The organism is Bradyrhizobium sp. HKCCYLS3077 (genome assembly GCF_051167555.1).
In the GTDB taxonomy this organism is placed as follows: Bacteria; Pseudomonadota; Alphaproteobacteria; order Rhizobiales; family Xanthobacteraceae; genus Bradyrhizobium.
In genome coordinates this window covers 563,157-661,152 of sequence record NZ_JBNPTH010000005.1, presented here as the reverse complement: position 1 = coordinate 661,152, position 97,996 = coordinate 563,157, and the positions used below count along the sequence as shown (strand labels likewise).

The following is a 97,996-nucleotide window of genomic DNA, read 5'->3' as shown; positions in this document are numbered from 1 at the left end:
GTACAGAAGCAAGGGCCCGGCGATAGGACATGCAATTGGGATTGACAAACCAAGGCCCGTTACAGAAGCCCGGATGACGCGGCGGCATCCGGGATCTAACGCGCTCTGTCGGAGACCCCGGATATCGCTGCGCTCATCCGGGCTACGCGACAATCTGCGTCATCGCGAGCGAAGCGACGCGATCCAGGGCCTCGCGAGGATTCCGGATTGCTTCCACCGTCGCTCTCCGGGCTATGGCACAAGTCGTCGCTTCGCTCCTCGCAATGACGGTTGGGCTTTTCAAAACTCCGGTTGCCAATGGCGCAATTCGCGCGCGGCGTTCGTCACCGACTCAATCGAGATGAACGCGTCCGTCTCCACCATCAGCGTGCGCGCCAGCCGCAGCGCCCTTGCCTCGCAAGTCGCACGCCGCTTGGCATCTTCGATCAGCTCGAAATCGATGTTGTGCGCCAATCCGAGAATGCGGCGGATGATCTTGGCGGCCGTGAAGCCGACGGCATCCTGGAGCAGCCGAGCCATGTAGGTCTGACGTTCGGCTTCCAGCCGCGCAGCACCTGCCTCGCCGGGAAACAGCGACAGCGGATACGCATCACCGCGAGCTTCGCTGCGCCAGAGCTCCATGAATTTCTGCGCGAACCCGCTCCAGACCTGATCGACCGAGCCGAGCACCCAGCTCTCGAACGCCTGCCGCTCCCCTTGTGATCTTTCGTGACCGTCCGAGGCGAAGTAGGCCATCAGCAGGTTGGCCAGCACAGCTCCGACATCGAACCCCATCGGGCCGTAGAACGCGAACTCCGGATCGATCACCTTTGTCTCGGTGTCCGTGACCATGATCGATCCGGTATGCAGGTCGCCATGGATCAGCGCCTCGGCGCTCGACAGGAATTTCAGCTTCAGCCGGGAGATCGCGACATGCAGGTCGAGATCGGCGCGGATGTCGGCGGCGGTCGCATCCAGCCATGGCGACGTCCAGCGGTTCTGCTCAGCGATCCGATAAGGGTCGGTGAAGATCAGATCCTCGGTGATCTTGCACAGCGCGTGATTGCCGGCAAAGCTCGCGATCGCCACCTTCTTCGCGGCGGCCGTCAAGGCGAGATCGGACGAGAAGAACAACGTTTGCGCCATGAACGTCGTGACGTGATCGACGAAGGATGGATAGATCGTACCCGCGACCAGCCCCTTGCGCATGATGATGTGGGGCTCGAGCAGCTCCATCGCCGTCAGCGCCAGCGCGGCGTCATGATGGACGATGGCCGGCACGAGGCCGGGTGCGAGACGGTTCTGATGCGTGAGCGCGAGATGCTCATAGTGCGCGCGCGAGAGCGGCAGCGGCCAGCTCTCGCCGACGAGGCGGACGTAAGGCAGCGCCTGCTTGACCGCGAGCCCTCCAGAACTGCCCTTGACGATGAAGACCAGATTGAGGTTGCCGTCGCCCACTTCGGTGATCGCCCAATGGTCGGCCGGCCCGCCGAGCTGGGTTGCAACCGACGGGATGGCAGCGAGATACGCTCTCAGATCCGCCTCGTTCAGAATGCGATAGCCCGATGGGTTCCCCTGCCGGGCTTCGGCCGATATGGTCACGCGCAACCTCCCTGTCGTCTTGTTTTGCCTCCTATAGCAAAAAAGCCGACGCACGTCCGCGCGTCGGCTTCGGAAGAATGTTGTGCGATGCAAGCGATCTAGAACGGCATGCCCATCAGTTTCGACAGCCGCTCGATGTTGAGATAGCCCGCCTGATAGGCCATCAAGGACAGCGCGAAGATCGCGGCCGACAGCAGCGTCGTCCAGATCAGGCGGCGGCCCATCAGGCTGATCGTCGGTGCGCCGGGGTCGGTGCCCGGCGAAGCGCCGCCCGTCTCATGCTGGCTGCGGATGCCGAACGGCAGGGTGACGAACAAGGTCACCCACCACATCACGAAGTAGATCGCAAGCCAGGTTGAGATCGTATAGGCCATGATCGCGCTGCCTCAGGCCTGCTCGATTTCGACCAGCGCGCCCGAAAAGTCCTTCGGATGCAGGAACAGCACCGGCTTGCCGTGGGCGCCGATCTTGGGCTGGCCGTCGCCGAGCACGCGGGCGCCTTCCTTGATCAGGGTATCACGCGAGGCGATGATGTCGGCCACCTCGTAGCAGACGTGATGGATGCCACCATCGGCATTGCGCTCAAGGAATTTGGCGATCGGCGAGGCCTCGCCGAGCGGCTGGATGAACTCGATCTTGGTGTTCGGCAAGGTGACGAAGACGGTGATGACGCCGTGCTCCGGCAGCGGCACGGCTGAGGAAATTTCGGCGCCGAACGCGGCGCCGTAGATTTTCGCAGCCTTCTCCGCATCCTTGACCGCGATGGCGACGTGATTGAGCCGGCCCAGCATGACATCCTCCACTGTTGTATCGCGGCCGTTCGATCGGCCTTGCTTTGCTCAGACTTCCAATACGTGGACGAGGCAGATCGGTTTCTTGCCCCACTGCTCGTTGACCGCAGAACGCACGGCGCGGCGCACCGACTCGGCCGCAGCGTCCGGGTCACGCCGGCGCGCCCGCGGCAGGCCTTCAAAGGTCGAGACCACGGCATCGAACACGATGTCGTCCATCTCCTCGCCCGCCGTCGTCTTCTCGGGGATGCCCACCATGTCCACTTCGGGATCGTCGGCCAGCTCGCCCTTCTCGGTGACCGCCATGGCCACGAAGATGCAGCCCGCGAAGCTCATCTTGCGACGCTCGACGACCGCGCGCGACTTCGAATCCTCGAGGATGGTGCCGTCTTTGTACAGCCGCCCCGACGGCAACTGGTCGATGATGCCGGGATCGCCGGGGCCGAGCTTGACCAGATCGCCGTTGCGGCAGGTGATCACCTTCGGCACGCCGCAGGCACGCGCCAGCTTGGCATGCTCGTTCAGGTGCAGCGCCTCGCCATGGACGGGGATCAGGAGCTGCGGCCGCGTCCAGGCGATCATGTCGCGCAGCTCGTCGCGGCGCGGATGGCCGGAGACGTGCACCAGATGGTTGCGGTCGGTAATGATCTCAATGCCCTGCTGCACCAGGCCGTTGATGACGGCGCCGACCGCCTTCTCATTGCCGGGAATGGTGCGCGAGGAGAAGATGACGGTGTCGCCCTTGTTCAGGGTAACCAGCGGATGGTCGTCATTGGCGATGCGCGCCAGCGCCGCGCGCGGCTCGCCCTGACTGCCGGTGCACAGCGCCAGCACCTTCTCCGGCGGAAAGTGGCCGTACAAATCCATGCCGCGGAAATTCTGCACGCCGTCGAGATAGCCGGTCTCGCGCGCGACCTGCACGACGCGCTCCATGGCGCGGCCGACGATGACGACCTCGCGCTCGGCTTCTCGCGCGGCTTCAGCGACGGCACGAATGCGTGCGACGTTCGAGGCGAAGGTGGTGACCGCGACGCGGCCCTTCGCTTCCTTGACGAGAGCCGCGATGGTCTTGGCGACCTCGGCCTCGGATGGCGAGCGCCCCTCGCGCACGGCATTGGTGGAATCGCCGATGAGCGCGAGCAGCCCGGCATCGCCAAGCTCGCGCAGGCGCTTCTCGTCGGTCGGTGCGCCCAGCACCGGCGTCGGATCGATCTTCCAGTCGCCGGTGTGCAGGACTGTGCCGACCTCGGTGTGGATGGCGAGCGCATGCGACTCCGGAATCGAATGCGCGACCGGGATGAACTCGACGTTGAACGGGCCGATGTCGACGCGGCCGCCGGACGGGATCACCCTGACCGGGATTTTCGCGGGCAGCCGCTCGGCCTCGCACTTGGCCTCGAACAGCGCCGCGCTGAACTTGGTCGCGTAGATCGGGCATTTCAGCCGTGGCCAGAGATCGATGATGGCGCCGAAATGGTCCTCATGCGCATGCGTCAGCACCAGGCCGACGAGGTTCTTGCCTTCTTTCTCGAGAAAGCTCACGTCGGGCATGATCAGGTCGATGCCCGGCAGATGCTCCTCGTCGCCGAAGGACACGCCGAGATCGATCGCGAGCCAGGAGCGCTGGTGGCGATTGCCGAGGCCGTAGATCGACAGGTTCATGCCGATCTCGCCCACGCCGCCGAGCGGCGCAAATGTCAGTTCGTCGGGACGCGCCATCTAGACCGCTCCTTTGGATGCGACCGAGCCGAAATGAACATCACCGGCCGTGATCGGCTCCAATCGTCCCTCCGCGGTCCGCACCAGCATACAACCCTGTTCGTCGATCGTGTCGAAAATCCCCTCGATGATAGCATGTCCGGACCTGATGGCGACGGGCTGCCCGAGGCCGGCCGCGCGCTCCAGCCACAGCTTTCGGATGTCGCCGAAGCCGCGGCCCTCGTTCCAGATGCCGAAATATTCGACCCAATTGTCGGACAGCGCCGTGAACAGGTCCTCGGCACTCACCTCGACGCCGAGATCGCGCAGCGACACCGCCGGTGTCGGGGTATCGGTCGGCGCGGCCACCACATTGGTGCCAATGCCGGCCACGACCGCGAGGCCGCCCGCGACCTGCTCGGCTTCGAGCAGCATGCCGACGATCTTGCGGCCACCGGCGAGCACGTCGTTGGGCCATTTCACGGAGAAATCGAGGTTCGAACGGCCACCCGATCGCAGCACGGCCTCCCGGCTGACCTGCCGGAGGGCGCTCGAGATCGCGAGGCAGGCGGCAAAGCCGAGGGTCGCGGCAACCGCCGGCGCAACATTCAGGACTTCAAGAACCGAGGATGCCAGATTGCCGCGCGGGGCGATCCAGGGACGCTGGCGTCGGCCGCGGCCGGCCGTCTGCTCTGTGGTGACGAACCAGCTCGCCTTGGCGCCCTGCCGCGCGGCGGAAAGGGCCTCAATATTGGTCGAGCCGGCCTGATCGAAGACGACGAGCCCGTAGCCGCTGGCAGCGGCACGGGCCCCGAGAGCAAAAATCATCTAGAACAGCGACTTCGCCGCGGCCGCGGCGGCGCTGACCAGCGGGCCGGGATAGGCGAAGAACAGGATGTTGAAGATGCCGGAGATCGCGAGCACGGTGCGCAGCTCGATCCGGACCGGATCGACGGTCGGCAACGGTTCGTCGAAGTACATGGTCTTGACGATCAGCAGGTAATAGTAGGCGCCGACGACGCTGGTCAGCACGCCGATCACCGACAGCGCGAACAGGCCGCCCTTGATCGCGGCGACGAACACGTACCATTTGGCGAAGAAGCCCGCGAGCGGCGGCACGCCGGCCAGCGAGAACAGCAGCATCGCGAACATGAAGGCGAGCAGCGGATTGGTGCGCGAGAGACCCGCGAAGTCGCTGATCTTCTCGAACGACTGGCCGTTGCGCTTGATCGCCATGATCACGGCGAAGGAGCCGAGCGTCATCGCGACGTAGATCGCGATGTAGGTCAGCACGCCCTGCGCGCCCTCCACCGTGCCGGCGGCGAGGCCGACCAGCGCAAAGCCCATGTGGCCGATCGACGAATAGGCCATCAGGCGCTTGATGTTGGTCTGGCCGATCGCGGCGAACGAGCCGAGCGCCATCGAGGCGATCGAGACGAACACGATGATCTGCTGCCACTGGAAGGTGATGCCAGGGAATGCCGTCAGCGCAACGCGGGCGAACACAGCGAGCGCAGCCACCTTCGGGGCGGAGGCGAAGAACGCGGTCACCGGAGTCGGCGCGCCTTCATAGACATCCGGCGTCCACATGTGGAACGGCACCGCCGACACCTTGAAGCACATGCCGGCGAACAGGAAGACGAGGCCGAAGATGATGCCGACGCCGCCGGTCTTGGTCGCCGCCGCAATGCCGGCAAAGCTCACCGTGCCGGTAAAGCCGTAGATCAGCGAGGCGCCGTACAGCAGCATGCCCGAGGACAGCGCGCCGAGCACGAAGTACTTCAGGCCGGCTTCCGTGGACTTGACGTTGTCGCGATGGCTGGCCGCGACGACATAGAGCGCGAGCGACATCAGCTCGAGACCGAGATACAGCGCGATCAGGTCGCCGGCCGAGATCAGCACGAGCATACCGAGCGTCGAGAGCAGCACCAGGATCGCGTATTCGAAGATGCGCCGGTCTGGCGAGGACAGGAACTCGACCGACATCACCAGGGTCGCGACCGAGCCGATGATCGCCAGGATCTTCAGGAAGCGCGCATAGCCGTCGGCGATGAAGCTGCCGCCGAACGCCTGTCCGGCCGGCTGCCTCAGCACGAGGATGCCGACCACGATCAGCAGCACGACCGCGAGGCCGGTGACGACCCCCGTCGTCCCCTGCCCGCGAAACGCACCCAGCATCAACAGCGCCATGGCCCCCAAGGCCAGCAGCAGCTCCGGCAGCACCACCCAAAGCTGAGGCCCAAGATTCTCGATCATCGTCTCTGTCCCGACCCCTTAAGGTCTCATCATTGGAGCAGCGCGGCGGCCTTCACGGCCGTCACGGCGGTATTATAGTTGGTGACGAGCTGCTGCACCGAGGCCGCGGACATGTCCAGGATCGGCTTCGGATAGACGCCGAACAGGATGGTCAGCGCCACCAGCGGAAACAGGATCACGCCTTCACGCAGCGTGAGGTCCTTGATGCTCGCGAGCGACGGCTTGGTCAGCGCGCCGAACACCACCTTGCGGTACAGCCACAGCGCGTAGCCAGCCGACAGGATGACGCCGAAGGTGGCGAAGAACGCGGTCGGGATCGACACCTTGAAGGTGCCGAGCAGGGTCATGAACTCGCCGACGAAGCCGGAAGTCCCGGGCAGACCGACATTGGCCATGGTGAACACCATGAACACCAGCGCGTAGATCGGCATCCGGTTGACGAGGCCGCCATAGGCCGCGATCTCGCGGGTATGCATGCGGTCGTAGACGACGCCGACGCAGAGGAACAGTGCGCCCGACACGATGCCGTGGGAGATCATCTGGAACACGCCGCCGGCGACGCCCTGCATGGTGCCGGCGAAGATGCCCATCGTGACGAAGCCCATATGCGCGACCGACGAGTAGGCGATGAGCTTCTTGATGTCCTCCTGCATCAGCGCGACCAGCGAGGTGTAGATGATCGCGATGGCCGAGAGCGTCCAGACCAGCGGCGCGAAGTCGTGCGACGCCAGCGGGAACATCGGCAGCGAGAAGCGCAGGAAGCCGTAGCCGCCCATCTTCAGGAGGATCGCGGCCAGGATCACCGAGCCCGCCGTCGGCGCCTCGACGTGCGCATCCGGCAGCCAGGTGTGCACCGGCCACATCGGCATCTTCACCGCGAAGGAGGCGAAGAAGGCGAGCCAGGCCCAGGTCTGCAAGTTCCGCGGCACCGCGGTGTGCATCAGGGTCGGGATGTCGGTCGTGCCGGCGTTCCAGTACAGCGCCATGATGGCGAGCAGCATCAGCACCGAGCCGAGCAAGGTGTAGAGGAAGAACTTGAACGAGGCGTAGACCCGGCGCGGACCGCCCCAGACGCCGATGATCAGGAACATCGGGATCAGGCCGCCCTCGAAGAACAGGTAGAACAGCACGAGGTCGAGCGCGGAGAACGTGCCGACCATCAGCGTTTCCAGGATCAGGAACGCCATCATGTACTCGCGCAGGCGGTTGGTGACCGACTTCCAGCTCGCGACGATGCAGAACGGCATCAGGGCGGTGGTCAGGATCACGAACGGCAGCGAGATGCCGTCGACACCCATGTGATAGCTGATCCCGGCAGCCAGCCAGTTCTTCTTCTCGACGAACTGGAAGTCGGTCTGGCCGGGATCGAAGCGCAGCACCAGGATCACCGACACCGCGAAGGTGATCAGCGTGGTCCACAGCGCGATCCAGCGCGCGTTGCGCTGGGCCGCCTCGTCGTCGCCGCGGACCAGATAGATCAGCAGCGCGCCGACGAGCGGCAGGAAGGTGACGACGGAGAGAATTGGCCAGGTGGTCATTGCTGGCCCCCCATGAACATGAACCAGGTGATCAGGCCGGCGACGCCGATCAGCATGGCAAAGGCATAGTGATAGAGATACCCGGTCTGAATCTTGACGACGTTGCGCGTGACGTCGAGCACGCGCGCCGAGACACCATCCGGACCGAACCCGTCGATGACGAAACCATCGCCCTTCTTCCAGAGGAAGCGGCCGAGCCACTTCGCCGGACGGACGAAGATGAAGTCATAGAGCTCGTCGAAGTACCATTTGTTGAGCAGGAACTTGTAGAGCAGCGGCTGCTGCGCGGCGAGCTCCTCCGGGATGTCCGGACGTTTGACGTAGAAGAAGTAGGAGACGACGAATCCCAGCACCATCATGACGAAGGGGAGCTCGGCGAGCAGAGCCGGCATGTGCTCCATGTCTTCCAGGATGTGCGGGTTCATCTTCAGCGACTCGCCGAAGAAGTGCTCGACACCGTGGGGGTCGACGAACAAGGCCTTGAACGGGAAACCCGCGAGGATCGAGCCGGCGGCGAGGACGCCGATCGGGATCAGCATCCAGATCGGGCTCTCGTGGGCCGCGTCGTAGTGATGCTGGTCGTGCGGGGTGCCGAAGAAGGTCTTGAACACCAGGCGCCAGGAATAGAACGACGTCAGGCCGGCGGCCGCGATGGTCAGGAAGTACGCGTAGGTCGCGAACGGATTGTGCGCGGCATAGGCGGCCTCGATGATCGCGTCCTTGGAGAAGAAGCCCGCGAAGCCCGGGAAGCCGGTCAGCGCCAGGGTGCCGACCGTCATCACCGCGAAGGTGTACGGGATCTTCTTCCACAGCCCACCCATGTTGCGGATGTCCTGCTCGTGGTGCATCGCATAGATCACGGAGCCGGCACCTAGGAACAGCAGCGCCTTGAAGAAGGCGTGCGTGAACAGATGGAACATACCGACCGAATAGGCCCCTGCTCCCATCGCCACGAACATGTAGCCGAGCTGCGAGCAGGTCGAGTAGGCGACGATGCGCTTGATGTCGTTCTGTACGAGGCCGACGGTCGCCGCGAAGAACGCGGTGGTGGCGCCGAAGAACATCACGACAGCCTGCGCGTTCGGCGCGAGCTCGAACAGCGGCGACAGGCGCGCCACCATGAAGACGCCGGCGGTGACCATGGTCGCGGCGTGGATCAGCGCCGACACCGGGGTCGGACCTTCCATCGCGTCCGGCAGCCAGGTGTGCAGCAGGAACTGCGCCGATTTGCCCATCGCGCCCATGAACAGCAGCAGGCAGGTGAGCGTCAGCGCATCCGCATGCCAGCCGAGGAAGTTGATCGTCGTCTTGCCGGCGATGCTCGGCGCAGCGGCGAAGATGGTCTCGAAGTCGGTCGACTTCGTCAGCAGGAAGATCGCGAAGATGCCGAGCGCGAAGCCGAAATCGCCGACGCGGTTGACGACGAAGGCCTTGATCGCGGCGGCATTGGCCGAGGGCTTCTGGAACCAGAAGCCGATCAGGAGGTAGCTCGCGAGACCCACGCCCTCCCAGCCGAAGAACAGCTGCACGAGGTTGTTCGCGGTCACCAGCATCAGCATCGCGAAGGTGAACAGCGAGAGATAGGCGAAGAAGCGCGGACGGTTCGGATCCTCGTCCATGTAGCCGATCGAATAGAGGTGCACGAGCGAGGACACGCTCGTCACCACCACCAGCATCACGGCCGTCAGCGTGTCGACGCGCAGCGACCAGGACACCTGCAACTCGCCGGAATTGATCCAGGGCAGCAGCTCCTTCACGCCAGCTTCGTGGTGCATGAAGCCGACGCTGACCAAGGTCGCCCAGGACAGCGCCGCCGAGACGAACAGCAGCGCGGTGGTGATCGCCTGCGCGGCCCAGGTGCCGGAGGCCGGCGGCTCCGCGACATGGTGATCGTCATGGCCATGACCATGATCGTCGTGCGCGTGATCGTCATGCGCATGAGCATGCGCGTCGGCCGCGCCATGAGCATGACCGTCGTCGTGATGCTCGACCTCGTCGCCGCTCGGATGGCGCCCATGGGCGCCGAGCAGCGCGATCAGGCCGGCCAGGATCGCGCCCAGCAGCGGCAGAAAGACAATGGCCTGGATCATTCGCCCGTTCCCTTACGCATGACCTTGCCGGCGAGCCGGCCCCCACTGTTGCGGATCATGCGCCTTAGCCCTTCATCAGATTGACGTCTTCAACCGCGATCGAGCCGCGATTGCGGAAATAGACCACCAGCACGGCCAGACCGATCGCAGCCTCGGCGGCGGCGACCGTCAGCACCAAGAGCGCGAACACCTGGCCGACGATGTCGCCGAGGAAGGTCGAGAACGCCACCAGGTTGATGTTGACGGCGAGCAGGATGAGCTCGACCGACATCAGGATGACGATGATGTTCTTGCGGTTCAGGAAGATGCCGAGGATGCCGAGCGTGAACAGCATCGCGGCGACCGCGAGGTAGTGCCCCAATCCGATGGTCATTTCACCCACTCCGCGGCATCCGTATCCTGCAGCCCCTGCCCGACCGCGACCTTACGAACGGCCATCGCCATCTCAGGCGTGCGGGCGTTCTGGACGTTGATGTCCTGGCGCTTGACGCTCGCCTTGTGGCGCAAGGTCAGCACGATCGCGCCGATCATCGCCACCAGCAGGATCATGCCCGACAGCTGGAAGTAATGGACGTACTTCGTATAGAGCACGAGGCCGAGCGCCTCGGTGTTGGTGACGTTGGTCGGGATCGCCGCCGTGATCGCCTTGGGCGTCGTCGGGTTGATGACCCAGTACGACACGGTCAGCAGCAGCTCGAACAGGAAGATGCCGCCGATCACGAGACCGATCGGCATGTACTGCAGGAAGCCCTCGCGCAGCTCGGTGAAGTCGACGTCGAGCATCATGATCACGAACAGGAACAGCACTGCGACGGCGCCGACATAGACGACGACCAGGATCATCGCCAGGAACTCGGCGCCCATCAGCACGAACAGGCCAGAGGCGTTGACGAAGGCGAGGATCAGATAGAGCACCGAGTGAACGGGGTTCTTCGAGACGATCACCATCACCGCGGAGGCCACGCAGACCGCCGCGAACAGGTAGAAGAAGAGCGCAGGAAGGATCATCGGGGTCTCCCGCAAATCGAAACGGATGCAGCGGCAAACGACACTGCGTTCCCTCCCCCCTTGTGGGGGAGGGTTAGGGAGGGGGGTAAGCCACGAGTCCGGAGTGCGGGGCTTACCCCCCTCTCCACCTCTCCCCCACAAGGGGGGAGAGAGCCGACTGCCGTCGCGGCGCGAATGAGCATCCCAATGTCCACGATCACGGCCTCAGCGGTACGGCGCGTCGAGCGCGATGGCTTTGGAGATTTCGCGCTCCCAGCGGTCGCCGTTCGCGAGCAGCTTGGCCTTGTCATAGTACAGCTCCTCGCGGGTCTCGGTCGCGAACTCGAAGTTCGGGCCCTCGACGATCGCATCCACCGGACAGGCTTCCTGGCACAGACCGCAATAGATGCACTTCACCATGTCTATGTCGTAGCGCACCGTGCGGCGGGTGCCGTCGTTGCGGCGCGGACCGGCCTCGATGGTGATCGCCTGCGCCGGGCAGACGGCCTCACACAACTTGCAGGCGATGCAGCGCTCTTCGCCGTTGGGATAGCGGCGCAACGCGTGCTCGCCGCGGAAGCGCGGCGAGATCGGGCCCTTCTCGAACGGATAGTTCAGGGTCGGCTTGGGCTGGAAGAAGTAGCGCATCGCGAGGAAGAACGCGGAGACGAACTCCTGCAGCAGCAGCGACCGTGCAGTGGCGGAGATGTTCATGACAGCCTCATTTCGGCGCGATGCCGGCGAAGTGCAGCACGCCTGCGACGATCACCACCATGACCAGCGACAGCGGCAGGAACACCTTCCAACCGAGTCGCATCAACTGGTCGTAGCGGTAGCGCGGCACGATCGCTTTCGCCATCGCGATCAGGAAGAACATGAAGAACAGTTTCAGCGAGAACCAGATGACGCCCGGCACCCAGTTGAATGGCGGCAGGTCGATCGGCGGCAGCCAGCCGCCGAGGAACAGGATGGTCGCCAGCGCGCACATCGTGGTGATCGCGACGTACTCGCCGAGCATGAACAGGAGATACGGCGTCGAGCCGTACTCGACCATGAAGCCGGCGACGAGCTCCGATTCCGCTTCGACCAGGTCGAAGGGCGGGCGGTTGGTCTCGGCCAGCGCCGAGACATAGAACACCACGAACATCGGGAACAGCGGCCAGACGTACCAGTTCAGGATCGTCAGCTGCGGCAGGCCGATCAGGCTGGCGAGGCCGCGCGCATGCTGCGCCTCGACCACGGCCGACAGGTTCAAGGTGCCGGCGCAGAGCAGCACGGTGATGATGACGAAGCCGATCGAGACCTCGTAGGACACCATCTGCGCCGCGGAGCGCAGCGCCGCCAGGAACGGATATTTCGAGTTCGACGACCAGCCGGCCATGATAATGCCGTAGATCGACAGCGACGAGATCGCGAAGATGAAGAGGATGCCGACATTGATGTCGGCGATCGCCCAGCCGAGATTGGTCGGGATGACCGCCCAGGCCGCCAGCGCGAGCACGCACGACACCAGCGGCGCCAGCAGGAACACGCCCTTGTTGGCTCCGGCCGGAATGATCGGCTCCTTGAGCACGAACTTCAGCAGGTCGGCGAACGACTGGAACAGGCCGAACGGCCCGACCACGTTCGGGCCCCTGCGAATCTGCACCGCCGCCCAGATCTTGCGGTCGGCGAGCAGGATGTAGGCGATCGCAACCAGGAGGACGACGAGGAGCAGCACGCTCTGCGCGATCATGATGATCAGCGGCCAGAGGAAGCCGGTCCAGAACGAGCTTGCGAAGAAATCAGCCATCAGGTCACGCTCACTCCGCTGCCGTCAGCATCTGCCCGGAGGCCAGGCGGGAGCATTCCGCCATGACCGCCGAGGCGCGCGCGATCGGATTGGTGAGATAGAAGTCGTCGATGACAGGCTTGAACGGCGCCTTTTCGAGGCTGCCGCCCTTGCCCGCCAGGGTCTTGATGTCCGCGATCTTGCCGGCCTCGATCTGGTCGATGCGGCCGAGATGCGGCACCGCCTTGATGATCTCGGCGCGCAGCGCCGCCAGCGAGTCATAGCCGAGCTTGCGTCCGAGCACGTCTGACAGCGCGCGGATGACCGCCCAGTCCTCGCGGGCCTCGCCCGGCGGGAACGACGCCCGCGCCGCGATCTGCACCCGGCCCTCGGTGTTGACGTAGAGGCCGGACTTTTCGGTGTAGGCGGCACCCGGCAGGATGACGTCGGCGCGATGCGCGCCGCGGTCGCCATGGGTGCCGATGTAGACGGTGAACACGCCCTCGGGCACCTCGACCTCGTCGGCACCGAGCAGGAACAACACGTCCATGGTGCCGAAGGTGGTCATCTGGGCGCCGGTCAGGCCCGTGCCGTTGAAGCCGATGTCCAGCGCGCCGACGCGCGACGCGGTGTCGTGCAGCACGGCAAAGCCGTTCCAATCGTCACGCACCGCGTTGACGTCCATCGCGATCTTGGCGGCGAGCGCCAGGATCGCGCCGCCGTCGTGACGCGCGGCCGCGCCGGCGCCGACCAGCACGATCGGGTTCTTGGCGTTGCGGAACGTAGTCGCGAAGGAGTGCTTGCCGGCCGCGACATCGCTCAGCGAGTCCGTGCCGGCGCCGATATGCTCATAAGAATAGGTCAGATCGGCCTTGGGGCCGACCAGACCGACTTTGAGCTGGCCCGAGCGCCAGCGCTTGCGAATGCGGGCGTTGAGCACGGCCGCTTCCCTGCGCGGATTGGCGCCGATGATCAGGATCGCGTCGGCCTGCTCGATGCCGGCGATGGTCGGATTGAACAAATAGGACGAACGGCCAAGCTTGGCGTCGAAGCTGTCACCGCCCTGCACCGCCACGTTGGTCGAGCCGAGCTTCGCGAGCAGATCCTTCAGCGCATACATCTCCTCGACGGCCGCGAGATCGCCGGCGATGGCGCCGATCCGCTTGCCGTCGATGCGCGACAGTTTTGCGGCGATCGCCTTGAACGCCTCCGGCCATGTGGCCGGGCGCAGTTTGCCATCCTCTCGGACGTAAGGACGATCCAGCCGCTGCGTCCGCAGGCCGTCGACGACGTGACGGGTCTTGTCGGAGATCCACTCTTCGTTCACGGAGTCATTGATACGCGGCAGGATGCGCATCACCTCGCGACCGCGGGTGTCGACGCGGATCGCCGAGCCCACGCCATCCATGACGTCGATCGACTGCGTCTTGCCGAGCTCCCACGGACGCGCCGCGAAGGCATACGGCTTGGAGGTCAGCGCGCCGACCGGGCAGATATCGACCAGATTGCCCTGCAGCTCCGAGCTCAGCGCCTGCTCGAGATAGGTCGTGATCTCCATGTCCTCGCCGCGGCCGGTCGCGCCCATTTCCGGCACGCCGCAGACTTCAGCGGAGAAGCGGACGCAGCGCGTGCACTGGATGCAGCGGGTCATCGAGGTCTTGACCAGCGCGCCGAGATATTTGTCTTCGACGGCGCGCTTGTTCTCGGCGTAGCGGCTGGTGTCGACACCATAGCCCATCGCCTGGTCCTGCAGGTCGCACTCGCCGCCCTGGTCGCAGATCGGGCAGTCCAGCGGATGGTTGATCAGAAGGAATTCCATCACGCCTTCGCGTGCCTTCTTGACCATCGGCGAGCGGGTGGAGATCTCCGGCGGCTCACCCTTCGGGCCAGGCCGGCAGTCGCGCACGCCCCAGGCGCAGCTCGCGACCGGCTTCGGTCCGCCCTTCACCTCGACGAGGCACATCCGGCAGTTACCGGCGATCGACAGCCGCTCGTGATAGCAGAAGCGCGGAATCTCGGCGCCCGCCGCCTCGCACGCCTGCAGCAGCGTGTACTCCGGCGGCACATCGATCTCTTTGCCATCGATGATGATCTTGGTCATTGCCTCACATCTCTCTCAAACCACGGACCACCGCGCCGCGCGCCGTGAGGGCGCAAGCGCGGGGGAAAACCTCGCTGGCGGACCGGACCGCCATACCTACTCCGCCGCCACCATGTGCGCGGGATCGCGCACGCCGACGTCGTCGACATCGGCCTTGTGCGAATACTGGTCGATGCGCGCTTCGATCTCGTGACGGAAATGCGTGATCAGGCCCTGGATCGGCCAGGCCGCAGCGTCACCCAGCGCGCAGATCGTGTGTCCCTCGATCTGCTTGGTGACCTCCAGCAGCATGTCGATCTCGCGCTTGTGGGCGCGGCCCTCGGCCATGCGGGTCAGCACGCGCCACATCCAGCCGGTGCCTTCGCGGCACGGCGTGCACTGGCCGCAGCTCTCGTGCTTGTAGAAATATGAGATGCGCGCGATCGCCCGGATCAGGTCGGTCGACTTGTCCATCACGATCACGGCCGCGGTGCCGAGCCCCGAGCGCAGCTTCGACAGGCTGTCGAAATCCATCGGCGTGTCGATGATCTGCTCGGCCGGCACCATGCGCACCGACGAGCCGCCGGGAATGACCGCCTTCAGATTGTCCCAGCCGCCACGGATGCCGCCGCAATGCTTCTCGATCAGTTCGCGGAACGGGATGCCCATCGCCTCTTCGACGTTGCAGGGCCGCTCGACGTGACCGGAGATGCAGAACAGCTTGGTGCCGACATTGTTCGGACGGCCGATGCCGGCGAACCACGACGCGCCGCGGCGCAGGATGGTCGGCGCGACCGCGATCGACTCGACGTTGTTGACGGTGGTCGGGCAGCCATAGAGGCCGACATTGGCGGGGAATGGCGGCTTCAGCCGCGGCTGTCCCTTCTTGCCTTCGAGGCTCTCGAGCAGCGCGGTCTCCTCGCCGCAGATATAGGCGCCAGCGCCATGCGCGACATAGATGTCGAACGGCCAGCCGTGGATATTGTCCTTGCCGACCAGCTTCGCGTCATAGGCCTGGTCGATCGCCGCCTGCAGCCGCTCGCGCTCGCGGATGAACTCGCCGCGCACATAGATGTAGCAGGCATGCGCGTTCATCGCGAAGCTCGCGAGCAGGCAGCCCTCCACGAGATGATGCGGATCGTGCCGCATGATCTCGCGATCCTTGCAGGTGCCGGGCTCGGACTCGTCGGCGTTGACCACGAGATAGCTCGGCCGGCCGTCGGTCGATTCCTTCGGCATGAACGACCATTTCAGGCCGGTCGGGAAGCCGGCGCCGCCGCGGCCGCGCAGGCCGGACGCCTTCATCTCGTTGATGATCCAGTCGCGGCCCTTATCGATCAGCCCCTTGGTGCCATCCCAGCTGCCGCGACGGCGCGCGCCTTCGAGGCCCCAATCGTGCAGGCCATACAGGTTGGTGAAGATGCGGTCCTTGTCGTCGAGCATCAGACGGCTTCCTCTGACATCAGCGGTTCGACTGCATGGTGGCGATGAAGGCGGCGCAGCCGCCGAATACCAAGGCCCACAGCAGACTGGACTCCAGCGTCGCGTTGAGCGCGAACCGCTGCAGTACGAAAATGAAAGCGGCGGCTGCGAGCGTATGCAGCGCCACGTAGCGCCAGTTCTTCATCGCGGCGCCCTCTTGGCTCAGGGCCGCAACGCGGGTGCGATTGCGGCTCATGTCTTCTCCTTCAGCGTGGTCGGTCCGCCCGCCGGCGCCGAGAACTGGCGGCCGTTCTGCGGACCCGGCGTCGGCAGATTGCCGGTCGCGAAGCCGTCGAGCACCTTGCCGAAGCTCTCCGGCGTCAGGTCCTCATAGGTATCCTTCCAGACCTGCACCATCGGCGCATTCACACAGGCGCCCAGACACTCGACTTCTTCCCAGCTGAAATCGCCGTCCTTGGAGAGGTGGAAGGGGTCGTGATGGATGCGGTGCTTGCAGACCTCGATCAGTTCCTCGGCGCCGCGGAGCCGGCACGGCGTGGTTCCGCAGACCTGGACGTGGGCCTTCTTGCCGACCGGCTGCAGCTGGAACATCGTGTAGAAGGTCGCGATTTCGAGCACGCGGATATAGGGCATGCCCAGCATGTCGGCGACGACCCGGATCGCGGCCTCCGAGACCCAGCCCGCATTCTGCTCCTGGGCGCGCCACAGGATCGCGATCACGGCCGAGGCCTGGCGGCCTTCCGGATATTTGGCGATCTGGGCCTTGGCGAAGGCGAGGTTTTCCTCCGTGAACGTAAAGCTCGCGGGCTGGAGGTCCTTCGGGGCAAGACGGCGGACGGACATGGCTCTCTAGTCTTTCATTGCATGCGGCGCGCGGCACTTGCATTGAGCGCTGCGACGCGATTCTGCCAGAAGGCACTTGCAGTTCCGAACACGTTGTAGCCGACGTGCGAGGACACCTTGATACGGTCGAGGATCGACAATTCGGTCACGGTCTCGAAACGACCGCTCGCGGGGTCATAGACCATCAGCTGCATCGGCGTCTGGTCGAGGATGTAGCGCGACACCGTATGGTTACGGTCCTGGCCGTGCTCCTCGCAGAGGATCATGCTGTCGGTCGCGAGCAGCCGCGCCCCACCCTTGATCGCCTCGATCTCCACGCCCTCGACGTCAAGCTTGATCAGATATTTTCCGGACGCCGCGACCTTGCCGTCGTCGATGAGGTCGTCGAGCGCCATCACCGGCACCTGCTCACCGTCCGCACCCTCGCCGGCGATGCTGAAGGCCTCGTGCTTGGTGCCGCTCAGATGCGCCACGCCGCGGCGCTCGCCGATCGCGCACTTCATCACCTCGAAGCGCCCGCCATTGATATCAGCATTGTTCGCGAGCTTGGCGAAGTTCGCCGACGACGGCTCGATCGCGATCGCTTTGTGCGATCCATAGGGCGCGCTCGACACCAGCACCGACCAGTAGCCGTAGTTGGCGCCGCCATCGATGAAGGTGTAGTCGACATCGACGGTGCCCAGGAAGAGCAGCTCGAGCTCATCCTCATAGTGATAGGCGCGGTTGAGCAGCTTGCTCCAATAGCCGTCGCCGTAGGGAAACTCGAACACCGCATCCGGGTTGAGCTTCACCGCGAGGTTGCGCTCGGGCAGCGCGAGGCGCAGCAGATTGGCGCAGCGATTGTAGCCGCGATGCGAGAAGTGCGAGGAGATCTTCGAGCCGGTGGACAGCGCCAAGGCAGCCGTGCGCTCCCAGAGGTTCGCTCCTTCGAGCGCCCCGGAAGCACGATCGAACTGGATCGGCGCATGGCCCATCAGCGATCCACCTCTCCGAACACGATGTCGAGCGAGCCGAGGATGGCCGAGACGTCGGCCAGCAGATGGCCGCGGCACAGGAAGTCCATCGCCTGCAAATGGGCGAAGCCCGGCGCGCGGATCTTGCACTTGTACGGCTTGTTGGTGCCGTCGGCGACGAGGTAGACGCCGAACTCGCCCTTCGGCGCCTCGACGGCGGCATAGATCTCGCCCGCCGGCACGTGCACGCCCTCGGTATAGAGCTTGAAGTGGTGGATCAGCGCTTCCATCGAGCGCTTCATCTCGCCACGGCGCGGCGGCGCGATCTTGTTGTCGGTGATCAGCACCGGCCCCTGCCCGTCCGGCGCGCGCAGCTTGGCAATGCACTGCTTCATGATGCGCACCGACTGACGCATCTCTTCCATGCGGATCAGATAGCGGTCGTAGCAGTCGCCGTTCTTGCCGATTGGAATGTCGAAATCCATCTCGGCATAGACGTCGTAAGGCTGCGACTTGCGCAGGTCCCAGGCGGCGCCGGAGCCGCGCACCATCACGCCGGAGAAGCCCCACTCCCAGGCCTGCTTCAGGGTGACGACGCCGATATCGACGTTGCGCTGCTTGAAGATGCGGTTGCCGGTCAAGAGCTGGTCGAGGTCGTCGACCACCTTCAGGAACGGATCGCAGAACACGTCGATGTCGTCGATCAGCTTGGTCGGCAGGTCCTGGTGGACGCCACCGATACGGAAGTAGTTGGCGTGCATGCGCGAGCCGGAGGCGCGCTCATAGAACACCATCAGCTTCTCGCGCTCCTCGAAGCCCCACAGCGGCGGGGTGAGCGCGCCGACGTCCATCGCCTGCGTGGTGACGTTGAGCAGATGCGACAGCAGACGGCCGATTTCGGAGTACAGCACCCGGATCAGCTGGCCGCGGCGCGGCACCTCGATGCCGAGCAGCCGCTCGGCTGCGAGGCAGAACGCATGCTCCTGGTTCATCGGCGCGACGTAGTCGAGTCGATCGAAATAGGGCATCGCCTGCAGATAGGTCTTGGTTTCGATCAGCTTCTCGGTGCCGCGATGAAGCAGGCCGATATGCGGATCGACGCGCTCAACGACCTCGCCGTCGAGTTCAAGCACGAGACGCAAAACACCGTGGGCCGCCGGATGCTGCGGACCAAAGTTGATCGTGAAGTTGCGGAGTGCCGGGCTTTGCTCGTTCATGCTCGCGCTCCCACTCACTTGGTCGCTTTCTCATCGCCCGGCAACGGATAGTCCGCGCCTTCCCAGGGCGAGAGAAAATCGAACTTGCGGAATTCCTGGTTGAGCCGGACCGGCTCGTAGATCACCCGCTTCTCCTGGTCGTCGTAGCGCACCTCGACGAAACCGGTGGTCGGGAAGTCCTTGCGCAGCGGGTGGCCGTCGAAGCCGTAGTCGGTCAACAGCCGGCGCATGTCGGGATGGCCGACGAAGATCACGCCATAGAGGTCGTAGGCCTCGCGCTCGAACCAGTCGGCGCCCGGGAACACGTCGATGATCGACGGCACCTGCGTCATCTCGTCGGCTTCGGCCTTGAGCCGGATGCGGGTATTCAGCGTCGGCGACAGGAAGTGGTAGACGACCTCGAAGCGCTTGGCGCGCTCGGGGTAGTCCACGGCCGTGATGTCGGTGAAGTTGATGAACCGGCAGGCCGGATCATCGCGCAGATACTTCACCACCTCCACGATCCGGGTGGCCTCGACGTTCACCGTGAGCTGATTGAAAGCGACCGAATGACCGAGAGCCGCGCCCGGAAGCGCGCTCACGATCGTCTGCCCAAGGGCGTCGAGCCTGCCGTCGTCCATGACCAAAACCTTCAGCGTTCAATGGTGCCGGTGCGACGGATCTTCTTCTGCAACAGCAGAACACCGTACAGCAGCGCTTCCGCGGTCGGCGGGCAGCCAGGCACGTAGATGTCAATGGGAACGATGCGATCGCAGCCGCGGACCACCGAATAGGAATAGTGGTAGTAGCCGCCGCCATTGGCGCAGGAGCCCATCGAGATGACGTAGCGCGGCTCCGGCATCTGGTCGTAGACCTTGCGCAGCGCCGGCGCCATCTTGTTGGTCAGGGTGCCCGCGACGATCATCACGTCGGACTGGCGCGGCGAGGCGCGCGGCGCGAAGCCGAAGCGCTCGACGTCATAGCGCGGCATCGAGACCTGCATCATCTCGACGGCGCAGCAGGCCAGGCCGAACGTCATCCACATCAAGGAGCCGGTGCGGGCCCAGGTGATCAGATCGTCAGCGGTCGCAACGAAGAATCCCTTGTCCGACAGCTCGTGCTTGACCTCGAGGAAATAGGGGTCGTTGGCACCAACAGGCCTGCCGGTCGCGGGATCGAGAATGCCCTTGGGGGCCGGTGCGATCACCGGACCGGAGGACGGGGTCGGGCTCAATCCCATTCAAGCGCGCCTTTCTTCCATTCGTAGGCAAACCCGACCGTCAGCACGGCCAGGAACACCAGCATCGACCAGAAGCCGGCCGCGCCGAGCTTGCCGAATGCGACCGCCCAGGGAAACAGGAAGGCAACTTCGAGGTCGAAGATGATGAAAAGGATGGCAACAAGGTAGAAGCGGACGTCGAACTTCATGCGGGCGTCGTCGAACGCATTGAAGCCGCACTCGTAGGCCGAGAGCTTTTCGGGATCGGGCTGCTGATAGGCGACCACGAAGGGCGCGATCAGCAGCACCACCCCGATGATGGCTGCGACACCTATGAAAACCACGAGGGGGAGATAGTTCTGAAGGATGCCGGTCATCGGCGCCACTTTCCTCTGCGGTTTCGGTGCAAACCGCAGACTCGCTGCATTGGAATTGGTCGAAGCCTTAGCGCAGCGCACCAAGCCGCGCAAGACGAGCCGCTTCGCCGTCGTCATCCCTCCCCACATTGCGGAAACCCGGACACACAGGGAAAAGCAGCCGCGTCAGGAGACCTTCGCGCCGGGCATCGCAGACCCGCAGCTTTACGGTGTCGCAGCGATGCGGACGGAAGCTGAATTGCTCAGCGATCGCCAAACACGCACGCCGGTGTGCGCAAGCTCCGGGCTGGTCGATGTCGTGTGGCGAGGGCCGCGAATCGGGTGACCCGTCGCCGGCCGAAGGGCGATCGTCCGATAGCCTTTCGCTATCGACTAGATGGTTGCGTGGGGCCGCCCGATCAAGGTCGACGCAGTGCTCGAAGGTCTGGTCTGCAGGGCTGTCCGATCAAATGATCGAAGCCTCGGATGACGCGACCGGCCTGGCCCAACCAGGATCCTCGGACGCCTGGCTGCTTACTGCCGATTGCCCCGGCGCCTGCTGCAACCGATGAAACCATTTTGAGGAAACGAAGAAACCGGATCGAAACAAACCGCAGGTAGAAGTACGGCCAACAAAGTGGCGCTCTGAGACGCCGGGAGGCCGACATGAACCACTCGCTCCATTCCGCAGACCGTTCGACCCATCTGAAGATCATCGTGGTGGCCCTGGTGGCCGGCATTGCGGTGACCGCCTTCGGGATCGCTGCCCGCACCAATGTCGACTACAGCCAGACCGCCGCGCATGTCGTGAAGGCGGGCAAGCCGGTCGTCGTGACCAGTTCCGCGAACTCGATGGTGCGCTGACCACTCACCGCATCAGCGAACCGTGACGTCCAGGCCGCCGCTTCGGCGGCCTTTTGCGTTGCCGGCCAGAGCGAAACGGCGCAACTTATCGCCGCGCGCAACAGCGCGAGCCGGACACGAGGATGATGCTGTAAGGGGGGTGCTAAGCCATTGAAAATGGCGCGAGAGACGGGGCTCGAACCCGCGACCTCCGGCGTGACAGGCCGGCGCTCTAACCAACTGAGCTACTCCCGCGTGATCGCGAAATCCCGCGGAGGAGTGCGACTTAAAGGGGCGATGTTTCGAAGTCAAGGACAATGAAACCGATTTGTGAGAAGTCCTTGCACAGAGGTCAACGACGAGGCCGGCCCGCGGTCCGGGTTCGGCCGGCGATCTACGCAGCGAACTGCCGCAAGATGTGACCGCACGGCGTTCAGACCGCCAAAGCGGCCAAGCCGCCGCCGATCACGTCGAAGCGGCAGCCCCCAAAGCATGATCGCGAGCCTCGCCGGAGCTGCCGGAGTCGGGCAGCCCAGATGAAGACGGTCAGACGTGAGTTGCCCAACGGCGGCGGCGAACCGGTCCGCCCCATCGGGAAAAGAGTCGATATCCGAATCGTTCGACCGAGCAGGCTCGACGTCTCGTCGGATCATGCGAGGCAGCCGGCTTCAATGGGACCGCCTTCGTCCCTCTATTTGGGCAGTCGCAGGCGGCAGATCGCCGGCAGCCCCTGTCATCTGGTATGCCAGTCTGATATATTACTGGACCGATTGCGGTACAATATTCCTCCTTCGTCCTATCGTGGTGCCTATGTCAGACCAGTTCCGCAGCTATACTTATTCCGTCACCGAGCGCTTCCTCCGCTACGTGGTGATCGACACCCAGTCGGACCCGAGCTCGCCGACCTGCCCGTCGACGCTGAAGCAGAAGAATCTCGGGCGGCTGCTCGCCGGCGAACTGCAGGCGATGGGGCTGGCGGACGCCCATCTCGACGACCACGGCTATGTCTACGCCACGATCCCCGCGACCACCGACAAGACCGTGCCGGTGATCTGCTTCTGCTCGCACATGGACACCTCGCCGGATTGCTCGGGCGCCGACGTGAAGCCGCAGATCGTGCGCAATTACCAGGGCGGCGACATCACCCTGCCCGGCGATTCCAGCCAGATCATTCGCGCGGCCGAACACCCGGCGCTCAAGCAGCAGATCGGCAGCGACATCATCACCACGGACGGCACGACCCTGCTCGGGGCCGACAACAAGGCCGGCATCGCCGAGATCATGGACGCGGCGCAGTTCCTCATCAGCCACCCCGAGATTAAGCACGGTACGATCAAGATCCTGTTCACGCCCGACGAGGAGATCGGCCGGGGCGTCGATCGGGTCGACCTGAAGAAACTCGGCGCCGATTTCGGCTACACCATGGATGGCGAGACCGCCGGCCACATCGAGGACGAGACCTTCTCCGCCGACGGCGCCACCATCGTCATCAACGGCGTCAGCGCCCACCCCGGCTTTGCCAAGGGCAAGATGGAGCACGCCATCAAGATTGCGTCCGCGATCGTGGAGCGCCTGCCGAAGGACAGCTGCTCGCCGGAAACGACCGAGGGCAAGGAAGGCTTCCTGCATCCGGTCGGCATCTCCGGCGCGCTCGAGCAGGCCAGGCTCGACTTCATCGTCCGCGATTTCAGCGAGCAGGGCCTGCGCCAGAAGGAGGCGCTGCTCGAGGACATCGTCAAGGACGTGATGAAGGACTATCCGCGCTCGACCTACGAGATGAAGGTCAAGGCGCAGTACCGCAACATGAAGGAAGTGATCGACCGGCATCCGGAGATCGTGACCTATGCCGAGGACGCGATCCGCCGCGCGGGACTGACGCCGGTCAGGACCTCGATTCGCGGCGGCACCGACGGCTCGCGGCTGTCGTTCATGGGCCTGCCCTGCCCCAACATCTTCGCAGGCGAGCACGCCTTCCATTCGCGGCTGGAATGGGTCAGCGTGCAGGACATGGAGAAGGCCGTGCAGACCATCGTCCATCTGGCGATGATCTGGGAAGAGCGCAGCTGAGCGCTTTCGGCGCGGCGCTCAGTTCCGCGCCGTCACCAGCCAGATCGAGCCGGACAGGCTGACGCTGCCGCCCTGGAGATGCTGCGCCAGCAGGTCACGCACCGACTGCCGGGCAGCCTGCCGCGTCGTTTCATCATGTCCCTCCAGAGCACGGCTGGCCGGACCGATCTCGAAGGCGGACTGCACGGCCGCCTCGAGCCCCTGGCCGCGGGCGATGTCGAGCGACAGCGCATGCGCCTGCAGCGCAACATCGTTGAAGCCGGCCTCCCCCAGGATCCGCCGCACCCGTTCCTCCGAAGCAAAAGCGAACGGGCCCGGATCCTCCGGCGCCATCTCCGGAAGCTTGGGCACGTGGCGATACACCGCCTGCAGCGGCGCGATCATCCAGGGATTGGCTTTCGGCTCGCGCCAGCAGGCAAACACGATCCGGCCGCCGGGCTTGAGCGCGCGGCGCATGTTGGCGAACGACGTCACGGGGTCGGCAAAGAACATCACGCCGAAGCGCGAGACCAGAAGGTCGAAGCTCGCCGGCGTGAACGGATGCACGGTGGCATCGGCCAGCACGAACTCGACCGGAAGCGCGGGCGGCGCCACGGCGCGGGCGCGCTCCAGCATGGGAGTGGAAATGTCGATGCCGAGCACATGGCCGCCGGGTGCAACCTGCGCCGCGAGCGCAATCGCCAGACCGCCGCAGCCGCAGCCGACGTCGAGGATACGGTCGCCGGGTCCAGCGGCGATCCGGTCGATCAGGATCTGCGACACCGGCGCGAGCAGGACGTCCTGCGCCTCCTGGCGATCGGACCAGCGCTGGCCGCCCGGCCCGTTCCAATAGGCGATCTGATCGGCGTTGCGGTCGTCTCCAAGAGGCAATGACATGATGCGTCCCGATGACATGATGACAGGCCGGCATCGCGCATGCTGGGGCCCGGCCTGTCAAGGCACGAGGGCGCGACGGACAGATGTCACCCGGCCTTGACCACGCCGTCGAGACCATCCGCGATGATTGAGGGTACCGCTCGCTACGACCGCAGATCAGCGCCCGCCCTACTCAGTGGCGCTTTGCCGAGTGCGACATCGTTTCCATATCACCGGTGGAACGGGCCTCGCGATCGGGCATTCACGTGGCGGGCCGTGAGAAAGGACCATCATGAGTGGACATCCTCGCTTGTTGCTGCTCGTGGCAGCGGCGCTGTCATTTGCAGCCGTAGCCCAAGCCGAAGCCGCCGGCGGACGCAGCGGCACGCCGGTGCCGACGCGGCAGAACCCGGTGTTCTCCGATCCGCTCAATCAGCCGATCACCCCGTCGCGGCCGCTGACCGAGCCGTACAGTCCCGGCTACCCGTCCTACCAGACGGAACCGACGCAGCCGCGTTATCCCTCACGTCAGCAGCAGCGCTGACCAGGCGCCGGCCCGTATCCGTCTTGAAAGCACCGATGGTCTCTGATTTGCATTGAGTGCATCGGAGATCTCATGCGCTGCCTCGTCGTTGCCGACCTACACTACGCGCTGCCGCAGTTCGACTGGCTGGTCGCCGCCGCCGGTCATTTCGATGCGGTGGTATTCGCGGGCGATGCGCTCGACCTGTCCTCGATCGTCGACATTCGCGCCCAGATCGTCGTGGTGAAGAAGTATCTCGCTCTGCTCGCGGCGAAGACCCGCGTGATGATCTGCTCGGGCAACCACGATCTGGAAGAGCGCAGCGCCGATGGCGAGAAGATCGCGGCGTGGATCGGGACCCTCCACGAGCTCGGAATTGCCGCCGATGGCGACGATCTCCTGATCGACGACACGCTGTTCACGATCTGCCCGTGGTGGGATGGTCCGCTGGTGAAGGCGAGGATCGAGCGCCAGCTCACCAATGCCGCGCAGCGGACGGCGGCCCGCTGGATCTGGATCCACCACGCGCCGCCGGCGGATTCGCCGGTGAGCTGGGGCGGCAAGCGCTTCTTCGGCGACGCCGAGCTCGTCGGCTGGATCGAACGTCACCAACCGTCCATGGTGATCTCGGGCCACGTCCATCAGTCGCCCTTCATCGGCAATGGCTCATGGTTCGACCGGCTCGGCGCGACCTGGGTGTTCAACACCGGCCTGCAGCCCGGACGTCCCCCGACCTACATCGTGATCGAGACCGACGCGGCGCGCGCCTACTGGCTGGCCGCCGGCCACGCCGAATGGATCGATCTCGCCGCACCGCTGCAGCGGCCGGCGCAGCCGGTCGCCGAGCCGCCGGAATGGCTCAGAGCCGTGGGTCGGATTCCAGATCCGTTCCTGGCGAGACCTGCTGCGGCGGCAGGTTGATCATGCTCTGCAGGACGTCGCCGACCATCGAAAGATGCGTGCCGTGCCCGGCATATTGCCGCTTGAGGTCGGCGAGATAGGTGTTGGCGACGTTGAGCCGCTGCGCCAGCATGCGTGCGATCCACAAGGTCGCCTCGGGATTTTCGGTCAGGAAACGCTGCGCATCCAGGATCTCGTAGATCCGGCTGTCGATGAGCGCGCGAACGGTCGCCGTATGCGCCTGCTCCAGCAGCAGCGACATCTCGCCGAACAGCGCGCCCGGCTCCGAGACGACGGCCACGGTAGCGCCGGCCTTGATCACCTCCAGCCGCCCGTCCAGCAGGATGTAGAGATGCCCGGTGCTGTGGCCCTCCTGCAGCAGGTCAATTCCTGCCGCGATGATGCGTTCGTGTCCGCCGGTGCAGTGACGCAGAAAGTCAGTCATGAGCCCAACCACGTGTGACGTTCGAGGACGCAGCGTAGCCGAACGGCCGACGATCGCCATGGGAATTTCAGGCGCCTCTCATTCGCCGGGGGGGGGCAGAGCGGAGGCGCGGCTCCAACGGCCTCGGGCTGTCTCAATGCCAGCAAAAAACCTCGCTTTGGCCGATCGTTTCCATCGTGACGACCAAGACGCGAGCGCTACAATGGTGCAACGCGGGGGCGCTGCATGACGGATCTCTGGTACTATTCCGAGGGCAATCAACCGAATGGTCCGGTCTCGCTCGCCAAACTGATCTCGGTGCTGGAATGTCTTGCCGACCCTCGGCCGGTGCTGATCTGGCGACAGGGCTTCGACAAGTGGAAACCGGTCCGCGAAGTCGGCGAGGTCGCAGGTCAGTTGTTTCAACGACCGCCGCTGCAGGGCTCCTCGGCGCCCTCCCCCGAAACGCGCGAGCCCGTTGTGACCGCCGAGGAGGCGATCGCGTTCAAGAACGTCAGGGCCCAACCGCACGGAATCGGAGGCTGGCTCGTGCTCGTGGCCATCGGACAGGTGCTCGGCCCCATCCGGTACCTGATCAGCCTTGCCGACTACGTTCGATCCATCCGCGATGAGGTATGGACCCGCTTTCCGGCCATGATCTGGGGCGAGATCGCGCTGAGCCTCGCGTTGCTCGCCTTCTCGGCCTACACCACGATCCTGATGTTCAAGCACGCACGGAGCTTTCCCCGCTTCTTCATTGCCGAGATGCTGTTTGTCGTCATCGTGCCGATCCTGGAGGTGCTGGCGATTGCCGCCATTCTGGCGATCTCACTTGATCGAGCGCTGACGGATTTCATCGGTCGCGACTCGATCAATCCAGCGCAATTGGCGGTCAGCGCGATCAGCGCGGCAATCTGGATTGCCTACGTCCTGCGGTCTCGCCGCGTCGCCAACACCTTCGTCAAATGAAAGCGGGCCGCAACGCGGACGGCACTGGGCACTGACTTGACGACGGCGTTTACGGCTCCGCTCGGCATCGAACGGAGCGCGGCCTCTTGCATGTGACGAAAGCCTTCCGCGCCGGTCGGCCCCGGCGAGACTCGATGGGAAGCTTGCCTGCGGTGAGGTGGTAGGCGGTGAGAGATTCGAACTCCCGACCCTCTCGGTGTAAACGAGATGCTCTAACCAGCTGAGCTAACCGCCCGTCCTGCAGCCGATCGGGTATCCTGTCCGGCCATGCCGTGCAGGCCCGTCGCGCTGCGCCTCTTTACCCCCTGCCCGGGACGCAATCAACGCCGGAACCGCACGTCAGGCCGGAAAGCCGCGGCAGCTTTGTCGATCAGGACAACCCATTCAACGGAACGAGCCCAAACGAAAACGGCGCCCGATCGGGCGCCGTTTCCTTGCATCTGTTCTGGCCTCAGTGGGCGGTCAGGCCGCCGGCGGCTTCGTCGCCATCGGCCTTCACGGGCACCTTGGTGTCCTCTTCCCAGACGATCGGCACCGGCTTGCGGACCAGGGCCCGGGCAACGACCTCGTCGAGACGGGAGACCGGGATGATCTCCATGCCGCCCTTGATCGCATCGGAAATCTCCGTGAGATCCTTGGCGTTGTCCTCGGGGATCAGCACCGTCTTGATGCCGCCGCGAGCGGCAGCCAGCAGCTTCTCCTTCAGACCGCCGATCGGCAGCACGCGACCACGCAGGGTGATCTCGCCGGTCATCGCGACGTCGTGACGAACCGGGATGCCGGTCATCACCGAGATGATCGTCGTCGCCATGGCCACGCCGGCCGAGGGGCCGTCCTTCGGGGTCGCCCCCTCCGGCACGTGGACGTGGATGTCACGCCGGTCGAACAACGGCGGCTCGATGCCGTAGTTGATCGCACGCGACCTGACGAACGAGGCCGCCGCCGAAATCGACTCCTTCATGACGTCGCGCAGATTGCCCGTCACCGTCATCTTGCCCTTGCCGGGCATCATGACGCCTTCGATCGTCAGCAGCTCGCCGCCAACATCCGTCCACGCCAGACCGGTCACGATGCCGACCTGGTCGTCGCTCTCGATCTCGCCGAAGCGGTACTTCGGAACACCCAAGAATTCCTCGACGGTCTTCTCGGTGATCTTCACCGACTTCTTCTTGGAGATCATGAGCTCCTTCACGGCCTTGCGGGCCAGTGTCGAAATCTCACGCTCCAAATTACGCACGCCCGCTTCGCGGGTGTAGCGCCGGATTACGAGCAGCAGCGCGTCGTCGTCGATCGACCACTCCTTCGAGTCCAGGCCGTGCTTGGAGATCGCGCTGGGGATCAGGTGCTTGCGGGCGATCTCGACCTTCTCGGTCTCGGTGTAGCCCGCGATGCGGATGATCTCCATGCGGTCCATCAGCGGCCCGGGAATATTGAGCGTATTCGCGGTCGTGATGAACATGACGTTCGACAGGTCGTAATCGACTTCCAGATAGTGATCGTTGAACGTCGTGTTCTGCTCGGGGTCCAGGACCTCCAGCAGCGCCGACGACGGGTCACCCCGGAAGTCCGAGCCCATCTTGTCGATCTCGTCCAGCAGGAAGAGCGGATTCGAGGTCTTGGCCTTGCGCATCGACTGGATGATCTTGCCCGGCATCGAACCGATATAGGTCCGGCGATGACCACGAATCTCGGCCTCGTCGCGCACGCCGCCCAGCGACACGCGAACGAACTCGCGGCCAGTGGCCTTCGCGATCGACTTGCCGAGCGAGGTCTTGCCGACGCCGGGAGGTCCGACCAGGCACAGGATCGGGCCGGTCAGCTTGTTGGCGCGCGACTGCACCGCCAGGTACTCGACGATGCGGTCCTTGACCTTCTCCAGACCATAGTGATCCGCATCCAGGACCGCCTGCGCGGCCTCCAGATCCTTCTTCACCTTGGACTTCTTGTTCCACGGAATCGACAGCAGCCAATCCAGGTAGTTGCGCACGACGGTCGCTTCCGCGGACATCGGCGACATCTGGCGCAGCTTCTTCAACTCGTGCTGCGCCTTTTCGCGCGCTTCCTTGGAGAGCTTGGTCTTGTTGATGCGCTCTTCCAGATCGGCGAGCTCGTCGCGGCCGTCCTCGTCACCCAGCTCCTTCTGAATGGCCTTCATCTGCTCATTCAGGTAGTACTCGCGCTGGGTCTTCTCCATCTGGCGCTTGACGCGCGAGCGGATGCGCTTCTCGACCTGCAGCACCGAGATCTCGCTCTCCATCAGGCCCAGCACCTTCTCCAGGCGCGTGGTGACGGACAGCGTCTCCAGGATGCCCTGGCGATCGGCGATCTTGACGGCGAGATGCGAAGCGACGGTGTCGGCCAGCTTGCCGAAATCGGTGATCGACTGAACGACGCCGACGACCTCAGCCGAGATCTTCTTGTTCAGCTTCACATAGCTCTCGAAGTCCGACACGACCGAGCGGCCCAGCGCTTCGGCTTCGACCGACTTGGCATCGGTGTCCTCGAGCGCCACGGCAGTGGCTTCGTAGTAGTCGGCGCGATCGGTGTACTTCTCGACGCGCGCGCGCTCCAGGCCCTCGACCAGCACCTTCACGGTGCCGTCGGGCAGCTTCAGGAGTTGCAGCACGCTGGCGAGCGTCCCGGTCTCGTAGATCGCATCCGGAGCTGGATCATCGTCGGACGCGTTCTTCTGCGTCGCCAGCATCACCAGCGCGTCGTTCTTCATCACCTCTTCGAGGGCGCGGATGGATTTCTCGCGGCCGACGAACAGCGGAACGATGTTGTGCGGGAAGACGACGATGTCGCGCAGCGGAAGCACCGGATAGGCGTGGCTCTCGCCGTAAACGATGGTCGGCCGGGGTTTAGGGGTCGTCATGGCCTGTTCCTTTTGTTTTGCCCCCTTGCACGCAGCCCGCCATCGTGCGCAACCGCCACAAGGTGCGATCTGATCCGGACTTCACTGACGCGTCGATATCGCCCGCTTATTTCGGATCGTTTGGTGAGGCGAATCCCGGGATTGAGATTTGTATCGCCACGCGACATTAGGTGGCTATCGACCCGGGGGGTGTCAAGTATCGGTAAACGCCCGCCAAAAATGGCTTTACGCGGCGGGTTACGCAAACGCTGCGATGCCGCGGACACAGTGTCCGCGGCAGTCGCTGATCCGATCAATCGAGGTCTTCTGTCTCTCGTACCAGCGCGGATCACGCGCTGGCGCTGCTTTCCACCGCACGATCGGAGCGATCGGCGTAGATGTAGAGCGGACGGGCCGTGCCTTCGACCACCTCGCGCGAGATGACCACTTCCTCAACGCCTTCGAGGCCCGGCAGATCGAACATGGTCTCGAGCAGGATACTCTCGAGGATCGACCGCAGACCACGTGCGCCGGTCTTGCGCTCGATCGCCTTGCGCGACACCGCACCCAGCGCCTCGTCGGCGAAGGTCAGCTCGATATTCTCCATCTCGAACAGCCGCTGATACTGCTTCACCAGCGCGTTCTTCGGCTCGGTCAGGATCTTCTTCAGCGAATTCTCGTCGAGATCCTCGAGCGTCGCCACAACCGGCAGACGGCCGACGAACTCGGGGATCAGGCCGTACTTCAAGAGATCCTCAGGCTCGACGTGACGGAAGATCTCGCCGGTGCGGCGATCTTCCGGCGCCAGCACCTGGGCCGCGAAGCCGATCGAGGTCGACCGGCCGCGCGAGGAGATGATCTTCTCGAGGCCGGAGAACGCACCACCGCAGATGAACAGGATGTTGGTGGTGTCGACCTGCAGGAACTCCTGCTGCGGATGCTTGCGGCCGCCCTGCGGCGGAACCGACGCGACCGTGCCTTCCATGATCTTGAGCAGCGCCTGCTGGACGCCCTCGCCCGACACGTCGCGGGTGATCGAGGGATTGTCCGACTTGCGACTGATCTTGTCGATTTCGTCGATGTAGACAATGCCACGCTGCGCCCGCTCGACATTGTAGTCGGCGGCTTGCAACAGCTTCAGGATGATGTTCTCGACGTCCTCACCCACATAGCCGGCCTCGGTCAGCGTCGTCGCGTCGGCCATCGTGAACGGCACGTCGAGGATGCGGGCGAGCGTCTGCGCGAGCAGCGTCTTGCCCGAACCGGTCGGACCGATCAGCAGGATGTTCGACTTCGCGAGCTCGACGTCCGAGTGCTTGGTCTGGTGGTTGAGGCGCTTGTAGTGGTTGTGAACGGCGACCGAGAGCACCTTCTTCGCATGGTTCTGACCGATCACGTAGTCGTCGAGAACCTTGCAGATTTCCTTCGGCGTCGGAATGCCGTCACGCGACTTGACCAGCGAGGACTTGTTCTCCTCGCGGATGATATCCATGCAGAGTTCGACGCACTCGTCGCAGATGAAGACGGTTGGACCTGCGATCAGCTTGCGGACTTCGTGCTGGCTCTTGCCGCAGAACGAGCAGTATAGCGTGTTCTTGGCGTCGCCCGTACCGACCTTAGTCATTCCTGTCTCCGTCCGCGGTTCGCTCTTGTCCGCTCGTTCTTTCCGATCCGGCGCGGGCCGGACCAGTGTGGTGAAAGAGCAAATTTCGTACCAAAATTAAGACCTTGTTCTTCACCTGCCGTGCGATCCACGACTTCTGCGAATCCCCCACGATCCATAACTGGACACTCTAGCCAATCATGCTGTCATCCGACTATCAAGAATTCGCTAATCGGAGCACAGACCCTAGACCGTGACATTACCGTGATTTTGAGGCTTGACACGGTAAGAACACGCGAAATCGGCCGAACGTTGCGTGTTTGCCACGCCTGTTTGCCCGTCGCACGGCAGGGTTGCGGCCCTTTTAGGACCCACCTCGATACCGCCGCCGGCCGAGGCCGGCAGCAGTGATGCCGTCAGTTTCCGGGGCCCTATCCAGGGGCCCCGGCTCGCTCATTCCTGGCTCACTTGCCCATCGCCGCCGGATCTTCCGGGCGCTTGTCGAGCACCTTGTCGATGAGCCCGAATTCCTGGGCAGCTTCCGCCGTGAGGAATTTGTCGCGTTCCAGCGCATCCTCGATCGCCTTGTAGGGCTGACCGGTGTGCTTGACGTAGATCTCGTTGAGCCGCTTCTTGAGGCTCAGGATCTCCTGGGCATGCAGCATGATGTCGGTCGCCTGGCCCTGGAAGCCGCCGGACGGCTGATGCACCATGATGCGCGAGTTCGGCAGCGAGAAGCGCATGTCCTTGTGGCCGGCGCAGAGCAGCAGCGAGCCCATCGAGGCCGCCTGACCCGTGCACAGCGTCGACACCGCCGGACGGATGAACTGCATCGTGTCGTAGATCGCGAGACCCGACGTCACCACGCCACCCGGCGAGTTGATGTACATCGCGATCTCCTTCTTCGGGTTTTCGGCCTCGAGGAACAGGAGCTGGGCGACGATCAGGGTCGCCATGCCGTCCTCGACCGGGCCGGTCACGAAGATGATGCGCTCCTTCAGGAGCCGCGAGAAGATGTCGTAGGCGCGCTCACCGCGGTTGGTCTGTTCGACCACCATGGGCACAAGGTTCATATAGGTTTCGACGGGATCGCGCATGAATCACCCAGAGGTTGGACCAGCAGTTGAGACGACCGGCCGCCGCAGGTGAGGCTCATTCAACGAGCAGCGACGGACGAATGTCCCGTGATGCAGAACTTCAAGACCGAGCCCACAGATATGGACCAATTTCCCGGTGACAAGACCGGGCCCCGGGCCAACCGCAAGCGAGGTCGTTGCCCTGTTGAAGCTGATTCCCGCCGCGGCGACCAGCGCCGGAACCGGGTTGACCGGCGCTTTCGCCGGTCAACCTTAATCATGCGCTGATGTCGCAAACCCGACGAACGGTGGCCCGATCAGGCCGCCTTGTCGTTCTCGTCGTCTTTGAACAGCTCGTCCTTGGACACCTTCTTCTCGGTGACGTTCGCGAGCTCGAGGATGAAGTCGACGACCTTGTCCTCGTAGATCGGCGCGCGCAGCTGAGCGAGCGCCTGCGGGTTGCTGCGGTAGAAGTCCCAAACCTCCTTCTCGCGGCCAGGCATCGAGCGCGCACGCTCGATCACGGCGCGGCTGACCTCGTCGTCGGTCACGGTGATCTTGTTCTTCTCGCCGATCTCCGACAGCACGAGGCCGAGACGGACGCGACGGTCGGCAATGGTGCGGTACTCTTCCTTCGCCTTGTCCTCGGTGGTGTTCTCGTCGGCGAAGGTCTTGCCGCTCGACTTCATCTCGGCCTGGACCGAGTTCCACATCAGGTTGAACTCCTCGTCGATCAGCGACGGCGGCGCATCGAACTTGTGGGTCTCGTCGAGGCGGTCGAGCAGCGCGCGCTTGACGCGCTGGCGGGTCGCCTGGCTGAACTCGCCGGCCAGCCGGTCGCGCATCAGCTCCTTCAGCTTGTCGAGCGATTCGAGGCCCAGCGTCTTGGCGAACTCGTCGTCGACGACCTTGTCCTCCGGCGCCTCGATCGCGGTCGCCGTGGTCTCGAACTCCGCGGCCTTTCCGGCCAGCTCATTGTTGAGATAGTTGGTCGGGAACGTGACCTTCAGCGTGCGGGTCTCGCCGACCGCGATGCCGGTCAGCTGGTCCTCGAAGCCCGGGATGAAGGTGTTCGAGCCGATCACGACATCGATGCCCTCACCGGTGCCGCCGTCGAAGGCGACGCCGTCGATCGTGCCCTTGAAGTTGACCTTCACGCGGTCACCGCTCTCGGCCTTCGCGCCCTCGGCCTTGGCAGTGTAGCTGCGGTTGGCGTCGGCCAGACGCTTGATCGCCTCGTCGACGTCGGCATCGGTGATGTCGGCGACCGGCTTCTCGACCGAGAAGGTCTTGAAGTCGGCGAGCGCGATCGCGGGCACGACCTCGATCGCTACGGTGTAGGTCAGGTCGGTCTGGCCGGCGAGGATCTTCTCGACCTCGGCCTCCTCGGTCGGCATCGTCACCTTCGGCTCGGTGGCCAGGCGGAAGCCGCGCTCGGTGAAAATCTGCGTGTTGGTGTCGCGGATGGTCTGGTCGATGGTCTCGGCCATGACCGACTTGCCGTAGATCTTCTTCAGGTGCGCCACCGGCACCTTGCCGGGGCGGAAGCCGTTGATGCGGACCTTGTCCTTCAGATCGACCAGCTTGGCGTCCGCCTTGGCGTCAAGATCCGCCGCCGGAACGCTGATCTGGAACTCGTGCTTCAAGCCTTCCGACAAGGTTTCTGTGACCTGCATGGCGCCAATCTTCTTCCGCTACGGTCCGAACTCTTGCGATCCGGACACACCTGACTCAATTGTGGACGACGCGCGGCAAAACGCCTTGCGCCGGGTGGGTCGGCGGCCCGCTTTCTCTTTGCGAGACAGCGGGGTCGCCGGTAAAACTTGGGGCAAACGCCAGAGCAGCGCTTGGTGCGGGCGGAGGGACTCGAACCCCCACAACTTTCGTCACTGGAACCTAAATCCAGCGCGTCTACCAGTTCCGCCACGCCCGCGTGAACTGCATCGATAACCCGGCCGCGGTGCCGCGGGCGGCGCGGCTTATACCACGCGCGAAACCGTCCGCAGCAAAAAAATGGGCTGGCGACAGCACCATCGGCCGGCCGATCGACCGTGTCGGACGCACACATAAGGGAAAACGACATGATCCGCATCCCCCTCATCGCACGATGTTTTGCCGCATGAGGCAGCCTGTGGAGAGGATCAGCCGCAGGACGCTGCTTGGAGGCCTCGTGGCAGGGCTGACCGCATCGCTCGGCAGGCCCGCGGTGGCCGCGAGCCGGATTGGGCTGGCGCTGGAGGCCCGCGCCGAATCTCTTGCGCTCGGCCCGGGCCGAGCGCCCAGCCAGCTCTGGCGGCTGACGGCCCCCGCCCCGCTGGTCCGGCTTGCCCGTGACGCGGCACTCGACCTCGGCTTTTCGAACGGGCTGTCCGTCGCAGCGGCCCTTGCCGGCCGCGGCCTCGCTCTGCCCGCCCCGCTGTTGGGGCAGCCGGCGGTCGGGCCCGGCGGCCGGACCAGCATCGCCGCGACCGCGGCACGGGCCGGCACCGGCCTGCTCGACGTGCGGCTGTTGGCCGATCATGCGGCTCTCCCGATCCGGCCGCTACCTGTCATCGTCGATGAGGCCCAGCCCGTAACTGTCGACCGCGACGAGATTTTCCTGGTGGAGGACTTCCGGCTGAGGCCGGACGGCAGCGCGCTGGCGCCGGGCACCGAGGCAAAGGACGCCGAGCTGGTCTACGCCATCAACGGCCAGATCCAGCCGGAGATCGCGCTGCGCACCCATGCGCGGGTCAGGCTCCGCATCATCAATGGCTGCCATCGCGCTGTGATCGCGATCAAAATCGCTGACCTCGACGCGATTCGCGTCATGGCGATCGACAGCCAGCCGGCCGAACCGTTCCTCGCCCGCAACGGCGCCGTCGTGCTGCCGCCCGGCGGCCGCACCGACGTGTTCATCGACATGCCCGCCGCCAAGGCGCCGCTGCAGGTCCTGCTCCATGACGGCACGGCCGCGCGCCCCCTCGCCCGGCTCGCGCCGTCGGGCGAGCCACCGCTTCGGGGTGCGCCGCTACCGCCGGCGCCGCCGCTCCCCGCGAACGGTCTGCCGGACAAGCTCGATCTGGGAAAGGCTGTGCGCGTGGACCTCGCGCTCGACGGCCCCGACTGGCGCCCGGCGGTGCAGTTCAGCGCGACGAGTGCGCCTGCCTTCCAGGCCAAGGCCGGCCGCGTCGTCGTGCTCGCGTTGGCGAACAAGACCAGCGGCACCAATGTGGTCCATCTGCACGGCCAGCCATTCCGGTTGCTCGACCGGCTCGACGACGGCTGGAAGCCCTATTGGCTCGACACCTTGGCGCTCGAAGCCGGCCAGACCCAGCGCATCGCGTTTCTCGCCCAACAGTCCGGACGGTTCCTGCTGGAGAGCATGGCCGCGAACTGGGCAGCGCCGCGGCTGTTGCGGTGGTATGAGATCGCTTGAGGAAACGAACCAGGGAGAACTCCCATGACCACAGCCGCCATCACCGGCGTGACCGCGCGCGCCGTTGTGACCCCGATGAAGCGCCCGCTGCGCAACGCCTTCGGCGTCATCGATACCGGTCCGCTGGTGCTGATCGACGTCACGACCGATCAGGGGGTTACGGGGCACTCTTACCTGTTCGCCTACACCAGACTCGCGCTGAAGCCGCTGGTGCTCCTCGTCGAGGAAATCGGCCGGGAGCTCGCCGGCAAGCCGCTGGTGCCGTTCGACCTCATGAAGGCGATGGACGCCAAGTTTCGGCTGCTCGGCTGGCAGGGCCTGATCGGCATGGCCGTCTCGGGTCTCGACATGGCGTTCTGGGACGCACTCGGCCAGATCGCGAACAAGCCTGTCGCCGCCCTGCTCGGCGGCGCGCCGCGTCCGATCCCGGCCTATGACAGCTACGGCGTGCTCGACGCCAAAGACGACGAGCGCACCCTGCGCACCGCGCGCGACGAGCACGGCTTCCGTGCCATCAAGACCAAGGGCGGCCATGGCGACCTCGCCACCGACGAGGCCATGATCAAGGGACTGCGCGCCCTGCTCGGCCCGGACATCGCGCTGATGCTCGACTTCAACCAGTCGCTCGATCCCGCGGAAGCGACGCGCAGAATCGCGCGGCTGGCCGATTACGACCTGACCTGGATCGAGGAGCCGGTGCCGCAGGAGAATCTCTCCGGCCATGCGGCCGTGCGCGAGCGCTCGGAGATCCCGATTCAGGCCGGCGAGAACTGGTGGTTTCCGCGCGGCTTCGCCGAAGCAATCGCGGCCGGCGCGAGCGACTTCATCATGCCCGATCTGATGAAGGTCGGCGGCATCACCGGCTGGCTCAATGTCGCAGGACAAGCCGACGCCGCCTCGATCCCGATGTCGAGCCACATCCTGCCCGAAGCCAGCGCCCATGTGCTGGCGGCGACACCGACCGCGCACCTCCTCGAGGTGCTGGATCTCGCCAGCGCCATCCTCGCCGAGCCGTTGCGCGTGGTCGATGGCAAGGTGACAGCAAAGGGTCCGGGCCTAGGCCTCGCCTGGAACGAGAACGCGGTGGCGAAGTATCAGGTAACGTGAGCAAGCACGAGAATGCGCGCGAGACGCGCGGACGTGACTACACCCACAACCGTCATCGCCCGGCTTGACCGGGCGAGCCAGTACGCCGAGACGTCTTTGATCTAATCGACAGGCCGCGGCGTACTGGATGCCCGCCTGCGCGGGCATGACAGTTGTTGCTGGCGTGACGGCTCGCTGTCCTCAGTACTCAATCCCGAATCGATCATAGAGCCTTCGAAACACCGCCGGCAGCGTCTCCGTCAGGTCCTCCGCGATCAGCCCCGGCCCCGCTTCGCTGCCGGCCTCGCCATGCATCCACACGCCGATGCAGGCCGCCTCGAACGCCGGCACGCCCTGAGCCAGCAGGCCCGCGATGATGCCGGCGAGCACGTCGCCGGCGCCGGCGGTGGCCAGCCAGGGCGGCGCATTGGCGGCGATCGCGGCACGTCCGTCCGGTGCGGCGACGGTGGTATCGGCCCCCTTCAGAAGCACCACGGCGCCGCAGCGCGCGGCCGCGTCGCGCACACGCTCGAGCTTGGAACGTCCCGGATATTTGTTGCTGAGGTCCGAGAACAGCCGCGGGAATTCGCCCTCATGCGGCGTCAGCACGATCTGCGCTTCCGGCGCGGTCTTGATCTGTTCGAACAGCCGCGACGGCGCATCGGCAAAGCTCGTCAGCGCGTCCGCATCCAGCACCAGATGGCGCTGCGCCGCGAGCGCCGTGAACACCAGGTCGCGCGTCCGCTCGCTGACGCCGGTGCCGGGACCGATGACGCAGGTGTTGTAGCGCTTGTCGCCGAGCAGTTCGCCGAATTCGATGGCGGTGTCGGCGGCCCGCACCATCACCGCGGTCAACGCCGTGGCATTCACCGCGAGCGCGTCCCGGGGCGAGGCCAGCGTGACCAGTCCCGCGCCGGCGCGCAGCGCGGCGCGCGCCGCCATGCGCGAGGCGCCGGTCGCGGTGACGTCGCCGGACACCGCGAGCACATGGCCGCGCGCATATTTGTGGCCGTCGATGCGAGGCACGGGAAAGCGGCCGTGCCACAGCTCCGGATCGTTCTCGAACGCCTGCGGCCTGATCTCGTCGAGCACCTGGGCATCGATGCCGATATCGGCGAGCCGAACCCGTCCGCAATGCTGCCGGCCAGGCAGCAGCAGATGCGCCGGCTTCTTGCGGAAGAAGGTCACGGTCTCCGTCGCGCGGACCGCGATGCCCATCACCGCGCCGGTGGTGCCGTTGATGCCGCTCGGCAGATCGACCGCGAGCACCGGCGCGCCATTGGCGTTGATCGCCGCGATCACGTCATGTGGCTCGCCCGTGATCGGCCGGCTCAGCCCGGCGCCGAACAGCGCATCGATGATCAGCGCCGGCTTGCCGATCGCCTGCGGCGTGAACGGCAGCACCGGGAATTTCCAGCCCTTGGCCGCGGAGGCCGCGTCCCCATGCAGCGCATCGCGCTCGCACATCAGGATCACCGAGACCTCGCGCCCCTGCGCCGCGAGCTCGGCCGCGGCCACGAAACCGTCGCCGCCATTGTTGCCCGGCCCGCACACGACGACGATCGGACCGGCCTCGACCAGGTCCATCGCCGCCGCGGCGACCGCCTGGCCGGCACTCAGCATCAGCGAAAATCCAGGGGTGCCTGCCGCGATCGTCAGCCGGTCGGCCCGCTCCATTTCACTCGTGGTCAGAATGTCCATCGCTACTCATGTCCCCAGCCGCGGCATCGCGCGGCTGTGTCACGTCCCAGGTCCGCGTCCAAGGCTGCTCCCAAGGCTGCCTCGCACGCCGCTTGGCGCATCCGTCCCTCGGCCTTGGCCGCCGTCGAATCCCGTTCCTCTATTGCCGCGCCTGTCGGCAACTTCCAAGCGCGCGATGGAGTCGACAGGTCACGCAAAACGGGCAACGCCGCCTGTTCCCTGGGCATTTCAGCCATCGCATGGCCGGGAGCCCCTCAACTGCACAACTTATGCCCTGTTTGCCTAATTCGCAGGCTTCGATATTCTACGCCTTCTGAAGGGGAATCGTCGGGCTCGCACGAAAGTCCGGGATATTAGCGCGATTCAGGCGCGTGAACGACTTGGCATAGACCCTGCTTTTGTGGAGCCACTTCGGCACGGGGCAAGACGGGCTGTCAATCACTGGCCTCCGCTGGAGAGCGTCAGGGCCGGTCGAGGAATGATCGAACGACCTGCGCGGGGCGCGCAGCCTGACGATGACCCAACTGTGTTTTATAGCGGAATGCCCGGGAGGCGCTCAGTGAAGAAAATCGAAGCCATCATCAAGCCGTTCAAGCTGGACGAGGTGAAGGAGGCGCTTCAGGAAGTCGGGCTTCAGGGCATTACCGTCACCGAGGCCAAGGGCTTCGGCCGCCAGAAGGGCCATGCCGAGCTGTATCGCGGTGCCGAATACATCGTCGACTTTCTGCCCAAGGTGAAGATCGAGATCGTGATCGGCGACGACCTGGTCGAGCGCGCGATCGAGGCGATCCGCCGCGCGGCGCAGACCGGTCGCATCGGCGACGGCAAGATTTTCGTGTCCAACATCGAGGAAGCCATCCGCATCAGGACCGGAGAATCGGGGCTGGACGCGATCTAGCCCGGCGCGGGCGGCCTGGAACGACGGTTTCGCTCCAGGCGCCCGTTGAGGAATAGACGCTGCGCAGCAGCGGCCACGGCAGCTCAGATGTCCTCTAAGAGGCATCTGCATGCGGCCTTTTTGGCGTTTTCCGATATTGTCTTGGCCCCCCGGCGAGGCTAATGGAGCATGACCCGCGGACGCCGTCCCGCGCCGGGCCGTGACGTTTCAGCCAAGAGGGGTATTCATGAAGACCGCCAAGGACGTCTTGAAGGCAATCAAAGACAATGACGTCAAATACGTCGACCTCCGCTTCACCGATCCGCGGGGCAAGTGGCAGCACGTCACCTTCGACGTCAGCATGATCGACGAAGACATTTTCGCCGAAGGCACCATGTTCGACGGCTCCTCGATCGCCGGCTGGAAGGCGATCAACGAGTCCGACATGTGCCTGATGCCCGACCCGGTGACCGCGACGATCGATCCGTTCTTCGCCGAAACCACCATGATCATCACCTGCGACGTGCTCGAGCCGACCACCGGCGAGCCCTACAACCGCGACCCCCGCGGCATCGCCAAGAAGGCCGAGGCCATGGTGAAGTCGATGGGCGTGGGCGACACCGTGTTCGTCGGCCCCGAAGCCGAGTTCTTCGTGTTCGACGACGTGCGCTACAGCTCCTCGCCCTACAACACCGGCTTCCGCCTGGACTCCTCGGAGCTGCCGACCAACTCCGACACCGAATATGAGGGCGGCAATCTCGGCCACCGCATCCGCACCAAGGCCGGCTACTTCCCGGTGCCGCCGCAGGACTCGGTGCAGGACATGCGCTCGGAGATGCTCGGCGCGATGGCCCGCATGGGCGTCAAGGTCGAGAAGCACCACCACGAGGTCGCTTCCGCCCAGCACGAGCTCGGCATGAAGTTCGACACGCTGACGCTGATGGCCGACCAGATGCAGATCTACAAGTACTGCATCCATCAGGTCGCGCACATCTACGGCAAGACCGCCACCTTCATGCCGAAGCCGGTCTATGGCGACAACGGCTCGGGCATGCACGTCCACCAGTCGATCTGGAAGGACGGCAAGCCGGTGTTCGCGGGCAACAAGTACTCCGACCTGTCGGAGACCTGCCTGTCCTACATCGCCGGCATCATCAAGCACGCCAAGGCCATCAACGCCTTCACCAACCCGTCGACCAACTCCTACAAGCGTCTGGTCCCGGGCTATGAGGCGCCGGTGCTGCTCGCCTACTCCGCGCGCAACCGCTCGGCCTCCTGCCGCATTCCCTACACCTCCTCGCCGAAGGCCAAGCGCGTCGAGGTCCGCTTCCCCGATCCGCTCGCCAATCCGTATCTCGGCTTCGCCGCGATGCTGATGGCCGGCCTCGACGGCGTGAAGAACAAGCTGGATCCGGGCCCGGCGATGGACAAGGACCTCTACGACCTGCCGAAGGAAGAGCTGAAGCAGATCCCGACCGTCTGCGGTTCGCTCCGCGAGGCGCTCGAGAACCTCGACAAGGACCGCGCCTTCCTGAAGGCCGGCGGCGTGTTCGACGACGACTTCATCGACAGCTACATCGCGCTGAAGATGACCGAAGTCGAGCGCTTCGAAATGACCCCGCACCCGGTCGAGTTCGACATGTACTACTCGGGCTAAGCCCGATCAGATCGGCGGAGACGACACCAGGGCGCCCCTCACGGGGCGCCCTTTTGTTTGGTAGTGAGCGTTGTTTGGTGGGAACGGCCACGGGCCTCGTCCTTCGAGACGCTTGGCTGCGCCAAGCTCCTCAGGATGAGGGGATGGATCTCGTCATGTTCATGGTCAGCGATGCTGCGCCACGTCAACGCTTCATCCTCATGGTGAGGAGGCGCGCGCCCGTCAGCGCCTGGGAACGACGAACAAAGAACCGCGCGCCGTCTCGAACCATGAGGCCCAAATGCAGCGGCGATCCTCTCATCGTAGCGCCAGACCGATTGCTGCGGTAGCGAACGCTGGTCCTGCGGTGGCCAGCCCTGCGGAACGGTGCTAAAAAATGCGTCACTCAATTCAGTCAGACGCAACCTGCCCCCATGCAGCTCAATCCGCTTCGCCATGCCGAGCGCGTCACCGGACGACGGCAGTCGGCGCTGATCGACCTCTGGTCGACGGCGGGCTTTGCCGCGGCTGTCAGCGAGGTCACCGGGCCGCATCTCTATGAGTACGGCGAACTGCCGGTGCCGACGGTGGCGATCACGCTGTACGACGTCCGCCGCCACGTCCTGATCGAGGACGGCACGGTCCGGCGCGATGCGCCGGTCAGCGCGGGGCGCTTCCGGATCGGCCAGCCCGGGTGCAGCGTGGTGGTCGATGCCGTGCCCGAGGTTCGCTCGGGCCGGCTGCTGTTGCTGTATCTCGGCGATGCCCTCCTGAAGGAGGTCGCGGCGTCTCGCGGCTCTGCAGCGCCCGTCACCCTGATGCACCAGGCCTGGGACACCGAAGATCCGATGCTCGAAGCCGCGGCGAAGCGGCTGGTCGAGAGCTGCGGTGACGGCGAACGGCCAAGCCGGCTGCTCGCCGAGCAGTTCGCCTACACGCTGGCGCTGCACGTCTCGGACCGCTACGCGATGCAGCGCCCGTCCGGACCGGAGCGAACGCCGCCCTTGGACGAGCGGATGCGGGCGCGCATCACCGAATTCGTGTGCGCCGATCCCGGCGCGCCGGTCACGCTGGCTGCGATGGCAGATGTCGCTGGGATGAGCCCATCCTCCTTCATCCGCAGCTTCAAGCAGGCGACCGGGACGACGCCGCATCGCTTCGTCGTCGAGCAGCGCGTGCTCGCCGCGCGTCGGCTGCTCGCGACCTCCGACCTGCCGATCGTGGACATCGCCTTGTCGCTCGGCTTCTCCTCACAATCGCATTTCGGAGCCGCCTTCCGGACGGTGACCGGCGAGAGTCCCGCGCGGTATCGCCGCCTGCAGCGCGCCGGCCGGTGATTTCCTGACAAAGCGAGGCGCGGCAGCGCCGATCCCGGCGATTTTCTGACAGACGCCGTCGGATCTTTCAGCGAACTCTGCCGCCGATCAACCGTTCACCAAGAGCGGCGCATGGGAGGCGAGAATGTCGACAGCTACAGACCGGGTGGTGCCGATCGAGGATACGAGCCTCACCGGCTTCTACAATGGCATGACCACGGCCGAGCGACGCACCTTCTGGGCCTGCGCCACCGGCTGGGCGCTCGACGGCATGGACTTCATGATCTACCCGCTGGTGATCGGCACGATCATCGCGCTGTGGAAGGTCGATGCCGGCACTGCCGGCCTCGCCGGAACGGTGACGCTGCTCGCCTCGGCCTTTGGCGGCTGGGCGGCGGGCTATCTCGCGGACCGCATCGGCCGCGTTCGCACGCTGCAGCTCACCATCATCTGGTTCTCGCTGTTCTCTCTGTTGTGCGCGTTCGCGCAGAATTTCGAACAATTGCTGGTGCTCCGCGCCCTCCTCGGGCTCGGCTTCGGCGGTGAATGGGCGGCCGGCGCGGTGCTGATGGGCGAGACCATTCGCGCCGAATATCGCGGCCGCGCGGTCGGCAGCGTCCAGTCCGGCTGGGCGGTCGGCTGGGGCGCCGCGGTGCTGGCGCAAGCCGCCTTGTTCTCGCTGCTGCCGGCCGATCAGGCCTGGCGCTGGATGTTCGCGATCGGGGCCTTGCCGGCGCTGCTGGTGCTGTATCTACGCGCCTACGTCAAGGAGCCGGAGGTCGCCGCAGCCGCCCGCGCCAAGGTCGCCGCCGCGGGCGACAGCCCGTCGATCCTGGAGATCTTCCAGGGGCCGATCCTGAAGACCACCATTCTCGCCTCGCTGGTGGCGACCGGGTGCCAGGGCGGCTACTACGCCATCACCTTCTGGGTGCCGCGCTTTCTCACCACCGAGCGCAAGCTCTCGATCGTAAGCTCGACCGGCTATCTCGCAGCCCTCATCATCGGCTCGTTCATCGGCTATCTCGTCGGCGCCTGGTATGCGGACCGCTTCGGCCGCCGCAATTTGTTCCTGGTGTTCTCGCTCGGCGCCATGATCGTCGTCGCCGCCTACACCCAGTTGCCGTTGTCGAACGAGCTGCTGTGGGTGCTCGGCTTTCCACTCGGCTTCTTCGCCTCGGGCTATTTCTCCGGCATGGGCGCCTTCCTGACCGAGCTCTACCCCACCCGGTTGCGCGGCTCCGGCCAGGGCTTCTGCTACAATTTCGGCCGCGGCATCGGCGCGCTGTTTCCGTTCCTGGTCGGCTATCTCTCGCAGATGACCTCGCTCGCCACCGCCATCTGCCTGTTCGCCCTCTTCGCCTATGCGCTGTTCTTCGTCGCCGCCTATGCGCTGCCGGAGACGCGCGGCAAGGTGCTGCACGCCGATGCGTGAGCCCATGTCCGAACCAGAGAAGGCTCCCGCCTGCGCGGGACCTGATCCGAGTCCGCGCACAGCCGTCCGGTTCGTGGTGCCGCCGGGCGCGGTCGATACCCACGCCCATGTCATCGGGCTGCCGCCGCGGCACCCCTTCGTGGCCGAGCGCAGCTACACGCCGCCCGAGGCCACCGCCGCATCCTATCTGGCGATGCTGGATGCCACCGGCATGACCTATGGCGTACTGGTCCAGGTCAGCGTCCACGGCACCGACAACAGCCTCATGGTCGAGACGCTGCGCGCCAACAGCAAGCGGTTGCGCGGCATCGCGGTGATCCCGCTCGGCCTTCCGGACCGCGAGCTGGCGGCGCTGCAGGAATCCGGCGTCGTCGGGCTGCGCCTCAACGTGCTGTACGGCGGCGGCATCGGCTTCGATCAGTTGCACGCCTACGCAGCGCTTGCCCGTGAGCTCGGCTGGCATCTCCAATTCCTGATCGACGCCGCCGATCTGCCGGCGTTGGCGCCGCGGCTGGACGGCCTTTCCGTGCCGATCGTCATCGATCACTGGGGCCACTTCCCGGTGTCACGGGGACTCGCGGACCCCGGCTTTCAGACGCTGGTCTCCTTGGTGCGAGATGGCGCCTGGGTGAAGCTGTCCGGCGCCTACCGCAACACGGTCGACGGACCGCCCTATGCCGATACGGTGCCCCTCGTCCGCCGCCTGCACGAGGCGGCGCCCGACCGCTGCGTCTGGGGCTCCGACTGGCCGCACGTGGCGCATCGCGGCCACATGATGAACGTGGGCGACCTGCTCGACCTGCTGGCCGATTGGGTACCCGATGCCGCCGCCCGCAACCGCGTCCTCACCGACAATGCCCAGCGGCTGTACGGTTTTCCGCCGAGCGCAGGCCGTGAGTGATCGATGAGCCATGGCAACGATCCCGCCGGTCTCGCGCTGGCGGCGACGTCGGCGATCACCTCGCGGCGAAGTTCACGCCGATTTCCGTCACGACCGGCGCGAGCTTCAGCAGCGCCGGATTGTCGGACGCAACCTTGACACCATCCCCCGACAGCGCCCGCGGCGTGTCCTTGCTGGTGCCGAAGCGGATCGTGATCGAGCAGCCGCCGGGCAGCGTGCGCCCGAGCGCGCCGTTCTTGAAGTCGGTGACGTAACCGCCATAGTCCCAGCCGAAGCCCGCCACCGCGAACGGCTTGCCATTGGCGCTCTGCACCGCCGCGACGCTCGCACCGATGCTGATGCCGGCCACGCTCCAGCGGCTGGTCTTGGCGGTGTCGCGCAGCGTCAGGCCTGAGACCGTCGCCTTCTTGTCCTCGAGGAAAGATATCTCGATGCGCCGGTCCGCCGCGCGCGGAAACAGGACGAGACCCTTGTAGGTCTCGCCTTCGGCACCGGGCAGGTCCTGCACGACAGCGTCAGCACCATAACGCTGCTGAATGCTCTTCGCGGTGTCGGTTGAAGCCACCGGCTGCGTGCAGGTGATCGGCCCTTCGCTCGGCGGGGCGGTCTGGGCAAGGGCTGGAGAAGCACTCAGCAAAGCGGCTGTGATCAGAACGTGGCGCATCCAGGAACCTTGTCAGGAGACATCATGGGGCAAATCAAACCTTGGTCTGCCCCAACCCAACGCGGGTTCATGCCCGACCTCAGGCCGCGAGACGCCGCTTCCGCACCGCCTCCCCGAACGCCTCGAACAGCTTGCGGTTGATCGGGTTCTTCTGCGGATCATACTCGGCATGCCACTGCACACCGAGCGCAAAGCTCGGGGCATCGGCGATGCGGATGGCCTCGATGGTGCCGTCCTCGGCGATGCCCTCGATGACGACGCGGTCGCCGGGCTCGAGGATGCCCTGGCCGTGCAGCGAGTTCACCTTGATGCTGTCGCAGCCGAGAATGCCGGCGAAGGCGCCGCCAGGCGTCAGCCGCACCTCGTGGCGGTCGGCGAAGATGACGGTCGGATCTGGATGGATCTCACCATTCTCGAGCCGGGGCATGCGGTGGTTCATGCGGCCGGGGATCTCGCGGATCTCCGGATGCAGCGAGCCGCCGAAGGCGACGTTCATCTCCTGCAGGCCGCGGCAGATGCCGAACAGCGGAATGCCGCGGGCAACGCACGCCTCGGTCAGTTGCAGCGCGACCTCGTCGCGATGGACGTCGTAGGGCTCGTGCTTGAGGCTAGGTTCGGTGTTGAAGCGGGTCGGATGCACGTTGGCGCGGGCGCCGGTCAGCACCACGCCATCCACCACGTCGAGCAGCGCCGCGATGTCGGTGATCTCCGGGACACCGGCAAACATCAGCGGCAGCGCGCCCGCGACCTCGGCCACGGCGCTCAGATTGCGCTCGCCCACCATCTGCACGTTGAACCTGTTCTCGACGCGATGACTGTTGCCGATCACGCCGACCACGGGACGTTTCATTGCCCTCGTTTCTCTCCCTGTGCGCCCAGGCCTTTGTCTCAGCCCGAGATGGTCTCAGCCCGATATGGTCCCGGCCTGGAGGCACAAATCGTGCCTCTTCAAATCATGCCCGCGTCGCAAAGCCGGATCAACATATGACCGCGCGGGTCCCCAATGCCAATTCCGGGCAACCCCGCATGGCTTCCAGCCGATGAACGGTCACGCAAGCCTTTGCTTGATCCGCCAGCCGTTTTCGCCAATGTGTGGGGGCCGATCAGCACAGAGGACGCCGCATGACCGCCCCCGCCGACCCGCGCCTCCAGGACCGAACCGACCTGGCCTGGGCCATTGCCGTGGGCGGCATCGGGGTGATCCTGTTCACCGCGACGCTGGCCTTCAGCTGGTACTACGCTGCGGCGCTGTTCCTGCTGTTTTCCGGCATGCTGCTGGGCGTCGCCCTCAATGCCATGACCACCCTGCTCGGCCGCGTGCTGCCCTGGCCGCACCCGCTGCGGCTTGCGATCGTCTGCGTGGCGCTGGCGGCCCTGCTCGTCGGCATCGTCTTCCTCGGCGGCACCACCATCGCGGACCAGGCCAAGGTGCTCAGCGACACGATCAAGTCGCAGCTCGGCAACATCAAGGGCTTCCTCGACCGTAACGGCATCGACACCAGCTTCTTCGAGTTCAACGGCACCAACACGGCCACGGCGGCGCCGGATGGCGGGACGACGACCCCGACGCAATCGGCGTCGCACGGTCTGCCGGGAGGCCTGCCCTCGCCGAGCGCGCTGGCCTCATCCGGCGGCGCCATCGTCAGCCAGACCTTCAAACTGCTGCTCGGCACCGTCAGCGCCGTCGGCAACTTCTTCATCGTGCTGTTCCTAGGGCTGGCCTTTGCGGCACAGCCGTCGGTCTACCGCAGCGGCCTGCTGTTCCTGGCGCCGGCCAAATACCGCGACCAGGCCACGGTGATCATCGACCGCATCAGCTACACGCTGGAGCGCTGGCTGATCGCCCAGATCACGACGATGTTCGCGGTGTTCGTGGTCACCTGGATCGGACTCGCGATCATCGGCGTGCAGAGCTCGTTCATCCTCGGCATCCAGGCCGGGCTGCTCGCGTTCATCCCGACCGTCGGCGCGATCATCGCCGGCGTCATCGTGGTGCTGGCGAGCCTCGCCTCCGGATGGGTCGCGGCGGTCTCCGCCTTCGTGCTTTTCCTCGGCGTGCACGCCATGGAGAGCTACGTGCTGACGCCGCTGATCCAGCGCCAGGCGCTGGACATTCCGCCGGCCACGCTGTTCGCATTCCAGATCCTGCTCGGCATCGTGTTCGGCGTCTGGGGCCTCACCCTGGCGCTGCCGCTCATGGCGATCGCCAAGGTCATGATCGACTATTTCAAGAGCGACCGCCGCACCGAGGACGCCGCGGCCGCGATCTGAGGAACGCGCCGGTCAGCCGGCCGGCATCGCCGTTTCGACGAGCTTGGCCCAATAGCTGATCCCATGCGGGATCACCTCGTCGTTGAAATCGTATTCCGGGTGATGCACGCCGGCGCCATCGCCGATGCCCATGAAGACGAATGCGCCGGGCCGCGCCTGCAGCATATAGGCGAAATCCTCACCGCCGAGCCGAGGCGGCATGTCGGTCTTGACCTGGTCCGGCCCGACGACGCTGCGCGCAACGTCGGCGGCAAAAGCGGTCTGCTCGGCATGGTTGATCACGACCGGATAACCCCATTCGTAGTCGATCTCGACCTCCACGCCCATGCCGTTCGCGAGCCCCGTCACGACGCTCTTGAAGCGCTCGTCCATCAGGCGGCGCACCTCCTCGTCGAGCGTGCGCACGGTGCCGCCGATCACCGCCGTCTGCGGAATGATGTTGTCGGCCGAGGTGCCCGCGTGGAAGCGCGTGATCGACAGCACCGCGCTCTCGACCGGATCGACGTTGCGCGCCACGATCGACTGCAAGGCCGTGACGATCTGCGCGCCGGCGATGATCGGGTCGACGCATTTGTTCGGCCGCGCGGCGTGACCGCCGAGTCCCTTCAGGCGCACCTCGAAGGTGTCGGCCGCCGCCATCACGGCGCCCACGCGCGTCGAGACGTGCCCGAGCGGCATTCCCGGCGCGTTGTGCAGGCCGTAGACCTCCTCGATGCCGAAGCGCTCCATCAGCCCGTCCTCGACCATGGCGCGGCCGCCGGCCCCGCCCTCCTCAGCCGGCTGGAAGATGACGACGGCCGTGCCCGCGAAGTTGCGGGTCTCGGCGAGGTAGCGCGCGGCGCCGAGCAGCATCGCGGTGTGGCCGTCATGGCCGCAGGCGTGCATCCGGCCGGGGATGGTGGATTTGTGCGGGATGTCGCGGGTTTCCTGCAGCGGCAGCGCGTCCATGTCGGCGCGCAGGCCGATCACGCGCGACGACGGCTCCCGCCCGCGGATCACGCCGACGACGCCGGTGCGGCCGATGCCGGTCACGACCTCGTCGACGCCGAACGAGGTCAGCAGCTCGGCGACGCGCGCCGCCGTGCGATGCACCTCGTACTGCAACTCGGGATGCTGGTGAAAATCACGGCGCCAGACCGTGGCGTCCTGCGCCAGCTCGGCGGCGCGATTGATGATCGGCATGAGGGAGTTCCGGAAAATGAGGCGCGCGCCAGGACGGCGCGCATGTCGTCTCATTGCATGTCGCACGGCAGCAAAACGCAAGCGCTATCAGCACATGCAATCACTGCGCGGGCTGCATCCCGGCTAAGTCAGCAATTGCCTCAGCTCGCGCGCGAGGTTGGCCCGCGCCTGTCCGTCCAGCGCCGCGGCGAAGGCGGGATCGGGATAGATCACGGGCCGGCTCGCGAACCGCTCCAGCACGGCCGCGCGGCCGGCGCGATAGGCGTCGTCCGGCACATGGGCATATTCGCGCCGGATCGCGCGCGCATAAGCGTCGTAGGTCGCCTCGTCGGCGCCGAGAACCGCGAGGTCGATCGAGACCAGCAGCGCACCGCGGCGGTCGCCTGCGGGAACATCATGGGTTCGTGTCAGGCGGATCAGGCGGCCGACCTCGTCTCGCATGTCAGGCGCGACATGCTGCTCGGCGAGAACGGCGCTCTGTTCCTCATTATCGGACCGCGTGGGATCATAGACGACGTCGTGCCACCAGATCGCCTGGGTCAGGATCTCGCGGTCGCCGACACTGAGATCGGCGACGCGATCGAGCCGGGCAAGGCAGTCCTCGATATGACCGAGATCGTGGTAGTGCCGTCCCGGGGCGGTGTAGGCCGCAACCAGCTCGTCATGCGTCATGATCGCGGCTCGCGCTGCTCAGCCCGCCGAATTCAGCACCGTCTCGGTGTGCTCGACATCAGGAGGTGAGGCGAAATACTGGCCGACCAGGCCGCGCCATTCGGTGAAGTTCTCCGAGCCGCGGAAATCAACGGTGTGGTTCTCGAGCGTCTCCCACTTCACCATCAGCCGGTAGCGCTGCGGCTTCTCGATCGACTTGTGCAGCTCGAAACCGTGAAAGCCCTTGGATCGGCCGAAGGCGGCGCGCGCCTTGGCAACCGCGGCCTCGAAATCCTTTTCCGTGCCCGGCTTGACGTCGATCTGGGCGATTTCGGTGATCATGATCTGGCGGCCTCCCCTGATTGCTGGACCGTTTGTCTAGCCCAGACCAGGGGAGAGAGAAAGCCGCGCGTCAGCTGGAGATGGCCGCCTGCCCGGCTTGCGGCGCAGGCGTGGCCGTCGCGGCGGCCGCGCGCTGGCGGCGGTAGCGCTCCAGCGACAGCGGCAGCTCGGCGGAGGCTTCGACACGATTGCGCCCCGAGCGCTTGGCCTTGTAGAGCGCGGTATCGGCGGCGGCGAGCAGCACGTCGAGCTCGGTGCCGGCTGGGCCGCCGGCGACGCCGATGCTGACGGTGGTGTCGACCGGCTTTTCCTCGCACACCACGCCCGAGGCCGCGAACGCCTGGCGCACGCGCTCGGCCGCGACCATTGCCTCCTCGATCGAGCACGGCAGCAGCGCGGCGAATTCCTCGCCGCCGATCCGTCCCGAGATATCCGTCAGCCGCAGCTTGTCGACGACGACGTCGGCGAACACCTTGAGAACCTCGTCGCCCTCGGCATGGCCGAAGCGGTCGTTGATCGACTTGAAATGATCGATGTCGAAGATCAGCACGCTGACCGGCCGCTCGGCGCGCGCCTCGCGCTCGATCAGTTGCGCGCAGGCATCGGCAAAGCCGCGGCGGTTGAGCAGGCCGGTGAGCGGATCCGTCGTCGCCGCGCGCTTGTGCGCAGACACGATGCGCTCGGACACCAGCATGAAGATCACGAACACTGTGCCGACCGCATAGAGCACGAGTTCGATGGAGAAGATCGTGACCCAGGCGGCGGCGAAGGCGCCATCCGCATCGCGCAGCATGTTGCCGAGCAGGATCGGCAGCATCAGCACGAAGCCGTGCATCGCCGGCACGATCAGCGCCGGCCAGCGCCTGTGCAGCGTGCGCCGCCGCTCCTGCCAGAGTTCGGCCGCGGTGAGCATCGCATAGATCACGACGATCGCCGCACCGATGGTCAGCCGCAGCGCCTGCGCGGCGGGATCGAGCAGCATGCCGCTGGCGATCCAGACGGTGGCGCCGAGCGCGAGGCCTGCGACGCTCGGCGACTTGCCATGGAATACGCGCGCCGCATTCCACACCATCGCGGTGGCGATCAGGCCGATCGAGCTCAGGAGCAGCGAGATCACCTCGCCATAGCTGTCGGCGACCAGGGTCCACAGCGCGATCGCGACCGCGCCGAGGATGTAGGCAGCCCCCCACCAGCGCAGCGCCGGCGTGTTCTCCTGCCGTCCGAAATACAGCAACATGGCGCCAAGCAGCGCCGCGACCATTGTCGCTACGATGTCGAGCGTCATGCTGTCGAGCGCCATGCGTCACCTCGGTTGCTGCGGCCGTGCGGGGAACTCAGGGTTAGCGCGGCCTTAGTGCGATCAAGCTACCGGGTGGTCTGTTGGAAAGAGGTTTGCCTGGGATGCCAAGTTTTCTCGAAAAGCTCGACGCAACTCGCCGGCAAATTGCTGCGCAAAAATGCTGCAAACAGGATTCAAAACCGATGATGGCCCCCGTAAACGACACTCGCTGGGATTGCGCACCATCAGCCGCCGGTCATTGTTAGTTGAGTATGAAAGCGAGACATATGAACCATTTCACACCCGATTGCGGACGCTCATCGAAACGATAAGAAACTTTCTCAAATTTGAGATCATCTCTCCCTAACACGGCCCGACAGGGGCAAAGCGGCCACACGAGGGGACGAGAATGTCTTTCGACGACGATACAAACGACAAGAAATCCGCGGCAGATCATCCGGCTGGTGGCGTCGATCGCCGCACGCTGCTGCGCAACGCCATGGGCGTGTCGGCGCTCGGCCTCGGCGCCAGCATGCTGCCGGGCCAGGCGCAGGCGCACTGGCAATGGCGCATGCATCACCACCATCATCACGTCACCACCAGCTTCGCGCTCGCGGTGCTGCCGGATACGCAGTTCTATTCGCGCTATGCGACGTCGGAGGAAGGCCAGGCCTATCAGCGCCAATATGGCAGCACGCCCTACCCGGCGCAGACGCAGTTCATCGTCGACAATGCCGCGAAGTACCACATCCCGTTCACGATCCATCTCGGCGACGTCGTTGACCAGGTCAAGCATCCGCAGCAATGGGCGGTCGCCGACGCCGCGATGAAGTTGCTGGAGAACGCCGGCCGCCCCTACTCGGTGCTCGCCGGCAATCACGACGTGCTGCAGGCGCTTGAGTTCGAGACCGCGGCGAGCCAGGGCTCGGGCACCGACGCGCAGCGCGCCCCGTCCGAGCCGTATTTGTCCTGGTTCCCGGCCAGTCGCGCCGCCAAGCAGCGCACCTTCCTGGAGCGCCACCCGAGCGGCTGGCACGAGGCGCATGTGTTCCATGCCTGCGGCGTCAGCTTCATGGTGCTGTCGCTGTCCTGGCGCGCCTCGGACGATGCCATCGCCTGGGCGAACAGCATGATCGCGCGCTATCCGATGCTGCCTGTGATCCTCGCCAATCACCAGCTGCTCAACATCGCCAATGACGGTGTCAGCCCGCTCGAGGTGCCGTACGGCCAGTATCTCTGGGACAGGCTGATCCGCCGCAACGACCAGATCTTCATGACGCTCAACGGCCACTATCATGGCGGCGCGCATCTGACGAAGTTCAACGACTTCCACAATCCCGTGCATGAGATGGTCGTCGACTATCAGATGGCCTATCAGGGCGGCAACGGCCTGATGCGGCTGTACGAGTTCGACTTCACGAAGAACAGAATCGACGTCGCCTCGTTCTCGCCCTGGGTCGTACAAAAGCCGAAGAACAGCCTCAAGCAGTTCGATCGCGCCTGGCTGTCCGACGACAACCACGAATTCACCATCGAGATCGACTTCCAGCGCCGCTTCTCGCGCTTCACCCGCTTCTGCCATCTCCCGGCGTTCGCCGGCACGCCGATCCTGCCGCGCGTCAAGCAGGACCTCTACGCCAACTACACCGAACAGCCCGAGCCAGCGGTGGTGCCGCCCGCGAACGAGCAGGACTACCCGCTGATCGCCGAAACCGTGGCGCATTGGCGCATCGCGTCGTCAGCGATCGGCAAGGCCGTCGCCGCCGGCACCGCGCTGCCAGACCTGACCTCGGGCAATCCGATGCAACGCGCCGCGCTCGCCGGTGCCGCTCAAGCGGCCGACGTCGTCTTCACCGCCGACAAGCACCGCCTGTCGTCGGCGCCGGGCAGCGTGCAGTTCCTCAACACCACCAAGCAGGGCGGCGGCCGCTTCAGCTGGTTCACGACAGCGGCCAATGCGCCGATCAACGCGGCGACCTTTGCCAAGGGCTACACCGTCGAGGCCTTCATCAAGATCGATCCGAACTGGAAGGCCGCGGATCACGCCTGGTGCAACATCCTGACCCGCTTCGGCAACCGCGGCTGGCTGCCGAACTATGCCGGCGGCGATCCGGAATCGCCGCCGATCCTGTTCGCGATATCGAACCTGCGCGAGGTGCAGTGGGAGATCGTGCCGTCGAGCGCGACCAGCCAGCCGCAGACCGACTGGTCCGGCGAGATCATGCTCAACACCTGGTATCACCTCGCGATCGTCAACGATCCCAAAGACAATTCGACCGTGCTCTACATCGAGGGCGCGCCGGTCGTGCGCAGCGTGATCGGCGGCAATGGCCTTGCCAGCGTCGCGGCGTCCCAGCCCTGGGCGCTCGGCTGCGGCTGGTGGGATCGCGCGCCGTCGGACGGCTTCATCGGCAGCATCGGCGAGGTGCGTGTCGTCTCGAAGCCGTTGGCGCCGAACCAGTGGCTGACCGCGCGCCGCGCCAGCGCCTGATCTCAAAAGCGTCGCACAAAGCAAAACGGGCGCCCGCGAGGGCGCCCGTTCGTATTGGAGACCAGCTGATCCGGCACAAGCCGGATCGCCTGGGAGATCAGCGCTTCGAGAACTGGAAGGAGCGGCGGGCCTTGGCCTTGCCGTACTTCTTGCGCTCGACGACGCGCGAGTCGCGGGTCAGGAAGCCGCCCTTCTTGAGGACGCTGCGCAGCTCCGGCTCGAAGTTCGTCAGCGCCTTGGACAGGCCGTGACGGACCGCGCCGGCCTGGCCGGACAGACCGCCGCCGGCGACCGTGCAGATCACGTCGTACTGGCCCTTGCGGGCGGCGACGACCATCGGCTGCTCGATCATCATGCGCAGCACCGGACGGGCGAAGTAGACTTCGATGTCGCGGGTGTTGACGGTGACCTTGCCGGAGCCCGGCTTGATCCAGACGCGGGCGACCGCGTCCTTGCGCTTGCCGGTGGCATAGGCGCGGCCGAACTTGTCGACCTTCTTCTCATACTTCGGAGCGTCGGGAGCGGTGACGGCGCCCTTGAGCTGCGACAGCTGATCGAGAGACTGGATGCTTTCGGCCATCTTATGCGGCCCTCGTGTTCTTGCGGTTCAACTTCGCGATGTCGATCTTCTCGGGGTTCTGCGCCTCGTGCGGATGATCAGGTCCGCCATAGACACGCAGATTGCCCATCTGCACGCGGCCGAGCGGGCCACGCGGGATCATGCGCTCGACGGCCTTCTCGAGCACGCGCTCCGGAAAGCGGCCCTCGAGGATCTGGCGCGCGGTGCGCTCCTTGACGTGACCGACGAAGCCGGTGTGCTTGTAATACGTCTTCTGCTCGCGCTTGCGGCCGGTGAACACGGCGTGCTTGGCGTTGACGATGATGACGTTGTCGCCGCAATCGACATGCGGGGTGTAGATCGGGAGGTGCTTGCCGCGCAGCCGCATGGCGACCAGCGTGGCGAGACGGCCGACGACCAGACCCTTGGCGTCGATCACGACCCACTTCTTCTGGACCTCGGCCGGCTTTGCCGAAAAGGTTTTCATGAGAGATATCCGTGACAGGGAGAATGCGGCGCGGATGACGCGCCGAACTGGTCGCAGCTTCTAGAGAAGCGCCCCGCTTTCGTCAACGCCACCGAAGCAAAATTCCTGCAATGAAACCAGCCACTTGCAAATATGGTGCAATAATACCCTCGAAAAGCTCACGCATTCGGAATGGAATAGGTGGCCGTGACATGAGCGATGGGATCGGGGGATTCCCCTGACAGCAGAGTGACTTCGCCTACGGCCAGCCGCTTGCCGAGCTTGAGCAGCCGCGCCTCGGCCAGCACGTCGGCCCCGGCGGCGCCCTTGCGCAGGAAGTTGATGTTGAGATTCGTGGTCACGGCGAGCCCGACCGGGCCGATCGCCGACAGCAGCACGACGTACATCGCGAAATCGGCCAGCGCCATCAGCGTCGGCCCGGACACGGTTCCGCCGGGACGCAGCATGCGCTCGTTGAAGCGCTGCCGCAGCACGCAGCTCTTGCCGTCCGCACTTTCGATCGCGATGTCTCCGCCGGTCCGGAACGCTTGCGGAAATTCCGCGTGCAGGAACGCCTCCAGCTCCGAAATGGTCATCTTGGCCGTCATGTCTCCCCCTGCTTTGTGTCGTTGCCTTCTGTTACATTAGCCGCCAACACGCGCCCATACGGAAAACGCCAAAGGGAAACCCATAAGGGAAATCGGAATGTCCGCCCCTGCCCTCGCCCATTCTGCCGACGCGCCGATCCTGTTGCGCGAGATGGCCGGCTCCGTCGCCGTGCTGACCTTGAACCGGCCGGCCCAGCGCAACAGCCTGTCGGAGGCGCTGATCGCCGAGTTGCACCAGGCGCTCGCCGAGATCGGCGCCGACAAGGCGGTTCGCGCCGTGGTCATCGCCGCCAACGGTCCGGCCTTCTGTGCCGGCCACGACCTGAAGGAGCTCACCGCCCGCAGGGCCGATGCCGATCGCGGCCGCGCCTTCTTCGCCGGGCTGATGAATGCCTGCAGCGCGATGATGCAGGCGATCGTGCAGCTGCCGAAGCCCGTGATCGCCTCGGTGCAGGGCATCGCCACCGCCGCCGGCTGCCAACTGGTCGCAAGCTGCGATCTCGCCGTTGCCTCCGAGCGCGCCTCCTTCGCGACGCCCGGCGTCGATATCGGCCTGTTCTGCTCGACGCCGATGGTGGCACTGTCGCGCAACGTCAGCGCTAAGCAGGCCATGGAGATGCTGCTGACCGGCGAGCCGGTTCCGGCTCCGCGCGCCCGCGAGATCGGACTGATCAATCGCGTGGTGACGCCCGGCTCGGAACGCGACACCGCGATTGCGCTGGCACAACAAGTCGCGCGCAAATCCGCGCATACGATCAAGCTCGGCAAGGAGGCGTTCTACCGCCAGGCCGAGATGAACCTTGCCGACGCCTATCGTTATGCGGCAGAGGTGATGACCGAAAACATGCTCGCCCGCGACGCGGAAGAAGGCATCGGCGCCTTCATCGAGAAGCGGACACCGACCTGGCGGGATGAGTGATCGCTCTCCGCTCTCTCCTCCGTCATTGCGAGCGCAGCGAAGCAATCCAGAGTCCCACCCGAGCCCCTGGATTGCTTCGCTGCGCTCGCAATGACGATAACTCACAGAAGCGCACGCCCATGAATCACGACACCTATCCCGACGACTACATCCGCAGCATCCTCAACGGCGTGAAGGTGATCGCGATGGTCGGCGCATCGCCGTCCGAGATCCGGCCGAGCTTCTTCGCCTTCAAATATCTGGTGCAGCGCGGCTACGACATGATCCCGGTGAATCCCGGCCATGTCGGCAAGAGCCTGATGGGCCGGCCCTTCGTCGCCTCGCTGGCCGACATCGGCCGCCCGCTCGACATGGTCGACATCTTCCGAAGCTCCCAGCACATCATGCCCGTCGTCGACGAGGCGCTGAAGCTGTCGCCGCTGCCGAAGGTGATCTGGATGCAGCTCGGCGCGCGCGACGATGCCGCGGCCGAGAAGGCCGAGGCCGCCGGCATGAAGGTGGTCATGAACCGCTGCCCCAAGATTGAATATGGCCGGCTGTCCTCGGAGATCTCCTGGATGGGCGTCAACTCCCGCACCATCAGCGCCAAGCGCGCACCGATCCCCACGCAAGGCATGCGCCTGTCTCTGAACCGCACCAGCGTCGGCGGCGGCGCCACGACGGCGGCCGACCGTGCCGCGAAGGACAGAAGCGATCCGACCTGACGCATTTGCGAAAGGAACGTGTCGCGACCGCCGCGCGACACAGCAACGCATTCCAAATCGGAGATGACATCGCCTGCCGCCTTGACGGCATCCCGGCCGCTGGCAAATGTCCTCCGCCGGGATGACGCGGAGGCGCACGACGACGCGCTATCGACACCGTCTCCCATCATCGATCCCCGTGCCGGCCGGCGCCGCCGCGCGCGGGATCCAAGCCCACGAGGAAACACCATGACCGAACGTGCCCCCGGATTCGCCACCCTCGCCATTCATGCCGGCGCCCAGCCCGACCCGACCACCGGCGCCCGGGCGACGCCGATCTATCAGACCACGTCGTTCGTCTTCAACGACGCCGACCACGCCGCCTCGCTGTTCGGCCTGCAGGCGTTCGGCAACATCTACACCCGCATCGGCAACCCGACCAACGCGGTGCTCGAGGAGCGCGTCGCCGCGCTCGAGGGCGGCACGGCCGCGCTTGCCGTCGCCTCGGGCCACGCCGCCCAGGTCGTGGCGCTGCAGCAGCTGCTGTCGCCCGGCGACGAGTTCATCGCCGCGCGCAAGCTTTATGGCGGCTCGATCAACCAGTTCACGCATTCGTTCAAGAGCTTCGGCTGGAACGTGGTGTGGGCCGACACCGATGACGTCGCGAGCTTCGAGGCCGCGGTGAGCCCGCGCACCAAGGCGATCTTCATCGAATCCATCGCCAATCCCGGCGGCACCATCACCGACATCGAGGCGATCGCGCAGGTCGCGCGCAAGGCGGGCGTGCCGCTGATCGTCGACAACACGCTCGCCTCGCCCTATCTGATCCGCCCGATCGATCACGGCGCCGACATCGTGCTGCACTCGCTGACCAAGTTCCTCGGCGGCCACGGCAACTCGATCGGCGGCATCATCGTCGACGCCGGCACCTTCGACTGGGCCGGCAGCGGCGACAAATATCCGATGCTGACGCAGCCGCGCCCCGAATATCACGGCATCCGCATCCACGAGACCTTCGGCAATTTCGCCTTCGCGATCGCCTGCCGCGTGCTCGGCCTGCGCGATTTGGGTCCGGCGCTGTCGCCGTTCAACGCGTTCCTGATTCTCACCGGCATCGAGACCTTGCCGCTGCGCGTGCAGAAGCACAGCGACAATGCCAAGGCGGTCGCCGAATATCTCAGCAAGCATCCGGCGGTCGCCTCCGTCAGCTATGCCGGCCTGCCCGAGGACAAGTACCACGCGCTCGCCCGCAAATATTCGCCGAAGGGCGCCGGCGCCGTGTTCACTTTCTCGCTCAAGGGCGGCTACGACGCCGGCGTCAAGCTGGTGTCGAATTTGAAGCTGTTCTCGCATCTCGCCAATGTCGGCGACACCCGCTCGCTGGTGATTCACCCCGCCTCGACGACGCACAGCCAGCTCGACGACGCCTCGAAGATCAAGGCCGGCGCCGGCCCCGACATCGTCCGCATCTCCGTCGGCATCGAGGACAAGGAAGACCTCATCGCCGACCTCGAGCAGGCGCTGAACGCGTAAGCAGCGAACCACGCGTTGAACTGACGTATGCGCCGCAAGCGTCTGTCACCAGCGCTTGCGGCCGTCCTTCGAGACGCCCGCCTCCGGCGGGCTCCTCAGGACGAGGTCCGAGTTTGCGGCGACGTTGCAAATCTCAGCCCTCCGACCGGGGGCCTCTCAATGAACACGCCTCTCGGCGTGTTCATTGTCGGGGGTGCAGTGCCGCCCCGGCTTTCGACCCTCATGGTGAGGAGCGCCTCTTGGCGCGTCTCGAACCATGAGGCCACCGCTCCCGCAACGTCCACCATCGGGCCACACTGGCGCTATCGCGCGAGAGCTTCGCCCAAAAACAAAGAGAGCGCGGGCAGCCCCCCTGGGCTTCCGCGCTCTCCTTCGTCCCACGGTCGGGCCGTTGCCGGCTTCTCGAACCGCGCCCTCGTTAACTCATCGCCTCATGTCATCTGGTGCAGCATCCGCGCATGCATCTGCCCTGCGAGCGGCAGCGCCGTCGCCGCGATCTGCCGGCTGACCGCCAGCGCCCGCAGGCAGGCTCCGTCCTCATCGATGGCAGCATGATCGGTATGGAATGAGCCTGTCCGTGATTGCGAATGTTGGCGCGCCGACGCGCAAAACGGGATCACCGACATGCTCGAAACCTTCTGGTCTGAGACTCTGATGAAATGCAGCAGAGATTCTGTCCCGAACGCGGACCTCCGGCCCTTCGTTCCGCCAGCCTTCAAAATCGCCGGCGGCCGTAAACTTGCACCAGCAGATGTTAACAGAAGCTGAAAAAGCCCGTCCTTCTACGGGCGATTGCAGCCCGGATTCGAGCCGGGAAAGTTTTCGTTAACCATAAAAGCCCCATCCTACCGTCCATGGAATCGCGCGGCACCCGACGTCGCGGGCGCCGGCCACGGCGACAGCGCGAGACTTGATGTGTTCAGAAGGCTGGAGAGCAGAATGCGTATGTTGGTCATCATGATGCTGCTGGCAGCCACCGCCGCGAATGGCGTCGTGCTCGCTGCCGACCTGCCTGGCATCCACGACAAGGTCGTCCACTACAAGGCCCGCCGCGCCGCCAAGGCCCCGCCGCCGGTCGTCGTCGTCAAGGACCAGGACTCGCTCATCTCCCCGATGCTGCCCTCGACGCCCCTGCTGCTCGGCCGCCAGGAACTCCCCGGCTATTACGGCCGCGCGTTCTCGTATGACTACCAGGGCCCGTATTACGGCGGCGAAGGCTACACGAACTACATGTTCCGGTTGCCCTATGCGTGCGGCGTGACGGGGTATTGCTGAGCGCGCGCCCTGCGGAATCCGCTCCTGCCAGCACCAAAGCCCCTTCCGGCGCAGCCCCGCTTCGCCTAGAAGTTGCTCATGGAGCCATCTGCCTTCCATCCGGAGGACAAGGCCCGGTCGCTGATCGACCGGCAGCTTGAGGCATGCGGCTGGCTGATCCAGTCCAAGGACGAGCTCAATCTCGGCGCCGGCCTCGGCGTCGCCGTCCGCGAATTTCAGACCGATTCCGGCCCCGTCGACTACGGCCTGTTCGTTGGGCGCAAACTCTGCGGCGTGATCGAGGCCAAGCCGGCAGGCACCACGCTGTCCGGCTTTGCCGAACAGGCCTCGCGCTACATCGCCAGCGTCCCCAAGCATCTGGTCCGGGCCGAAGGCCAGGTCCGGTTCGAATACGTCGCCTCCGGCACCGAGACCCTGTTCAGGGACCATGCCGACCCCGACCCGGCCTCGCGCCGCGTGTTCGCCTTCCACCGCCCGGAGACGCTGGAGCGCTGGCTCAAGGAGCCCGCCACCTTGCGCGGGCGGCTGCAGGCGATGCCGCCAGTCATCACCGACGGCTTGCGCGCCTGCCAGAGCGACGCGATCTCGGCGCTGGAAGCCTCGATGCGGCAGAACCGCGCCCGCGCGCTGGTGCAGATGGCGACCGGTGCCGGCAAGACCTTCACGGCCTGCACGCTGTCCTATCGCCTTCTCGCCCATGCCGGCTTCCGCCGCATCCTGTTCCTGGCCGACCGCGCCAACCTCGTGCGCCAGACCCGCGACGAATATCTCGCTTTTCGCCCGCCCGGCACCGGCCGCTCCTTCTCCGAAATCTACAACGTGCAGAAGCTCGGCGCCGCCGGCCTCGACAAGGACGCCCAGGTCGTCATCGCCACGATCCAGCGGGTCTATTCGGTCCTCACCGGCAAGGAGCTGGCCGAGGAGGAGGAAGAGGCCTCCTCTTTCGAAACCGCGCGCGCGGACACCGAGCGCCTCGTCGCCTACAATCCGGCGATCCCGATCGAGAGCTTCGACCTCGTCATCACGGATGAATGCCACCGCTCGATCTATGGCACCTGGCGCCAGGTGCTGGACTATTTCGACGCCTTCATCGTCGGCCTCACCGCGACGCCGGCGCTGCACACCCTCGGCTTCTTCGGCCGCAATCTGGTGGCGCAATACCCGTTCGAGCGCTCGGTGGTCGACGGCGTCAATGTCGGCTTCGACGTCTTCCGCATCAGGACCGAGATCGGCGAGCGCGGCAGCACGGTGAAATCCGGCTATGAGATCCCGGTGCGTGACAAGCGCACCCGCGCCCAGCGCTACGAGACGCTGGATGCCGACTTCACCTACACCGCCGCCCAGCTCGACCGCACGGTGCTCGCCACCAACCAGATCCGCACCGTGCTGGACGCCTATCGCAACGCGCTGTTCACCGAGCTGTTTCCCGGCCGCACCGAAGTGCCAAAGACCCTGATCTTCGCCAAGGACGATCACCACGCCGAGGAGATCACGACCATCGTCCGCGACGTCTTCGGCAAGGGCAACGACTTCGCCAAGAAGATCACCTACAAGACCGACGGCGCCGATCCCGAAGGCCTGATCCGCGCCTTCCGCAACGACTACAATCCGCGCATCGCCGTCACCGTCGACATGATCGCGACCGGCACCGACATCAGGCCGCTGGAGGTCGTGATCTTCCTGCGCGACGTCAAGTCCGAGCTGTATTTCGAGCAGATGAAGGGCCGCGGCGCCCGCATCATCTCGCCCGACAAGCTGCGCGAAGTCACGCCCGACGCCGACGCCAAGACCCGCTTCGTGCTGATCGATGCCGTCGGGGTCACCGAGAGCCTGAAGAGCGTGTCGCAGCCGCTGGAGCGGCAGCGCGCGGTCTCGTTCGACCGGCTGATCGACGACATCGCCGCCGGCCGCCGCGACGACGATGCCTTCGCCACCCTGGCCGGCCGGCTCGCCGCGCTCGACCGCCGCATCGGCGACAAGGACCGCGCGGCGATCGCCAAGGCAGCGAGCGGGCTCGACCTGCACGGCCTCGCCAGCCGCCTGCTCGACGCCATCGATCCCGACGTGCTGGCCACGCGCGTCTCGCCCGAAGCGCCCGAACCGGAGCAACAGAAGGTCCGCGACGCCGCCAAGGACGAGGCTGCCGCTGTGTTCGACGATCCGGCGCTGCGGCGCCTGTTGAAGGAGGTCAAGGCCGCCGCCGACATCCGCATCGACACCATCTCGGTCGACGCAGTCGTCTCCTCCGGCTGGGACGAAAAGAAGGCCACCGACACCGTCGCCCGCTTCCAGCGTTTCCTGACCGAGCGCCGCAACGAGCTGACCGCGCTGCAGATCCTGTATCATCTGCCCTACGCCCAGCGCCGCCTCACCTACGAGGCGGTCGACGAATTGCGCGAGGCGCTGAAGCGCCCGCCCTGGCTGCTGGAGCCGCCGGACATCTGGCGCGCCTACAAGCGGCTCGCCGCCGACAAGGTCCGCGGCAATCCGGCCGGCACGCTGGCTGACATCGTCATGCTCGTGCGCTATGCCATCGGCGAGGCCGAGTCGCTGGAGCCGCTGCCCTCCGTCATTGCCGGCCGCTTCAACCTCTGGCTCGGCCGCGAGGAGAAGGCGGGGCGCAGCTACAGCGACGCGCAACGCAACTGGCTGATGGCGATCCGCGACCATCTCGCCGTCAACATCGAGGTCAGGCCCGAGGATCTGATGGAAGCCCCCGAATTCACCGCCCGCGGCGGCATCATCCAGGCCCGTGCGCTGTTCGGCGCACGGCTGCCGGCGCTGCTGGATGAGATTACGGATGCGTTGGTGGCGTGATGGATGCGGCGGTGAAAGGACACAGGGCTGAGCTAGCCGACCAGCGGCCTTTGCCGGCAAATTGGAGCCGGACAAGCATCGGCACTGTCGCGCAGCTACGGGGCGAAAAAGTTAGTCCTGGGTCACATCCCAACCTTAGCTTTGTAGGAATGGACGATATCGAGCCGAACGGGATGCGTGTGATCCAAACACGCCCCTTCAATCTGATGCGGAGTTCGGCAAATCGTTTCGAGCGTGGCGACATTCTATATGGTCGCCTTCGTCCCTATCTCAACAAAACAGCGCTTGCGACGGAGGAAGGGGCCAGCTCAGGCGAGCTTCTGGCCATCGTTCCGCGCCCCGCAGTTGATCCCAAATACCTGCAATACTATCTCCATTCCCGTCACTTCGTGAACAAAGCCATGGGGGTGGTGACGGGAGATCGTCCTCGGATCGACTTTGGAACGATTGCGCAATTTGATCTTCCACTCGCCCCCCTCCCCGAACAACGCCGCATCGTCGCGCGCATCGATGAGCTGTTCGCCGAGATCGCCGCAGGCGAAGCCGCGCTCGCCGACGCGCGCAAGGGCCTCGAAACCTTCCGCCGCGCGCTGCTGAAGGCCGCTGTCACCGGCGAATTGACGAGAGATTGGCGGAAGACCAACTCAGTCGTCGAAACAGGAAGCGATGCTCTCGCTCGGATACGCGAACAACGCGAAGCAGAAATTCCGGTCACGAGCCGTAGCCGCAGCTCCCGAACTCCCAGAACTTCCCCAATTCTCAATCCCAGAACTCTTCCGGATGGGTGGATATGGGCTACCGTCAATGACTTGAAAGCCGACGATCAACGCAACGGCATCTCAATAGCGGGTACGTCATCGCCGCCCGGCGTAAAGGCCCTACGCCTGGACGCCCTGACCCCACGCGGCTTGAACCTCGAGGCAGTTCGGTACATTCCATTGCCTGAGAACCGTGTTGCGGACTATCGCGTAAACGATGGCGATCTACTGATCTCACGCGCCAACGGATCCCCGGAATTAGTTGGTCGCGCGGTGTATGTCGCCAGCATCAACGAAACCGTAGTTTTTCCCGACACCATCATTCGGTATCCGCTAGGATCGGACCCACATACCGGAGAGTGGGTAGAATTGGCTTGGAACAGTCCATTGGGCCGGAGCCAAATACGGCGCCTAGCGAAAACCACCGCTGGCATCCTCAAGATTTCCCAAGAGGACATTGCTCAAATCGCCCTACCGTTGCCTCCGCCCGCCGAAGCCGCTGAAATCCTGCGCCGCGTCTCCGAAGCTCTTTCCGCCGCCAACGACACTCTCGCTCAGCTCGACGCCGAAGCTTCTGACGCGGCGCGCCTGAAGCAGGCCATCCTCAAGGCCGCCTTCGAAGGCAGACTTGTGCCGCAGGATCCCAGGGACGAGCCGGCCAGCGCACTGCTGGCGCGGATAACGGCCGAACGGCCGGCGCAGCCCGTCAAACGCGGCCGCGGCAAGGGTCGGGCTGCAAAGGCGTCTTGAAAGCGCGCTGCGCCCGGCGCATTTTGCGGCTGACACGGATCATCGCCAGGAGGCGGACATGCAGGTCATCAAGGTGGACGACAGTCTTGCGGTGCTGCTGCCCAAGACGCTGGTCGACGAGCTGGGTCTCAAAGAAGGCGACGACGTCAGCGTGCTGTCGATCGCCAAGGACACGATGACTACCCAGAGGGCCGCGACGCGCGCCGAGTTCCTGAAGCAGATCGAGCAGTTGCGCTTTCCCCTCCCCGACGGCTACAAGTTCGACCGCGACGAGGCCAACGAGCGGTGAGCGCGTTCTTCGACAGCAATATCCTGGTTTATGCCTATTCCACGGACCCGCGCCGGGATCGCGCCGTTGATGTGATCGCCGATGGCGGCGTCATCAGCGTCCAGGTCCTGAACGAGTTCACCAACGTGTTGCGGAGGAAGCAGAAGCTCGACTGGCCCACCATCGAGGCTGCGCTGTCGTCCGTCATCTTTCGCTTCCCTGATGCCCGGCCGCTGACCACGGCGACGCACGCTGCGGCCTTTGCGCTCGCCCGCGACCACGGCCTGCAGTTCTATGATGCCCTGATCGTCGCCTCGGCGCTCGAAGCCGGCTGCGAAACGCTCGTCAGCGAAGACCTGCAGCACGGCCGCAGCTTCGGCAGCCTCACCATCGTCAATCCCTTCATGTAAAGACCTTCATGAACCCGCAAACCCTCGTCGCCAAAGTCTGGAATTTCGCGCATGTGCTGCGCGACCAGGGCGTCTCCTATCAGGCCTATATCAGCCAGATTTCCTATCTGCTGTTCCTCAAGATGGACGAGGAGCGGGTCGAGCTGGTCGGCGAAGCCTCGATGCTGCCGAAGGGCGCGCATTGGAGCGACATCAAGGACCTCGCCGGTGAGGAGCTGAGCGGCACATACGCCAAGCTGCTGGAGACGCTGTCGCGCCAGGGCGGCATCATCGGCGCGATCTTCCTGAAGGCGCAGAACGAAATCCAGGACCCGGCGAAGCTGAAGCGGCTGGTCGGCCTGATCGACGGCGAGACCTGGCTCGGCCTCTCCGTCGACGTCAAGGGTAGCATCTATGAAGGGCTGCTCGCCCGCAACGCCGAGGACGTCAAATCCGGCGCCGGACAATACTTCACGCCGCGGCCGCTGATCGAGGCCATCGTCGAGGTGGTCGATCCCAAGCCGCAGCAGACCATCCACGATCCCGCCTGCGGCACCGCCGGCTTCCTGCTCGCCGCCTGGGATCACATGAAGAAGCACGCCAGCGCGCGCGACCGCGGCGTCTATTCGGCGCTGAAGAACAAGTTCTCCGGCGTCGACATCGTCCCCGAGGTGGTGCGCCTCGCCGCGATGAACCTCTATCTGCACGGCATCACCGGCGTCGAGTCGATCGTCGAGGCCAAGGACGCCCTGCTCGGCGCCGGCGGCAGGACCTATGACGTGATCCTGACCAACCCGCCGTTCGGCAAGAAGCAGAGCTACCGCATCGTCCGCGACGACGGCGAGATCGACAGCGAGCGCGACGATTACGACCGGCAGGACTTCTTCGTCACCACCTCGAACAAGCAGCTAAACTTCCTGCAGCACATCATGACCGTGCTGAGCGCCCATGGCGAGGCCGCCGTGGTGCTGCCGGACAATGTGCTGTTCGAAGGCGGCGCCGGCGAAACCATCCGCCGCCGGCTGCTCCAGAACTTCGACTTTCACACCCTGCTGCGGCTGCCGACCGGCATCTTCTACAAGCAGGGCGTCAAGGCCAACGTACTGTTCTTCGACAAGCGCCCACCCTCCGAGCAGGCGGCCACCAAGGATCTGTGGATCTACGACCTCCGCACCAACCAGCGCTTCACCTTGAAGGAGCGGCCGATGGTGCGCGCCGATCTCGATGATTTCGTCGCCTGCTATCACGCCGGCGCGCGCGCCAAGCGCGTAGAAACCGAGAAGTTCAGGCGCTACCCGCTCGCCACCCTGCTCGCCCGCGACAAGGTCAACCTCGACATCTTCTGGCTCAAGGACAATACTCTGGATGATCCCGACCTGCTGCCGCCGCCCGACGAGGTCGCGGCGGAGGTGGTCGAGAGCCTGCAGACTGCGCTGGACCGCTTCCGCAGCGTCGCGAGGGCCCTTGGAGGAGAGTCCAACCCATGAGCGATAACCCATCCGATCTGGCCGAATTCTGGGCCGAACTCGACGCGCTCGGCGCTCGCGATTTTCTGTCGGAGGGAACTCCCGACGATCCCCCGCTCGAGCCTGACCAGCGCGTCTTTTTCGACGAGCAATAGTGTCAGGCGGTTCTGCCATCGCCGTCGGGGCAACCCGTTGCAACTTTGCGCTTGCTTATTTCTGCAAATCAGAATATCGTCACGTTATTCCTGTCCAGCCGAGGGGCGCTTCCGGATCGTCCAGTTGCGTAGGATGGGGAATGCGGTGGATGTGGCGGGCCGTGCGCGGGCGTATGCTGGCGCGGACGAGCGGCCTGTCATGGACGGCGAAATCGCGTGGTCCTGGCGCCCCGACGCTGGCGCTAAGTCTCGTGTCGGTGTTTTCAGCATCGCATGAGGTGACGGGGGCAAGACAGCCCGGTCCCCGGGGAGATCGCGTATAAGCGTTAAAACCATCGCGCAGGGAAGGCCGGGTGTTTCCAGGCCGTACCTGTGGTGACCGCCGCGTGCTTTTTTTGTTGCACGCGGGCCATGGGTGCCGGCCAGGCATCCGGCCTTCCCTGCGCCCTCGCGTGTTCGCGGGGTGAAACGATCGGCATATCTCGGCGTGATCGGCGCGCGAGATTGAGAGCGTTTGTCTTTTGAAATGTTCGTTGAGGGCGAATGACCGCGCGCCATCCTCAGTCGTCATCCCCGCGAAAGCGGGGATCCTGTACGCCGCGGCCCATCGAGGACTCACGACCGTCTCTGGGATACTGGATCGCCCGGTCAAGCCGGGCGATGACACGGAGATGGTGGCACGAGCGCGAACGAGGGCGAAGGTGAAGTGCACTGGCATCTCCACGTCATTGCGAGGAGCGCAGCGACGAAGCAATCCAGAGTCGTGGGCGGGACTCTGGATTGCTTCGCTTCGCTCGCAATGACGGAGGAGAGACTTTACCCCGCCTGTCCTGCGGCCACCGCCGCCTGCGGGACAGCGACCACAGCCACCCGCCGCGGCGACATCCGTTCGGCCTGCAGCACCGCGAACGTCAGCACGATGAGCGCCGTGCCCTGATGCAGCAGCGCCAGCGAGATCGGCACCACCATCAGGAGCGTCGCGATGCCCAGCACCGCCTGCACCAGGATCGCCGCGAGCAGCCGGTGCGCGCCGCGCACCACGGCGCGGCCGGCGCCCGCGCGCATCACGTCGAAGGCGTGCCACGCCGCCAGCGCCAGCAGCGCGTAGGCGGTCATGCGATGCATGAACTGCACCGTCAGGTGGTTCTCGAACAGGTTGAACCACCACGGCGAATGGGCCCACAGATTGGCCACCTTGGGGATCAGGGCGCCGTCGATCTCGGGCCAGGTGTTGTAGACAAGGCCTGCGCGCAAGCCCGCGACCAGCGCACCGAGATAGAGCTGCACGAAGGTGACGCCGACCAGCACCCACGCCGTCAGCCGCAGCCGTGCCGGCACCTCGATCTCGTCGCGCGGCTTGAGCCGCCGCAACGTCCAGACGATCGACGCGAAGATCAGAAGCGCCAGCGACAGATGCGTCGCGAGACGGACCGGCGCCACCTCGGTGCGCTCGGTCAGGCCCGAGGCCACCATCCACCAGCCGACCGCGCCCTGCAGCGCGCCGAGGCCGAAGATCAGCCAGAGACGGCGGCCGAGCGGCCCGGACACGGCGCCGCGCCACAGGAACCACAGGAACGGCAGCAGATAGACCATGCCGATGACGCGGCCGAGCAGCCGATGGCCCCACTCCCACCAGAAGATGGTCTTGAACTCGCGCAGCGTCATGCCGGCATTCATCTGCCGGTACTGCGGGATCCGCTTGTAGGCCTCGAAGGCGTCGGTCCAGGCCTGCTCCGAGAGCGGCGGCAAGGTGCCGGTGACCGGCTTCCATTCGACGATCGAGAGCCCGGATTCGGTCAGCCGCGTCGCGCCGCCGACCAGCACCATCAACGCGATCAGGCCGGCCACGACGGTGAGCCAGATGCGGATCGCGGCGGTGTCTCGGGTAACGGGAACCGTGGTCATGGAGGTTGAACGCTCGATTGAACCTAAGCTGTCAGGCCCTTATAATCCCAGTGAATTCGCGCGCAAGCCGCGCCGCCCCCAACGCAGGCTGACATTCCCGTCATGACGATCCGCACCCGCAAACTGATCGGCGCCCTGGCGCTGCTGCTGCTCGCCTTTGCCTGGTCGATGATGGGCATGGTGCTGGCGCAATTCCCCCTGATTGCCAATTCCGGCTGGATGCAGGCGGTGTATTACGTCGTCGTCGGCATGGGCTGGGTGCTGCCGGCGATGCCGATCGTGAGCTGGATGCTGCGTCCCGATCCGGCGCGGGAAAGCTGATCGACCGGGCTGATCAGCCGAGGTCGAGCTCAGCTGGTGGCGCGAATTTTTGTCGCGGCAGGGTCACCCCGGCCATCAGCACCTTCAACGCCCGCAGCGATCGCGAGCGGCCGTCCCAGGCGATCCGCGGCAGCGTATGCAGATGGGTGCGCCCCTCGCTCTGCACCACGCCGCCGACCGCCGTGGCGGCGCTGACGAAGCCCGCTTGCTCCGCCAGCACGGCGTCGCCGCGGCGGAACGACTGGGGGTCACCGAACGGGTACGCCATGTGCCGGACCGGCCGGCGCAGCGCGGTTTCCAGCACCGCCTTGCCCATCGCGATCTCGCGCTGCGCGTCGGCGTCGCGGAGATGGGCCAGCACGGGGAAATTCACGGTGGCGCTGCCGATCGTGACGTTGGGATCGGCAGCCAGCCTGGCGATGTCGGCCCAATCCATCGACGCCTCACGGCTCAGCGCGGCGAGGTCCACCGAATGGCGCGAGCAGAGATCGCGAATCGCGACCGACAGCTCCGCGGGCGGCAGCTTGCGCAGCCAGCCGAAGAGATAGGCGAACAGCTCGTATTTCTCGGCCGCCTTGAACACGGAGAAGCGCTGCTCGCGATGATCGATGACCAGATTGATGCGCGCCTCGCGCGCGATCACCGCCTCGAGCGCCAGCCACCACGCCTCGCCGAGGCCATCGGGAAAAGCCGTGGGCACATACACCGCGAACGGCACACCGTGGCGGGCCAGCACCGGATAGGCGTGCGTGATCATATCTTTCGACGCGCCGTCGAACGTCAGGCAGGCAAAGCGCCGACTTTCAGGCAGCCGGACCGAGCGATGACAGGCCTCGTCGAGCGAGACGATGTCATAGCCCCATCGCTTCAGCGCGCGGATCACCTGGTCGAGGAAGGCCGGCGTGATCTCGATCTGCTTGAGCGGTTGAAACGCGCCCTTGCGGCGCGGCCGCACGCGCTCGAACCGCAGGATGGCGCCGGCCCCACCCGTGGCACGCGAGGCGATCAGCGCGCGGCCGCTGAAATAGGCCAGTTCGAGCCGGGCGCTCCGCAGCCAGCTGTTGTCCGACGACAATTCCCGCGCCCCTTTCCGAAAACCGACTTGAAACGAAGCCGTCCGTGCCCACCTGATGCTGACAGACCATGGCGCGATCGCGTCATGTTCGCCACCACCGGATTTTTAAGAACATTCCCTCTTAAGATCGGGTGCCGAAAGCCGATTTGAACAGATCTTAGCTGCCCGTCTTTGTTTACTGCCCGTCTTTCCCGATTTGGGACGCGACCATTGCCATTACCTTTTGTTGAGACTTCTTTGCGAGGGTCGGCCGACGCCAAGCAACAAAACTCCAAAATATCATCCAAGACAACGCGAGCTGCGCGATGACCATGGCCGCCGTGATCGAGAGCCGGACGGCGCAGGCGCATCGGCCGATGTCGGACATTGCGCGGATCGAGGTCATCTCCGATCTCGCTCAGGCCGAGCCGGTCTGGCGCGCGCTCGAAGTCCCCGACAACCTCGCAACGCCCTATCAACGCTTCGACCTGCTGGCCGCCTGGCAACGTGAGGTCGGCGTCCACGAGCGTGCAACGCCCTTCATCGTCATCGCCCGCGATGCCGAGAAGCGCCCCCTGATGCTGCTGCCGCTCGCCCTGCGCCAGGTCTTCGGGGTTCGCGTCGCCTCCTTCATGGGCGGCAAGCACAGCACCTTCAACATGCCGCTCCTGGAGCGCGACTTCGCCGCGCGCGCGAGCGCTGCCGACCTCGACATGATGCTGGCGAGCCTGCGCGAGCACGGCTGCGCCGACGTCCTCGCCTTCACGCAACAGCCGAAACACTGGCGCAACCTCGCCAATCCCCTCGCGAGCTGGCCACATCAGTCGTCGGTGAACGACTGTCCCGTGCTGCTGATGCCGCCGGGAGCGGCGCCGACGGCCTTGTTGTCGAACTCGTTTCGCAAGCGCCTCAAGAGCAAGGAAAAGAAGCTGCAGGCGCTGCCCGGCTATCGCTACATGATCGCGCGCAGCGACGCCGAAATCGGCGACCTGCTCGACTGGTTCTTCCGCATCAAGCCGGTCCGCATGGCCGAGCAGAAACTGCCGAACGTGTTCGCCGAGCCCGGCATTGAGGCCTTCATTCGCAACGCCTGCATGGCACAGCTCGGCTGCGGCCATCGCGCGATCGAGATCCACGCACTGCGCTGCGACGCCGAGATCATCGCGATGTTCGCGGGCGTCGCCGACGGCGCACGCTTCTCGATGATGTTCAACACCTACACGCTGTCGGAGAACGCGCGCTGGAGCCCCGGGCTGATCCTGATGCGCTCGATCATCGATCACTACGCGCAGCAGGATTTCCGCGCGCTCGATCTCGGCATCGGCTCTGACGACTACAAGCGGATGTTCTGCAAGGACGACGAGCCGATCTTCGACAGCTATGTCCCGCTCACCGCGCGCGGGCGTCTGGCCGCCAGCAGCATGGCCGCGCTCGGGCGAGCCAAGCATGCCGTCAAGCACAGCCCTGCCCTGTTCCGCCTCGCGCAGCGCCTGCGCGGCGCGATGCAGGGACGCGGCGCCGCGCCGCAGGGCGAAGCCAAGGCCGAGGACTAGGCGGCGACGCCGTGGCGGCCCAGCTGATTGCGGTTGGCGCCGTCGACCGGCGCGTTCAGCATGGTGACGGCGGCAAAGCCGACCTCGCGCAGCTGCTCGCTCATCTGGCTGCGCGCCTCGGCAGGCATGGCCGGATCGGGCACGAGGACGGCCCGCGCGCCTGTCGTCAGCAGCTCGGCCGGCAGGTCGGAGGCGTTGCCGGCGTCGAGCAGCACGTGGTCGTAGACGCGTAGCAGCGCGTCGATCGCGAGCGACAGCCGCGGCGATTGCAGCTGGTTGCGGTCGGCGCCGGGACGGCCGGCATTGACCAGGTGCAGCCGCGAGGCCTGATCCTTGGTGATGATGGACGAGAACGACGCTTCGCCCAGCATCAGCTCGATCAGCCCCGGCGCCGCCGGGTCGACCGAGAGGCCGGCGAGCAGCTGCGGGCTGCCGGCGAGATCGACGAGCACCACGCGGGCCTGTTGGGCCATGGCGCGGGCGAGCGACAGCGCGGTGGTGGTGACACCCGTGGCGCCAGCCGTGCCGAGCACGGTGACCTTGCGGGCCGCCTCGCCCGCGGCGACGAGATCAGCAGCGAGCTGCTCGAGCTCGCCCAGGGGCGGCGGCGGAGCGGCCGGCGCCGGAATCGGCGACGCTGCGGCGGCTGCCGTCGCCTCGGACACGGGTGCAGGAGGAGGAGTTTGAGTGATGGCAGGCGACGCCACCGCGACGGACTCGACCACGGTCGGCGCGGGCCTCGCCGAAACGGCCGGCGCGGCCATCACCGGCTCGACGCGGGCCATCGGCGCGGCGGTGAGGACCACGGTCGTCATCTGCGTGCTGGCCGCCGTGCGCGGCGCGGTCAGGCGCAGCAGCTCACCGGTGATCACCACACCCGAGGTCAGCATCAAGGTCGCCAGCGTCGCGATCAGCACGATCGGCAGCTTCTTCGGATAGGCCGGCGTGTTGGACACCACCGCCCGCGAAATGATCCGCCCCTCCGCCGGCGGCGTGTCGAGCGACACGCGGGTGTCGGCCTCGCGATACTTGGCGAGATACGATTCGAGGAGGTCGCGCTGCGCCTTCGCATCCCGCTCCAGCGCCCGCAGCTGGACATCCTGGCTGTTGGTGGAGGACGCCTGCTTCTTCGCCTGATCGAGGCTCTGGGTCAGCATCTGCACCCGCCCCTCGGCGATGCGGGCGTCGCTGTCGAGCGAGCGCGAAATCTTCCCCGCCTCGTCGCGAATCTGGCGATCGAGATCCGCCAGTTGGGCCTTGAGCTCCTTGATGCGCGGGTGGTTGTCGAGCAGCGTCGACGACTGCTCGGCAAGCTGCGCGCGCAGGTTCACGCGCTGCTCGGACAGCCGCCGCATCAGCTCGGAATTGAGCACCTCGGAGGCTTCGATCGGCTGACCGCTCTGCAGCATCTCCCGGATCAGCCGCGCCTTGGTCTCGGCATCGGACTTCAGCGCCCGGGCATTGTTCAGCTGGGTGTTGACCTCGCCCATCTGCTGGTTGGACAACGAGGTGTTGTTGGTGCCCATGAACGAGTTCGACTTGGACCGGAAGTCCTCGACGCGGGACTCCGCCTCCTCCACCTTCTTGCGCAGGCTCTGGATCTCTCCGGCAAGCCACTGGCTCGCCGATTTCGCCTGCGCCTGGCGGGCATTCTGCTGCAGGACGAGATATCCGTCCGCGATCGCGTTGGCCACCTGCGCGGCGAGCGCAGGATCCTGCGACTGGAATTCGACGACGAGCACGCGAGATTTATCCACCGCATAGACCGTCAAACGCTCGTAATAGGCATCCATCACGCGCTCTTCCGGCGTCATCGCGAGCGGATCCCGGACCAGCCCCATCATCGCGGCGACCGACTTCAGCGGCGACACGCCGCGCAGCACGGAATCGAACTCCGGCAGTTCGCTGAGCTTGTTCTTGCGGATGATGTCCCGGGCCAGATCGCGCGACAGCACCAGTTGCACCTGGCTGGTGACCGCCTCGGCATCGAGCGCCGTCCGCTCCTCGGTGCGCTCGCCGTTCGGGCGCACGAACACGTTCTCGCGGCCATCGATCAGGATGCGCGCTTCGGACTTGTAGCGCGGCGTGATCATGTTGACGGCCGTGACCGCGAGGCCCAAGGCGAGCAGCGTCGGCAGGACAATGAAAACACGCTTCCGCGCCAATGCGCGACCGATCAGTCTGATATCCAGATCGCCCGACGCATCAGGCTCGGCCGAAGCCGGCACGCTCACGACCGGACGGGCCGACGCTTCGTCAACCTGCTGCTTCTTGCCGGCACGCCAGAACGCCAACCGCATCATCCACTCCCGCGAGACCAACGCCACGCCGCCACCCTACGTGGTAGGATTACACTCCATTAAGGTTGCTGACGGGTTAATCCCGGACTTGCAGCCAGTTGAGGATCATTACCGCCTCTCGCCCATCTTATCAGGAGACGTTTTGCGCCAGATCGTCACAATGTCGCAGTGCGCAGCCGCCACGTCAGACTTTGTTAACCATCACTCCCTTATCGAGTGAACAGCCACCAAGAGTCAGCGACGAGAGGCGCCCGTGCTTCCTCACTCCGCCAGTCGTCAGATCAGTTCGCGCAGCAGCGCCTGGCACCAGCTTGGTCAAACAGCCGATGCGGCCGAGTGCGATATGGCGCCTTCGCCGGACAAGCCTCTGAGGATTCTTCACGCGGTCAGAGCGCCGGTCGGCGGCATTTTCCGGCACATTCTCGACCTCGCCAACGGCCAAGTCGATCGCGGGCACCAAGTCGGGATCATCGCTGACAGCCTCACCGGCGGCGAACGCGCTGACGCCGCGCTCGCACAGATCGCTCCCCGTCTGGCTCTCGGCGTCCATCGCATCGCCATTCACCGGGAGCCGTGGCCGACCGACGTCGTTGCGCTCCGTCATTTTCACCGGTTGGCGCGCAGCCTCAGCCCCGACGTTCTCCACGGCCATGGCGCCAAGGCCGGCGCCTTCGTGCGCATGTTGCCGCGCCGGTCCGGGACCATCCGCATCTACACGCCGCATGGCGGCTCCCTGCACTATCCGCGCAACACGCTCAAGGGCGCGCTCTACGGCCGGCTCGAACGAGCGCTGATGAACCGGACGGACCTGTTCCTGTTCGAGAGCATCTTTGCCCGCGACACCTATGAGCGCATGATCGGCCATCCCCAGGGGCTGGTGCATTGCGTTTTCAATGGCGTCACCGCCGGCGAGTTCGATCCGGTGACGCCCGCGGACGACCAGACCGATCTCGCCTATGTCGGGGAATTCAGACACATCAAGGGAACGGATCTGCTGATCGACGCCCTTGCGCAATTGCACGCGCGTGGCCGGCCGTTGACGCTGACTCTGGGCGGGGATGGCGAAGAGACTGCGCGGTTGAAGGCCCAGGTCGAGCGGCTCGGTCTCACATCCGTGGTGCGTTTCATCGGGCACGTGAGAGCTCGCGACGGCTTTTCCAAGGGACGCCTGCTCGTGGTTCCGTCGCGCGGCGACTCGATGCCGTATGTGGTGATCGAAGCCGGAGCCGCCGGCGTTCCGATGATTGCGGCCCGGGTCGGCGGGATCCCGGAGATCTTCGGCCCGAACAACGAGTCGCTGTTCATGCCGGGCAACGCCATGGCGCTTGCGGACGCGATCGAAGCCGCCATCGCCGATCCGGCGACGGTGCAATTGCGCGCCAAGGCGTTGCGAGAGCGCGTCTTCCAGCACTTCTCGCAGAAGGCCATGGTCGAGGGCGTTCTCGACAGCTACCGCGAAGCATTTACCAAGACCTGACGTCATTTACCAACGCTAACAGTTTCTTCCGAATTGCCCTCTAATCCCGCCGGTGGGGAATTTCCTCCGGCGCCATTGGCGCTTACATGACCAAAAATACTAACAAACATAATCCGGGCTTGTACGACTGTGGAACCGATCAACGCTCGCTCGATGTTGGATGCTGCCGCGGCCACGGCCGCCTCGACGACGGCTACGGGACAGCCAGCCGTTGAACGTCGCCGCCGCCTGTCGCCCGCGGCGCTGGCCGTCGCCAACCAGAAGGTACTTCGCGCCTATTCTCCGATCGTGCTGGCCGGCATCGTCCGGATCACCGATTTCGCGTTGCTGAGCTTTGTCGGCAGCGCCGTCTATTTCGGGTATGTGGTTCCGCTCAGCGGCTTCCATTGGGAGTATCTCGCCGCGATCATCGGGCTGGCGGTGAGCGCGGTGGTCTGTTTTCAGGCCGCCGACATCTACCAAGTTCAGATCTTCCGCGCCCAGGTGCGGCAGATGACCCGGATGATCTCCTCCTACTGCTTCGTCTTCCTGCTGTTCATCGGCCTCTCGTTCTTCGCCAAGATCGGCAGCGAGGTCTCGCGCCTGTGGCTTGCGGCCTTCTTCTTCGTCGGCCTGGGCGCGCTGATCGCAAGCCGCGTAGTGCTGCGCAGCCTGATCCGCAGCTGGGCCAAACAGGGGCGGCTGGATCGCCGTACCATCATCGTCGGCGCCGACCAGAGCGGCGAAGGCCTGGTTCGTGCCTTGAAGGCTCAGGACGACTCCGAGATCGAGATCCTCGGTGTGTTCGACGACCGCAACGATTCCCGCTCGCTCGAGACCTGTGCCGGCGCGCCGAAGCTCGGCAAGGTCGACGACATCGTCGAATTTGCCCGCCGTACCCGCGTCGATCTCGTGTTGTTTGCGCTGCCGATCTCGGCGGAGACTCGCATCCTGGACATGCTGAAGAAGCTGTGGGTGCTGCCGGTCGACATCCGCCTGTCCGCTCATACCAACAAGTTGCGCTTCCGGCCGCGTTCCTATTCCTATCTCGGCGCGGTCCCGACGCTCGACGTCTTCGAAGCTCCCATCACCGACTGGGACCTGGTGATGAAATGGCTGTTCGACCGTCTCGTCGGCGGCCTGATCCTGCTGCTCGCACTGCCGGTGATGGCGCTGGTCGCGCTCGCGATCAAGCTCGACAGTCCCGGGCCGGTGCTGTTCCGGCAGAAGCGGTTCGGCTTCAACAATGAGCGCATCGACGTCTTCAAGTTCCGCTCGCTCTATCATCACCAGGCCGATCCCACAGCCTCCAAGGTCGTCACCAAGAACGATCCGCGCGTCACCCGCGTGGGCCGCTTCATCCGCAAGACCAGCCTCGACGAGCTGCCGCAGCTGTTCAACGTCGTTTTCAAGGGCAACCTGTCGCTCGTCGGTCCGAGGCCGCATGCCGTGCAAGGCAAGCTGCAGAACCGGATGTTCGACGAGGCCGTCGACGGCTACTTCGCCCGCCACCGCGTCAAGCCGGGGATCACCGGATGGGCGCAGATCAACGGCTGGCGCGGCGAGATCGACAACGAGGAGAAGATCCAGAAGCGCGTAGAGTTCGACCTCTATTACATCGAGAACTGGTCCGTGCTGTTCGATCTCTATATCCTCTTGAAGACGCCGCTGGCGCTGATGACCAAGAGCGAGAACGCCTATTGAGTTCGGGGATCCGGAGCGGGCGTGCGCCCGCTTCGTACATGGAGTTGGCTGGTCCCGCCGCGTACCGCGTATGAGTGTGAGTTGGTGATGGCGTACACGGCGTCCGCCGGAGAGTTCGCGTTGAGGCCGACCGCCCCTGCGGGCGTGGTGGCCCTGCAGCGCGCGCTCGTCTGGCTGATCGGAGCCTCCGGCGCGATCGTCTTCATCGAACCCAGCCCCTACGAACTCGTCACGCTGGCCTCCGCTGCGGTGTTCATCGCGACGGGTATCAGGCTGCGCGCCGTGTTTCTGCCCCTCCTCCTGCTCCTGTTCCTGGTCAATCTCGGTTACACGATCAGCGCGGTACCGCTGCTCGACGATTCCAAGATCGCGACCTGGATCGCGACGTCCTGGTATATGGCGGTCACGGCGATGCTGCTGGCGATGGTGACCGCCGAAGACACCGCGGCGCGGCTCGACATGCTGCGCCGGGGCCTCGTGATGGGCGGGGCAATCGCGGGCCTCGCCGGCGTCGCCGGCTACTTCCATCTCGTGCCCGGCGGCTACGATCTCCTTACCCTGTATGGACGCGCGCGCGGCACGTTCAAGGACCCGAACGTGCTCGGCGCGTTCCTCATCCTGCCGGCGCTGCTCGCGCTGCAGAACATCGTCACGGCCCGGCTCGCGGCCACCTTGCGCGCCAGCTTCGCGTTCGGCGCCATCTCGCTCGCCATCCTGCTCGCCTTTTCGCGGGCAGCCTGGGGCGGCCTCGTGCTCACCGCGGCCTTCATGCTGGTGATGATGGTGCTCACCAGCCAGACGCGGGGCGAGCGGTCCCGCATCATTCTCATGACCCTTGCCGCCGCGGCGGCAGGCGTCGTCCTGGTCGGCGTTCTCCTCTCCATCGACTCCATCGCCGACATGTTCAAGCAGCGGGCGAGCTTCGACCAGAGCTACGACGAAGGCCGTTTCGGACGCTTCGGCCGCCACATCCTGGGTGCCGACATGGCGCTCGACCTGCCGTTCGGGATCGGGCCGCTGCAGTTTCACAACTACTTCCCCGAGGACACCCACAATTCCTATCTGAACGCCTTCATGTCGGGCGGCTGGCTGTCCGGCATCTGCTATCCCGCGCTGGTGTTCACCACCGTCATTCTCGGCTTCCACTATCTGTTCGTACGCGTGCCGTGGCAGCGTACCTACATCGCTGTCTTCTCCGCCTTCCTCGGCACCGTCGGCGAGAGCTTCATCATCGACACCGACCACTGGCGGCACTTCTTCCTGATGCTCGGAACGATGTGGGGCATGATCGCCGCCACCCGCGCCCACCAGGCCGCGAGCCGATCCGCAGCGACCGGCTCGCCTCTGCTGTCGATCAATCCTCCGCCGTGAACGTCAGGCCGGCATTGTCGACCAGCCGCTTGATCAGGCTGTCCTGCAGCGCCGCGCCCGGGGTCCAGAAGCCGCCCTTGACGCTGGTACCGTCGCGCAGCAGCCCGATGGCGCATTCGCTGATCATCTTCGAGGTCGAGCCGTAGCCGGGGTCGCGGTTGCCCTTTACCGTGGCGCGCACCTGCCGCCCGTCGGGCGCGATCGCGACGAACATCAGGTTGTAGTAGCCGTTGTCGCGCTCTTCCTTGGAGGGGCCCTCGCCCGGCTTCGGCGCGTTCGGACCTGTCTTCTCGGAATTGGCCGCCATCACCTTCTTGGCGTTGGCCTCGCCCTTCTCGCCCGCCCCGGTCAGCACCATCTCGTCATAGATGAAGTCCTGGCCGTAGGGGAAACCCATCAGCATGTTGGAACGGTGAACGTTGCGGGTGTTGATCAGCGCCATCATGAAAGGCGCCGCCCAGGATTGCAGATCCTCCTCATAGAGCGGCTTGTTGCCGGGCGGCTGCTTCGGGCCCTTGAAACCCGGCGTCAGTGCAAAGAAATCCTTCAGGATCGACACCAGGCTGAGATCCTGGGCCACCGCATCGAACGTCGCCTTGGCACTGGCCGCGGTGCCGCCCGACAGGGTGCCGCTCATGCCGCGGACGCGGCCCTTGACGCGGGCGGCCGGCGCGCCGAGCACCTTCTTCGCCTGCTGCTGCACGAAGTAGACGCCGAGCTCGAACGGCACGGAATCGAAGCCGCAGGAGAACACGATGCGGGCGCCGCTCTTTTCCGCGGTCGCCTGATGCTTGTCGATCATCTGCCGCATCCACACCGGCTCGCCGCAGAGATCCACGTAGTCCGTGCCGGTCTCGGCGCAGAGAGCGACGAGTTCGTTGCCGTAGAGCTGATAGGGACCGACCGTGGTCAGCACCAGCCTGGTCTGCGCGACCATTGCCTTCAGTGACTCGAGATTGGACGCATCGGCAGCGATCAACGGCGTGTCGGCCGGCGCGCCGATCTCGTCGCGGACGGCGGCGAGCTTGTCCAGGCTGCGACCGGCCATCGCCCAGCGCAGCGAGCCATCGCCGCGATATTGCGTGGCAAGATACTCGGCCACGAGCTTGCCCGTGAAGCCGGTGGCGCCGTAGACGACGAGGTCGAATTTGGATGACGTCATTCTTGTGTCCTAGAAATCGATGCGGATCAGTTTCTCCGTCATTGCGAGGAGCCAACGGGTCCGCGCTAAGCGCGGCCCGATGACAGGCTCCGCGACGAAGCAATCCAGAGTCCCGACCCGGCCCCTGGATTGCTTCGCTGCGCTCGCAATGACCGAGCGTGAGGGTCTACTTTTTTCCATACGACACGCCCATGCCCGCGCGCACGTCGTTCTGGATGCCGTAAGGCGCGATCGGGTAGCGCAGGCCGTTCCTGGCGAGCTGCTTCATGCCGGCGATCGCCTTGGCGAGGTCTGCGGGCTTGAGCGCCATCAGCATCTCCTCGTCCGGCACGCCGCCATAGCGGCGCTCGGCGAAGCATGGCAGCGACAGGCTCGGCTCGCCGGTCTTCAGCGCGCGGCCCCAGGAATCGGCGCAGGCGGTCTCGCCGACGACGCCCCATTCGAACTTCTTGTAGCCGACGTATTGCAGGCCGTTGATCAGGATGATCATCTGGCCGGGGGTCGCGTAGACGAGACAGATATCCGGCGGATCGAGCCGGCCGCTCGCCAGCGGGCTCACCGCCATGGCCTGGTAGCGGCCGAACGGCACCACGTCGAGCGCCTCCTGCCGCTTGCGCGCATCCTCCGCGGTCCCGTGCCAGACGCCGACATAGCCCTCGCCCTTGAGCCATGTCTCGTCCTGCGGCCCCAGTCCGATCACGGCGCGGCATTGCGCGCCGACGAGATCGTCGCCGGTGATCCCCACCGTCCAGCCGAGCCGTGCGGCCATGCTGACGATCTGATCGGTGGTGTGCACCGCGCTAGGCCGGCGGATCTTCTCCACCGCCTCCATCTCCTCGACGCGGGCGAACATCTTGATGCCGATCACGGTCGTCTTCAGCCGCAGCAGGGCGTTGAGGTCGGCGACCATGGCCGCGAGGTCCAGCCTGTCGGCCGCATCAGGCTGTTGCATGGGGTGTTCCCTCCTCGCCGCGCGGACTGTCGCTGCCGTGCGTGGTTCAGCTTCGCGGCGCTTGTTAGACCCTCGCCCGCCGCGATGCCAGCCCTTCCGCCTCCCCGGCTCGCCTCCCGTACCATGATCCTTCTCGATCCCCCAGGAATCACTTATGAATTTCCTCTCCTCAGACAGGATCATGCGATGAGCCGCAGCGACCGGAAGAAAGGCGCCACGGGCGCGACGGCCGGCCCCGGCGCAACGCCCGTCCTGTCGCCGGCGGCGCTCTATGAGGCCGGCCTGCACCATCTCGGCGGCGGGCGGCTGCTCGACGCGCAAATGTGCTGCGAGCAGGCTTTGACGGCCGACCCGAACCATGCCGACAGCCTCGCGCTGATGGGCATCATCGCGCTGCAAAGCGGGCAGCACGACCACGCGGTGGCGTGGTTCTCGCGCGCCATCCGGCAGACGCCGAAGATCGACTATCTCACCAGCCTCGGCTTCACGTTGAAACAGATGGGCCGGCTCGACGACGCGCTCGCGGTGTTCGACAAGGCGATCCAGCTCAAGCCCGATGATGCCGAATTGTGGAAGCACATGGGCGGCGTTCTGCTGGCGCAGAATCGCGGCGCCGAGGCGCTGCTGAGCTATCAGCACGCGCTCACCATCGATCCCGCCCATCGGGACGCGGCGTGGCAGAGCGGACTGCTGCTGCAACAGCAGGGGCGCCATGACGAGGCGGTGCGAGCCTTTACCGTCTGCCTGAACAAGCAGCCGGACGACCTGGCGGCGCTGCAGATGCGCGCCCGCTCGCTTCGGGAACTCAAGCGCTACGATGACTATCTGGCGGATTGCGAGCGCGCCCAAATGCTCGCACCGGCCGATCCGCTCGCCAGCAACAATCTCGGCGATGCGCTGGCCTGCCTGCGCCGCCATGACCAGGCGCTGGCGTGGTTCGATCGGGCGCTGGGGCTGCGGCCCGGCTTCGCCGACGTGCTGTTCAACAAGGGCTTTGCGCTGTCGCAAGCGCTGCGCTTCGAGGACGCAGCCGCCGTGTATCGCGAAATCCTCGCGGCCGAGCCTGACAATGCGAAGGCGGCCTGGCATCTCGCCCATATCGAGCTGCAATGCGGTGACTACGCAGCTGGCTGGGCCCGCCGCGAAGCGCGCTGGGCCATGCCGGACTTCTCGCCGGACTATCCGCGCTTCGCGCAGCCGAAATGGCTGGGGAAAGAGGATATTTCGGGCAAGACTCTCCTGATCGAGGAGGATGAAGGCTTCGGCGACAATATCCAGTTCGCGCGCTATCTGCCGATGGTCGCAGCCCGCGGCGCCAAGGTGATCCTCGTGGTGCGCGAGCCGCTCCGGCGGCTGATGAGCGGCATAGAGGGTGTCTCGCAGTGCCTTGCCTTCGCGCCGGACCTGCAGCGGCCGGGCTTCGACATGCATTGCCCGGTCATGAGCCTGCCGCTCGCCTTCGGCACCACGCTGGAGACCATTCCGCCGCCCAGCTATCTGCCGCCTCCCCTGGCCGACCGCATCGCGGCCTGGGAACAGCGGCTGGGCTCGCGCGACCGGCTGCGCGTCGGCCTCGTCTGGTCCGGCAATCCGCATCAGGCCAACGATGCCAACCGCTCGATGCCGCTGTCGACGCTGCTGCCGCTGCTGGAGATCGAGGCTGACTTCATCAGCCTGCAGAAGGAGCTGCGGCCGGCGGACAAGGCGCTGCTCGCACAGCAGGACCGCATCCGCGACGTCACCGCCGATCTCACCGACTTCGCCGAGACGGCCGCCCTGATGTCCTGTCTCGATGTGATCGTGACGGTCTGCACCAGCGCCGCGCATCTCGCCGCCACGCTCGGACGGCCGACCTGGATCATGCTGCCGCACGTCGCCGACTGGCGCTGGCTGAGGGATCGCGACGACAGCCCGTGGTATCCGAGCGCGCGGCTGTTCCGCCAGGACGCCAGCTGCCGCTTCGAGCCGGTGGTCGCGCGCGTGCGCGGCGAGCTGGCGGCGAAGGCGGCCGGCCTGAAGAGGACGACCGCTTAGGTCGGTCCGGGAAACAGCTCGTCGGTGCGGCCGCGCAGGCGGTAGGCCAAGAGGCCGACCCATTCGCGCACGGCGATGTCGGCACGGCGCAGGCCGAGCAGCGAGACGCCGTCGACATCGAGCACGCGGCCGACGCGCCAATCCACCGGATAGGGCTCGACCGGAAAGCCGGCTTTCCGGAACAGCCCGACCGAGCGCGGCATGTGGTAGGCCGAGGTCACCAGCAGCCAGCGCTCGCCCGGCTTGGGCGAGATCATCGCCTTGGAGAAGATCGCATTCTCGTAGGTGTTGCGCGACTGCCGCTCCAGCAGCAGCCGCTCCTTGGGCACGCCGAGGCTCTCCAGGATCTCGGCGCCGACATCGGCCTCCTTCGCCTCGGTCGCGATCAGGTTGGCGCTGCCGCCGGTGAACAGCACGCGCGCATTCGGATAGCGCCGCGCCAGCACGGCCGCCTGGATCACCCGGTCGGCGCCCGCCACGGTTACCGGCATGCCGTAGATGACCGAGAGATCGGAATCGACCGGACCGCCGAGCACGATGATGCCGTCGGGGGCGCCCTTGGCCGGATCCCATTTCGGAAACCGGCTCTCCAGCGGATACAACATCAGGCTGCCGAGCGGCGTCAGGCCGACGATGGCCAGCAGCAGCATCGCCGAGACCACGAGCCTGCGGCCGAGCACGGCGAACCGCGTCGGCATCAGGACGATGCCGATGAGGCCGAGCGCGATCATGAAATTGGTCGGCAGCGCCAGCAGGCCGAGCGTCTTGGACAGGACGAAGAACATTCCGGGCTCCGGCGCGGGGTGAGATCGTATGGCCGCCCTCATACACGACAGCCGCCATGCGTCGCCATCTCTCCGCGAACGCGATCGGATGCGCTAAGCTCGGGCGAGATCCGGCAACAATGAGAGCATCATGGCCCATCATCATCTGCCCGCCAGCCCCGAGACCTGCCATTGGGGCTTCTTCGAATCCCGGCTGAAGCCGGTGCTCACGGTCGACAGCGGCGACGAGGTCACGATCGATTCGATCAGCGGCGGACCGGACGTGGTGCCGGACACCAGCAAGTTTCACGTGCCGCCGGAATTGTTCGACGTCCACGCCCGCTCCGAGCGGATGGTGCCGGGCCACATCCTGACAGGCCCCGTCGCGGTGCGTGGTGCCGAGGTCGGCGACGTGCTCGAGGTCGACATCCTCGACGTGCAGCTGCGCCAGAACTGGGGCTATAATTTCATCCGCCCGCTGGCCGGCACCCTGCCCGACGATTTCCACGAGACCCGGCTGATGAACATCCCGCTCGACAAGGAGCGGATGGTCGGCAAGCTGCCCTGGGGCCTCGAGCTGCCGCTTGCGCCGTTCTTCGGCGTGATGGGCACGGCCCCGCCGCCGGCCTGGGGCCGCATCACCACGCTGATCCCGCGCGCGATGGGCGGCAATCTCGACAACAAGGAGCTCGGCGCCGGCGCCAAGCTGTATCTGCCGGTGTTCGTGCCGGGCGCGCTGTTCTCCTGCGGCGACGGTCATGGCGCGCAGGGCGACGGCGAGGTCTGCGTCACCGCGATCGAAACCGCGCTGCAGGGGCGCTTCCGTCTGACCGTGCGCAAGGACCTCAGCTTCGACTATCCGCGCGCCGAGACGCCGACGCACTACATGACGATGGCGATGGACCCCGATCTCGACCAGTGCGTGGTGAAGGCGCTGCGCGACATGATCGTGCTGCTCGGCGAGAAGCGCAATCTGTCGCGCGAGGACGCGTATACGCTGTGCAGCCTCGCGGCGGATCTGCGCGTGACGCAGACGGTCAACGGCTCCAAGGGCATTCATTGCATGATCGCGAAGTCGGTCGTGCACGGGTGAGGTCGTCGTGGCCCGCGCGCGCGCGGCTCGCTCCATTGTGTCGCCCGGCTTGACCGGGCGACCCAGGACTCCGCGGCTATTGTGGGTCCTTCGATAGGCCGCGGCGTGCTGGATCCCCGCCTGCGCGGGGATGACGACCGAATGTGACGCGCCTCGCTTATCCCAACAGACACGCGTTTTCATCCTCGCGCGCCGCTCGCGCCGAGTCATGCCGCTCATCTCACCCTCACGAAGTTCGGAGGGCGCAGGGAAGGCCAGGCGTCGGCTGACGCCTGCGGCCCGCCTGCGAGAAAAAATGCAGGCGGCAGGTACCACAGGTGCAGCCGGACAACGCCCGGCCTTCCCTGCGCGATGGTCTTCACGCTTATACGCAGTCTGCCTGGTGCGCCGGGCTTGTTGGCCACCATTCGCGACAATGCTTGCGCATTGCGCGGGACACCAGCATCGGGGTGCCAGCACGCTGCGACTTCACGTCCGCGCCGAACCGTTCGTCCACGCATCCATTGAAGGACACGCTGCGGCTCGCTCGCGGCCATCGCTCCCCGCCCCGCGTGTCGTGACGATCGCGCGCAACGCCCCTTCCGAGTGAGACGGGATGGCGACAGTAGAGCATGATTTTCGGAAAAGCGAAAGCGCTATTTTCTGACTTGCAGAAATTTCTGTTCGGGACACCCGCGCCGCAGCGCGGGCCGGGAACGCGGCGCGACGGGAACCATCACAAGCGACGTTCTCTTGTCGTTGGACGAGCCATCGGAGGAGTCCCGCCAGTTGCAGTGCGAATCCCCTCCACCCGCTCGTGCACCGTACCATTCCGGGCCCGGACTCGCTGAAAGCGCCGAGAGTCACCACCGCGACCGGCCCGATTCGTCATATTTCTATAAAATTCAATATCTTAACCACTTATCCCCAAGTGGCTGTACAACCTATTGGATTCCAAATAGAGTCTAAAAAGTTACTTTTCTGTACACCGGTTACGGACTAGCTTTTAGGCATGGCGACGGAAAAAGCCGAGACTGACCGCATCCCCGTAACCCTGGCCCTGGCCACCATTGGCTATCTCGAAAAGCTCGTGAAACAGGGCACCCACGGCACCAGCGTTCCGGGTGTCTGCAGAACGTTGATTGAAGAAGGCATCCGGCTCGCCATCAAGGACGGGCTGCTGTCGATTCGCGACAACGGACGGGCTTAAACAGGGACATCAGCGGCACAGTTTCGGACGACCGTCGGCCAGGACGATCCAGGACGGATCAAACTTGGAAGCGACAACAATGCCCGCCGAACGACAGACCCAACCCACCTGGACCGAGGAACGCCTCCGGGCCCTGAAGCAGCACTTTGAAGCCGGGCTGACCTGCCGCGAGATCGCCGCCGAACTCGGCGTCAGCCGCAATGCCGTGATCGGCAAGATCTCCCGCCTCGCTCTGACGCGCGACAATGGCGGCGACACCCGGCGCATGGTCCGCGACAACGCCCGCGACGGCACCCGCCGCCCCGCGCCGAAACTGCGCCGCCGCATCCTGCGCGCGGTCCCCAGCGATCCGCCGCCGATCGTGATCGAGGAGCCGCCCGCCGGCCCCGTCGAGAACGGCTGCTCGCTGTTCGAACTCTCCAAGGAACGCTGCCGCTGGCCGATCTCGACGCCGGGCGCGGACGATTTCTGCTTCTGCGGATCGAAACCGATCGAGGGCCTGCCGTATTGTCCGAGCCATACACGGATGGCGTACCGGGTGGCGTCGTCGCGGTAGGTGGCGATCTACCGAGCTGATTAGTTCGAGCGTCCACCCTCGGGGCGCACGGCCCTCACGGAGATGGCGACGTGTGTGCTATTCAGCCTTGCTCGGTCGCGATGTTCTGCGATGACGGCGCGGCGGTCTCGTCTCCCCTCCCCCTTGCGGGGAGGGGTCGGGGGTGGGGGTCCACGCGCGCTGAATTTCATGGAGCACACCTTCGATGTTTCCCAGCACATCGCTGTTCCAGAAGCGAAGAACGCGATAGCCGAGTGCTTCGATTTGTTGCGTGCGGGCGGCGTCCTGCTCACGGTTCCAATCATGTTGGCCGCCGTCGACTTCAATCACCAGCTTTGCTTTGCGGCTGACGAAGTCGACGATGAACGGCCCGATCTGCGCCTGACGACGGAAGTGAGAGCCGGCCAGCTTGATGTCGTGGCGAAGGTGTTGCCAGAGGACTCTCTCGGCGTCAGTGGGTTCGGCGCGCATGCGTTGCGCGAATGATCGTCGGCTGTCAGCCATGGCTGTCTGTTTCATCACGAGCAGCGCGACTCGGGGACCCCCACCCCCGACCCCTCCCCGCAAGGGGGAGGGGAGCTCACCGTCTGCTTGGCGGGAAGCGCGTTTTTACAAATAACAGCGGTCCCCTACCCCAATCTCCACCCCGCCTCCTGCGCGAACCGCTGATAGAACTCCGGTTCATACGCCTGCTCCGGCGATTGCCGGACGCGCATGTCCAGCAGCTTGGCGTCCTCGCCGACGAGGATGCGCCATTGCTCGGCCTTGACGCCGTCGAGGATGATCTTCGCCGCCTGCGCCGCCGTCGTCGGCGCATCCTCGAGAAAGCTGCGGGCGCGTTCGCGGGCGGCGTTCTGGATGTCCTGGTTGCTCATCGCTGCGACGTCGATGCCCATGCCCTTCATGCGCTGGCGGGCCTGGGCGATCTCGGTGTCGCTGAGCTCGTCGGATTCGCCGCCGCTCTGCAGTTTGCGCGAGTTCGATACGATCGAGGTGCCGATATGGCCGGGCATCACCACCGAGCATTTGATGTGCGGGGCGTTGAGGCGGAGGTCGTTGATCAGCGCCTCCGTAAAACCCTTCACCGCGAATTTCGCGGCGCTGTAGGCGGTGTGCGAGACGCCCATGCCGACCGAGGCCCAGAAGCCGTTGACGCTCGAGGTGTTGACGATGTGCGCCTCGTCGGCCTTCAGCAGCATCGGCAGGAAGGTGCGGACGCCGAGATAGACGCCGCCCCAGCAGATGTTGAAGGTGCGCTCCCATTGCTCCCGTGAGTTGCTGAACAGGCTGCCGCCGCCGCCGATGCCGGCATTGTTGAACAGGAGATGGATCTTGTCGGTCGCCTGCTGCTCGGCGAGCTCGTCGCGGAAGCGCTGCAGCTGTGCCTCGATCGAGACGTCGGCAACGTGCGTGGTGACGCGCAGGCCCTGCGGCACCCCATCGGCCTCGCACAGCCGCTTGGTCTCGGCCATCGCCTCGGTCGAGACGTCGCACATCGCGACGTTGCAGCCCTCGGCGACGAGCTGGCGCGCGAGCTCGCGGCCCATGCCCGTGCCGCCTCCGGTGATCACGGCGATCCTGCCGGCGAAATCCTTCATTGCACTTTCTTCCTTCCCTGCTGCGGGCCGCAACGCGCGGCCCCGCTCGTTCTCTTCGCGGAACGCCAGCCGAGCTTAGGACGTTTGACCGGCAAGACCAGAGGAGATGTCCGGGATCAGCATTGCAGCGCAGCAGCAAAAAAACTCATCCTGGAGTTGAACCGCTGCCGAACGCCCCTGACTTATTCCATGGGAAGGCAGGCTCGAGGAGGTTCGCATGGCGTACCAACAGGGGCATTGGCAGGACGAGAGCTGGCACGACACCATGGTCGATCCGGCGGGATCGGGCGACGGCGCCTATCTCACCGGATGGACGATCAGCGGCCTTGCCGTGATCGGCACCATCGTCGCGGTCTGGCTGCTCGGCATCTGACCGGCGCGACGCGCATCATGAGGAAGGAAGGCTGCGCCGAGCGTGGCCTACAGCTGCGGTGCGCAGCTTTCTCCTCCGTCATTGCGAGCCACCCGGTCCGCGCGAAGCGCGGCCGGATGACAGGCTCCGCGAAGCAATCCAGAGTCCCCCCACAGCCCCTGGATTGCTTCGCTGCGCTCGCAATGACGTGGATCGAGTCGAGCGTCTCGCGGAGAGTTTGGCGCCCTGAAAAGTTCTCACAACCGCACTTCGCGAACGTGCTCGCCTGGCTCTCCGAGGGTCTCGCCAGGCTGAACTCGTTGCATACAATTGAAGTCGATTGATTAAAACATAGGCTATCATTTGCTCACGGCATTCGTTGCCCACGCTGCAAGCAATCGCAAAGCAAAGCGGCTTCAGTGACTTAGCTCCTCCGCTCGGCCGAAAGCCCCTGGCACGAAGCTTGCGATCCCCTCGGCGGCTGCGCCGTGCCGGCGAAGCCGAGAGGCGCGGGCGCGACAGCCCGCCGAGGGAGCACACCATGGACTTTGGCAGGATTTCACGACGGCATCTGTTGCAGGGTGGCGCGGCGCTGACGCTCGGCGCAGCCGCGGGCCTGCGGCCGGCCTTCGCGGCGGAGACGACGATCGGCTTCATCTATGTCGGCTCGCGCGACGACTACGGCTACAACCAGGCGCATGCGCAGGGCGCGGCGGCGCTGAAGAAGCTGCCGGGGCTGAAGGTCATCGAAGAGGAGAAGGTGCCGGAGACCGACGCGGTCGAGAAGACGATCGAGTCGATGATCAATCTCGACGGCGCGACGCTGCTGTTCCCGACCTCGTTCGGCTACTACAACCCGCACATGATCAAGATGGCCAACAAGTACCCGAAGCTGCGCTTCGAGCACTGTGGCGGCCTGTGGAGCGAGAAGGATCCGAAGAACGCCGGCTCCTATTTCGGCTACATCGACGAGGCGCAATATCTGTCGGGCATCGTCGCGGGCTATACCTCGAAGAGCGGCAAGCTCGGCTTCGTCGCGGCCAAGCCGATCCCGCAGGTGCTGCGCAACATCAACGCCTTCACCCTCGGCGCCAAGCTCGCCAACCCCAAGGCGACGACGCAGGTGATCTTCACCGGCGACTGGTCGATGCCGGTCAAGGAGGCCGAGGCGACCAACAGCCTGATCGACCAGGGCGTCGACGTGCTCACCTGCCATGTCGACGGTCCGAAGACGATGGTCGAGAACGCGGCGCGCCGCGGCGCCTTCGTCACCGGCTATCACGTCAACCAGTCGCCGCTGGCGCCGAAGGCGTATCTCACCGGCGCCGAGTGGAATTGGGAGGCGCTGTATCCGAAGTTTGTCAAGATGCTGGCCGCCGGCGAGAGCATTCCGAACTTCTATCGCGGCGGTCTCAAGGAAGAGCTGGTGAAGACGTCGCCCTATGGCGAGGCTGTCTCCGAGCAGGCGCGCAAGCATGCCGACGAGATCAAGGCCAAATTCCTCGGCGAGGGCTATACGATCTTCAAGGGCCCTATCAAGGACAACAAGGGCAACGTCGTGATCACCGCCGGCACCGAGCGCGGCCAGAAGGATCCCGAGCTCGAGAAGATGGACTATCTGGTCGAGGGCGTGATCGGAGCGACGTCGTGACCACGGAGGCGGCCGATCCGGTTGATGCGGCCGCCATCGCGCCGGCCGCCGACGCAGGCTTCCTGCAACGTTACGGCACGAGCATTGAGTACATATTGATCCCGGGCGCGGCGCTGGTCGCCGCGCTGCTGGTGTTCGGTGGCTTCGTGGCGCTGTTCGGCAAGAACCCGCTCGATCTGTATTGGTACATGTATTACGGCGCGTTCGGCACCTGGTTCTCCTGGCAGAACACGCTGAGCCGCGCCGCGCCACTGATTCTGACGGCGCTGTGCACTGCCCTGCCCGCGCAATTGGGCATGGTGATCATCGGCGGCGAAGGCGCGCTGCTGATCGGCGCGCTGTCGGCGACATCAGCGGCGCTGGCGCTGCAAGGCATGCCGCCGCTCGTCGTGCAGATCGCGATGGTGATCGCCGGGATGACCGGCGGCGGGTTGTGGATCCTGCTGTCCGGTGGACTGCGCCAGTATCGCGGGGTCAACGAGACGATCTCCAGCCTGCTGCTGGTCTACATTGCACTCGCCATCCTCAACCATCTCGTCGAAGGCGTGATGCGCGATCCGGCGAGCCTCAACAAGCCGTCGACACGCGAGATCGGCGCCGCCAACATGATCGGCACCATTCCCGGCACCGACGTGCATTGGGGCCTGGTATTCGGGCTGATCCTGGCGGTCGCGTCCTACGTGCTGATCTATCACACGACGTTCGGCTTCGCGGCGCGCGTCGCGGGCGGCAACATCCGCGCCGCCAAGATCGTCGGCCTGTCCGTCGGCAAATTGATCCTCACCGTCTGCTTCCTCGCCGGCGCCTGCGCCGGGCTCGCCGGGATGGTCGAGGTCGCCGCGGTGCAGGGCCGCACCAATGCCAACCTCGCGGTCGGCTACGGCTTCACCGGCATTCTGGTGGCTTTCCTGGCGCGGCAGAATCCGCTGGCGATCATTCCCGTGGCGATCCTGCTCGGCGGCATCAACGCGTCCGGTGGCCTGCTGCAGCGGCGGCTCGGCCTGCCCGATGCGTCGGTGCTGGTGCTGCAAGGCATCATCTTCATCTCGGTGCTGGCGAGCGACGCGCTCTACGGGCGCATCGGGTTTCTGAAAGGAAAGTCCTGAGCCATGGCTGACGGCAACATCGGACTCTGGACCGTCCCGCTCGCCGTGCTCGGCGGCGCCATCCGCGTCTCCACGCCGTTCCTGTTCGTCAGTCTCGGCGAATGCATCACCGAGCGCTCCGGCCGTATCAATCTCGGCCTCGAGGGCACGCTGGTGATGGGCGCGATGAGCGCCTATGGCATCTCCTATCTCTCCGGCTCGCCCTGGCTGGGCGTGCTCGCTGCCGGCCTCACCGGCGCGCTGCTGGGGGCGCTGCATGCTGGCATCTGCTCGCTGCCGCGCGTCAACGACGTCGCGGTGGGCATTTCGCTGATGCTGTTCGGCACCGGCCTCGCTTTCTTCCTCGGCAAGCCGCTGATCGAGCCGACCGCCGCGCGGCTGCCGGCGATCGATTTCGGCTGGTGGAGCGACGTGCCGCAGGTCCGCGCCGCGCTGCGCATCAACGTGCTGTTCCTGATCGGCGTCGCGCTGGCGCCGATCCTGTTCTGGGCGTTCAAGACCACGCGCTGGGGCCTCTTGATCCGCACCGCCGGCGAGAGCGCCGATGCGGCACGCGCGATGGGCCACTCCGTGCTGATGATCCGCCTGCGTGCCACGATGGCCGGCGGCTTCCTCGCCGGCATCGGCGGCTCGTTCCTGTCGCTGTTCTATCCCGGCAGTTGGAACGAGGGCTTGTCATCGGGACAAGGCATCACCGCGGTCGCGCTGGTCATCTTCGCACGCTGGGACCCGATGCTGTGCCTGTGGGCCTCGCTCGCCTTCGGCGGCGCCGCCGCCCTCGGCCCGGCGCTGCAATCGGTCGGCGTCACCTCCGGCTATCACCTGTTCAACGCCGCGCCCTACATCCTGACGCTTCTGATCATGATCATCACCTGCTCGCCGAAGCGCACCTTGAGTGGCGCGCCGGCCGAGCTGTCCATCACGCGGTGAGAGGCGGCTCGTCATGCGGAAAGTAGCTGGAGCGAGCACCTCCTTCGCGGCCATCCTTCGAGACGGCCGCCTGCGGCGGCCTCCTCAGGATGAGGGGTCTTTGCGCGGCGACGCACCAACTCAACCCTCATGGTGAGGAGCGTCGCCCTTGCGACGCGTCTCGAACCATGAGGCCCCATACATGCTGACGGGAGTTTGATTCATGACCCAGCGCACCATCCGCTCCGAGCCCTACGCCTGGCCCTACAACGGCGATCTCCGGCCTGAGAACACCGCGCTGATCGTGATCGACATGCAGACCGATTTCTGCGGCGTCGGCGGCTATGTCGACAAGATGGGATATGACCTGTCGCTGACCCGCGCCCCGATCGAGCCGATCAAGAAGCTGCTCACGGTGATGCGGGCGCAAAACTTCCTGATCATCCACACCCGCGAGGGCCATCGCACCGATCTGTCCGACCTGCCCGCCAACAAGCGCTGGCGCTCGCAGCAGATCGGCGCGGGGATCGGCGATCCCGGCCCGTGCGGCCGCATCCTGGTGCGCGGCGAGCCGGGCTGGGACATCATCCCGGATCTGGCGCCCCTGCCCGGCGAGATCGTCATCGACAAGCCCGGCAAGGGCTCGTTCTGCGCCACTGATCTGGAGCTGATCCTGCGCCTCAAGGGCATCCAAAACATCGTGCTGACCGGCATCACCACCGACGTATGCGTCCACACCACGATGCGCGAGGGCAACGACCGCGGCTTCGAATGCGTGCTGCTGTCGGACTGTTGCGGCGCGACCGACAAAGGCAATCACGACCACGCGCTGAAGATGATCAAGATGCAGGGCGGCGTGTTCGGCGCAGTCGCGACGTCCTCCGCGCTGATCGAGGCGCTGTCGTGATCGGCGACGATCCGATTCCCTCGGGCGCGTTCGGCGTCGAGGCCATCGCGATGACGATGCGGTTCGGCGCGTTCACCGCGCTCGACAATGTCGAGCTCAAGGTAAAGCCCGGCTCGTTCCACGCGCTGCTCGGCGAGAACGGCGCCGGCAAGTCGACCTTGGTCAAATGTATCATGGGCTACTACCGCCCGACCGAGGGCGACGTGCTGATCGCCGAGCGCGCGCGCGCGATCAGCAACCCGAAGGACGCCCACGCGCTCGGCCTCGGAATGGTCTATCAGCATTTCACCCTGGTGCCGGCGATGACGGTGGCCGAGAATCTCGTGCTGGCGCGCGACGACGTACCGGCGGTGGTCAACTGGCCTAAGGAGAAGCAGGCGCTGGAGGCGTTCCTGGCGCGCATGCCGTTTCGTGTGCCGCTCGATGCCAAGGTCTCCGACATATCCGCCGGCGAGCGGCAGAAATGCGAGATCCTCAAGCAGCTTTATCTGAAGCGCCGCTTCCTGATCCTGGACGAGCCGACCTCGGTGCTGACGCCGGGCGAGGCCGACGAGGTGCTGGGCATGCTGCGCAAGATGGTCGAGGCCGGCGAGCTAACTATCCTGATGATCACGCACAAATTCCGCGAGGTGATGGCGTTCGCCGACGAGGTCACCATCCTCCGCCGCGGCAAGCTCGCCGGCCGCGGCAAGGTCTCCGAGCTCACGCCCGATGACATGGCGCGGATGATGATCGGCGCCGAGCAGCTCACGGTGCAGCCGTCGCGCACCGGCGAGGCCGGCAAGGTCAGGCTCGAGGTCGAGAAGCTGGTGGCGCGCGACGACGCCGGCGGCCTCGCCGTGCAGGATCTCTCGCTCACCGTGCGCGCCGGCGAGATCGTCGGCATCGCCGGCGTCTCCGGCAACGGCCAGCGCCAGCTGGTCGAGGTGCTCGCCGGCCAGCGCGAGGCCGAGAGCGGCGCGGTCCGCGTGTCGGGCGCGCCCTACTCCGCCACGCGCGAGGAGATGCGGCGGCACAAGATGTCGCTGCTGCCCGAGGAGCCCTTGAAGAACGCCTGCGTCGGCGGCATGAGCGTCGCCGACAACATCGCGCTGCGCGAGTTCGACCGCGCCCCGTTCGCCAGCGGCGGCTGGTGGCTCAACAAATCAGCGTTCCGCAAGGACGCCACGACCAAGATCAACCGCTACAAGATCAAGACCCGCACGCCGGATACGCCAATCTCGGCACTGTCGGGCGGCAACGTGCAGCGCGCCGTGCTGGCGCGCGAGCTCGGCCATGACGTCGAGGTCCTGATCGCCGCCAATCCCTGCTTCGGCCTCGACTTCGCGGCGGTGGCGCAGATCCACGCCGAGATCATGGCCGCCCGCAACCGCGGCGCCGCGGTGCTGCTAGTCAGCGAGGATCTCGACGAGTTGCTGGAGCTGTCGGACAGACTCGTGGTGATGTTCCACGGCCAGCTGGTCTACGAGACCCGCGCCGGCGAGGCCGACCTGACGGAGATCGGCCGGCACATGGCGGGGCATTGAGGCGCCTCTCAACTACCCGACGGCGGATTTCCACTGCGCGCGAGATAAGCATGGCACAGCGTGCTCTCTCAACGTCATTGCGAGCGCAGCGAAGCAATCCAGAGTCGCGTATGCCGCCCTGGATTGCTTCGCTGCGCTCGCAATGACGACGGGAAAGACCGAACACAAGACCGCGAGTGCGTAGGGTGAGCAAAGGAGCCCTGCTCTGCTGCATCGACCAGCGAAGCTGCTGCGGCGCCGTGCCCACCATTCTCGACCGAGGGACCGTGGTGGGCACCGGCGCGCGGTGGACAACGTGCTCAGCAGCATCGTGGGCGCGCCTTTGCCCGTCCTACCGCCTCTCGACGTCATCGCGAGCGCAGCGAAGCGATCCAGAGTCTCGCCCGAGCCCCGGATTGCTTCGCTGCGCGCTGCGCTCGCAATGACGGAGGAAAGAACGGCGCACAGCCGATGCCGGGACATTGCGCCGCACCCGGACAAACGACCTCAGCGTGTTGACGACTAATTCATCCCGCTGCGGTAAATTGCGCTCCGGCGGGCTTTGTTTGGCAAGTGATTTGCCGCGCCTGCCGGCATTTTTCCTATTTTCGTTCAAACCTTTAAACAGCAGGTCGACATCATGAAGGCCTATTTCATCGGCGGTGGCATCGGCTCACTCTCAGGCGCAGCATTCATGATCCGCGACGGCGGCGTGACCGGGCGCGACATCACCCTGTTCGAGAAACGCCTGCCCTATGGCGGCAGTCTCGACGGCGCCAGGCTTCCGGACGGCTCCTACTCGATGCGCGGCGGGCGCATGCTGACGACCGAGCAATACGAATGCACCTGGGATCTGTTGTCGACGATCCCGAGCGCGTCGCAGCCGTCCGAGAACATCCTCAGCGAAACCGAGATGTTCAACAAGCTGCACGTCACGCATGCGCAGGCGCGGCTGGTCGACCGCAACCGGCACAAGGTCGACGTCTCCACCATGGGCTTCTCGATGCAGGACCGCATCGAGATGACCAAGCTCACCGAAACCCCGGAGGACAAGCTCGGCAACTCGCTGATCTCGGACTGGCTGTCGCCGCCGTTCTTCACCACGAATTTCTGGCTGATGTGGCAGACGGCGTTCGCCTTCCAGCCGTGGCACAGCGCGGTCGAGTTCAGGCGCTACATGCGCCGCTTCATGAACGAATTCCCGACGATGAATACGCTCGGCGGCGTCAAGCGCACGGTCTACAATCAGAACGACTCGATCGTGAAGCCGCTGATGCGCTGGCTGGAGGAGCACGGCGTCAACTTCGTCGGCGGCGCCGATGTCACCGACATCGCGCTCGTCACGGAGAACGGCAAGCATCGCGCCACGCGGCTCGACCTGACGCAGAACGGCGCCAGCCGCTCAATCGAACTCGCCCCCGACGATCTCGTGTTCTACACGGCGGGCTCGATGACCGATGCGACCAGCCTCGGCAGCCACGACAGCGCGCCGAAGCAATTGACCAAGGAGGACAGCCACGGCTGGGCGTTGTGGGAGAAGCTCGCCGCCGGCCGGCCCGAATTCGGCAATCCCGCGATCTTCAACTCCAACATCCCGGAATCCAGCTTCGAATCCTTCACGGTCACCTGCCGCAATCCGCGCTTTTTCGATGCGATGCAGAATTTCAGCGGCAACGTCGCCGGCACCGGCGCGCTAGTGTCCTTCTCCGACTCCAATTGGCGGATGTCGATCGTGCTGTACACGCAGCCCTATTTCCCGGACCAGCCGGCCGACATTCAGATCTTCTGGGGCTATGGGCTCTATCCCGATCGCGTCGGCAATTTCGTGCCCAAGCCGATGTCGGAATGCAGCGGCGCCGAGATCCTGAAAGAGCTGTGCGGGCATCTGCGCTTCCCGCTCACGGTGTTCGACGACGCCACCTGCGTGCCGTGCTGGATGCCCTACATCATGAGCATGTTCATGCCGCGCAGCCCGGGCGACCGGCCGCTGCCGGTGCCGGCCAATTCGCAGAACCTTGCCTTCATCGGCCAGTATGTCGAGCTGCCGGAGGATGCCGCGTTCACCATCGAATATTCGGTGCGCGCTTCCATGCACGCGGTCTATCAGCTCATGAAGATCGATCGCGCCATTCCACCGGTCACCCCGTGGGACAAATCGCTGAAAGTGCTGGCGCAGGCCGCCATCAAATCATTCGCCTGAGCCTGCGCGCGAGATCGTGATCGACCGTGGCTCGCCGCGGTTGATCTGAATCAGTTCCGTCGGGACACACGGCCGCTAACCCCGGATCGGTACAGACGATCCGGGTGATCCATCATGAAGGCTTATTTCATCGGCAGTGGCATCGGCGCGCTGGCAGGCGCGGCGTTCCTGATCCGCGACGGCGGCGTCGCGGGACACGACATCACGATCTTCGAAAAGCACCTGCCGTTCGGCGGCAGCCTCGACGGCACGCAGCTGCCGGACGGCTCGTTCTCGCTGCGCGGCGGCCGCATGCTGACGACCGATCACTACGAATGCACCTGGGACCTGCTCTCGACGATTCCTGGCTCGAACGATCCCAACCGCACCGTGCGCGATGAGACCATCGCCTTCAACAAGGACCACGTCGCGCATTCGCAGGCCCGCCTCGTCGATCGCAATCGGCACAAGATCGACGTCTCCACGATGGGCTTCTCGATGCAGGACCGGCTCGAGCTCGTGAGGCTGACGGAAGCCTCGGAGGAGAAGCTCGGCAAGTCCCGCATCACCGACTGGCTGTCCCCGCCGTTCTTCACCACGAATTTCTGGTTCATGTGGCAGACGACATTCGCGTTCCAACCCTGGCACAGCGCGGTCGAGTTCAAGCGCTATCTGCATCGCTTCATGAACGAGTTTGCGCGCATCGAGACGCTCGCCGGCGTCAAGCGCACCGTGTTCAATCAATACGACGCGATCGTCGTGCCGCTGATGAAGTGGCTCGAACAACATGGCGTCAATCTCGAAGGCGACGTCGACGTGACCGACATGGCGATCGCCACCGAAGCCGGCAAGCATGTCGTCAGGCAGCTGACGCTCGACCGCAACGGCCGCAGCGAGGCGCTCGCCGTGTCGCCAGATGATCTCGTGTTCTTCCAGAACGGCTCGATGACGGATGCCACCAGCCTCGGCTCGCAACATGCGCCGCCGTCGCGCCTGACCAAGCGCGAGAGCAAGGGTTGGGCACTATGGGAAAAGATCGCGCAGGGCCGTCCCGAATTCGGCAATCCCGCCGCGTTCAACTCATCGATTCCGGAATCCTGCTGGGAGTCGTTCACCGTCACCTGCCGCAACGCGCAGTTCTTCGATGCGATGGAAGCCTTCAGCGGCAACAAGGCCGGCACCGGCGGCCTCGTCACCTTCACCGACTCCAACTGGCTGATGTCGATCGTGCTGTACCACCAGCCGCATTTCGTCGGCCAGCCGAAGGACGTCCAGGTGTTCTGGGGCTATGCGCTGCATCCCGACCGCATCGGCAATTTCGTGCCGAAGGCGATGGCGGATTGCAGCGGCGCCGAGATCCTGAAGGAGCTGTGCGGCCATCTGAATTTCGAGCTGTCGGTGTTCGACAATGCGAGCTGCGTGCCGTGCCGCCTGCCCTACATCACCAGCATGTTCATGCCGCGAAGCAAGAGCGACCGGCCGCTGCCGGTGCCGGCGAATTCCAAGAACCTCGCCTTCGTCAGCCAGTTCGTCGAGATCCCCGACGACGTCGTGTTCACGGTGGAA

The 97,996-nt window shown here is 65.4% G+C and carries 88 protein-coding genes and 3 tRNA genes (1 of these 91 running past the window's edge); 42 read left to right on the top strand and 49 right to left on the bottom strand.

All coding sequences use genetic code 11. The features are described from left to right. Positions 1-279: 279 nt before the first annotated feature. From mtnK to ACQR0Z_RS23425, 21 genes are all read right to left on the bottom strand, one after another. Positions 280-1,581 carry an S-methyl-5-thioribose kinase gene (mtnK, locus tag ACQR0Z_RS23525; protein WP_434920202.1) on the bottom strand — a complete coding sequence of 434 codons (1,302 nt, stop codon included), beginning with the start codon at positions 1,579-1,581 and terminating at the stop codon, positions 280-282. A 98-nt stretch (positions 1,582-1,679) separates the two neighbouring features. After that, positions 1,680-1,955: a DUF1467 family protein gene (locus ACQR0Z_RS23520; RefSeq protein ID WP_434859155.1), complete on the bottom strand. Its 276-nt coding sequence runs from the start codon at positions 1,953-1,955 to the stop codon at positions 1,680-1,682. A gap of 12 nt (positions 1,956-1,967) precedes the next feature. Beyond that, positions 1,968-2,372 carry a methylmalonyl-CoA epimerase gene (gene mce / locus ACQR0Z_RS23515; protein ID WP_012044572.1) on the bottom strand — a complete coding sequence of 135 codons (405 nt, stop codon included), beginning with the start codon at positions 2,370-2,372 and terminating at the stop codon, positions 1,968-1,970. A 48-nt stretch (positions 2,373-2,420) separates the two neighbouring features. Then, positions 2,421-4,091 carry a ribonuclease J gene (locus ACQR0Z_RS23510; RefSeq protein WP_434920201.1) on the bottom strand — a complete coding sequence of 557 codons (1,671 nt, stop codon included), beginning with the start codon at positions 4,089-4,091 and terminating at the stop codon, positions 2,421-2,423. Further along, the gene (locus ACQR0Z_RS23505; RefSeq protein WP_434920200.1) at positions 4,092-4,898 is read right to left on the bottom strand and encodes a biotin--[acetyl-CoA-carboxylase] ligase; all 807 of its coding nucleotides are present in this window, start codon (positions 4,896-4,898) and stop codon (positions 4,092-4,094) included. Continuing rightward, on the bottom strand, positions 4,899-6,326 hold the full coding sequence (nuoN, locus tag ACQR0Z_RS23500) for an NADH-quinone oxidoreductase subunit NuoN (protein WP_434920199.1): 1,428 nt from the start codon (positions 6,324-6,326) through the stop codon (positions 4,899-4,901). It lies immediately after the preceding gene. A 29-nt stretch (positions 6,327-6,355) separates the two neighbouring features. Continuing rightward, positions 6,356-7,864, bottom strand: a complete 1,509-nt coding sequence (locus tag ACQR0Z_RS23495) for an NADH-quinone oxidoreductase subunit M (protein WP_434920198.1) — start codon at positions 7,862-7,864, stop codon at positions 6,356-6,358. Continuing rightward, positions 7,861-9,954 carry an NADH-quinone oxidoreductase subunit L gene (gene nuoL / locus ACQR0Z_RS23490; protein ID WP_434920197.1) on the bottom strand — a complete coding sequence of 698 codons (2,094 nt, stop codon included), beginning with the start codon at positions 9,952-9,954 and terminating at the stop codon, positions 7,861-7,863. The genes ACQR0Z_RS23495 and nuoL overlap by 4 nt, the downstream gene beginning before the upstream one ends. 64 nt (positions 9,955-10,018) lie before the next feature. Beyond that, entirely contained in the window at positions 10,019-10,327 is a 309-nt protein-coding gene (nuoK, locus tag ACQR0Z_RS23485; protein WP_006611001.1) for an NADH-quinone oxidoreductase subunit NuoK, read from the bottom strand. Beyond that, positions 10,324-10,962 carry an NADH-quinone oxidoreductase subunit J gene (locus tag ACQR0Z_RS23480; protein WP_257165733.1) on the bottom strand — a complete coding sequence of 213 codons (639 nt, stop codon included), beginning with the start codon at positions 10,960-10,962 and terminating at the stop codon, positions 10,324-10,326. Before ACQR0Z_RS23480 ends, nuoK begins: the two co-directional genes overlap by 4 nt. 204 nt (positions 10,963-11,166) lie before the next feature. Continuing rightward, positions 11,167-11,655, bottom strand: a complete 489-nt coding sequence (nuoI, locus tag ACQR0Z_RS23475; protein WP_006611003.1) for an NADH-quinone oxidoreductase subunit NuoI — start codon at positions 11,653-11,655, stop codon at positions 11,167-11,169. A gap of 7 nt (positions 11,656-11,662) precedes the next feature. Further along, on the bottom strand, positions 11,663-12,733 hold the full coding sequence (gene nuoH / locus ACQR0Z_RS23470; protein WP_434859161.1) for an NADH-quinone oxidoreductase subunit NuoH: 1,071 nt from the start codon (positions 12,731-12,733) through the stop codon (positions 11,663-11,665). Positions 12,734-12,743: 10 nt separating this feature from the next. Continuing rightward, positions 12,744-14,813, bottom strand: coding sequence for an NADH-quinone oxidoreductase subunit NuoG (nuoG, locus tag ACQR0Z_RS23465; protein WP_434920196.1), 2,070 nt, complete (start codon positions 14,811-14,813; stop codon positions 12,744-12,746). A gap of 96 nt (positions 14,814-14,909) precedes the next feature. Continuing rightward, the gene (gene nuoF / locus ACQR0Z_RS23460; RefSeq protein ID WP_315779403.1) at positions 14,910-16,235 is read right to left on the bottom strand and encodes an NADH-quinone oxidoreductase subunit NuoF; all 1,326 of its coding nucleotides are present in this window, start codon (positions 16,233-16,235) and stop codon (positions 14,910-14,912) included. Positions 16,236-16,254: 19 nt separating this feature from the next. Then, positions 16,255-16,470: a hypothetical protein gene (locus ACQR0Z_RS23455; RefSeq protein WP_257165730.1), complete on the bottom strand. Its 216-nt coding sequence runs from the start codon at positions 16,468-16,470 to the stop codon at positions 16,255-16,257. Continuing rightward, positions 16,467-17,078: an NADH-quinone oxidoreductase subunit NuoE gene (nuoE, locus tag ACQR0Z_RS23450; RefSeq protein ID WP_434859165.1), complete on the bottom strand. Its 612-nt coding sequence runs from the start codon at positions 17,076-17,078 to the stop codon at positions 16,467-16,469. Before nuoE ends, ACQR0Z_RS23455 begins: the two co-directional genes overlap by 4 nt. Before the next feature lie 14 nt (positions 17,079-17,092). Then, complete coding sequence (locus ACQR0Z_RS23445) at positions 17,093-18,052, bottom strand: FkbM family methyltransferase (protein ID WP_434920195.1); 960 nt, start codon at positions 18,050-18,052, stop codon at positions 17,093-17,095. After that, the gene (locus tag ACQR0Z_RS23440; protein WP_434920194.1) at positions 18,052-19,248 is read right to left on the bottom strand and encodes an NADH-quinone oxidoreductase subunit D; all 1,197 of its coding nucleotides are present in this window, start codon (positions 19,246-19,248) and stop codon (positions 18,052-18,054) included. The genes ACQR0Z_RS23445 and ACQR0Z_RS23440 overlap by 1 nt, the downstream gene beginning before the upstream one ends. 14 nt (positions 19,249-19,262) lie before the next feature. Continuing rightward, positions 19,263-19,868, bottom strand: coding sequence for an NADH-quinone oxidoreductase subunit C (locus ACQR0Z_RS23435; protein ID WP_434859167.1), 606 nt, complete (start codon positions 19,866-19,868; stop codon positions 19,263-19,265). A gap of 11 nt (positions 19,869-19,879) precedes the next feature. Further along, on the bottom strand, positions 19,880-20,461 hold the full coding sequence (locus tag ACQR0Z_RS23430; protein ID WP_006611012.1) for a NuoB/complex I 20 kDa subunit family protein: 582 nt from the start codon (positions 20,459-20,461) through the stop codon (positions 19,880-19,882). Then, positions 20,458-20,823 (bottom strand): NADH-quinone oxidoreductase subunit A, encoded by a 366-nt coding sequence (locus tag ACQR0Z_RS23425; RefSeq protein ID WP_006611013.1) that lies wholly within the window; start codon positions 20,821-20,823, stop codon positions 20,458-20,460. Before ACQR0Z_RS23425 ends, ACQR0Z_RS23430 begins: the two co-directional genes overlap by 4 nt. Here ACQR0Z_RS23425 and ACQR0Z_RS23420 point away from each other — a divergent pair. Both ACQR0Z_RS23420 and ACQR0Z_RS23415 read left to right on the top strand, forming a co-directional pair. Further along, positions 20,813-21,148 carry a hypothetical protein gene (locus tag ACQR0Z_RS23420; protein ID WP_434859168.1) on the top strand — a complete coding sequence of 112 codons (336 nt, stop codon included), beginning with the start codon at positions 20,813-20,815 and terminating at the stop codon, positions 21,146-21,148. The genes ACQR0Z_RS23425 and ACQR0Z_RS23420 overlap by 11 nt on opposite strands. Before the next feature lie 320 nt (positions 21,149-21,468). Beyond that, a complete protein-coding gene (locus ACQR0Z_RS23415) occupies positions 21,469-21,666 on the top strand; it encodes a hypothetical protein (RefSeq protein ID WP_434859169.1) in 198 nt (65 codons plus the stop codon). 157 nt (positions 21,667-21,823) lie between these two features. Here ACQR0Z_RS23415 and ACQR0Z_RS23410 read toward each other — a convergent pair. Beyond that, positions 21,824-21,900 (bottom strand) — tRNA-Asp (locus ACQR0Z_RS23410). Positions 21,901-22,455: 555 nt separating this feature from the next. Here ACQR0Z_RS23410 and pepT point away from each other — a divergent pair. Continuing rightward, complete coding sequence (gene pepT, locus ACQR0Z_RS23405) at positions 22,456-23,712, top strand: peptidase T (RefSeq protein WP_434879865.1); 1,257 nt, start codon at positions 22,456-22,458, stop codon at positions 23,710-23,712. Positions 23,713-23,730: 18 nt separating this feature from the next. On the opposite strand, the gene ACQR0Z_RS23400 is transcribed toward pepT, so the two are convergent. Beyond that, the gene (locus ACQR0Z_RS23400) at positions 23,731-24,588 is read right to left on the bottom strand and encodes a class I SAM-dependent methyltransferase (protein WP_434879864.1); all 858 of its coding nucleotides are present in this window, start codon (positions 24,586-24,588) and stop codon (positions 23,731-23,733) included. A gap of 289 nt (positions 24,589-24,877) precedes the next feature. On the opposite strand from ACQR0Z_RS23400, the gene ACQR0Z_RS23395 reads away from it, so the two are divergent. Next, entirely contained in the window at positions 24,878-25,111 is a 234-nt protein-coding gene (locus ACQR0Z_RS23395; protein ID WP_434879863.1) for a hypothetical protein, read from the top strand. 72 nt (positions 25,112-25,183) lie between these two features. Continuing rightward, the gene (locus tag ACQR0Z_RS23390; RefSeq protein WP_434879862.1) at positions 25,184-26,011 is read left to right on the top strand and encodes a metallophosphoesterase family protein; all 828 of its coding nucleotides are present in this window, start codon (positions 25,184-25,186) and stop codon (positions 26,009-26,011) included. Here the strand turns inward: ACQR0Z_RS23390 and ACQR0Z_RS23385 are convergent. Beyond that, positions 25,950-26,435, bottom strand: coding sequence for a Crp/Fnr family transcriptional regulator (locus ACQR0Z_RS23385; RefSeq protein WP_434879861.1), 486 nt, complete (start codon positions 26,433-26,435; stop codon positions 25,950-25,952). The two genes, ACQR0Z_RS23390 and ACQR0Z_RS23385, sit on opposite strands and share 62 nt — an antisense overlap. Before the next feature lie 225 nt (positions 26,436-26,660). Between ACQR0Z_RS23385 and ACQR0Z_RS23380 the strand changes: the two genes are divergently transcribed. Then, a complete protein-coding gene (locus ACQR0Z_RS23380; protein WP_434879860.1) occupies positions 26,661-27,383 on the top strand; it encodes a DUF2569 family protein in 723 nt (240 codons plus the stop codon). A 158-nt stretch (positions 27,384-27,541) separates the two neighbouring features. Here the strand turns inward: ACQR0Z_RS23380 and ACQR0Z_RS23375 are convergent. The 6 genes from ACQR0Z_RS23375 to ACQR0Z_RS23350 form a co-directional block, all read right to left on the bottom strand. Next, a tRNA-Val gene (locus ACQR0Z_RS23375) sits at positions 27,542-27,618 on the bottom strand. Between the two features lie 216 nt (positions 27,619-27,834). Beyond that, positions 27,835-30,258: an endopeptidase La gene (gene lon, locus ACQR0Z_RS23370; protein ID WP_434859176.1), complete on the bottom strand. Its 2,424-nt coding sequence runs from the start codon at positions 30,256-30,258 to the stop codon at positions 27,835-27,837. A gap of 328 nt (positions 30,259-30,586) precedes the next feature. Then, a complete protein-coding gene (clpX, locus tag ACQR0Z_RS23365; RefSeq protein ID WP_434859177.1) occupies positions 30,587-31,861 on the bottom strand; it encodes an ATP-dependent Clp protease ATP-binding subunit ClpX in 1,275 nt (424 codons plus the stop codon). A gap of 443 nt (positions 31,862-32,304) precedes the next feature. Beyond that, positions 32,305-32,937, bottom strand: a complete 633-nt coding sequence (locus tag ACQR0Z_RS23360) for an ATP-dependent Clp protease proteolytic subunit (RefSeq protein ID WP_006611023.1) — start codon at positions 32,935-32,937, stop codon at positions 32,305-32,307. A gap of 296 nt (positions 32,938-33,233) precedes the next feature. Continuing rightward, the gene (gene tig / locus ACQR0Z_RS23355; RefSeq protein WP_434920193.1) at positions 33,234-34,592 is read right to left on the bottom strand and encodes a trigger factor; all 1,359 of its coding nucleotides are present in this window, start codon (positions 34,590-34,592) and stop codon (positions 33,234-33,236) included. 172 nt (positions 34,593-34,764) lie between these two features. Then, positions 34,765-34,849, bottom strand: a tRNA-Leu gene (locus tag ACQR0Z_RS23350). Between the two features lie 174 nt (positions 34,850-35,023). Here ACQR0Z_RS23350 and ACQR0Z_RS23345 point away from each other — a divergent pair. Both ACQR0Z_RS23345 and ACQR0Z_RS23340 read left to right on the top strand, forming a co-directional pair. Further along, positions 35,024-36,334: a multicopper oxidase domain-containing protein gene (locus ACQR0Z_RS23345; protein WP_434920221.1), complete on the top strand. Its 1,311-nt coding sequence runs from the start codon at positions 35,024-35,026 to the stop codon at positions 36,332-36,334. Between the two features lie 24 nt (positions 36,335-36,358). Then, positions 36,359-37,441, top strand: coding sequence for an enolase C-terminal domain-like protein (locus tag ACQR0Z_RS23340; protein ID WP_434920192.1), 1,083 nt, complete (start codon positions 36,359-36,361; stop codon positions 37,439-37,441). Positions 37,442-37,621: 180 nt separating this feature from the next. On the opposite strand, the gene ACQR0Z_RS23335 is transcribed toward ACQR0Z_RS23340, so the two are convergent. Next, positions 37,622-39,121: an NAD(P)H-hydrate dehydratase gene (locus tag ACQR0Z_RS23335; RefSeq protein WP_434920191.1), complete on the bottom strand. Its 1,500-nt coding sequence runs from the start codon at positions 39,119-39,121 to the stop codon at positions 37,622-37,624. 559 nt (positions 39,122-39,680) lie between these two features. Between ACQR0Z_RS23335 and ACQR0Z_RS23330 the strand changes: the two genes are divergently transcribed. The 5 genes from ACQR0Z_RS23330 (at position 39,681) to ACQR0Z_RS23310 (ending at position 45,283) form a co-directional block, all read left to right on the top strand. Next, positions 39,681-40,019 carry a P-II family nitrogen regulator gene (locus tag ACQR0Z_RS23330; protein ID WP_009027873.1) on the top strand — a complete coding sequence of 113 codons (339 nt, stop codon included), beginning with the start codon at positions 39,681-39,683 and terminating at the stop codon, positions 40,017-40,019. Between the two features lie 226 nt (positions 40,020-40,245). Continuing rightward, complete coding sequence (glnA, locus tag ACQR0Z_RS23325; protein WP_006611030.1) at positions 40,246-41,655, top strand: type I glutamate--ammonia ligase; 1,410 nt, start codon at positions 40,246-40,248, stop codon at positions 41,653-41,655. A gap of 413 nt (positions 41,656-42,068) precedes the next feature. Beyond that, positions 42,069-42,971 carry a helix-turn-helix domain-containing protein gene (locus ACQR0Z_RS23320; RefSeq protein ID WP_434920190.1) on the top strand — a complete coding sequence of 301 codons (903 nt, stop codon included), beginning with the start codon at positions 42,069-42,071 and terminating at the stop codon, positions 42,969-42,971. Positions 42,972-43,095: 124 nt separating this feature from the next. Further along, a complete protein-coding gene (locus tag ACQR0Z_RS23315) occupies positions 43,096-44,382 on the top strand; it encodes an MFS transporter (RefSeq protein WP_434920189.1) in 1,287 nt (428 codons plus the stop codon). 4 nt (positions 44,383-44,386) lie between these two features. Further along, complete coding sequence (locus ACQR0Z_RS23310) at positions 44,387-45,283, top strand: amidohydrolase family protein (protein ID WP_434920188.1); 897 nt, start codon at positions 44,387-44,389, stop codon at positions 45,281-45,283. Positions 45,284-45,338: 55 nt separating this feature from the next. Here ACQR0Z_RS23310 and ACQR0Z_RS23305 read toward each other — a convergent pair whose 3' ends face one another. Continuing rightward, on the bottom strand, positions 45,339-45,947 hold the full coding sequence (locus tag ACQR0Z_RS23305; RefSeq protein ID WP_434920187.1) for a hypothetical protein: 609 nt from the start codon (positions 45,945-45,947) through the stop codon (positions 45,339-45,341). A 79-nt stretch (positions 45,948-46,026) separates the two neighbouring features. Further along, on the bottom strand, positions 46,027-46,797 hold the full coding sequence (locus ACQR0Z_RS23300) for a gamma-glutamyl-gamma-aminobutyrate hydrolase family protein (protein WP_434859186.1): 771 nt from the start codon (positions 46,795-46,797) through the stop codon (positions 46,027-46,029). Between the two features lie 272 nt (positions 46,798-47,069). Here ACQR0Z_RS23300 and ACQR0Z_RS23295 point away from each other — a divergent pair, with 272 nt between their 5' ends. Beyond that, complete coding sequence (locus tag ACQR0Z_RS23295) at positions 47,070-48,218, top strand: AI-2E family transporter (protein WP_434920186.1); 1,149 nt, start codon at positions 47,070-47,072, stop codon at positions 48,216-48,218. A gap of 12 nt (positions 48,219-48,230) precedes the next feature. On the opposite strand, the gene ACQR0Z_RS23290 is transcribed toward ACQR0Z_RS23295, so the two are convergent. The 4 genes from ACQR0Z_RS23290 to ACQR0Z_RS23275 form a co-directional block, all read right to left on the bottom strand. Continuing rightward, entirely contained in the window at positions 48,231-49,400 is a 1,170-nt protein-coding gene (locus tag ACQR0Z_RS23290; protein WP_434920185.1) for a M20 aminoacylase family protein, read from the bottom strand. 123 nt (positions 49,401-49,523) lie between these two features. Further along, positions 49,524-50,072, bottom strand: a complete 549-nt coding sequence (locus ACQR0Z_RS23285) for an HD domain-containing protein (RefSeq protein ID WP_434920184.1) — start codon at positions 50,070-50,072, stop codon at positions 49,524-49,526. Between the two features lie 18 nt (positions 50,073-50,090). Then, entirely contained in the window at positions 50,091-50,393 is a 303-nt protein-coding gene (locus ACQR0Z_RS23280; RefSeq protein WP_434920183.1) for an antibiotic biosynthesis monooxygenase family protein, read from the bottom strand. Between the two features lie 70 nt (positions 50,394-50,463). After that, positions 50,464-51,693, bottom strand: coding sequence for a diguanylate cyclase (locus tag ACQR0Z_RS23275; protein ID WP_434859190.1), 1,230 nt, complete (start codon positions 51,691-51,693; stop codon positions 50,464-50,466). Positions 51,694-52,081: 388 nt separating this feature from the next. On the opposite strand from ACQR0Z_RS23275, the gene ACQR0Z_RS23270 reads away from it, so the two are divergent. Beyond that, positions 52,082-54,163 carry a LamG-like jellyroll fold domain-containing protein gene (locus ACQR0Z_RS23270; protein WP_434879850.1) on the top strand — a complete coding sequence of 694 codons (2,082 nt, stop codon included), beginning with the start codon at positions 52,082-52,084 and terminating at the stop codon, positions 54,161-54,163. A 97-nt stretch (positions 54,164-54,260) separates the two neighbouring features. On the opposite strand, the gene rpsI is transcribed toward ACQR0Z_RS23270, so the two are convergent. The 3 genes from rpsI to ACQR0Z_RS23255 form a co-directional block, all read right to left on the bottom strand. Beyond that, positions 54,261-54,743 (bottom strand): 30S ribosomal protein S9, encoded by a 483-nt coding sequence (rpsI, locus tag ACQR0Z_RS23265; RefSeq protein ID WP_006611043.1) that lies wholly within the window; start codon positions 54,741-54,743, stop codon positions 54,261-54,263. Between the two features lies 1 nt (position 54,744). Then, positions 54,745-55,209 (bottom strand): 50S ribosomal protein L13, encoded by a 465-nt coding sequence (gene rplM / locus ACQR0Z_RS23260; RefSeq protein WP_008966110.1) that lies wholly within the window; start codon positions 55,207-55,209, stop codon positions 54,745-54,747. Positions 55,210-55,367: 158 nt separating this feature from the next. After that, on the bottom strand, positions 55,368-55,796 hold the full coding sequence (locus ACQR0Z_RS23255; protein ID WP_434920182.1) for a PaaI family thioesterase: 429 nt from the start codon (positions 55,794-55,796) through the stop codon (positions 55,368-55,370). A gap of 97 nt (positions 55,797-55,893) precedes the next feature. Here ACQR0Z_RS23255 and ACQR0Z_RS23250 point away from each other — a divergent pair, with 97 nt between their 5' ends. From ACQR0Z_RS23250 to ACQR0Z_RS23240, 3 genes are all read left to right on the top strand, one after another. Then, positions 55,894-56,715: an enoyl-CoA hydratase gene (locus ACQR0Z_RS23250; RefSeq protein WP_434920181.1), complete on the top strand. Its 822-nt coding sequence runs from the start codon at positions 55,894-55,896 to the stop codon at positions 56,713-56,715. A gap of 119 nt (positions 56,716-56,834) precedes the next feature. Beyond that, positions 56,835-57,419: a CoA-binding protein gene (locus ACQR0Z_RS23245; protein ID WP_015666483.1), complete on the top strand. Its 585-nt coding sequence runs from the start codon at positions 56,835-56,837 to the stop codon at positions 57,417-57,419. 228 nt (positions 57,420-57,647) lie between these two features. Then, on the top strand, positions 57,648-58,931 hold the full coding sequence (locus tag ACQR0Z_RS23240) for an O-acetylhomoserine aminocarboxypropyltransferase (RefSeq protein ID WP_434859195.1): 1,284 nt from the start codon (positions 57,648-57,650) through the stop codon (positions 58,929-58,931). Between the two features lie 431 nt (positions 58,932-59,362). Here the strand turns inward: ACQR0Z_RS23240 and ACQR0Z_RS23235 are convergent, their stop codons facing one another. Continuing rightward, on the bottom strand, positions 59,363-59,557 hold the full coding sequence (locus ACQR0Z_RS23235) for a hypothetical protein (RefSeq protein WP_434859196.1): 195 nt from the start codon (positions 59,555-59,557) through the stop codon (positions 59,363-59,365). Between the two features lie 313 nt (positions 59,558-59,870). Between ACQR0Z_RS23235 and ACQR0Z_RS23230 the strand changes: the two genes are divergently transcribed. The 7 genes from ACQR0Z_RS23230 (at position 59,871) to ACQR0Z_RS23200 (ending at position 66,809) form a co-directional block, all read left to right on the top strand. After that, positions 59,871-60,206: a hypothetical protein gene (locus ACQR0Z_RS23230; protein ID WP_434859197.1), complete on the top strand. Its 336-nt coding sequence runs from the start codon at positions 59,871-59,873 to the stop codon at positions 60,204-60,206. 78 nt (positions 60,207-60,284) lie between these two features. Continuing rightward, positions 60,285-63,023, top strand: a complete 2,739-nt coding sequence (locus tag ACQR0Z_RS23225; RefSeq protein WP_434920180.1) for a DEAD/DEAH box helicase family protein — start codon at positions 60,285-60,287, stop codon at positions 63,021-63,023. Positions 63,024-63,172: 149 nt separating this feature from the next. Then, complete coding sequence (locus ACQR0Z_RS23220) at positions 63,173-64,531, top strand: hypothetical protein (RefSeq protein WP_434920179.1); 1,359 nt, start codon at positions 63,173-63,175, stop codon at positions 64,529-64,531. Positions 64,532-64,589: 58 nt separating this feature from the next. Next, entirely contained in the window at positions 64,590-64,820 is a 231-nt protein-coding gene (locus tag ACQR0Z_RS23215; RefSeq protein WP_434920178.1) for an AbrB/MazE/SpoVT family DNA-binding domain-containing protein, read from the top strand. Further along, entirely contained in the window at positions 64,817-65,209 is a 393-nt protein-coding gene (locus ACQR0Z_RS23210; RefSeq protein WP_434920177.1) for a PIN domain-containing protein, read from the top strand. The genes ACQR0Z_RS23215 and ACQR0Z_RS23210 overlap by 4 nt, the downstream gene beginning before the upstream one ends. Positions 65,210-65,217: 8 nt before the next feature. Further along, positions 65,218-66,675, top strand: coding sequence for an N-6 DNA methylase (locus ACQR0Z_RS23205; RefSeq protein WP_434920176.1), 1,458 nt, complete (start codon positions 65,218-65,220; stop codon positions 66,673-66,675). Beyond that, positions 66,672-66,809, top strand: coding sequence for a hypothetical protein (locus ACQR0Z_RS23200; protein WP_434879842.1), 138 nt, complete (start codon positions 66,672-66,674; stop codon positions 66,807-66,809). Before ACQR0Z_RS23205 ends, ACQR0Z_RS23200 begins: the two co-directional genes overlap by 4 nt. Before the next feature lie 816 nt (positions 66,810-67,625). Here the strand turns inward: ACQR0Z_RS23200 and ACQR0Z_RS23195 are convergent. Next, entirely contained in the window at positions 67,626-68,714 is a 1,089-nt protein-coding gene (locus ACQR0Z_RS23195) for a COX15/CtaA family protein (RefSeq protein WP_434920175.1), read from the bottom strand. A gap of 102 nt (positions 68,715-68,816) precedes the next feature. On the opposite strand from ACQR0Z_RS23195, the gene ACQR0Z_RS23190 reads away from it, so the two are divergent. Further along, positions 68,817-69,035 carry a DUF2842 domain-containing protein gene (locus tag ACQR0Z_RS23190; RefSeq protein ID WP_434859201.1) on the top strand — a complete coding sequence of 73 codons (219 nt, stop codon included), beginning with the start codon at positions 68,817-68,819 and terminating at the stop codon, positions 69,033-69,035. 13 nt (positions 69,036-69,048) lie between these two features. On the opposite strand, the gene ACQR0Z_RS23185 is transcribed toward ACQR0Z_RS23190, so the two are convergent. Beyond that, entirely contained in the window at positions 69,049-70,110 is a 1,062-nt protein-coding gene (locus ACQR0Z_RS23185; RefSeq protein ID WP_434879840.1) for a polysaccharide deacetylase family protein, read from the bottom strand. 305 nt (positions 70,111-70,415) lie between these two features. Here ACQR0Z_RS23185 and ACQR0Z_RS23180 point away from each other — a divergent pair, with 305 nt between their 5' ends. Beyond that, a complete protein-coding gene (locus tag ACQR0Z_RS23180; RefSeq protein WP_434920174.1) occupies positions 70,416-71,642 on the top strand; it encodes a GNAT family N-acetyltransferase in 1,227 nt (408 codons plus the stop codon). Here the strand turns inward: ACQR0Z_RS23180 and ACQR0Z_RS23175 are convergent. Next, complete coding sequence (locus ACQR0Z_RS23175) at positions 71,639-73,942, bottom strand: GumC family protein (protein WP_434920220.1); 2,304 nt, start codon at positions 73,940-73,942, stop codon at positions 71,639-71,641. The two genes, ACQR0Z_RS23180 and ACQR0Z_RS23175, sit on opposite strands and share 4 nt — an antisense overlap. 343 nt (positions 73,943-74,285) lie before the next feature. Between ACQR0Z_RS23175 and ACQR0Z_RS23170 the strand changes: the two genes are divergently transcribed. The 3 genes from ACQR0Z_RS23170 to ACQR0Z_RS23160 all read left to right on the top strand — a co-directional run bounded on the left by ACQR0Z_RS23170 (position 74,286) and on the right by ACQR0Z_RS23160 (position 78,473). Beyond that, positions 74,286-75,419: a glycosyltransferase family 4 protein gene (locus tag ACQR0Z_RS23170; RefSeq protein WP_434920173.1), complete on the top strand. Its 1,134-nt coding sequence runs from the start codon at positions 74,286-74,288 to the stop codon at positions 75,417-75,419. Positions 75,420-75,572: 153 nt separating this feature from the next. Next, positions 75,573-77,102: an undecaprenyl-phosphate glucose phosphotransferase gene (locus tag ACQR0Z_RS23165; protein ID WP_434920172.1), complete on the top strand. Its 1,530-nt coding sequence runs from the start codon at positions 75,573-75,575 to the stop codon at positions 77,100-77,102. Positions 77,103-77,189: 87 nt separating this feature from the next. Continuing rightward, positions 77,190-78,473, top strand: coding sequence for an O-antigen ligase family protein (locus ACQR0Z_RS23160; RefSeq protein WP_434920171.1), 1,284 nt, complete (start codon positions 77,190-77,192; stop codon positions 78,471-78,473). Here the strand turns inward: ACQR0Z_RS23160 and ACQR0Z_RS23155 are convergent. Both ACQR0Z_RS23155 and ACQR0Z_RS23150 read right to left on the bottom strand, forming a co-directional pair. Next, positions 78,457-79,635 (bottom strand): saccharopine dehydrogenase family protein, encoded by a 1,179-nt coding sequence (locus tag ACQR0Z_RS23155; RefSeq protein ID WP_434920170.1) that lies wholly within the window; start codon positions 79,633-79,635, stop codon positions 78,457-78,459. The genes ACQR0Z_RS23160 and ACQR0Z_RS23155 overlap by 17 nt on opposite strands. Positions 79,636-79,801: 166 nt before the next feature. After that, on the bottom strand, positions 79,802-80,587 hold the full coding sequence (locus ACQR0Z_RS23150; RefSeq protein ID WP_434920169.1) for a DUF169 domain-containing protein: 786 nt from the start codon (positions 80,585-80,587) through the stop codon (positions 79,802-79,804). A 186-nt stretch (positions 80,588-80,773) separates the two neighbouring features. Between ACQR0Z_RS23150 and ACQR0Z_RS23145 the strand changes: the two genes are divergently transcribed. Next, complete coding sequence (locus ACQR0Z_RS23145; protein ID WP_434920168.1) at positions 80,774-82,621, top strand: tetratricopeptide repeat protein; 1,848 nt, start codon at positions 80,774-80,776, stop codon at positions 82,619-82,621. Here the strand turns inward: ACQR0Z_RS23145 and ACQR0Z_RS23140 are convergent. Beyond that, positions 82,618-83,406: a YdcF family protein gene (locus ACQR0Z_RS23140; RefSeq protein ID WP_434879832.1), complete on the bottom strand. Its 789-nt coding sequence runs from the start codon at positions 83,404-83,406 to the stop codon at positions 82,618-82,620. The genes ACQR0Z_RS23145 and ACQR0Z_RS23140 overlap by 4 nt on opposite strands. A gap of 130 nt (positions 83,407-83,536) precedes the next feature. Here ACQR0Z_RS23140 and ACQR0Z_RS23135 point away from each other — a divergent pair, with 130 nt between their 5' ends. From ACQR0Z_RS23135 to ACQR0Z_RS23125, 3 genes are all read left to right on the top strand, one after another. After that, entirely contained in the window at positions 83,537-84,478 is a 942-nt protein-coding gene (locus tag ACQR0Z_RS23135; protein ID WP_434920167.1) for an acetamidase/formamidase family protein, read from the top strand. A 991-nt stretch (positions 84,479-85,469) separates the two neighbouring features. Continuing rightward, on the top strand, positions 85,470-85,667 hold the full coding sequence (locus ACQR0Z_RS23130) for a hypothetical protein (RefSeq protein ID WP_006614936.1): 198 nt from the start codon (positions 85,470-85,472) through the stop codon (positions 85,665-85,667). Between the two features lie 79 nt (positions 85,668-85,746). Next, positions 85,747-86,223: a GcrA family cell cycle regulator gene (locus tag ACQR0Z_RS23125; protein WP_434878097.1), complete on the top strand. Its 477-nt coding sequence runs from the start codon at positions 85,747-85,749 to the stop codon at positions 86,221-86,223. Between the two features lie 78 nt (positions 86,224-86,301). On the opposite strand, the gene ACQR0Z_RS23120 is transcribed toward ACQR0Z_RS23125, so the two are convergent. Together ACQR0Z_RS23120 and ACQR0Z_RS23115 are read right to left on the bottom strand one after the other, a co-directional pair. Continuing rightward, positions 86,302-86,694, bottom strand: coding sequence for an endonuclease domain-containing protein (locus ACQR0Z_RS23120; protein WP_434920219.1), 393 nt, complete (start codon positions 86,692-86,694; stop codon positions 86,302-86,304). A 158-nt stretch (positions 86,695-86,852) separates the two neighbouring features. Then, positions 86,853-87,821, bottom strand: coding sequence for an SDR family NAD(P)-dependent oxidoreductase (locus ACQR0Z_RS23115; protein ID WP_434920166.1), 969 nt, complete (start codon positions 87,819-87,821; stop codon positions 86,853-86,855). A 217-nt stretch (positions 87,822-88,038) separates the two neighbouring features. Between ACQR0Z_RS23115 and ACQR0Z_RS23110 the strand changes: the two genes are divergently transcribed. From ACQR0Z_RS23110 to ACQR0Z_RS23075, 8 genes are all read left to right on the top strand, one after another. Beyond that, positions 88,039-88,194, top strand: a complete 156-nt coding sequence (locus ACQR0Z_RS23110) for a hypothetical protein (RefSeq protein ID WP_434859216.1) — start codon at positions 88,039-88,041, stop codon at positions 88,192-88,194. A gap of 520 nt (positions 88,195-88,714) precedes the next feature. Continuing rightward, positions 88,715-89,824 (top strand): BMP family ABC transporter substrate-binding protein, encoded by a 1,110-nt coding sequence (locus ACQR0Z_RS23105; protein ID WP_434859217.1) that lies wholly within the window; start codon positions 88,715-88,717, stop codon positions 89,822-89,824. Continuing rightward, entirely contained in the window at positions 89,821-90,930 is a 1,110-nt protein-coding gene (locus ACQR0Z_RS23100) for an ABC transporter permease (RefSeq protein WP_434920165.1), read from the top strand. Before ACQR0Z_RS23105 ends, ACQR0Z_RS23100 begins: the two co-directional genes overlap by 4 nt. A 3-nt stretch (positions 90,931-90,933) precedes the next feature. Further along, positions 90,934-91,860 (top strand): ABC transporter permease, encoded by a 927-nt coding sequence (locus ACQR0Z_RS23095; RefSeq protein ID WP_434920164.1) that lies wholly within the window; start codon positions 90,934-90,936, stop codon positions 91,858-91,860. A gap of 202 nt (positions 91,861-92,062) precedes the next feature. Further along, entirely contained in the window at positions 92,063-92,746 is a 684-nt protein-coding gene (biuH, locus tag ACQR0Z_RS23090) for a biuret amidohydrolase (protein ID WP_434920163.1), read from the top strand. A gap of 50 nt (positions 92,747-92,796) precedes the next feature. Next, entirely contained in the window at positions 92,797-94,272 is a 1,476-nt protein-coding gene (locus ACQR0Z_RS23085) for an ABC transporter ATP-binding protein (protein ID WP_434920218.1), read from the top strand. Between the two features lie 583 nt (positions 94,273-94,855). Further along, a complete protein-coding gene (locus ACQR0Z_RS23080) occupies positions 94,856-96,451 on the top strand; it encodes an oleate hydratase (protein ID WP_434920217.1) in 1,596 nt (531 codons plus the stop codon). A gap of 114 nt (positions 96,452-96,565) precedes the next feature. Then, positions 96,566-97,996, top strand: the 5' portion of a protein-coding gene (locus tag ACQR0Z_RS23075; protein ID WP_434920162.1) for an oleate hydratase. 129 nt of this gene lie beyond the right edge of the window; 1,431 of the gene's 1,560 nt are visible here — the first part of the coding sequence; its start codon is at positions 96,566-96,568; the stop codon falls past the right edge of the window.

What these genes read in the sequence shown, in the direction of transcription:
- ACQR0Z_RS23360 (WP_006611023.1), bottom strand. Translation starts at nt 32,937, where the DNA reads ATGCGCGATCCCGTCGAAACCTATATGAACCTTGTGCCCATGGTGGTC.
- ACQR0Z_RS23250 (WP_434920181.1), top strand. Translation starts at nt 55,894, where the DNA reads ATGTCCGCCCCTGCCCTCGCCCATTCTGCCGACGCGCCGATCCTGTTG.
- ACQR0Z_RS23125 (WP_434878097.1), top strand. Translation starts at nt 85,747, where the DNA reads ATGCCCGCCGAACGACAGACCCAACCCACCTGGACCGAGGAACGCCTC.
- ACQR0Z_RS23285 (WP_434920184.1), bottom strand. Translation starts at nt 50,072, where the DNA reads ATGACGCATGACGAGCTGGTTGCGGCCTACACCGCCCCGGGACGGCAC.
- nuoK (WP_006611001.1), bottom strand. Translation starts at nt 10,327, where the DNA reads ATGACCATCGGATTGGGGCACTACCTCGCGGTCGCCGCGATGCTGTTC.
- ACQR0Z_RS23120 (WP_434920219.1), bottom strand. Translation starts at nt 86,694, where the DNA reads ATGCGCGCCGAACCCACTGACGCCGAGAGAGTCCTCTGGCAACACCTT.
- ACQR0Z_RS23315 (WP_434920189.1), top strand. Translation starts at nt 43,096, where the DNA reads ATGTCGACAGCTACAGACCGGGTGGTGCCGATCGAGGATACGAGCCTC.
- ACQR0Z_RS23135 (WP_434920167.1), top strand. Translation starts at nt 83,537, where the DNA reads ATGGCCCATCATCATCTGCCCGCCAGCCCCGAGACCTGCCATTGGGGC.
- mce (WP_012044572.1), bottom strand. Translation starts at nt 2,372, where the DNA reads ATGCTGGGCCGGCTCAATCACGTCGCCATCGCGGTCAAGGATGCGGAG.
- ACQR0Z_RS23505 (WP_434920200.1), bottom strand. Translation starts at nt 4,898, where the DNA reads ATGATTTTTGCTCTCGGGGCCCGTGCCGCTGCCAGCGGCTACGGGCTC.
- nuoH (WP_434859161.1), bottom strand. Translation starts at nt 12,733, where the DNA reads ATGGCTGATTTCTTCGCAAGCTCGTTCTGGACCGGCTTCCTCTGGCCG.
- ACQR0Z_RS23245 (WP_015666483.1), top strand. Translation starts at nt 56,835, where the DNA reads ATGAATCACGACACCTATCCCGACGACTACATCCGCAGCATCCTCAAC.
- ACQR0Z_RS23225 (WP_434920180.1), top strand. Translation starts at nt 60,285, where the DNA reads ATGGAGCCATCTGCCTTCCATCCGGAGGACAAGGCCCGGTCGCTGATC.
- ACQR0Z_RS23425 (WP_006611013.1), bottom strand. Translation starts at nt 20,823, where the DNA reads ATGACCGGCATCCTTCAGAACTATCTCCCCCTCGTGGTTTTCATAGGT.
- ACQR0Z_RS23160 (WP_434920171.1), top strand. Translation starts at nt 77,190, where the DNA reads ATGGCGTACACGGCGTCCGCCGGAGAGTTCGCGTTGAGGCCGACCGCC.
- ACQR0Z_RS23310 (WP_434920188.1), top strand. Translation starts at nt 44,387, where the DNA reads ATGTCCGAACCAGAGAAGGCTCCCGCCTGCGCGGGACCTGATCCGAGT.
- ACQR0Z_RS23130 (WP_006614936.1), top strand. Translation starts at nt 85,470, where the DNA reads ATGGCGACGGAAAAAGCCGAGACTGACCGCATCCCCGTAACCCTGGCC.
- ACQR0Z_RS23235 (WP_434859196.1), bottom strand. Translation starts at nt 59,557, where the DNA reads ATGTCGGTGATCCCGTTTTGCGCGTCGGCGCGCCAACATTCGCAATCA.
- tig (WP_434920193.1), bottom strand. Translation starts at nt 34,592, where the DNA reads ATGCAGGTCACAGAAACCTTGTCGGAAGGCTTGAAGCACGAGTTCCAG.
- ACQR0Z_RS23440 (WP_434920194.1), bottom strand. Translation starts at nt 19,248, where the DNA reads ATGAACGAGCAAAGCCCGGCACTCCGCAACTTCACGATCAACTTTGGT.
- glnA (WP_006611030.1), top strand. Translation starts at nt 40,246, where the DNA reads ATGAAGACCGCCAAGGACGTCTTGAAGGCAATCAAAGACAATGACGTC.
- ACQR0Z_RS23255 (WP_434920182.1), bottom strand. Translation starts at nt 55,796, where the DNA reads ATGACGGCCAAGATGACCATTTCGGAGCTGGAGGCGTTCCTGCACGCG.
- ACQR0Z_RS23190 (WP_434859201.1), top strand. Translation starts at nt 68,817, where the DNA reads ATGACGATCCGCACCCGCAAACTGATCGGCGCCCTGGCGCTGCTGCTG.
- ACQR0Z_RS23115 (WP_434920166.1), bottom strand. Translation starts at nt 87,821, where the DNA reads ATGAAGGATTTCGCCGGCAGGATCGCCGTGATCACCGGAGGCGGCACG.
- nuoI (WP_006611003.1), bottom strand. Translation starts at nt 11,655, where the DNA reads ATGAACATCTCCGCCACTGCACGGTCGCTGCTGCTGCAGGAGTTCGTC.
- ACQR0Z_RS23180 (WP_434920174.1), top strand. Translation starts at nt 70,416, where the DNA reads ATGACCATGGCCGCCGTGATCGAGAGCCGGACGGCGCAGGCGCATCGG.
- ACQR0Z_RS23480 (WP_257165733.1), bottom strand. Translation starts at nt 10,962, where the DNA reads ATGATCCTTCCTGCGCTCTTCTTCTACCTGTTCGCGGCGGTCTGCGTG.
- ACQR0Z_RS23145 (WP_434920168.1), top strand. Translation starts at nt 80,774, where the DNA reads ATGAGCCGCAGCGACCGGAAGAAAGGCGCCACGGGCGCGACGGCCGGC.
- nuoG (WP_434920196.1), bottom strand. Translation starts at nt 14,813, where the DNA reads ATGACCAAGATCATCATCGATGGCAAAGAGATCGATGTGCCGCCGGAG.
- ACQR0Z_RS23445 (WP_434920195.1), bottom strand. Translation starts at nt 18,052, where the DNA reads ATGGGCCATGCGCCGATCCAGTTCGATCGTGCTTCCGGGGCGCTCGAA.
- ACQR0Z_RS23195 (WP_434920175.1), bottom strand. Translation starts at nt 68,714, where the DNA reads ATGACCACGGTTCCCGTTACCCGAGACACCGCCGCGATCCGCATCTGG.
- ACQR0Z_RS23435 (WP_434859167.1), bottom strand. Translation starts at nt 19,868, where the DNA reads ATGGACGACGGCAGGCTCGACGCCCTTGGGCAGACGATCGTGAGCGCG.
- ACQR0Z_RS23150 (WP_434920169.1), bottom strand. Translation starts at nt 80,587, where the DNA reads ATGCAACAGCCTGATGCGGCCGACAGGCTGGACCTCGCGGCCATGGTC.
- ACQR0Z_RS23520 (WP_434859155.1), bottom strand. Translation starts at nt 1,955, where the DNA reads ATGGCCTATACGATCTCAACCTGGCTTGCGATCTACTTCGTGATGTGG.
- ACQR0Z_RS23380 (WP_434879860.1), top strand. Translation starts at nt 26,661, where the DNA reads ATGACGGATCTCTGGTACTATTCCGAGGGCAATCAACCGAATGGTCCG.
- ACQR0Z_RS23415 (WP_434859169.1), top strand. Translation starts at nt 21,469, where the DNA reads ATGAACCACTCGCTCCATTCCGCAGACCGTTCGACCCATCTGAAGATC.
- ACQR0Z_RS23305 (WP_434920187.1), bottom strand. Translation starts at nt 45,947, where the DNA reads ATGCGCCACGTTCTGATCACAGCCGCTTTGCTGAGTGCTTCTCCAGCC.
- ACQR0Z_RS23085 (WP_434920218.1), top strand. Translation starts at nt 92,797, where the DNA reads ATGACGATGCGGTTCGGCGCGTTCACCGCGCTCGACAATGTCGAGCTC.
- ACQR0Z_RS23200 (WP_434879842.1), top strand. Translation starts at nt 66,672, where the DNA reads ATGAGCGATAACCCATCCGATCTGGCCGAATTCTGGGCCGAACTCGAC.
- lon (WP_434859176.1), bottom strand. Translation starts at nt 30,258, where the DNA reads ATGACGACCCCTAAACCCCGGCCGACCATCGTTTACGGCGAGAGCCAC.
- nuoL (WP_434920197.1), bottom strand. Translation starts at nt 9,954, where the DNA reads ATGATCCAGGCCATTGTCTTTCTGCCGCTGCTGGGCGCGATCCTGGCC.
- ACQR0Z_RS23300 (WP_434859186.1), bottom strand. Translation starts at nt 46,797, where the DNA reads ATGAAACGTCCCGTGGTCGGCGTGATCGGCAACAGTCATCGCGTCGAG.
- ACQR0Z_RS23140 (WP_434879832.1), bottom strand. Translation starts at nt 83,406, where the DNA reads ATGTTCTTCGTCCTGTCCAAGACGCTCGGCCTGCTGGCGCTGCCGACC.
- ACQR0Z_RS23205 (WP_434920176.1), top strand. Translation starts at nt 65,218, where the DNA reads ATGAACCCGCAAACCCTCGTCGCCAAAGTCTGGAATTTCGCGCATGTG.
- ACQR0Z_RS23165 (WP_434920172.1), top strand. Translation starts at nt 75,573, where the DNA reads ATGTTGGATGCTGCCGCGGCCACGGCCGCCTCGACGACGGCTACGGGA.
- rplM (WP_008966110.1), bottom strand. Translation starts at nt 55,209, where the DNA reads ATGAAAACCTTTTCGGCAAAGCCGGCCGAGGTCCAGAAGAAGTGGGTC.
- ACQR0Z_RS23105 (WP_434859217.1), top strand. Translation starts at nt 88,715, where the DNA reads ATGGACTTTGGCAGGATTTCACGACGGCATCTGTTGCAGGGTGGCGCG.
- ACQR0Z_RS23095 (WP_434920164.1), top strand. Translation starts at nt 90,934, where the DNA reads ATGGCTGACGGCAACATCGGACTCTGGACCGTCCCGCTCGCCGTGCTC.
- ACQR0Z_RS23220 (WP_434920179.1), top strand. Translation starts at nt 63,173, where the DNA reads ATGGACGATATCGAGCCGAACGGGATGCGTGTGATCCAAACACGCCCC.
- ACQR0Z_RS23230 (WP_434859197.1), top strand. Translation starts at nt 59,871, where the DNA reads ATGCGTATGTTGGTCATCATGATGCTGCTGGCAGCCACCGCCGCGAAT.
- ACQR0Z_RS23270 (WP_434879850.1), top strand. Translation starts at nt 52,082, where the DNA reads ATGTCTTTCGACGACGATACAAACGACAAGAAATCCGCGGCAGATCAT.
- ACQR0Z_RS23345 (WP_434920221.1), top strand. Translation starts at nt 35,024, where the DNA reads ATGTTTTGCCGCATGAGGCAGCCTGTGGAGAGGATCAGCCGCAGGACG.
- ACQR0Z_RS23295 (WP_434920186.1), top strand. Translation starts at nt 47,070, where the DNA reads ATGACCGCCCCCGCCGACCCGCGCCTCCAGGACCGAACCGACCTGGCC.
- nuoE (WP_434859165.1), bottom strand. Translation starts at nt 17,078, where the DNA reads ATGTCCGTCCGCCGTCTTGCCCCGAAGGACCTCCAGCCCGCGAGCTTT.
- ACQR0Z_RS23280 (WP_434920183.1), bottom strand. Translation starts at nt 50,393, where the DNA reads ATGATCACCGAAATCGCCCAGATCGACGTCAAGCCGGGCACGGAAAAG.
- ACQR0Z_RS23215 (WP_434920178.1), top strand. Translation starts at nt 64,590, where the DNA reads ATGCAGGTCATCAAGGTGGACGACAGTCTTGCGGTGCTGCTGCCCAAG.
- ACQR0Z_RS23510 (WP_434920201.1), bottom strand. Translation starts at nt 4,091, where the DNA reads ATGGCGCGTCCCGACGAACTGACATTTGCGCCGCTCGGCGGCGTGGGC.
- ACQR0Z_RS23170 (WP_434920173.1), top strand. Translation starts at nt 74,286, where the DNA reads ATGGCGCCTTCGCCGGACAAGCCTCTGAGGATTCTTCACGCGGTCAGA.
- pepT (WP_434879865.1), top strand. Translation starts at nt 22,456, where the DNA reads ATGTCAGACCAGTTCCGCAGCTATACTTATTCCGTCACCGAGCGCTTC.
- ACQR0Z_RS23155 (WP_434920170.1), bottom strand. Translation starts at nt 79,635, where the DNA reads ATGACGTCATCCAAATTCGACCTCGTCGTCTACGGCGCCACCGGCTTC.
- ACQR0Z_RS23340 (WP_434920192.1), top strand. Translation starts at nt 36,359, where the DNA reads ATGACCACAGCCGCCATCACCGGCGTGACCGCGCGCGCCGTTGTGACC.
- ACQR0Z_RS23175 (WP_434920220.1), bottom strand. Translation starts at nt 73,942, where the DNA reads ATGCGGTTGGCGTTCTGGCGTGCCGGCAAGAAGCAGCAGGTTGACGAA.
- ACQR0Z_RS23335 (WP_434920191.1), bottom strand. Translation starts at nt 39,121, where the DNA reads ATGGACATTCTGACCACGAGTGAAATGGAGCGGGCCGACCGGCTGACG.
- ACQR0Z_RS23385 (WP_434879861.1), bottom strand. Translation starts at nt 26,435, where the DNA reads ATGACTGACTTTCTGCGTCACTGCACCGGCGGACACGAACGCATCATC.
- ACQR0Z_RS23320 (WP_434920190.1), top strand. Translation starts at nt 42,069, where the DNA reads ATGCAGCTCAATCCGCTTCGCCATGCCGAGCGCGTCACCGGACGACGG.
- nuoF (WP_315779403.1), bottom strand. Translation starts at nt 16,235, where the DNA reads ATGCTCGACGACAAGGACCGCATCTTCACCAACCTGTATGGCCTGCAC.
- nuoN (WP_434920199.1), bottom strand. Translation starts at nt 6,326, where the DNA reads ATGATCGAGAATCTTGGGCCTCAGCTTTGGGTGGTGCTGCCGGAGCTG.
- ACQR0Z_RS23275 (WP_434859190.1), bottom strand. Translation starts at nt 51,693, where the DNA reads ATGGCGCTCGACAGCATGACGCTCGACATCGTAGCGACAATGGTCGCG.
- ACQR0Z_RS23400 (WP_434879864.1), bottom strand. Translation starts at nt 24,588, where the DNA reads ATGTCATTGCCTCTTGGAGACGACCGCAACGCCGATCAGATCGCCTAT.
- rpsI (WP_006611043.1), bottom strand. Translation starts at nt 54,743, where the DNA reads ATGGCCGAAAGCATCCAGTCTCTCGATCAGCTGTCGCAGCTCAAGGGC.
- ACQR0Z_RS23390 (WP_434879862.1), top strand. Translation starts at nt 25,184, where the DNA reads ATGCGCTGCCTCGTCGTTGCCGACCTACACTACGCGCTGCCGCAGTTC.
- ACQR0Z_RS23455 (WP_257165730.1), bottom strand. Translation starts at nt 16,470, where the DNA reads ATGAGCCGCAATCGCACCCGCGTTGCGGCCCTGAGCCAAGAGGGCGCC.
- ACQR0Z_RS23240 (WP_434859195.1), top strand. Translation starts at nt 57,648, where the DNA reads ATGACCGAACGTGCCCCCGGATTCGCCACCCTCGCCATTCATGCCGGC.
- ACQR0Z_RS23420 (WP_434859168.1), top strand. Translation starts at nt 20,813, where the DNA reads ATGCCGGTCATCGGCGCCACTTTCCTCTGCGGTTTCGGTGCAAACCGC.
- ACQR0Z_RS23110 (WP_434859216.1), top strand. Translation starts at nt 88,039, where the DNA reads ATGGCGTACCAACAGGGGCATTGGCAGGACGAGAGCTGGCACGACACC.
- ACQR0Z_RS23495 (WP_434920198.1), bottom strand. Translation starts at nt 7,864, where the DNA reads ATGACCACCTGGCCAATTCTCTCCGTCGTCACCTTCCTGCCGCTCGTC.
- ACQR0Z_RS23290 (WP_434920185.1), bottom strand. Translation starts at nt 49,400, where the DNA reads ATGCCGATCATCAATCGCGCCGCCGAGCTGGCGCAGGACGCCACGGTC.
- clpX (WP_434859177.1), bottom strand. Translation starts at nt 31,861, where the DNA reads ATGACTAAGGTCGGTACGGGCGACGCCAAGAACACGCTATACTGCTCG.
- biuH (WP_434920163.1), top strand. Translation starts at nt 92,063, where the DNA reads ATGACCCAGCGCACCATCCGCTCCGAGCCCTACGCCTGGCCCTACAAC.